The 115,343-nt window shown below is 44.9% G+C and carries 117 protein-coding genes, 8 tRNA genes and 1 other annotated feature (2 of these 126 cut by a window edge); of the genes, 104 read left to right on the top strand and 21 right to left on the bottom strand.

Annotated features, from left to right (window positions below; all coding sequences use genetic code 11):
- Positions 1-25, bottom strand: the 5' portion of a protein-coding gene (modB, locus tag ANCC_RS11790) for a molybdate ABC transporter permease subunit (protein WP_006569002.1). Its footprint begins 659 nt before the window's first position; the window shows 25 of its 684 coding nt (coding positions 1-25); its start codon is at positions 23-25; the stop codon falls past the left edge of the window.
- Complete coding sequence (gene modA / locus ANCC_RS11785; RefSeq protein ID WP_050754311.1) at positions 25-819, bottom strand: molybdate ABC transporter substrate-binding protein; 795 nt, start codon at positions 817-819, stop codon at positions 25-27. Before modA ends, modB begins: the two co-directional genes overlap by 1 nt.
- Before the next feature lie 154 nt (positions 820-973).
- Here modA and ANCC_RS17830 point away from each other — a divergent pair, with 154 nt between their 5' ends.
- From ANCC_RS17830 to ANCC_RS11735, 10 genes are all read left to right on the top strand, one after another.
- On the top strand, positions 974-2,725 hold the full coding sequence (locus ANCC_RS17830; protein ID WP_006569000.1) for a S8 family peptidase: 1,752 nt from the start codon (positions 974-976) through the stop codon (positions 2,723-2,725).
- A 592-nt stretch (positions 2,726-3,317) separates the two neighbouring features.
- Positions 3,318-4,655: an MATE family efflux transporter gene (locus ANCC_RS11775; protein ID WP_039947112.1), complete on the top strand. Its 1,338-nt coding sequence runs from the start codon at positions 3,318-3,320 to the stop codon at positions 4,653-4,655.
- Between the two features lie 58 nt (positions 4,656-4,713).
- A complete protein-coding gene (locus ANCC_RS11770) occupies positions 4,714-5,370 on the top strand; it encodes a tetratricopeptide repeat protein (RefSeq protein ID WP_006568996.1) in 657 nt (218 codons plus the stop codon).
- Positions 5,371-5,588: 218 nt separating this feature from the next.
- Complete coding sequence (locus ANCC_RS11765) at positions 5,589-6,011, top strand: PTS sugar transporter subunit IIA (RefSeq protein ID WP_006568995.1); 423 nt, start codon at positions 5,589-5,591, stop codon at positions 6,009-6,011.
- Complete coding sequence (locus ANCC_RS11760) at positions 6,011-6,484, top strand: mannose/fructose/sorbose PTS transporter subunit IIB (protein ID WP_006568994.1); 474 nt, start codon at positions 6,011-6,013, stop codon at positions 6,482-6,484. Before ANCC_RS11765 ends, ANCC_RS11760 begins: the two co-directional genes overlap by 1 nt.
- A 27-nt stretch (positions 6,485-6,511) precedes the next feature.
- Positions 6,512-7,342, top strand: a complete 831-nt coding sequence (locus tag ANCC_RS11755; RefSeq protein ID WP_006568993.1) for a PTS mannose/fructose/sorbose transporter subunit IIC — start codon at positions 6,512-6,514, stop codon at positions 7,340-7,342.
- A 20-nt stretch (positions 7,343-7,362) separates the two neighbouring features.
- Positions 7,363-8,205 carry a PTS system mannose/fructose/sorbose family transporter subunit IID gene (locus tag ANCC_RS11750; protein ID WP_006568992.1) on the top strand — a complete coding sequence of 281 codons (843 nt, stop codon included), beginning with the start codon at positions 7,363-7,365 and terminating at the stop codon, positions 8,203-8,205.
- 23 nt (positions 8,206-8,228) lie between these two features.
- Positions 8,229-9,491 (top strand): zinc-binding dehydrogenase, encoded by a 1,263-nt coding sequence (locus ANCC_RS11745; RefSeq protein ID WP_006568991.1) that lies wholly within the window; start codon positions 8,229-8,231, stop codon positions 9,489-9,491.
- A gap of 13 nt (positions 9,492-9,504) precedes the next feature.
- Positions 9,505-10,353: a MurR/RpiR family transcriptional regulator gene (locus tag ANCC_RS11740; protein ID WP_006568990.1), complete on the top strand. Its 849-nt coding sequence runs from the start codon at positions 9,505-9,507 to the stop codon at positions 10,351-10,353.
- 143 nt (positions 10,354-10,496) lie between these two features.
- A complete protein-coding gene (locus ANCC_RS11735; RefSeq protein ID WP_039947111.1) occupies positions 10,497-11,312 on the top strand; it encodes an SDR family oxidoreductase in 816 nt (271 codons plus the stop codon).
- Between the two features lie 109 nt (positions 11,313-11,421).
- On the opposite strand, the gene ANCC_RS11730 is transcribed toward ANCC_RS11735, so the two are convergent.
- From ANCC_RS11730 to ANCC_RS11710, 5 genes are all read right to left on the bottom strand, one after another.
- Positions 11,422-11,961 (bottom strand): hypothetical protein, encoded by a 540-nt coding sequence (locus tag ANCC_RS11730; RefSeq protein WP_156340462.1) that lies wholly within the window; start codon positions 11,959-11,961, stop codon positions 11,422-11,424.
- Positions 11,912-12,130: a hypothetical protein gene (locus ANCC_RS11725; protein ID WP_006568987.1), complete on the bottom strand. Its 219-nt coding sequence runs from the start codon at positions 12,128-12,130 to the stop codon at positions 11,912-11,914. The genes ANCC_RS11730 and ANCC_RS11725 overlap by 50 nt, the downstream gene beginning before the upstream one ends.
- Positions 12,127-12,501, bottom strand: coding sequence for a hypothetical protein (locus tag ANCC_RS11720; RefSeq protein WP_006568986.1), 375 nt, complete (start codon positions 12,499-12,501; stop codon positions 12,127-12,129). The genes ANCC_RS11725 and ANCC_RS11720 overlap by 4 nt, the downstream gene beginning before the upstream one ends.
- Positions 12,502-13,366: 865 nt before the next feature.
- Positions 13,367-13,810, bottom strand: coding sequence for a GNAT family N-acetyltransferase (locus tag ANCC_RS11715; RefSeq protein WP_006568985.1), 444 nt, complete (start codon positions 13,808-13,810; stop codon positions 13,367-13,369).
- Positions 13,811-13,841: 31 nt separating this feature from the next.
- Positions 13,842-14,207 (bottom strand): hypothetical protein, encoded by a 366-nt coding sequence (locus tag ANCC_RS11710; protein WP_006568984.1) that lies wholly within the window; start codon positions 14,205-14,207, stop codon positions 13,842-13,844.
- 472 nt (positions 14,208-14,679) lie between these two features.
- Between ANCC_RS11710 and ANCC_RS11705 the strand changes: the two genes are divergently transcribed.
- Genes ANCC_RS11705 through ANCC_RS11695 form a run of 3 tightly spaced genes read left to right on the top strand, consistent with a single transcriptional unit; the run spans position 14,680 to position 19,776 of the window.
- Positions 14,680-16,551, top strand: coding sequence for a PTS fructose transporter subunit IIABC (locus ANCC_RS11705; protein ID WP_006568983.1), 1,872 nt, complete (start codon positions 14,680-14,682; stop codon positions 16,549-16,551).
- A gap of 32 nt (positions 16,552-16,583) precedes the next feature.
- Positions 16,584-18,860 carry a pyruvate formate lyase family protein gene (locus ANCC_RS11700; protein ID WP_039947108.1) on the top strand — a complete coding sequence of 759 codons (2,277 nt, stop codon included), beginning with the start codon at positions 16,584-16,586 and terminating at the stop codon, positions 18,858-18,860.
- Positions 18,853-19,776, top strand: a complete 924-nt coding sequence (locus ANCC_RS11695) for a glycyl-radical enzyme activating protein (protein ID WP_006568981.1) — start codon at positions 18,853-18,855, stop codon at positions 19,774-19,776. The genes ANCC_RS11700 and ANCC_RS11695 overlap by 8 nt, the downstream gene beginning before the upstream one ends.
- 58 nt (positions 19,777-19,834) lie before the next feature.
- Here the strand turns inward: ANCC_RS11695 and ANCC_RS11690 are convergent, their stop codons facing one another.
- Positions 19,835-20,599: a DeoR/GlpR family DNA-binding transcription regulator gene (locus ANCC_RS11690; RefSeq protein ID WP_006568980.1), complete on the bottom strand. Its 765-nt coding sequence runs from the start codon at positions 20,597-20,599 to the stop codon at positions 19,835-19,837.
- Positions 20,600-20,837: 238 nt separating this feature from the next.
- Here ANCC_RS11690 and ANCC_RS11685 point away from each other — a divergent pair, with 238 nt between their 5' ends.
- The 13 genes from ANCC_RS11685 (at position 20,838) to ANCC_RS11625 (ending at position 33,393) form a co-directional block, all read left to right on the top strand.
- Positions 20,838-21,257, top strand: coding sequence for a hypothetical protein (locus tag ANCC_RS11685; protein ID WP_006568978.1), 420 nt, complete (start codon positions 20,838-20,840; stop codon positions 21,255-21,257).
- 73 nt (positions 21,258-21,330) lie between these two features.
- A complete protein-coding gene (hflX, locus tag ANCC_RS11680; protein ID WP_006568977.1) occupies positions 21,331-22,569 on the top strand; it encodes a GTPase HflX in 1,239 nt (412 codons plus the stop codon).
- Positions 22,570-22,577: 8 nt separating this feature from the next.
- Positions 22,578-23,072 (top strand): CAT RNA binding domain-containing protein, encoded by a 495-nt coding sequence (locus ANCC_RS11675; protein WP_006568976.1) that lies wholly within the window; start codon positions 22,578-22,580, stop codon positions 23,070-23,072.
- Between the two features lie 205 nt (positions 23,073-23,277).
- A complete protein-coding gene (locus tag ANCC_RS11670; protein ID WP_006568975.1) occupies positions 23,278-23,541 on the top strand; it encodes an HPr family phosphocarrier protein in 264 nt (87 codons plus the stop codon).
- A gap of 33 nt (positions 23,542-23,574) precedes the next feature.
- On the top strand, positions 23,575-25,284 hold the full coding sequence (ptsP, locus tag ANCC_RS11665) for a phosphoenolpyruvate--protein phosphotransferase (RefSeq protein WP_006568974.1): 1,710 nt from the start codon (positions 23,575-23,577) through the stop codon (positions 25,282-25,284).
- A 202-nt stretch (positions 25,285-25,486) separates the two neighbouring features.
- Positions 25,487-25,708: a zinc ribbon domain-containing protein gene (locus tag ANCC_RS11660; protein WP_006568972.1), complete on the top strand. Its 222-nt coding sequence runs from the start codon at positions 25,487-25,489 to the stop codon at positions 25,706-25,708.
- 8 nt (positions 25,709-25,716) lie between these two features.
- The gene (locus ANCC_RS11655; protein ID WP_325064295.1) at positions 25,717-26,613 is read left to right on the top strand and encodes an SPL family radical SAM protein; all 897 of its coding nucleotides are present in this window, start codon (positions 25,717-25,719) and stop codon (positions 26,611-26,613) included.
- 12 nt (positions 26,614-26,625) lie between these two features.
- Positions 26,626-27,378, top strand: coding sequence for a copper homeostasis protein CutC (locus ANCC_RS11650; protein WP_039947105.1), 753 nt, complete (start codon positions 26,626-26,628; stop codon positions 27,376-27,378).
- A gap of 101 nt (positions 27,379-27,479) precedes the next feature.
- Positions 27,480-28,064, top strand: a complete 585-nt coding sequence (locus ANCC_RS11645) for a TVP38/TMEM64 family protein (RefSeq protein WP_039947104.1) — start codon at positions 27,480-27,482, stop codon at positions 28,062-28,064.
- Positions 28,065-28,213: 149 nt separating this feature from the next.
- On the top strand, positions 28,214-29,401 hold the full coding sequence (gene hydF, locus ANCC_RS11640) for a [FeFe] hydrogenase H-cluster maturation GTPase HydF (protein WP_006568967.1): 1,188 nt from the start codon (positions 28,214-28,216) through the stop codon (positions 29,399-29,401).
- A 77-nt stretch (positions 29,402-29,478) separates the two neighbouring features.
- Positions 29,479-30,939 carry a glutamate--tRNA ligase gene (gene gltX, locus ANCC_RS11635; protein WP_039947103.1) on the top strand — a complete coding sequence of 487 codons (1,461 nt, stop codon included), beginning with the start codon at positions 29,479-29,481 and terminating at the stop codon, positions 30,937-30,939.
- Positions 30,936-32,792 (top strand): ATP-dependent helicase, encoded by a 1,857-nt coding sequence (locus tag ANCC_RS11630; RefSeq protein ID WP_006568965.1) that lies wholly within the window; start codon positions 30,936-30,938, stop codon positions 32,790-32,792. Before gltX ends, ANCC_RS11630 begins: the two co-directional genes overlap by 4 nt.
- 1 nt (position 32,793) lies before the next feature.
- Positions 32,794-33,393, top strand: a complete 600-nt coding sequence (locus ANCC_RS11625) for a DUF1653 domain-containing protein (protein ID WP_006568964.1) — start codon at positions 32,794-32,796, stop codon at positions 33,391-33,393.
- 37 nt (positions 33,394-33,430) lie between these two features.
- Here ANCC_RS11625 and ANCC_RS11620 read toward each other — a convergent pair whose 3' ends face one another.
- The 3 genes from ANCC_RS11620 to ANCC_RS11610 form a co-directional block, all read right to left on the bottom strand.
- Positions 33,431-34,699, bottom strand: coding sequence for an HlyC/CorC family transporter (locus tag ANCC_RS11620; protein ID WP_039947100.1), 1,269 nt, complete (start codon positions 34,697-34,699; stop codon positions 33,431-33,433).
- 290 nt (positions 34,700-34,989) lie between these two features.
- Positions 34,990-35,610: a response regulator transcription factor gene (locus ANCC_RS11615; RefSeq protein ID WP_006568962.1), complete on the bottom strand. Its 621-nt coding sequence runs from the start codon at positions 35,608-35,610 to the stop codon at positions 34,990-34,992.
- On the bottom strand, positions 35,607-36,695 hold the full coding sequence (locus ANCC_RS11610; protein WP_006568961.1) for a sensor histidine kinase: 1,089 nt from the start codon (positions 36,693-36,695) through the stop codon (positions 35,607-35,609). Before ANCC_RS11610 ends, ANCC_RS11615 begins: the two co-directional genes overlap by 4 nt.
- A gap of 486 nt (positions 36,696-37,181) precedes the next feature.
- Between ANCC_RS11610 and ANCC_RS11605 the strand changes: the two genes are divergently transcribed.
- From ANCC_RS11605 to ANCC_RS11595, 3 genes are read left to right on the top strand one after another with little or no spacing between them, the layout of a single operon-like run.
- The gene (locus tag ANCC_RS11605) at positions 37,182-38,123 is read left to right on the top strand and encodes an ABC transporter ATP-binding protein (RefSeq protein WP_006568959.1); all 942 of its coding nucleotides are present in this window, start codon (positions 37,182-37,184) and stop codon (positions 38,121-38,123) included.
- An 11-nt stretch (positions 38,124-38,134) separates the two neighbouring features.
- Complete coding sequence (locus tag ANCC_RS11600; RefSeq protein ID WP_006568958.1) at positions 38,135-39,277, top strand: ABC transporter permease; 1,143 nt, start codon at positions 38,135-38,137, stop codon at positions 39,275-39,277.
- Positions 39,264-40,415, top strand: a complete 1,152-nt coding sequence (locus ANCC_RS11595) for an ABC transporter permease (protein WP_006568957.1) — start codon at positions 39,264-39,266, stop codon at positions 40,413-40,415. The genes ANCC_RS11600 and ANCC_RS11595 overlap by 14 nt, the downstream gene beginning before the upstream one ends.
- Positions 40,416-40,494: 79 nt before the next feature.
- Here ANCC_RS11595 and ANCC_RS11590 read toward each other — a convergent pair whose 3' ends face one another.
- Entirely contained in the window at positions 40,495-41,505 is a 1,011-nt protein-coding gene (locus tag ANCC_RS11590) for an ABC transporter substrate-binding protein (protein WP_006568956.1), read from the bottom strand.
- Positions 41,506-41,649: 144 nt separating this feature from the next.
- Between ANCC_RS11590 and ANCC_RS11585 the strand changes: the two genes are divergently transcribed.
- Positions 41,650-41,937 carry a YerC/YecD family TrpR-related protein gene (locus ANCC_RS11585; RefSeq protein WP_006568955.1) on the top strand — a complete coding sequence of 96 codons (288 nt, stop codon included), beginning with the start codon at positions 41,650-41,652 and terminating at the stop codon, positions 41,935-41,937.
- 8 nt (positions 41,938-41,945) lie between these two features.
- Here the strand turns inward: ANCC_RS11585 and ANCC_RS11580 are convergent, their stop codons facing one another.
- Positions 41,946-42,563 carry a DUF1836 domain-containing protein gene (locus ANCC_RS11580; protein WP_006568954.1) on the bottom strand — a complete coding sequence of 206 codons (618 nt, stop codon included), beginning with the start codon at positions 42,561-42,563 and terminating at the stop codon, positions 41,946-41,948.
- A gap of 229 nt (positions 42,564-42,792) precedes the next feature.
- Here ANCC_RS11580 and pcrA point away from each other — a divergent pair, with 229 nt between their 5' ends.
- The 19 genes from pcrA (at position 42,793) to ANCC_RS11485 (ending at position 58,882) form a co-directional block, all read left to right on the top strand.
- Complete coding sequence (gene pcrA / locus ANCC_RS11575; protein ID WP_006568953.1) at positions 42,793-45,000, top strand: DNA helicase PcrA; 2,208 nt, start codon at positions 42,793-42,795, stop codon at positions 44,998-45,000.
- A 68-nt stretch (positions 45,001-45,068) separates the two neighbouring features.
- On the top strand, positions 45,069-45,332 hold the full coding sequence (locus tag ANCC_RS11570) for a hypothetical protein (RefSeq protein WP_006568952.1): 264 nt from the start codon (positions 45,069-45,071) through the stop codon (positions 45,330-45,332).
- Between the two features lie 310 nt (positions 45,333-45,642).
- Positions 45,643-45,717 (top strand) — tRNA-Pro (locus ANCC_RS11565).
- Positions 45,718-45,721: 4 nt separating this feature from the next.
- Positions 45,722-45,792 (top strand) — tRNA-Gly (locus ANCC_RS11560).
- Positions 45,793-45,830: 38 nt separating this feature from the next.
- Positions 45,831-45,904: transfer RNA gene (locus ANCC_RS11555), tRNA-Arg, on the top strand.
- A gap of 47 nt (positions 45,905-45,951) precedes the next feature.
- Positions 45,952-46,025, top strand: a tRNA-His gene (locus tag ANCC_RS11550).
- A 47-nt stretch (positions 46,026-46,072) separates the two neighbouring features.
- Positions 46,073-46,144: transfer RNA gene (locus ANCC_RS11545), tRNA-Gln, on the top strand.
- 3 nt (positions 46,145-46,147) lie between these two features.
- Positions 46,148-46,220: transfer RNA gene (locus ANCC_RS11540), tRNA-Lys, on the top strand.
- A gap of 40 nt (positions 46,221-46,260) precedes the next feature.
- Positions 46,261-46,340, top strand: a tRNA-Leu gene (locus ANCC_RS11535).
- Positions 46,341-46,849: 509 nt separating this feature from the next.
- Positions 46,850-47,530, top strand: coding sequence for a F0F1 ATP synthase subunit A (locus ANCC_RS11530; RefSeq protein WP_006568950.1), 681 nt, complete (start codon positions 46,850-46,852; stop codon positions 47,528-47,530).
- Positions 47,531-47,572: 42 nt separating this feature from the next.
- Positions 47,573-47,791: an ATP synthase F0 subunit C gene (gene atpE, locus ANCC_RS11525; protein ID WP_006568949.1), complete on the top strand. Its 219-nt coding sequence runs from the start codon at positions 47,573-47,575 to the stop codon at positions 47,789-47,791.
- Positions 47,792-47,813: 22 nt separating this feature from the next.
- Positions 47,814-48,299, top strand: a complete 486-nt coding sequence (gene atpF, locus ANCC_RS11520; protein ID WP_006568948.1) for a F0F1 ATP synthase subunit B — start codon at positions 47,814-47,816, stop codon at positions 48,297-48,299.
- Positions 48,296-48,799, top strand: a complete 504-nt coding sequence (gene atpH / locus ANCC_RS11515; RefSeq protein ID WP_006568947.1) for an ATP synthase F1 subunit delta — start codon at positions 48,296-48,298, stop codon at positions 48,797-48,799. The genes atpF and atpH overlap by 4 nt, the downstream gene beginning before the upstream one ends.
- A gap of 5 nt (positions 48,800-48,804) precedes the next feature.
- Positions 48,805-50,304: a F0F1 ATP synthase subunit alpha gene (gene atpA / locus ANCC_RS11510; RefSeq protein WP_009290445.1), complete on the top strand. Its 1,500-nt coding sequence runs from the start codon at positions 48,805-48,807 to the stop codon at positions 50,302-50,304.
- 10 nt (positions 50,305-50,314) lie between these two features.
- Positions 50,315-51,202 carry an ATP synthase F1 subunit gamma gene (atpG, locus tag ANCC_RS11505; protein ID WP_006568945.1) on the top strand — a complete coding sequence of 296 codons (888 nt, stop codon included), beginning with the start codon at positions 50,315-50,317 and terminating at the stop codon, positions 51,200-51,202.
- A 37-nt stretch (positions 51,203-51,239) separates the two neighbouring features.
- Positions 51,240-52,640: a F0F1 ATP synthase subunit beta gene (gene atpD / locus ANCC_RS11500; protein ID WP_006568944.1), complete on the top strand. Its 1,401-nt coding sequence runs from the start codon at positions 51,240-51,242 to the stop codon at positions 52,638-52,640.
- 9 nt (positions 52,641-52,649) lie between these two features.
- A complete protein-coding gene (gene atpC / locus ANCC_RS11495) occupies positions 52,650-53,063 on the top strand; it encodes an ATP synthase F1 subunit epsilon (protein ID WP_006568943.1) in 414 nt (137 codons plus the stop codon).
- 251 nt (positions 53,064-53,314) lie between these two features.
- A complete protein-coding gene (locus ANCC_RS11490; protein WP_039947097.1) occupies positions 53,315-55,927 on the top strand; it encodes a cation-translocating P-type ATPase in 2,613 nt (870 codons plus the stop codon).
- A gap of 132 nt (positions 55,928-56,059) precedes the next feature.
- Positions 56,060-58,882, top strand: coding sequence for an ATP-binding protein (locus tag ANCC_RS11485; protein ID WP_006568941.1), 2,823 nt, complete (start codon positions 56,060-56,062; stop codon positions 58,880-58,882).
- 47 nt (positions 58,883-58,929) lie between these two features.
- Here the strand turns inward: ANCC_RS11485 and ANCC_RS11480 are convergent, their stop codons facing one another.
- Positions 58,930-59,163: an HPr family phosphocarrier protein gene (locus ANCC_RS11480; protein ID WP_039947135.1), complete on the bottom strand. Its 234-nt coding sequence runs from the start codon at positions 59,161-59,163 to the stop codon at positions 58,930-58,932.
- Between the two features lie 157 nt (positions 59,164-59,320).
- Here ANCC_RS11480 and ANCC_RS11475 point away from each other — a divergent pair, with 157 nt between their 5' ends.
- The 20 genes from ANCC_RS11475 to ANCC_RS11380 all read left to right on the top strand — a co-directional run bounded on the left by ANCC_RS11475 (position 59,321) and on the right by ANCC_RS11380 (position 75,579).
- A complete protein-coding gene (locus tag ANCC_RS11475) occupies positions 59,321-59,500 on the top strand; it encodes a hypothetical protein (protein WP_006568939.1) in 180 nt (59 codons plus the stop codon).
- Between the two features lie 141 nt (positions 59,501-59,641).
- Entirely contained in the window at positions 59,642-60,601 is a 960-nt protein-coding gene (bioB, locus tag ANCC_RS11470) for a biotin synthase BioB (protein ID WP_006568938.1), read from the top strand.
- A gap of 8 nt (positions 60,602-60,609) precedes the next feature.
- Complete coding sequence (locus tag ANCC_RS11465; protein ID WP_006568937.1) at positions 60,610-61,167, top strand: biotin transporter BioY; 558 nt, start codon at positions 60,610-60,612, stop codon at positions 61,165-61,167.
- 119 nt (positions 61,168-61,286) lie between these two features.
- Positions 61,287-62,201, top strand: coding sequence for an ABC transporter ATP-binding protein (locus tag ANCC_RS11460; RefSeq protein WP_006568936.1), 915 nt, complete (start codon positions 61,287-61,289; stop codon positions 62,199-62,201).
- Complete coding sequence (locus tag ANCC_RS11455; protein WP_006568935.1) at positions 62,195-62,959, top strand: ABC transporter permease; 765 nt, start codon at positions 62,195-62,197, stop codon at positions 62,957-62,959. The genes ANCC_RS11460 and ANCC_RS11455 overlap by 7 nt, the downstream gene beginning before the upstream one ends.
- 44 nt (positions 62,960-63,003) lie before the next feature.
- Positions 63,004-63,228 (top strand) — a binding site (T-box leader).
- A gap of 208 nt (positions 63,229-63,436) precedes the next feature.
- Entirely contained in the window at positions 63,437-64,120 is a 684-nt protein-coding gene (gene epsC / locus ANCC_RS11450) for a serine O-acetyltransferase EpsC (RefSeq protein WP_009290455.1), read from the top strand.
- Positions 64,117-65,517: a cysteine--tRNA ligase gene (cysS, locus tag ANCC_RS11445; RefSeq protein WP_006565919.1), complete on the top strand. Its 1,401-nt coding sequence runs from the start codon at positions 64,117-64,119 to the stop codon at positions 65,515-65,517. The genes epsC and cysS overlap by 4 nt, the downstream gene beginning before the upstream one ends.
- Positions 65,502-65,933: a Mini-ribonuclease 3 gene (locus ANCC_RS11440; protein ID WP_006565918.1), complete on the top strand. Its 432-nt coding sequence runs from the start codon at positions 65,502-65,504 to the stop codon at positions 65,931-65,933. The genes cysS and ANCC_RS11440 overlap by 16 nt, the downstream gene beginning before the upstream one ends.
- Complete coding sequence (gene rlmB / locus ANCC_RS11435) at positions 65,930-66,670, top strand: 23S rRNA (guanosine(2251)-2'-O)-methyltransferase RlmB (RefSeq protein ID WP_006565917.1); 741 nt, start codon at positions 65,930-65,932, stop codon at positions 66,668-66,670. The genes ANCC_RS11440 and rlmB overlap by 4 nt, the downstream gene beginning before the upstream one ends.
- Before the next feature lie 7 nt (positions 66,671-66,677).
- Positions 66,678-67,256, top strand: a complete 579-nt coding sequence (locus ANCC_RS11430; protein ID WP_006565916.1) for a sigma-70 family RNA polymerase sigma factor — start codon at positions 66,678-66,680, stop codon at positions 67,254-67,256.
- Positions 67,257-67,277: 21 nt separating this feature from the next.
- Positions 67,278-67,982: a metallophosphoesterase gene (locus tag ANCC_RS11425; RefSeq protein ID WP_006565915.1), complete on the top strand. Its 705-nt coding sequence runs from the start codon at positions 67,278-67,280 to the stop codon at positions 67,980-67,982.
- Positions 67,983-68,031: 49 nt separating this feature from the next.
- Positions 68,032-68,104: transfer RNA gene (locus ANCC_RS11420), tRNA-Thr, on the top strand.
- Between the two features lie 218 nt (positions 68,105-68,322).
- Positions 68,323-68,562 carry a type II toxin-antitoxin system RelE family toxin gene (locus tag ANCC_RS11415; RefSeq protein ID WP_039946209.1) on the top strand — a complete coding sequence of 80 codons (240 nt, stop codon included), beginning with the start codon at positions 68,323-68,325 and terminating at the stop codon, positions 68,560-68,562.
- Between the two features lie 12 nt (positions 68,563-68,574).
- Positions 68,575-68,760 (top strand): hypothetical protein, encoded by a 186-nt coding sequence (locus ANCC_RS11410; protein ID WP_006565913.1) that lies wholly within the window; start codon positions 68,575-68,577, stop codon positions 68,758-68,760.
- A 201-nt stretch (positions 68,761-68,961) separates the two neighbouring features.
- On the top strand, positions 68,962-69,330 hold the full coding sequence (locus tag ANCC_RS11405) for an ACT domain-containing protein (RefSeq protein WP_006565912.1): 369 nt from the start codon (positions 68,962-68,964) through the stop codon (positions 69,328-69,330).
- Positions 69,331-69,444: 114 nt separating this feature from the next.
- The gene (gene trpS / locus ANCC_RS11400; protein ID WP_039946223.1) at positions 69,445-70,452 is read left to right on the top strand and encodes a tryptophan--tRNA ligase; all 1,008 of its coding nucleotides are present in this window, start codon (positions 69,445-69,447) and stop codon (positions 70,450-70,452) included.
- A 242-nt stretch (positions 70,453-70,694) separates the two neighbouring features.
- The gene (locus ANCC_RS11395) at positions 70,695-71,849 is read left to right on the top strand and encodes a BMP family ABC transporter substrate-binding protein (protein ID WP_039946206.1); all 1,155 of its coding nucleotides are present in this window, start codon (positions 70,695-70,697) and stop codon (positions 71,847-71,849) included.
- A gap of 139 nt (positions 71,850-71,988) precedes the next feature.
- A complete protein-coding gene (locus ANCC_RS11390; protein ID WP_022260804.1) occupies positions 71,989-73,545 on the top strand; it encodes an ABC transporter ATP-binding protein in 1,557 nt (518 codons plus the stop codon).
- The gene (locus ANCC_RS11385; RefSeq protein ID WP_006565906.1) at positions 73,532-74,626 is read left to right on the top strand and encodes an ABC transporter permease; all 1,095 of its coding nucleotides are present in this window, start codon (positions 73,532-73,534) and stop codon (positions 74,624-74,626) included. The genes ANCC_RS11390 and ANCC_RS11385 overlap by 14 nt, the downstream gene beginning before the upstream one ends.
- Positions 74,623-75,579, top strand: coding sequence for an ABC transporter permease (locus ANCC_RS11380; RefSeq protein ID WP_006565905.1), 957 nt, complete (start codon positions 74,623-74,625; stop codon positions 75,577-75,579). Before ANCC_RS11385 ends, ANCC_RS11380 begins: the two co-directional genes overlap by 4 nt.
- Positions 75,580-75,652: 73 nt before the next feature.
- Here ANCC_RS11380 and ANCC_RS11375 read toward each other — a convergent pair whose 3' ends face one another.
- Positions 75,653-76,951 (bottom strand): polysaccharide biosynthesis protein, encoded by a 1,299-nt coding sequence (locus ANCC_RS11375; RefSeq protein WP_006565904.1) that lies wholly within the window; start codon positions 76,949-76,951, stop codon positions 75,653-75,655.
- A gap of 140 nt (positions 76,952-77,091) precedes the next feature.
- Between ANCC_RS11375 and ANCC_RS11370 the strand changes: the two genes are divergently transcribed.
- From ANCC_RS11370 to ANCC_RS11350, 5 genes are read left to right on the top strand one after another with little or no spacing between them, the layout of a single operon-like run.
- Positions 77,092-77,550 (top strand): RrF2 family transcriptional regulator, encoded by a 459-nt coding sequence (locus tag ANCC_RS11370; RefSeq protein WP_022260803.1) that lies wholly within the window; start codon positions 77,092-77,094, stop codon positions 77,548-77,550.
- Between the two features lie 8 nt (positions 77,551-77,558).
- Positions 77,559-78,737: a cysteine desulfurase NifS gene (gene nifS / locus ANCC_RS11365; protein WP_006565902.1), complete on the top strand. Its 1,179-nt coding sequence runs from the start codon at positions 77,559-77,561 to the stop codon at positions 78,735-78,737.
- A 50-nt stretch (positions 78,738-78,787) separates the two neighbouring features.
- Positions 78,788-79,225: a Fe-S cluster assembly scaffold protein NifU gene (gene nifU, locus ANCC_RS11360; RefSeq protein WP_006565901.1), complete on the top strand. Its 438-nt coding sequence runs from the start codon at positions 78,788-78,790 to the stop codon at positions 79,223-79,225.
- Positions 79,226-79,234: 9 nt separating this feature from the next.
- On the top strand, positions 79,235-80,305 hold the full coding sequence (gene mnmA / locus ANCC_RS11355) for a tRNA 2-thiouridine(34) synthase MnmA (RefSeq protein WP_006565900.1): 1,071 nt from the start codon (positions 79,235-79,237) through the stop codon (positions 80,303-80,305).
- A gap of 23 nt (positions 80,306-80,328) precedes the next feature.
- Positions 80,329-81,204 (top strand): putative ABC transporter permease, encoded by an 876-nt coding sequence (locus ANCC_RS11350; RefSeq protein WP_006565899.1) that lies wholly within the window; start codon positions 80,329-80,331, stop codon positions 81,202-81,204.
- A gap of 57 nt (positions 81,205-81,261) precedes the next feature.
- Here the strand turns inward: ANCC_RS11350 and ANCC_RS11345 are convergent, their stop codons facing one another.
- Complete coding sequence (locus ANCC_RS11345) at positions 81,262-82,146, bottom strand: Cof-type HAD-IIB family hydrolase (protein WP_006565898.1); 885 nt, start codon at positions 82,144-82,146, stop codon at positions 81,262-81,264.
- Between the two features lie 180 nt (positions 82,147-82,326).
- On the opposite strand from ANCC_RS11345, the gene ANCC_RS11340 reads away from it, so the two are divergent.
- From ANCC_RS11340 to ANCC_RS11310, 7 genes are all read left to right on the top strand, one after another.
- On the top strand, positions 82,327-83,232 hold the full coding sequence (locus ANCC_RS11340; protein ID WP_083774632.1) for a DUF368 domain-containing protein: 906 nt from the start codon (positions 82,327-82,329) through the stop codon (positions 83,230-83,232).
- Positions 83,233-83,359: 127 nt separating this feature from the next.
- Positions 83,360-84,037: a response regulator transcription factor gene (locus ANCC_RS11335; RefSeq protein WP_006565896.1), complete on the top strand. Its 678-nt coding sequence runs from the start codon at positions 83,360-83,362 to the stop codon at positions 84,035-84,037.
- On the top strand, positions 84,038-85,516 hold the full coding sequence (locus ANCC_RS11330; protein ID WP_006565895.1) for a sensor histidine kinase: 1,479 nt from the start codon (positions 84,038-84,040) through the stop codon (positions 85,514-85,516).
- Positions 85,517-85,565: 49 nt separating this feature from the next.
- Positions 85,566-86,348 carry an SIR2 family NAD-dependent protein deacylase gene (locus ANCC_RS11325; protein WP_156340468.1) on the top strand — a complete coding sequence of 261 codons (783 nt, stop codon included), beginning with the start codon at positions 85,566-85,568 and terminating at the stop codon, positions 86,346-86,348.
- A 3-nt stretch (positions 86,349-86,351) separates the two neighbouring features.
- Positions 86,352-86,957 (top strand): imidazole glycerol phosphate synthase subunit HisH, encoded by a 606-nt coding sequence (gene hisH, locus ANCC_RS11320; RefSeq protein ID WP_006565893.1) that lies wholly within the window; start codon positions 86,352-86,354, stop codon positions 86,955-86,957.
- A 12-nt stretch (positions 86,958-86,969) separates the two neighbouring features.
- Entirely contained in the window at positions 86,970-87,731 is a 762-nt protein-coding gene (gene hisF / locus ANCC_RS11315) for an imidazole glycerol phosphate synthase subunit HisF (protein ID WP_006565892.1), read from the top strand.
- A 30-nt stretch (positions 87,732-87,761) separates the two neighbouring features.
- A complete protein-coding gene (locus tag ANCC_RS11310; protein WP_006565891.1) occupies positions 87,762-88,250 on the top strand; it encodes a hypothetical protein in 489 nt (162 codons plus the stop codon).
- Between the two features lie 24 nt (positions 88,251-88,274).
- On the opposite strand, the gene ANCC_RS11305 is transcribed toward ANCC_RS11310, so the two are convergent.
- Genes ANCC_RS11305 through ANCC_RS11295 form a run of 3 tightly spaced genes read right to left on the bottom strand, consistent with a single transcriptional unit; the run spans position 88,275 to position 90,155 of the window.
- Positions 88,275-88,919, bottom strand: a complete 645-nt coding sequence (locus ANCC_RS11305) for an ABC-2 transporter permease (RefSeq protein ID WP_006565890.1) — start codon at positions 88,917-88,919, stop codon at positions 88,275-88,277.
- Positions 88,916-89,776 carry an ABC transporter ATP-binding protein gene (locus tag ANCC_RS11300; protein WP_006565889.1) on the bottom strand — a complete coding sequence of 287 codons (861 nt, stop codon included), beginning with the start codon at positions 89,774-89,776 and terminating at the stop codon, positions 88,916-88,918. Before ANCC_RS11300 ends, ANCC_RS11305 begins: the two co-directional genes overlap by 4 nt.
- Entirely contained in the window at positions 89,766-90,155 is a 390-nt protein-coding gene (locus ANCC_RS11295) for a GntR family transcriptional regulator (protein ID WP_006565888.1), read from the bottom strand. Before ANCC_RS11295 ends, ANCC_RS11300 begins: the two co-directional genes overlap by 11 nt.
- A gap of 145 nt (positions 90,156-90,300) precedes the next feature.
- On the opposite strand from ANCC_RS11295, the gene ANCC_RS11290 reads away from it, so the two are divergent.
- The gene (locus tag ANCC_RS11290; RefSeq protein ID WP_006565887.1) at positions 90,301-90,708 is read left to right on the top strand and encodes a C-GCAxxG-C-C family protein; all 408 of its coding nucleotides are present in this window, start codon (positions 90,301-90,303) and stop codon (positions 90,706-90,708) included.
- A 30-nt stretch (positions 90,709-90,738) separates the two neighbouring features.
- Positions 90,739-91,647 (top strand): LysR family transcriptional regulator, encoded by a 909-nt coding sequence (locus tag ANCC_RS11285; RefSeq protein WP_006565886.1) that lies wholly within the window; start codon positions 90,739-90,741, stop codon positions 91,645-91,647.
- A gap of 232 nt (positions 91,648-91,879) precedes the next feature.
- Here ANCC_RS11285 and ANCC_RS11280 read toward each other — a convergent pair whose 3' ends face one another.
- Positions 91,880-96,094 carry a 2-hydroxyacyl-CoA dehydratase gene (locus ANCC_RS11280; RefSeq protein WP_006565885.1) on the bottom strand — a complete coding sequence of 1,405 codons (4,215 nt, stop codon included), beginning with the start codon at positions 96,092-96,094 and terminating at the stop codon, positions 91,880-91,882.
- Positions 96,095-96,295: 201 nt separating this feature from the next.
- On the opposite strand from ANCC_RS11280, the gene ANCC_RS11275 reads away from it, so the two are divergent.
- The 8 genes from ANCC_RS11275 to ANCC_RS11240 all read left to right on the top strand — a co-directional run bounded on the left by ANCC_RS11275 (position 96,296) and on the right by ANCC_RS11240 (position 101,963).
- The gene (locus ANCC_RS11275; protein ID WP_006565884.1) at positions 96,296-96,640 is read left to right on the top strand and encodes a lytic transglycosylase; all 345 of its coding nucleotides are present in this window, start codon (positions 96,296-96,298) and stop codon (positions 96,638-96,640) included.
- 86 nt (positions 96,641-96,726) lie between these two features.
- Complete coding sequence (locus ANCC_RS11270; protein WP_022260798.1) at positions 96,727-97,659, top strand: magnesium transporter CorA family protein; 933 nt, start codon at positions 96,727-96,729, stop codon at positions 97,657-97,659.
- A 12-nt stretch (positions 97,660-97,671) separates the two neighbouring features.
- Complete coding sequence (locus ANCC_RS11265; protein ID WP_006565882.1) at positions 97,672-98,556, top strand: rhomboid family intramembrane serine protease; 885 nt, start codon at positions 97,672-97,674, stop codon at positions 98,554-98,556.
- Positions 98,557-98,617: 61 nt separating this feature from the next.
- Positions 98,618-100,051 (top strand): pyruvate kinase, encoded by a 1,434-nt coding sequence (gene pyk, locus ANCC_RS11260; RefSeq protein ID WP_182483074.1) that lies wholly within the window; start codon positions 98,618-98,620, stop codon positions 100,049-100,051.
- Between the two features lie 48 nt (positions 100,052-100,099).
- The gene (locus ANCC_RS11255; protein WP_006565880.1) at positions 100,100-100,411 is read left to right on the top strand and encodes a hypothetical protein; all 312 of its coding nucleotides are present in this window, start codon (positions 100,100-100,102) and stop codon (positions 100,409-100,411) included.
- A gap of 4 nt (positions 100,412-100,415) precedes the next feature.
- A complete protein-coding gene (locus ANCC_RS11250; RefSeq protein WP_006565879.1) occupies positions 100,416-101,330 on the top strand; it encodes a DUF2953 domain-containing protein in 915 nt (304 codons plus the stop codon).
- A 4-nt stretch (positions 101,331-101,334) separates the two neighbouring features.
- Positions 101,335-101,712 carry a GerW family sporulation protein gene (locus tag ANCC_RS11245; RefSeq protein WP_006565878.1) on the top strand — a complete coding sequence of 126 codons (378 nt, stop codon included), beginning with the start codon at positions 101,335-101,337 and terminating at the stop codon, positions 101,710-101,712.
- A gap of 113 nt (positions 101,713-101,825) precedes the next feature.
- Positions 101,826-101,963 (top strand): hypothetical protein, encoded by a 138-nt coding sequence (locus tag ANCC_RS11240; protein ID WP_006565877.1) that lies wholly within the window; start codon positions 101,826-101,828, stop codon positions 101,961-101,963.
- A gap of 76 nt (positions 101,964-102,039) precedes the next feature.
- Here the strand turns inward: ANCC_RS11240 and rpmB are convergent, their stop codons facing one another.
- Complete coding sequence (gene rpmB, locus ANCC_RS11235; RefSeq protein WP_006565876.1) at positions 102,040-102,225, bottom strand: 50S ribosomal protein L28; 186 nt, start codon at positions 102,223-102,225, stop codon at positions 102,040-102,042.
- Positions 102,226-102,415: 190 nt separating this feature from the next.
- Between rpmB and ANCC_RS11230 the strand changes: the two genes are divergently transcribed.
- From ANCC_RS11230 to ANCC_RS11170, 13 genes are all read left to right on the top strand, one after another.
- Positions 102,416-102,772 (top strand): Asp23/Gls24 family envelope stress response protein, encoded by a 357-nt coding sequence (locus tag ANCC_RS11230; protein ID WP_022260796.1) that lies wholly within the window; start codon positions 102,416-102,418, stop codon positions 102,770-102,772.
- A 17-nt stretch (positions 102,773-102,789) separates the two neighbouring features.
- A complete protein-coding gene (locus ANCC_RS11225; protein ID WP_006565874.1) occupies positions 102,790-104,430 on the top strand; it encodes a DAK2 domain-containing protein in 1,641 nt (546 codons plus the stop codon).
- 89 nt (positions 104,431-104,519) lie between these two features.
- A complete protein-coding gene (gene recG, locus ANCC_RS11220) occupies positions 104,520-106,550 on the top strand; it encodes an ATP-dependent DNA helicase RecG (RefSeq protein WP_006565873.1) in 2,031 nt (676 codons plus the stop codon).
- A gap of 12 nt (positions 106,551-106,562) precedes the next feature.
- Complete coding sequence (locus ANCC_RS11215; RefSeq protein ID WP_006565872.1) at positions 106,563-106,835, top strand: acylphosphatase; 273 nt, start codon at positions 106,563-106,565, stop codon at positions 106,833-106,835.
- Between the two features lie 113 nt (positions 106,836-106,948).
- Entirely contained in the window at positions 106,949-107,173 is a 225-nt protein-coding gene (locus ANCC_RS11210) for an alpha/beta-type small acid-soluble spore protein (protein WP_006565871.1), read from the top strand.
- Positions 107,174-107,393: 220 nt separating this feature from the next.
- Positions 107,394-107,831, top strand: a complete 438-nt coding sequence (locus ANCC_RS11205; RefSeq protein ID WP_050754274.1) for a PTS sugar transporter subunit IIA — start codon at positions 107,394-107,396, stop codon at positions 107,829-107,831.
- Between the two features lie 19 nt (positions 107,832-107,850).
- Complete coding sequence (locus ANCC_RS11200) at positions 107,851-108,147, top strand: PTS sugar transporter subunit IIB (protein ID WP_006565869.1); 297 nt, start codon at positions 107,851-107,853, stop codon at positions 108,145-108,147.
- An 11-nt stretch (positions 108,148-108,158) separates the two neighbouring features.
- On the top strand, positions 108,159-109,451 hold the full coding sequence (locus tag ANCC_RS11195; protein ID WP_006565868.1) for a PTS ascorbate transporter subunit IIC: 1,293 nt from the start codon (positions 108,159-108,161) through the stop codon (positions 109,449-109,451).
- Positions 109,452-109,464: 13 nt separating this feature from the next.
- Positions 109,465-110,313, top strand: coding sequence for a sugar phosphate isomerase/epimerase family protein (locus ANCC_RS11190; protein WP_039946196.1), 849 nt, complete (start codon positions 109,465-109,467; stop codon positions 110,311-110,313).
- Positions 110,314-110,961: a dihydroxyacetone kinase subunit DhaL gene (gene dhaL / locus ANCC_RS11185; protein WP_006565866.1), complete on the top strand. Its 648-nt coding sequence runs from the start codon at positions 110,314-110,316 to the stop codon at positions 110,959-110,961.
- Positions 110,958-111,953 carry a dihydroxyacetone kinase subunit DhaK gene (locus ANCC_RS11180; protein ID WP_006565865.1) on the top strand — a complete coding sequence of 332 codons (996 nt, stop codon included), beginning with the start codon at positions 110,958-110,960 and terminating at the stop codon, positions 111,951-111,953. Before dhaL ends, ANCC_RS11180 begins: the two co-directional genes overlap by 4 nt.
- Before the next feature lie 9 nt (positions 111,954-111,962).
- Complete coding sequence (locus ANCC_RS11175; protein WP_006565864.1) at positions 111,963-113,294, top strand: L-fucose/L-arabinose isomerase family protein; 1,332 nt, start codon at positions 111,963-111,965, stop codon at positions 113,292-113,294.
- Positions 113,295-113,685: 391 nt separating this feature from the next.
- A protein-coding gene (locus tag ANCC_RS11170) for a beta-galactosidase (RefSeq protein ID WP_006565862.1) crosses the window boundary here: on the top strand, positions 113,686-115,343 show its 5' portion. 514 nt of this gene lie beyond the right edge of the window; only the first 1,658 of its 2,172 coding nucleotides appear in the window; the start codon lies at positions 113,686-113,688; its stop codon lies beyond the right edge, outside the window.

Raw genomic sequence — 115,343 nt, 5'->3', positions numbered from 1 at the left:
TCCACAGTGGGGAGAGATCCAGCATTATTTTATCCTTTGGAAGCCGTAAGACTCAAACAGCTTCAGTATTTCATCGGTTTTTAAGTAATCTGCAAACTTCTGGGCTTCTTTCTGATGCCTGCTGTCTTCTAACACGGCCACCGGATAGATCACAGGATCGGCGGCTTTCTTTGGAGCCTCACAGACTACTTTGACCTTTTTCGATATTTTCGCATCTGTCATATAGACGACTCCGCAGTCCACTTCGCCGCTTTCTACCCAGGTGAGGACCTGGCGGACATCGCTTCCGTAGTTTGCTTTCTTCTTTATTTTATCCAAAATTCCGAGTTTTTGAAAGACTCCTTCTGAATATTGTCCGACAGGGACTGCTTTTGGCTCACCCAGCGCCACTTTTTTTACGCTTGAATCTGCCAGATCTTCAAAAGTTTTAATAGATGTCTGGCTGCCTTTTGGTACGATCAGTACAAGCTTGTTTTCCAGCAGATCCGTCCGGGATTTTTTACTGATCAGATTCTTTTTTGAAAGAGCATCCATCTGTTTTTGGGCAGCCGACATGAAAACGTCTGCGTCCGCCCCCTCTTCAATCTGTGTCTGAAGTGCCCCGGAACTTCCGTAGGAAAAGCGGAGTTCTACATTGGGTTCCTTTTCTTTATATTTCTCGGCGATGTCCTTTGTCACATCCGTAAGACTGGCGGCCGCGGAAATGGTCAGTGTGACAGTTTTTTTTTCGGCTGCATTTTTGCCTTTGGAACTGCATCCGGACAGAACAGCAGCGCCCAGTACTGCGGCAGTAAGCATGACAAATATTTGTTTTTTCATTTTATCGTGTATCCTCCTGTATTTCATTCTTATATTTCTACTTTACCTGAAAAAGGAAAACCGTTTTATTTGAAAAGCAAATAAAAGACTGAAACTTCTTTTGGGAAGAAGAGGCTGCGGTGAATTTTCGGCTATTCATAGGTAAAAACTATAAATGAGTGAGGAGACCGGGTTCATAGATTCAAATAACAGGGAAATTGCGGGGATTGATATGGACGAAAAAATAGAAAATCAGCTGAACCTTTCTCTGAGTCTGACTCCTGAAGAACGGGAGAAGAGCAGAGACTTGGATGTGGGGTATGACAGGCAGCAGAATCTGTGGGAATTGATTATCAGGTATATCGGTGAGATCAGTCAGATTCCGGTTCCGGAAGGGGGAAGGCTGGAAGCCTTGAGCAATGAATATGCCATAGCTTATCTGCCCGAGGAATCCATCGATGCTTTTTCAAACCTTCCTCAGGTTATTTATATGGAAAAGCCTAAAAATCTTCTGCTGAGTGATCAGGCGGGGATTGCCGCCTCCTGTATTCTGTCGGTAAGGGATGGACAAAAGGGGCTCCACGGCGATGGAACCTATGTGGCTGTGATCGATACGGGCATCGATATTTTTCATCCGGATTTCATTGACGACCAGGGGAATACGGTGATTGAAACTTTATGGGATCAGACGATTCCGGGGCATCCGCCGGAAGGTTTTTATGAGGGGAGTGTATATACAAAGGAAGAGATAAACCGTGCGCTGAAGGCACCGGCGGCAGAGGGCAGGGAGATTGTGCCAAGCAGAGATACGAACGGGCACGGGACCCATGTGGCTTCCATCTGTGCGGGAAGGCAGGGAGTTGCAGACAAATCCTCTCTGATTGTGGTGAAGCTTGGAAATGCGACGGAACAGGGGTTTCCCAGAACGACACAGCTGATGACGGCTCTGGAGTACGTGATCCGTTACGCTGAGGCAAAGGGAAAGCCGGTCAGCGTAAATTTAAGTTATGGGAATAATTATGGAGACCACAGAGGAAATTCCCTGCTTGAAACATATATCAGCCAGATGGCAGGTCAGTGGCAGACCGCTGTCTGCATTGGAACAGGAAACGAGGGAGCATCAGGCAGGCACAGGCAGGGATGTTTAAGGCAGCCGGAAGATGTGATCTTTGCAGTGGCGCCGTATGAACAGAGCCTGAATTTGCAGCTGTGGAAAAATTATGTGGATGAATTCAGACTGTGGCTTCAAAGTCCCTCCGGAGAGCGCAGGGAGATCCAGGACCAGGAGGGCAGGACTGACTACCGGTTTGGGACGACAACGGTTTATGTCTATTATGGTTCTCCGACTCCTTATAACAGGCTTCAGGAAATCTATTTTGCCTTTGTGCCGCAGGGCAGTGAGATCGAAAGCGGTCAGTGGACCATTGTGATGGAACCCGGAAGGATTGTCAGAGGGGACTATTACATGTGGCTGCCTGTATCCGCCGGGACCAATGAGGGAACCAGATTTTTAGAACCCAGCCTGGATCTGACACTGACGATTCCTTCTACGGCAAGAAGTGTGATATCGGTGGGAGCCTACGATGTATTTTATAATTCTTATGCATCTTTTTCCGGAAGGGGAGACTTGAATATCTGTATGGAAAAACCGGATATTGTGGCTCCTGGCGTGGGAATTCTGGGGGCAAGTCCTGGCGGGGGAAATACAAGAATGAGCGGAACTTCCATGGCAACGCCGTTTGTGACGGGCAGCGCGGCACTTTTAATGGAGTGGGGGATTGTGAGAGGGAATGATCCATTTTTATACGGAGAGAAGATTAAGGCATATCTGCAGAAGGGAGCGAGGGAACTTCCGGGATTTAGTGAGTATCCGAATTCGCAGGTGGGGTATGGGAAGCTGTGTGTGAGGGAGAGTCTGCCGTTATAAAATGCTTTTATTTTAAAAAAATGAAGGATACCTTAAAAAAAGAAAACAAAAGGAATTTATATAAGCAGGGGGTCTAAACCAAACATAAAATTTATTTCGCCGGATTCTTGTTAAATCTGTCCAAATGTAATATACTTCCTAAGTGGAGCATTATACCCGGAGCAGTAAAATTAAAATAGCAGCACATACAAAAGATAAAGCTGTTCCGGGTATAATTTCCCATGAATGCACAGGCACAGATAAAAAGTCGGAGAAAAATTTTCAGCTGTTTTGTTGCTTCATGCTTGACAGCTTCTTTTACTATATGCTATTCTGTCCCTGCTGTAAAAAAGCTATATATTTTTCTGTTTCTGATCACAAACAGAAAAATATATAGCTTTTTCATTACTTAGGAAAGACCTTGTCACGCCAGTGCGTGAAAGTCTTTCCTAAGTAATAAAAAACGCTCCGCGGGTTGTACACAGATGCGTAAGGAAATCATTTGACTACGTCAAATCGCATCTGGTACGCAAAGTTGTCAAGCCCTCAAAGAGTGAGGGGTTGGGGAGCTGAAAGTGGACTTGCCCACTTTGTTCCATGGAAAGGAGAAATTATGGATACTATTGCAAACCCAATGGGTACGAAAAAGGTATTTCCTCTGCTGATTTCTATGGCCGTGCCTCCTATGATCTCAATGATGATCCAGTCGCTTTACAATATCGTAGACAGTATGTTTGCAGCCAGACTTGGTGTGAACGCTATCACTGCAATTTCACTGGCTTATCCTCTGCAAAACCTCATCTTATCCGTCGGTGTAGGACTGGGAGTGGGCATAAATGCCTGTATTGCCATGAGCCACGGAACAGGGGATACCAAAAAAGCAGATCAGGCAGCTGCCCACGGACTGGTGCTGGCCGGTCTTCATGCACTGGTTTTTATCGCTGCCGGCCTCCTGGGAATCCGTGCGTATCTTGGAATGTTTACAAAGGACCCGGAAGTCCTTTCCCTGAGCAGCCAGTATACATATATTGTCGTGCTGTTGTCTGCCGGTTCACTTGTTCATGTAGCAATAGAAAAGATTTTTCAGGCGATGGGTAATATGAAAGTGCCGATGATCCTGCAAGGGATGGGCGCCCTGATCAATATTATATTAGATCCTCTTTTTATTTTTGGGGTTGGTATCTTTCCTAAAATGGGAGTAGCAGGAGCAGCAATCGCCACAGTGATCGGACAGTGGAGCGCCTGCCTCCTCGCTGTTTTCCTCCTGTTTCGGAAGAAACATACCGTCCACATCCGGTTTCGCGGCTTTGCATTTGACCGGGAACTGCTCAAAAAGATTTATATGGTAGCAGTTCCGTCCGCCATCACCATGTCTCTGCCGTCTATATTGATCTCGATCCTGAATGGGATACTGGCCGGAATTTCAGAAGTGGGGATTGCAGTACTCGGCATTTATTTTAAAGTACAGACATTTATCTATATGCCGTCCAACGGTCTGATCCAGGGAATGAGGCCTATCATCAGTTTTAACTACGGGGCAGGAAGAGACGACAGAGTGAAAGAGACGATTCGGGACAGCCTTCTTGTCACCGGTGGGATTATGGCCGCAGGAACCATATTATTTGTTGTTTTTCCTGTGCAGATCATGGGATTGTTCCACGCTGGAGGAACGCTTCTTAAAATGGGAATCATGGCATTTAGGATCATCAGTATTGGCTTCCTGTTCTCTGCTGTGGGAGTCGTATTTTCCGGTGTCTTTGAGGCGCTGGGAAAAGGGAGCGCGTCTCTTGCCGTGTCTACACTGAGACAGTTTTTTATCATTCCGGTTCTTTCTTTATTCCTGGTTTCACGGATGGGAGTCAATGGAATTTGGGTTTCTTTTCCGGCAGCAGAGGCGGCAGCGGCTCTGGCAGCAGTCCTTTTATACCGGAAATACAGTAATAAAAGGTGAATTTTCGGACGTGTTGTGTTAAAATCTAAATGACTTGAAGTGAAAAGGAGAATATGACATGGATAAGAAATTAAAAGCAGTCCTGATCGCGGTCCTGGTTATTGTTCTCGGCGGTGCGGGATTTCTCGGATATGAGTATGTGACTCAGAAGCTTACGGCGAATGACGGAATCGAGATGCTCTCCAAAGGGGAATACCAGAAAGCGTATGAGGCATTTGAAAAAGCAGGAGGTAAAAAGACCATCCTGTGGACAAACCAGAAAAATGATGTGATGTTTTACCAGGCGGAATCGCTCTATCGGCTGAAGCGTTATAAAGATGCCATCCGTATCTATGACCGGATCATAGAGAAAAAGCCGCAGGGCAGGGCTTATGAATGGAAAGCACTTTGTTACATGGGATTGGGGCAGGAAGAACAGGCACTGGAGGTCTGCAGTGAAGGGATTCGTTCTCTGCCATCAGAAGGAGAGAGTTATTATGCCAAGTATAGTATTCTGGCAAAGCAGGAGAAGTACGATGAAGGGCTTTCTGTTGTCGGTGAAGCGCTGAAGCAGAATCTTACCACAAAGAAAAAAGATCTGATGTTTGCAAGGATCAGTCTTTATGAAGCAAAGTTTGACTTTAAAACAGCATACCGTTATGCAAAAGAATATGTAAAAGCCTATCCGGACGATGAAAAAGGGAAAAAAGAGGCTACATTTCTGGAGACCAGATAGATGATCTTCAAAGCAGTGTAAAAATGGAGTTCCGTAAACGGAGCTCTTTTTTTGTGCAAAAACGACAAATTCCATGGATAAAGTTTGTGTGAAATAAAGTTTTGTTTCTTAAATAAAAGTATTGACAAAATAAAATTTTATCGTTAAAATATAAACATAAAATAAAGTTTCACAAAAAGTGATGAAGCAAAACTAAGTTACTCTAAAGGAGGATATGTATGAAACTGATCATCGCTGCCCACGGGCAGATGGCACAGGAAGTGGTCAATTCAGCCAATATGGTTTTCGGCGGAATTGAAAATGCGGAGGCCGTTACTTTTGTTCCTGGCGAAAATGCCGACGATCTGAAACAAAAGTACCAGAACTGTATGACAGAGGGAGAAGATGTACTGTTTTTGGTGGATTTGTTCGGAGGAAGCCCCTATAATGCGGCATTTCAGATCGCAGCACAGACTGAAAACACAGATGTGATTTCCGGACTGAGCCTTCCGATGCTCCTTGATGTGGTTGGCATCAGAGAGACATATGAAGAGATTCGTCCATGGGAAGTGTATGACAAGCTTGGAAAAGACACCTACATAAAATCATGCAGAAACTTATTAAACCGGCAGAACGAAAAAGAAGAGGAGGATGAATTATAATGAAAATCAATTTATGCAGGATCGATGACAGACTGATTCACGGACAGGTAGCAACTGTCTGGGCAAAAGAGGCGAATGCGGAAAGAATCATCGTGTGCAGTGACGAGGTGGCAAAGGACGATATCAGAAAGACACTGCTTTTACAGGTGGGGCCTCCGGGAATCAAAGTCAGCGTTGTCGATATCGCCAAAGCAATTCGTGTTTACAACAATCCTAAATATGAAAATGATACTGTGTTTTTATTATTTACATGTCCGCAGGATGTATTAAGAATGATCGAAGGCGGTGTGCCGATCACAAGTGTCAACATCGGAGGAATGGCTTTCAAAACAGGAAAAGAACAAATTACAAAAGCTGTGTCTGTGGATGAAAGCGATAAGGATGCTTTCCGCAAAATGCATGAGAGAGGCGTAGAGCTGGAAATCCGTCCGGTAGCCACAGACAATAAAATCGACTTAATGACAAAAATCTGATAGAGGAAAGAAAAGGGAGGAACTATTATGGGATTATCAGGAATTCAAATTGTATTGCTGTTTATCGTATCTTGTATCGTAGGAATGGGAAGTGTGCTGGATTCTTTTCAGACACACAGACCGCTGATCGCATGTACACTGGTGGGAATCATTCTCGGTGATGTAAAGACCGGAGTTATGCTTGGGGGTACTCTTGAGATGATCGCCCTCGGATGGATGAACATCGGAGCGGCACAGTCTCCGGACTCCGCACTTGCCAGTGTTATTTCTACCATTCTCGTTATCGTAGGAAATCAGTCTGTATCCGCAGGAATCGCCATCGCACTTCCGGTTGCAGTTGCAGGACAGGTGCTGACCGTGCTGGCAAGAACTGTCACAATCTTTTTCCAGCATGCGGCAGATAAATATGCGGAGGATGCAAACTTTAAGATGATTGACATCTGCCATATCACCGCTCTGGCAGTTCAGGCACTTCGTGTTGCTATTCCATGTCTTTTAGTGTCTATGGTTGTCAGTCCGACAGGGGTTCAGAGTATGCTGAACATGATCCCTGACGTGATTACAACAGGGCTTTCCGTAGCCGGAGGATTTATCGTAGTTGTTGGTTATGCAATGGTGCTGAACATGATGGGAGCAAAATATCTTATGCCATTTTTCTTCCTCGGATTCGTCATTGCCGCATTCACAGACTTCAACTTAGTTGCGTTTGGTATCATGGGTATCGTATTCGGACTTATTTACATACAGTTAAATCCAAAATTTAATATGCCGAAAGCTGTTCCGGCAGCGGCTGCTCCGGCAGGAGGGGCATCCATGGATGCGGATTTAGATGACGACTTAGACGATGAATTAGATTAGGAAAAGGGAGGAAACAAGATATGAGTGAAGAAATCAAAAACACAGAAAATACTTTAACAAAAAAAGACCGTGTCAGTATGTTTTTAAGGAGCAACTTCCAGCAGGCATCTTTTAACTTTGAGCGTATTCATGCTCTCGGATTTGCATTCGACATGGTGCCGGCCATCAAGAGACTTTATCACACAAAAAAGGAACAGTCAGAAGCGTTAAAGCGCCATATGACCTTCTTTAATGTAACTCCGGCCTGTGTCGGACCGGTACTTGGTGTGACAGCAGCGTTGGAGGAAACAAAGGCAAACGGTGCGGACATCGATGAGGGAACTATTGGAAGCATCAAAATCGGTCTGATGGGACCTCTGTGCGGAGTCGGTGATCCGATCTTCTGGGGAACCCTTCGTCCGATCACGGCAGCAATCGGTGCATCCATGGCATTGACAGGAAACATTTTAGGACCGTTATTATTCTTTGTACTTTTTAACGCAGTCCGTCTGGCCGCATTATACTTTGGCTTGGAGTTTGGTTACAAAAAGGGACTGGATCTTGTAAAGAATCTGGCAGGAAACATGCTTCAGAAAGTTACAGAGTGTGCTTCTATCTTAGGACTGTTCGTCATGGGCGCTTTGGTTTCAAAGTGGACGACCATCAACGTTCCGCTTGTTGTATCTAAGGTTACCGCAAACGGAAAGACAACAGTCACAACCGTGCAGAACATTTTAGACCAGCTTATGCCGGGGCTGCTGGGACTTGTTTTGACCTTAGTTGTCTGCCGCCTGTTAAAGAAGAATATCAGTCCGATCCTGATCATCTTTATCTTATTTGCAGTCGGCATCATCGGTTACGGATTAGGAATTTTAGGAGCATAGAGATTCTCTGGGAGGAGTGAAGAATGAAGACAAAAGCAGTAAGACTGTACGGACAGGAAGATATAAGACTGGAAGAATTTGAACTTCCTCCGATCAAAGAGGATGAGATTCTTGCTGAGGTCGTGACAGACAGCCTTTGCATGTCCAGCTATAAGGCGGCGATACAGGGTGAAAAACATAAAAAGGTGCCGGAAGACATCAATGAAAATCCGATCATCCTGGGGCATGAATTCTGCGGAGTGATCCTTTCGGTAGGTGAAAAATGGAAAGGTCAGTTTCAGGCGGGTGACAAGTTTGTCATCCAGCCGAACATCGGGACGAAAAATGGTTTTGCTCCGGGGTATTCCTATCCTTATGCAGGGGGAGACGCCACAAAGATCGTGCTGATGAATCAGATCATGGAAAACGGTTCTCTTTTGAAATACAACGGGGAGTCCTTCTTTGAAGGCTCCCTGGTGGAACCGCTGTCCTGTGTGGTCGGAGCATTTAACGCACAGTACCATCACAAGAAGATGTACAGCTATGAACATGTCATGGGAGTCAAAGAAAATGGAAATATGGCGATCTTAGGGGCTACCGGTCCCATGGGATTCCTGGCTATTGACTTTGCGCTGCACGGCCCGAAGAGACCAAAACTGCTGGCGGTTACCGGCAGAACAGAATCTAAACTGGATCTTGCGAGGAAGCTGTATACAGAAGAAGAGGCAGAAAAACAGGGAATCAAACTTGTCTACGTCAATACGGGACAGATGGAAGACTTCAGCGGCCCTCTGCGGGAATTAACAGAAGACGGACGGGGATTTGATGATGTCTTTGTGTTTGCGCCGAATGAGCAGATGGTAACCCAGGGAGAGAAGCTTCTGGCCTTCGACGGATGCCTGAACTTCTTCTCAGGACCTGCCGACACCGGGTTTACGGCTCCTGTGAATTTTTACAATGTACATTATAATTCCACACATTTCATCGGTACAAGCGGAGGGAATACGGATGATATGAAGCAGTCGATCGAGCTGATCGAACATAAGATTGTGAATGTGGCAAAGATCGCAACCCATGTGCTTGGACTCGACCAGGTGGCTGAGACAACGAAGCAGCTTCCGAACCTTGGGGGAGGGAAAAAAGTCGTCTATACGCACAGGAAGTTTCCGCTGACCGAAGTTGACAAGCTCAGCGAAATAAGTGACAATAAATTAAAAGAAGGACTCGGTCCGATTCTTGAAAAACATGGTCACTTATGGAGCGCAGAAGCAGAAGCATACTTTTTAGAAAACGCTCCAGAGATTTGAAAGGGAGAGTTTTATGGCAAAGGAAGCAACGGTAAGGAATCAGATATTTTCTGCATATGACAGTTTGTTTGATGCCGAAAAGAAGGTTGCGGATTATCTGATGAATCATCAGGAAAAGGCAATCGAGATGTCAGTTTCTGAGCTGGCTGCGGCATGTGAGGCCAGCCAGGCTACGATCGTCCGGTTCTGTAAGAAAATCGGGTGCAACGGCTATCACCATCTGAAGATCAAGATGGCGAAGGAAATGCGGGAACAGGATGACCATGAGTTTTCTAATGAGATCAGTATCGACAATATCGAACAGTCACTGATGAATATTATGGCCAGCAAGATGGAGGAACTGAAAGAGACTCTGAGCAGCATCGACGGAAAGATGCTCAGGGAGATCATAGACCTGATCCTGAATGCCAAGGTAGTAGAGTTTACTGCCATGGGGAACACGATTCCGATCGCACTGGACGGATCTTATAAGTTCAATCAGCTCGGAATCCCGGCAGTCGGCTCTACCATCTGGGAAACCCAGGAAGCCTATGCGAGGACCATGAGAAAGGGTGATGTCATGATCGCCGTTTCCGCCTCCGGAGCTTCCAGACATCTGCTTAATATGGCCAACATTGCCAAGGAAAACGGAGTGAAAGTAGTTGCTATCACGAACCAGGCCAAGTCACCCCTTGCGGAGGCAAGTGACTATACGCTGGTGACCGCAACAAGGGAGCAGGTTTTCCACGATCAGGTCAGTTTTACAAGGATGGCTGCCATGGCAGTGATCGACAGCCTTTTCCTGCTGCTGTTTTCAACAAAGTGGGATTCTTTCAAAAACTTGACTGAACATGAACAGTCAGTGGCGGAAGATAAGATTTAAGTTTTTTATCACAGTTTTCGTTTCATTTTAATATCCCTCCTCCAATGGGTGATAAAAAACTTTTTTCATATAGATGTATTTTTACCGCATCAGATCAAACAGAGTGTAGTATGAAAAACAAGCATTTAATTGGAGGATTTTTTATGAACGAATCATGGTTGGGCCTTGAAGGCAAGACAGTCATCGTAACCGGCGGGGCATCCGGAATCGGGAAAGCAGTCGCCCAGGAATTTTTAAATGTCGGGTGCAATGTAGTTGTTTCTGACATGGCGCCGGAAGCGCCGGAGTTTGACACTGCTGCCGGTAAGTTTCATTACGTGAAAACGGACGTAACCAGTGCAGAAGATGTGGATGCCATGGTAAAAGAAGTGGTGGACACATTCGGAACCGTAGATGTACTGGTGAACAACGCAGGGATCAATATCCCGAGACTCCTGGTGGACCCGAAAGAGCCGAAAGGACAGTACGAACTGGACGAAGCAGTCTGGGATAAAGTGTGCAGCGTCAACTTAAAGGGAGTGTTCTTCTGTGCACAGACAGTGGGCAGAATCCTTGTGGAAAAAGGAGAAGGAGTCATCATCAACATGTCTTCTGAGAGTGGACTGGAAGGATCTGAGGGACAGAGCGTGTACGCAGCGACAAAGAACGCAGTCAACTCCTTGACGAGAAGCTGGGCAAAAGAATTAGGAAAACAGGGAGTGCGTGTGGTAGGCGTGGCACCTGGAATCATGGAAGCGACAGGATTAAGAACGTTAGCGTATGAATCAGCGCTGGCATATACAAGAGGAATCACAGTGGATGACTTAAGAGCGGGCTATAGTAAGACATCAACAACACCGCTTGGAAGATCCGGAAAACTTTCAGAAGTGGCAGATATGTGTGTATATCTGGCAAGCCAGAGATCTTCCTATGTACATGGTGTGACCATCAATGTAGCCGGCGGAAAGACCAGAGGATAAGAACAAAATTCATGTATAAAAATGAGGGGATCATAAGTATGTCGGTTTTATTTATGATCCCCATATAAACTATATTTGTAGCATCCCTATTATATTAAAGATCATATTGCTATTTATATAAATAAAGAGGGAAAGAGCATGTCCAGCTACTTCCACGTTTTAATGTAGTTTGCCATGTCCCTCCGATAAAAGAGGAACTATGTTTAGGAGCATATTTCTTAAAACCAGTTTTATAATCAAATCCTAAAGCGGGATATTTGTTTTTTTGCTGATTTACCCCTGCTGCTGGATTCAAAGTGCGGAAGAATACAATTTTAGTTTTAACACTTACACCGGGTTGAACTTGTTTTTTTACTTTTCCTACAATTCGGTCTAATCTTGCAGTTGTACTTTTTGTCGTGAAATATATTCGTAGTGTAAAGTAAACGCTGTCGGTTTTGTCCCATTTTCCATCACCGTAGTCACCGGCAAAGACATTATTTTGGAATAAATCAAGTAAAGAAGCTTGCTCTCTTAATTGAGAAATATCGTCGGTAGAAGCTGTGAGTATTTTTGAGTTATGCTCTTTATCCTCAATTTCATAAGTTTTAAGAAAGTATTTAGTATTTCCATTTTCTATTTGCATAACTTGTTTTTTTTTCTGTTCCATGTTCAAGACCGTATTTATATAAGGTCTTATTGTCTTGTTCAGAGAGATTTTCTTTTTCTAAAATACTAGAAACCTCTGTATTATCTGCAGGTTTACTATCTGCATATATAACTGAAGATTGAGTAATTACAAAAAGAAAAGTAGTTATATAAATAAAGAATTTTTTCATAAAGTATCTCCTTTCTTTAAGAAAAAGTTAATAGCGGTAAGCAAGTATCCTCCTAAGTAAATGAAGTATACTAAAAAATAATTATCAAAATTACCGACATAATTATTTTTAATAAGATACAGCCATAAAATAATGGGAATAAGGATGGCTACTAAACTAAAAAGAGCAGTGATTTTATTCAATGAATTAACGATTAAGTTTTTGCTAAAAAAGCATACAAAAATTCCTAGAAAAACATAGAAACAATATTTTAAAATATAAATCTTTAGAATAGAACCTGAATATAGAGGAATTTGTTCCTCAAGATTTGTTATAAAATATGCTAGGATATAAGAAATAATTGGGGTAATATACAAAGAAATTTTTTTCATAGCGGGCCCTCCTTTAACGAGACTAATAATACAGTTTTTTCTTTTGTTATATTATATGCATTTTATTAGAAAATAGCAATCGAAATATAAAATATTGTAAGTATAAACAAATATAAAAAATTCATAGAAATGTAATGATTGAAACAACTATAAATTTGACCAAACAACTATGTGGATTTATAGTCAAATCTCTCTTAATAATTTAGAAATATGTTTTAAAAACTAGTAATGTTATTACAAATAAAAAATTGAATATTTGTGTAAAATTATAATTCACCATTTTAGAAATATAAAATACATTAAAAGATTTATTATTTTACATGTTGTTATTTTTGAGTCTCTAATCAATAACCAGAAAAGCTAGAGATTGTTGGCTTGTATTTTTTATAGATTTAATTGATGTAAATATTGAAGTAAATAAGAAGAGATAACATATGCTGATGGAAATTACGGTAGGAGTGGTTCTTGCTGCAGATTAAGAATAAAGGAAATTGGGAAATGGCATGACCATCAATGTAGTCAGCGGATAGGCTAGAGTCTAAGAAAAATAGAAAGGACCATTTTTGTAGAGGCTGCACTGTCAGTTAAAAGCTGTCTGACAATCTCTTCTTCTCAAATAATAGGAAAGTCCGCCGTTTGGCGGACTGTAAAAAAATATCTCATAAGAGGGAGCACATAAGGGAAAAAGGTCGATTTAAAAACATTCTTCCAAATCCACCGTCATGTAAGTTATCTTCCTCTGTTAAAGCGAGTGTCACCTCAAAGAACTAATATAAGATAGGGTGATAGTTGCTGAAGGATAGAATTAATCTTACACTCCCTTATCGGACATCAGTCTAGAGGTCTACACAATCTTTAAGATAGTTTAATTTAATTTCATATATAAAAGCGGGTAAGGATTGCCCTGTTCGTCGTGATCGGTTCGTTTGTAGACCTGAAAGCCCATGTGCTCATAAAATCCCTTGGCAAGGGGATTTTGTTCATTGACAGCCAGCTCATTGATGGAATAGTTTTCGATCCCATATTGAATTAACTTCTTTCCCAAGCCTTTTCCTCTTTCTTCCGGTGAAAGAAACAGCATTTCTAGTACTTGATTTTCCAGTCCCATAAATGCAACAGGACAGTTATTTTCGTCTTCTGCAATAATCAAATGAGAAATATTCATGAATGCTTCAGGGACATATTTTTTGATATTTAATATTTCGTTATCCGATAAAAAGAGATGTGTCTTTCTTACAGAGTTCTCCCACACTTTTAACAGCTGTTCTATCAGCAATGGAGTTCTTTCTTTTACTTCAGTAATTCTCATGTTTTCCCCCGTATAATATCTGATTTTTATTTTAATGTTTGTTTCTGATTATAACATGGAATGCAGCAGCGTAACCGCCGAGATAAAGAAAATAAACAAGAAAATAATAATCCATAGTTCCTGCCGGATCATGTCGGATAGAATACAGCCAAAGGAGCACCGGAAGGATGATGCCGGCAATACATATGATATGTATGACACGGTTTCCTGTCTCAGCAGCGATATGTCTGGTGAAAAGGCTCAGCAGGACTCCGAGCAGTACAAAAAATATGCATTTTAGAATAAAAGGCTGCATGGTCATATCCGGACGATACAGCGCCTGTTCTTCTGCCACGGTGATACCGTATGCCATTAGGTAGGAAACGGCAGGTGCCGCAAATATCAAAACTTTTTTCATAAGAGAGCTCCTTTCCTATATACTGCATGTACTGCAGAAAATATATACTGTCTACATTATAAAAGAATTGGTATGCTATAACAATAGCAACGGGAAAATGTAAGAACATGTAAATAAATTGTAAATATTGAAGTTATACTGCAACAGTTCTGAAACTCCTATGATTTCCATTAATATAGCCGTTGGAAAGACTAGGGTTTAAAAAAATAGAAAATATCGTTTTTGTGGGGCTGTAGTGCCAGTTAAAAGCTGGACAGCAGTCCCTTTTCTTATACTTTAAAGGATTTATAAGAACAAAAGCGAGTTGGTTGATAGAATAGAGACATCTGTCTACAAAGAAAATTTAATAAAGCAATAAAAACAATAATATAAATAATAAACAATAAAATAAATATTGACATGTGCTTAAAAAGAAGATAAAATAATAAAAAGAATAAAAAACAATACCAACCACTAGAAAAAGGAGGAAACAATGGAACATGCATTATTTTCGGAAAAACTGGTCAAGTTGAGTTTGACTGGATTAACCAAAGATCAGATTATTAATGAAATGGTTGAAGTTTTGTGGAAAGATGGGAGGCTCAGTGACAAGGAGCAATTTACAAAAGATGTATACGCAAGAGAGGCAGAAATCACAACTGATCTGGAAATAGGAGCTGCTATGCCGCACGCCAAATCAAAAGCTGTTTGTCAGCCCTCTGTTGCGATTGGTATTTCGCAGAAAGGAGTTATTTTTGGAGAATCGAAGGAAAAGAGCTATGTATTCTTTATGGTGGCGATGCCTGAAAATGCGGCGAAAGAACATATAGAAGTTCTGGGCAAGGTTACAGGTGTCTTGTTAGAGAAGGAAAATATTACGGCTTTAAAGAATGCCAGGACAGAAGAGGATGTTTTACAGCTTTTTTGCCAGGAAAAGAAGGAAGTCATAAACAATCATTCGGATGTGCTGTTGTTGGGAGCAACTGGGTGTACATCAGGAGTCGCACATACATATCTGGCAGCGAAAGCACTGCAGAAAGCAGCGGGTGAGCACGGAGTACAGATCAAGGTTGAGACAAATGGGTCGATCGGGGTAGAAAACTCCCCAACTGCAGGGGAAATAGCGCAAGCAGAATGTGTTATCATAGCAAGTGACAGAGCAGTGGAAATGTCCCGTTTTGACGGCAAGAGAATTATCTATGCAAAAGTTAAGGACGGTATTAATAAAGCAGATGATTTGATTGAGAAAGCCTTAAATGGAGAAGGAGAGATTTACCATCATAATGGTGATAGAAGCAATTCTCAGACAGGGCAGAAACGGGAAGGGAGTATTTATACTGCTTTGATGAATGGTGTTTCTTATATGCTTCCGTTTGTAATCGTCGGAGGTATCATGACGGCTCTTGCATATGCATTCGGCGGTCAGGTTACAGATACCGGTCTTGTCATTCCGGATGGAAGCTTCTGGCAGAAAATAGCCGACCTGGGCAGTGCCGGGATGACACTGATGACTCCGATTCTTGCAGGGTATATTGCATATGCGATTGGTGATAAAGTCGCATTGGCACCCGGTTTACTGGGAGGCTGGGTTGCAGTCAATGGTTCTTTTTATGGGTCAGAATCCGGAACCGGTTTTCTGGGTGCCATTGTTGCAGGATTTTTAGCCGGATATGTGGTGAAGGCAATGAAAAAGATAAAATTCCCGGAGGCGATCCAAAGTTTGGTTCCGCTGATCATCATTCCCATTGCTTCATCGCTGATTGTAAGTTTTGCATTTATATTTGTCATAGGAGTTCCGATCAGTTCAATGATGACAGCCCTGTCTGATATGTTGTCCGGGCTGAACGGCGGCAGTCTTATTATTTTAGGTATTGTGATGGGCTTCATGCAGGGATTTGATTTCGGCGGCCCGGTCGGAAAGACACTTTTCATGTTTTCAATCGGCATGATGGCGCAGGGACAGTTTGAGTTTATTGGAGCTGAAGCAATGGCAATTCCTGTGGCACCGATCGGAATGGCGATTGCAACCTTTATGGACCGCAGGAGCAGATTTTTTAATGATGAAGAAAAAGCAAGCGGTAAAGCGGCGCTGGTCATGGGATTTTGTGGGGTCTCAGAGGGAGCCATTCCTTTCGCGGCAGCCGATCCGCTGGCAGTAATTCCGGCAAGTATGATCGGTTCTGCGGTAGCAACCACTATGGGATTACTCTTTTCGATTACAGATGCCATTGCCTGGGGCGGACCGATTGTTGTAGTTTTAGGATTAACCAATCATCCGTTGCTCGCAATTATCTGTATGCTGACAGGATCTATTGTAACTGCACTGGTGTATTATGCCATTAAAACGGCCAGGACAAAAAAATAAATGATATAAGATGACAGGTGAAGGGAAAAGAAATGAAAAAAAGTCTGATTGAAGGGGAGCAGAATGCCGAAGTCAGTGTCAAAATTCCATGTGAGAAGTCTTTTGTTGAACAATTGGAGATTATGGAACTTTATACTGAGACACATAGAAGATATGACAGCCTCTGTAAGGAAAAACGGGAAGTGGAATGTCTGAAGGTTTTGTATCCCAGGATGTTCCGTAAAATAGAAGAAAAGGATCTGATTGTTGGACGTCTGGACTTCCTGCCCATAGGTTTCGGCTGTGTGACATCCCTTGGCGGAGTCGGACATTACTGCGTATTCCATAAGCTAAGGGAATTTGAAAGAAACATTGGGAAAGAATATGAAAACCGTGTGGAGAAACTATTTGAATACTGGGAAGATCATGATGTGAAAGCACTTTTTTGCCGGCATGTTCTGACGGAAACAACCATTGGAAGGTTCATAGACTGTGATTATCCGCTGATGGCAACCGCACGGTTATCCGGAATGATGCTGCATTATGACTGGCTGTGTGAAAGAGGTATTGGAGGGATCATAGAGCACATTCGGGATAAAATAAAAGCAGATCCAGGAAATGATTTTCTGCAAAGTTCTTTGGACGCCATGTATTTGCTCCAGACTGTAATTGATGATCAGCAGAGAAAGTTAAAAGATGCCTGTGCTGGTGCGTCAGATTCAAGACAGAGAGAACTGGATCTGATGTTAAAAGATTTAAAGCATATCCGTTCTTCAAAACCAGAGACATTTCACCAGGCAATCCAGCTGATCTGGCTGTATGCGCTGGTGGCGGGATGTATTAATTATGGGCGGTTAGATGATATTCTCGGACCTTATCTTGTCAATGATCTGAGAAAAGGTCTTATTACAGAAGATGAAGCGTATGCATATTTGAAATCTTTATGGACATTGATTGAAAACCGGAGAACAACCGTCAATGGAAGAATTATCGTTGGAGGATATGGACGGAAGAATCCGAAAGAGGCTGATGAATTTGCCAGGCTGGCAATCAAAGTTACAAAGGACTGCAAATATGTGGAACCGCAATTTACTCTGCGTTTTAATAAAGAGACACCGGAAGATATCTGGAATATGGCTATGGACAGCCTGGGTGAGGGAGCAACATATCCTACTTTGTATAATGACGATGTGAATGTTCCCGCAGTTATGTATGGGATGCGCATTGATAAGGAGGCTGCCGAGCAGTATGTTCCGTTGGGATGTACAGAATTTGTTATACAGGGACAAAGCGTTGGTACACCAAACATTTTATTTAATCTGCTGAAACTTTTGACCATTACTTTAAATAAGGGAATCGATCCTTTTGATGGTAAATATAAGGCCGGACCGGTTCGGATCAAAGATTTATCAGAAATGGCAACCTTCGATGATCTGTACAGTAATTATAAAGAGCTGCTGGATTACTATATGGATTTGTCAATTAAGGGTCAATGTTACTCATATGAATGTATGAATCAGGAGGTAAGCTTTCTGTTTACGAGTATTCTGATGGATGATTGTATTGAGAGAGGGAAATCGTTACTGGACGGAGGAGTAAGGTATCTGGGCGGCACCAATGAAACATACGGAAATATCAATACCTCCGATTCTCTGTATGCCATAAAAAAACTGGTATATGAGGATCATACATATACACTGGAAGAAATTCATGAGGCTGTCATGCACAATTTTGAAGGCTATGAGAGATTGAGAAAACATCTGCTGGAATGCGATAAATACGGAAATGATTTGCAGGAAGTGGATGACCTTGCCAATGATTTGTACGAATATGTTGCAAAAGGTGTTAGACAGAGAGGGATTGATGCCGGACTGCAGTATTTTCTGATCGTAATCAGCAATAATCAGGTGAATACAGAGTGGGGCAGATGCACGGCAGCTTCTCCGGATGGGAGATTGTCGGGGATGTTTATGAATCCGGCCAACAATCCGCAGAGCGGAGCGGCAAAGTCGGGACCGACGGCCTGTCTGAATTCACTGCGCAAGTTTGATCCAAGGTACCATGGAGGAAGTGTTCAAAGCATGAAATTTACTCCGAACGTTTTCAATAACGACAGGAAGAAAACAAACATGCTGTTAAAAACATATTTCAAACATGGAGGATGCCATCTGATGATCACTGTGGTTGACAAAGGTGTTTTAGAGGATGCCCAGAAGCATCCGGAGAAGTATCCCAATCTTATTGTGAGAGTCAGTGGATTTTCAGCCGTCTTTGTTGACCTGGAAAAAGATGTCCAGGATGAGGTTATGGCGAGGGTTCTTTATGATTGATCAAAAGGTTCAGATTATGGAAATTGAACGGTTCGCCATTCACGACGGACCGGGAATACGCAGTGTCGTATTCTTTCAGGGATGTCCTCTTCATTGTCCGTGGTGTGCCAATCCGGAGTCACAGCAAATAAAAACACATCTGTTTCACAGTGAAAGCAAATGTACAGGCTGTGGTCACTGTCTGGAACATTGCCCAAAACAGGCTCTGTATGCAGATGATCATCATATCAAGTATCATGAGAATTGTTGTATTCATTGTAATAAATGTGTTTTCGGGTGTCTGCAGTCTGCACTAAGTTGGGTTGGGAAATCATGTACTATCGAGGAAATATTGAAAGAAATAGAAAAGGATGATGCGTATTATCAGGAAAGTCAGGGAGGAGTAACGCTTTCCGGCGGGGAAGTGTTTACACAATTTGCTGCTTTGAAAAGCCTGTTGAAGGAGTTGAAAAAAAGAAACTATCATATCTGTATAGAAACATGCGGAGAATTTGAAACACGGTTACTCGAAGAGGTTCTGGGAAATGTGGATTTGTTCTTGTTTGACATGAAACATTCCAGGGCTGACAAATTGTATCAGGTGACGGGCGGACATCTGGATTTGATCAAACATAATATTCAAACGATTGCACAGTATCATCCGGACCATATCATCATACGCGTACCTGTCATTCCCGGATTCAATGACGAATATGAGGTGATAGAAGAAATTGTTGAATTTGCACACCAAAACAAGATTTCAAAAGTCGAACTTCTTCCATTTCATAATCTGGGGAAAAGCAAATATGACCAAATGGGTATTCCTTATCAATATCAGAGTGTACCGAATATGAAGGCGGCTGATCTGGAAAAGTATACGGATATTTTTTTGAAGTATCATGTTGAAGGCATTCTGGGAAATAAGGTTTTAAAATAAGAAACAGGGGTGTGGCACATGCGTTTTGTGCCATACCCCTGTAGTTGTAATGTATGTGTTATAACCATTCAATCGGGTAATCTTTTGTCAATTTCCCGATAGACTGGTCAGGAAGTTTGTCCATAAGGGCACCTGTGAAATGGCTGACTTGAGCATACCAGAAGGTTCCGTCTTCATGGAGTTTTCTGGTTTCCAGCATCATGTAGCTTCGGCTGCTGCATTCTATTGCAGTGCGCTTTGTTATTCCGTCCTCTGTTATATATGTGGAGACACGGTTCAGTTCCAGATCAACGCCGACAACACCAATGAATGCGATATCAAATTGATATTGTTTTAACTGTGCATCTGTGATTCCGCCGACAAATCCACCGTGTAATTCGTCTGTTGTACCTCCAAGCACAATCAGTTTGACATTACTGTCAGGAACATTTGCAGCCAGAATTACATCAATACAGTTTGTAACCAGAGTAACATGCTTGTTGGAAGATACCAGTATTTTGGCTAATTCGATGTTGGTTGTGGAAATATCCAAAAATATGGTATCTCCATCCTTAATTAATGAAAGTGCCTTTTGGGCAATCGCCCTTTTTGCCTCAATGTTTTTATCTGCACGGTCAGAAACCTGAAAATCATGTGTCATAACTCGGGTTTTTACAGCGCCTCCATAAATCTTCTTGAGCAGACCCTGGTTTTCTAAATAAGTTAAATCTTTCCGAATACAATCTTCCGTCACATTGTACATCTGGCTCAGATCTTTTACACGCACAGAACCAAATTGATTGATCTGAGCGATGATTGAATTATGACGTTCATCTGCAAGCATAGAAAGTGTCTCCCTTCATATTTTTTATTATTATAGCATGTTTTTTATATCTGTACATCATTCTGATAAACTCCCTATTTACAAGGAACGTCTCTTTTTTGAAAAACAGGAGGCAGCAGCATATTCATAAGCTTTAAAAATATTACAACAAGAATAACAGAAATGTTTTGTATTGTTATTTTATTTTGTCTATTTTATAATCATTAAGACAAGCAACAGCAGTACAGGGAGGTAATATATGCTGATGGAAATTGCGGTAGGAGTAATCATTGTCATTGGAATACTGGGGTTCATCGGATATTCTTATATGATAAAACAGCAGTCAGATGAGGTGCGGAAGCTCTATGAGGATTTTAAAAAAACATATGGAAAAGAATATCAGATTGGCTTCGGCCTGTGTAAAGGTACTGTTTTTAACAAAGAATATATTGTGATCCTTGCTGCAGATAAGGAAAAGAAAGTCGTGGATGCGGTGACGGCGGAAGGCTCCGGCATGGAATGGACCCATGGAACGGCGTCCGAGTATATTGGCATGGATATCGCAAAATACAAAAAAGAGCAGGAAGAAAAGAAAAAACGGCAGACGTTATATCAAAAAAGCGAACCGGAGGTATCACCGAAGGAAAAAGCATTCATCACTGCAGTCAGGAATCTTTGAGTTGGCATGCAGCTCAAAGAAAAAAAGCCTGCCTGCTTTGTTTATGAAGGATAGCGTCAGGAAAGGGAGATAGATGGAAGAAATATTGGAACAGAAAAAAGAGAGAGTAATCCTTGTTGGAGTCGCTCTCGGGGATGGTCAGGAAGCGGAGGAATCTCTGGAAGAACTGAAAGAACTTGCAGAGACCGCAGGAGCCGAAGTGGCGGGCTCTATTATACAGGCCAGAGAGCAGATTCACTCGGGGACCTATGTAGGAAAAGGAAAGATCGAGGAGATCCGGGATCTTTTGTTTGAGACAGAGGCAGACGGCATTGTCTGCGACGATGAGCTTTCACCGGCTCAGCTTGCCAATCTGTCTCAGATCCTGGATATTAAGGTCATGGACCGGACTCTGGTGATCCTTGATATCTTTGCAAAACGTGCACAGACAAAAGAGGGAAAGATCCAGGTGGAATTGGCTCAGCTGCGTTATCGAGCCACAAAGCTTACCGGCAAAGGAGTCAGCCTTTCCAGACTGGGAGGCGGAATCGGCACAAGGGGGCCGGGAGAGAAAAAGCTGGAGATGGACCGGCGGCTGATCCGCACCAGAATTTCACATTTAAAAACAGAACTGGCAGGTGTTATAAAACACAGAGAGGTACAGCGGAAACAGAGACAGAAAAATCACACTCCGGTGGTCTGTATCGTCGGCTACACCAATGCCGGGAAATCCACACTTTTAAATTATTTTACGGATGCGGGTGTCCTGGAGGAAGATCAGCTGTTTGCCACTCTGGACCCGACGACAAAGAGTGTGGAACTGAACAGCGGGCAGACGGTGCTCATGACAGACACGGTAGGATTTATCAGAAAACTGCCGCATCATCTGGTGGACGCGTTTAAAAGTACGCTGGAAGAGGCAAAGTACAGTGACATCATCCTTCACGTAGTGGACTGCTCCAATCCATTTATGGAACAGCAGATGGAAGCGGTCTATGAAACTCTCGGACAGCTGGGAATCAAAGACACACCGGTGATCACGGCCTTTAATAAAATTGACAGGACCGGTAAAAATTCTCTTTTAAAAGATGTCCGCGCAGATGAGACTGTAAAAATATCTGCAAAAGAGGGAACGGGAACTTCAGATCTTCTGAGAGTGATCGAGGATGTGCTGAAGAAGCAGAAAATCTATCTGGAAAAAAAATACGGCTACGATGAAGCCGGAAAGATACAGGCCATCAGAACTCATGGACAGCTTTTGAAAGAAGAATACCGTGAGGATGGAATTTATGTGGAGGCTTATATACCAAAAGAAATACTAGGCATGGTGTAGGAGGATGTATGATTATACAGAAAGTGATCAACAATAATGTAGTCAGCACTTTTGACATGAACAACCACGAAGTCATTTTGATGGGAAAAGGCATAGGATTCCGGAAAAAAGCAGGGGATGAACTCGACAAGACAAAGATCGAGAAAATTTTTACCCTGGATCAGCGGGAAAAAAGTCCTTTTATCCAGGAAGTGCTCGCTATTATCCAGGAGTTTTATGAGATCAGTTTCAATACAGAGCTGCCGGCCTATCAAAGATTTATTACGCATCTGGAATATCTGGAAAACAGCATTAAATCCGGAGAGTCACATTCTGTGGAAGATGAAGAGGATGATGTGGAATTCTACGAGAGAAACCAGAAAAAATATCCGGAGGCTTATATATGCAGCCAGAAAATTGTCGAGCACATTGAAGGTCATTACGGCTACACCCTGTCGGTAGATGAAAAAATGTACCTGATCATCTATGTAAAACGGCTGATCCTGGAAGCCGGCATCCAATAGGAATTTGTTGTGGTTCCAGTTGACATTTGGACGGGTTTTTGATAAGATTTAGACATTGAATATTGGATTGTGACTGGTAATGCAGGCAAGACCTTTTTGATAGATGTAAGCTGAGATTCGCGCATTTATTAAGGGGTCTTTTTGTTTTTTTCAGCTCAGTCCGTCATTTATTAACTAAAATTTACAGAATGAAGGAGATTTTATTATGGTATCTAAGAAGTTTGTAATTGAAAACGAGCAGGGATTACACATGAGACCAGCAGGAGTTTTAGCAAAGGCAGTAACAAAGTTTGAATCTGATGTCACCATCGTTTTCGAAGACAAGAAGATCAATGCTAAGAGTCTTCTGAACATTATCGGAGCATGTATCAAATGTGGTTCAGAGATTGAACTTGTATGTGAAGGTCCTGATGAGGAAGCAGCTTTAGCGCATGCGACAGAATTAATTGAATCTGGTTTAGGTGAATAATTAATCTCATTTTACAAAGGGGACAGGTGGCATATGTATAAAGGTATTGGAGCATCTGCGGGAATCGGCATCGGAAAAGTTGTTGTGATCAAGGAACAGAGCCTGGATTACAAAAAGGAGACAATCACAGACGCCGAAGCAGAAAAGAAAAGATTAAGCGAAGCGATCGAAGTGTTCATCGATAAGACAGCCAAGATGGTGGAAGCCATGAAGGTGACTGCCGGAGAACAGGAATCTGAGATTCTGGAGGGACATATCCTCATGATTCAGGACCCTGCGATCAAAGAGCAGATCGATGCCAAGATCGATGACGAAAAGATCAATGCGGAAGCTGCCGTCGAGGAAGCATGTGATTTCTTTGCACAGATTTTTGCCATGGCTGAAGATGAATTGACCCAACAGAGAGCATCTGACTTAGGAGATATCAAAACAAGATTAATCAAGATCTTATTAGGGATCGAGGAAGTAGATATCAGCGCTGTTCCGGAAGGAACTGTTCTGGTTGCAGAAGATCTGACTCCATCTATGACTGCCGGCATCAACCCGGCTAACGTTGAAGGCGTACTGACAGAGATCGGAGGCAAGACTTCCCACTCTGCGATTATCTGCCGTTCCATGGAGATCCCGGCAGTACTTAGTGTTGAGAAGATCGTTTCCATCGTCAAAGATGGGGATGTTGTTGTATTAGACGGAGCGACAGGAGAAGCATATGTAAATCCTGAAGATTCTGTCCTGGAAGATTACAAGGCTAAGAAAGCAGCATATCTGGAAGAGAAAGCCGCTCTGTCCAAGTTCATCGGACAGGCGTCCCAGACTGCAGACGGACATGTGGTTGAACTGGTTGCCAATATCGGCGGTCCGGATGAGGCTGCAAAAGTTGTGGAGTGTGACGGAGAAGGTGTGGGATTATTCCGTACCGAGTTCTTATTTATGGACCGCGACAGCGTACCTACCGAAGAAGAACAGTTCAAAGCATACAAAACAGTTGCAGAGACATTGGAAGGAAAACCTGTTATTATCCGTACTCTGGATATCGGAGGAGACAAGGCACTTCCTTACCTCGGATTAGAGACAGAGGAAAACCCGTTTCTTGGCTTCCGTGCAGTGCGTTTCTGCCTGAAACGTCCTGACATTTACAGACCTCAGCTGAGAGCTTTGCTGAGAGCCAGCGCATTCGGAAAGATCCGCATCATGGTTCCGCTTGTAACATGTGTGGACGAACTCCGCGCTGTGAAGGCCCTTCTTGAAGAGATCAAAGGCGAATTAGACGCAGAAGGCATCGCATATAACAAAGACGTAGAAGTCGGCGTTATGATGGAAACTGCCGCTGCAAGCCTGATTGCCGACATTCTCGCAAAAGAAGCCGACTTCTTCAGCATCGGTACCAACGACCTGACAGGATACACGATGGCGGCTGACAGAGGAAACTCTGACGTAGCTTATCTGTACTCAGCATATAACCCGGCAGTGCTCCGTTCTATCAAGAACATTATCGGCGCTGCAAATGCAGAGGGTATCATGGCTGGTATGTGCGGTGAAGCTGCCAGCGATCCGCTGCTCGTACCGGTACTTCTTGCATTCGGACTGAATGAATTCTCTGTAAGTGCAACTGCGATCCTTGCCACAAGAAAAGTCATGTCCTTATGGACGATGGATGAAGCAAAAGCTTTGGCAGAGGAAGTTATGCAGCTGACAACAGAAGCAGAAGTAAAAGCTTTATTGGAAGAAAGAGCCAGAAGCTAGGCTTTATAATGTATGATAGACTCTCAGGAGGTATGATCTGTATTCAGATATATCTTCTGAGAGTTTTCTTGTTTCAGAGGGAAGGCCGCAGACTTCCCTCTGAAATAAAAGCGCTCCGCGGGTTGTTCTTTACGGGAACCTGTTTTTTTACTATAATAGATAATAAGAACTCATTAGAAAAGCTTTGAAGGGAGCATTAATTATGGATCAGAATATAGAGAGAAGACAGTTCGTCTGTCCCAAGTGCGGATGCAATTCCTATGAACACGATCAGTTTCAGGCCACTGGAGGAAACTTTGCAAAGATTTTTGATGTACAGAATAAAAAGTTTATTACGATCAGCTGCACCCGCTGCGGATTTACCGAGTTATATAAGAGTCAGACTTCAGAGGGCATGAATATTCTGGACTTTCTCATGGGATGACCGGAAAAGTGCAGGAGAATAAATACAGAGAGATTCAATGTTCCGCGGCCTGCAACCGGGTCCGCGGAAGATTTCCCTATCACTGGGATTTAAATATATACAGAGGCTGTGCCCACCGCTGCCAGTATTGTTTCGCTCTTTATTCCCACCAATATATGGAGTCAGATGATTTCTACCGTGAGATTTTTGTTAAGACGAACATTGCTGAGCGGCTGGAACGCCAGTTAAAAAGCAGGAACTGGGACCATCAGGTCATCAATCTGGGAGGCGTGACAGACAATTACCAGCCGGCAGAGGAGCAGTACAGGATCATGCCGGAGCTTTTAAAGCTTTTGATCCGATTTGAGAATCCGGCTATCATTTCTACAAAATCTGATTTAATATTGAGAGACTATGACCTGATCGATCAGTTATCCAGAGTAGCCTATGTAAATATTGCGGCGACGGTCACCACAATGGACGAAGACATAAGGAGTGTGTTGGAACCGGGAGGGGTTTCTTCCTCACGTAGGTTTGATGTACTCAGTGAATTCCGGAAGACGAATGCGTCCACGGGTGTTCATATGATGCCTGTCATTCCATACATTACAAGCGTCAGGGAGAATCTGGAGGCTGTATTTTCTGAGACGAAACAGAGGGATATCCACTATCTGATCACATCAAATTTAAATTTGAAGGGCCCCACACGTGCAGTGTTTTTCAACTTTGTGAGAGAAGAATTTCCACAGTATGAACAACCTCTGACCAGGCTGTTCAGCTACGGCAAAGAATATAAGGAATATAAAAGTGAATTGTTTCAAATGATTTCAGAAGTCCGCACTAAGTATAACGTTAAAGCAGATTTTGGCAGCATCATAAAAGAAAAAAATGCACAGTTTGAGGCAGAGCAGCTGTCATTTTTCTAGGAGGTAATGACTATGGGAGAGATTATGTTGGAATGTTGTGTGGACTCATTCGAGTCTGCCAGGACCGCAAAAGAGGCAGGGGCAAAGAGGCTGGAACTCTGCGGGGACTTGATGATCGGCGGGACCACACCCAGCCCTAAATTATTGGAAATGATCAAGATACGCCTCGACATCCCGGTCCATGTACTCGTCCGGCCAAGATTCGGAGATTTTTTATACAGTGATGAGGAGTTTTCGCTCATGAGAAGTGAAATTCATCATTTCCGGGAACTTGGGGCAGATGGTGTGGTATTCGGATGCCTTACAAAAGACGGGAGGCTGGATATGAGACGCATGGAAAGCCTGATGCAGAAGACGATGGGGATGTCTGTCACGCTCAACAGAGCATTTGATATGTGTGTAAATCCTTATGAGGCAATGATTCAGGCCATTGAACTGGGCATTGACACCGTACTCACTTCCGGGCAGAAAAACTGCTGTACCGATGGAAAGGAACTGCTGAAGAATCTTTTGGAAGTGGCAGGAAAAGATATCACAGTGATGGTCGGATCAGGAGTCAACGCAGCTGTGATTGAAGAATTTTTAAGAGAAGCTCCTTTTGAGGCGTTTCACATGTCAGGAAAGAAAACGGTTCAGAGTGAGATGGAATACCGCAAACCGGATGTCAGTATGGGACTGCCGATGATGAGCGAGTATGAGCGCTTCGTTACGGATGCGGAGGAAGTTAAAAAGGCCGCAGCAGTGATAGAAAAGTATCATTCATAATTGGTCCGGTATAATTGTAAGAATTTTGTTATGTTTTTGTCTGCCGGATTTCAGAACTGTCCGCTATGATAGAGATAGTAAAAGAAAGGCGGTGTCAGTTTATGAGCAGACAAGCAGTAAAAAAAGCGACAAATTTCACAACTCTGGTGTTGATCGGAGCGTTGATTATATTTTCGGTTTACGGTTATCAAAAAGGGATTTTTACAAGCAGGGATCAGTTGGAACTGTTTATCCGGCAGAGCAGCTTTTGGGGACCGCTTCTGTTTATTGTGATTCAGATTGCACAGGTTGTCATAGCGGTGATTCCGGGAGGACTGACCTGTCTGGCAGGAGTCGTCTTTTTCGGACCCTGGTATGGATTTTTATACAGCGCTGTCGGGATTATCATTGGTTCCTGCATTAATTTTTACCTGGCAAGACGATACGGAGAGAAATTCATCAGGCTTTTTGTAAGTGATGAGACATATGAACAGACAAAGAAAAAGTTTTTGACAGGAAAAAAGTTTGATGTTGTGTTTACAGCGGCGATCCTTCTTCCGTGTGCACCGGATGATGTGCTTTGCATGCTGGCGGGACTAACGGATATGTCCTGGAGAAAGTTTTTAACGATTCTTTTTCTGGGGAGGCCGGTTACGATCGTAGTTTACAGTCTGGGAGGTGCCATGCTCCCGATGCTGCTGCGGTAGGCGTAAAATCAATAAAGATATAAGACAGTGGGCGGGACAGCATCAGGCTGTTCTGCCTTTTATCGCTTTTGTTCTATTGATTCGGGCCATCCGGTAGTATATACTGAAAAAGAAATCAGCCGACGAAGAAAAGATAAAGGAGACAGACGATGGGTTTAAACGAGACGCCGAGAGGAGACAGAATTCATATCGCATTGTTTGGAAGGAGAAATGCAGGAAAATCCAGCATAGTCAACGCATTGACCGGTCAGGAGCTGGCGATTGTTTCAGATGTGAAAGGCACGACCACAGATCCGGTCTTCAAGGCCATGGAACTTCTGCCTCTGGGACCGGTTGTTATGATCGATACCCCCGGTCTGGATGACGAGGGAGAACTGGGAGAAAAGAGGGTGAAAAAGGCGAAAGAAGTGCTGAGAAAGACAGACATCGCTCTGGTGATCGCGGATGCGGAAACGGGGATTACAGAGTTTGAGCAGGGAATTCTTGATTTGATCAGGGAGAGAAAGCTGCCCTACCTGATCGTATATAACAAGACGGATCTTGCAGGCAGAGTCAGGGCAGAAGATAACGATCATGCCTGCTTTGTCAGCGCGGTGACTAAAGAAGGCATCTTTGGGCTGAAAGAAGCCATAGGAAAGCTTCTCCCAGAAGAAGAACAGCCAAGACAGATCGTGGGCGATCTGATCTCGCCGGGAGACTTTGTAGTTCTTGTCGTGCCTATCGACTCGGCGGCTCCAAAGGGGCGGCTCATACTGCCCCAGCAGCAGACAATCCGGGATATTCTGGAGCACAATGCCTGCTCTGTTGCAGTCAAAGAATCTGAACTGGAGCAGACACTTAAAGATCTGGGGAAAAAGCCGGCTCTGGTTATCACAGACTCTCAGGCATTTGAACAGGTGGCTGCCATCGTACCGGAGGACATTTCTCTGACTTCTTTCTCGATCCTTTTCGCCAGATACAAGGGGGATCTTTTAGAGGAAGTGAAGGGGGCAAGGGCCGCCGGGCATTTAAAGGACGGCTCCAGGGTCCTGATCGCGGAAGGCTGCACCCATCACCGCCAGTGCGACGATATCGGAACGGTCAAAATACCCCGATGGCTTACGGAATATACAGGAAAACAGCTCGTTTTTGAGACGTCCAGCGGGAGTACATTTCCGGAAGACTTAAGCGGCTACGATCTGATCGTCCACTGTGGGGGATGTATGCTGAATCCGAAAGAGATGAAGCACAGAATTGCCTCCTCTGTAAAAGCGGAAGTACCCATTGTAAACTATGGTGTCCTGATTGCCGCCATGAAGGGAATTCTAAACAGGAGTCTTCAGCCTCTCGGACTCTAAAATCCGGAGGGAGTCTTGACCGGAGGCGGGGTTCTTGAGATAATAGACAAGATAACGAAAGAAAGGATTTGAAACAGATGAGTAAAGTTAGAACCAGATTTGCCCCGAGCCCTACGGGAAGAATGCATGTAGGGAATTTAAGAACAGCATTATATGCTTACCTGATCGCAAAACATGAAGGCGGAGATTTTCTGCTCCGCATAGAAGATACAGACCAGGAGCGCCTCGTAGAGGGAGCCGTCGATATTATTTACAATACCCTTGCAAAAGCAGGACTTGTCCATGATGAAGGGCCGGATAAGGACGGCGGATGCGGTCCTTATGTCCAGAGCGAGAGGCAGTCAGCAGGCATCTATATGGATTATGCAAAGAAGCTGATCGACAAGGGAGAGGCTTATTACTGTTTCTGTGACGAGGAGAGGCTAGAAAGCCTGAAGGTCAAATCCGGAGATGTGGTGGTCAGCCATTATGACAAACACTGCCTGAATCTGAGCAGCGAGGAAGTGGAAGAAAAACTGAAAGCCGGTATCCCGTATGTGATACGTCAGAATAATCCTACCGAGGGCACCACGACGTTTGCAGATGAAATTTACGGTGAGATTACGGTGGAAAATATGGAACTGGACGATATGATCCTGATCAAGTCCGACGGATATCCTACCTATAACTTTGCAAATGTAGTAGATGACCATTTGATGGGAATCACTCATGTGGTGCGGGGAAATGAATATCTGTCATCTACGCCGAAATATAACAGGCTCTATGATGCATTCGGATGGGAGAAACCGGTCTATGTACACTGCCCGCTCATCACGGATGAGGAACACAAGAAGCTGAGCAAACGGAGCGGACATTCTTCTTTCGAGGATCTGCTGGAGGCAGGATATCTGCCGGAGACGATCGTAAACTTCGTGGCTCTGCTCGGATGGAGTCCGGGAGGGGAAAGAGAGATCTTTACGCTGAAAGAACTGGAAGAGGCTTTTGACTATCATCATATGTCCAAGACTCCGGCTGTCTTTGATATGACGAAACTTGCATGGATGAACGGGGAATATATCAAGGCTATGGACGATGAGAGATTCCGGGAGATGGCTATGCCGTATGTGAAGGAAGTGCTCACAAGAGATGTGGATACTGATAAAATCCTCTCTATGGTCAAGACACGGATCGAGCTGTTCACAGAGATTAAGGACCATATTGATTTCTTTGAAAATGTGCCGGAATATGACAGTGCCATGTACCAGCATAAAAAGATGAAGACAACAAGAGAGTCTGCGCTGGAAGTGCTGAAAGAAATCGTGCCGGTATTTGAAGCCCAGGAAGATTTCAGCAACGATGCCCTCTATCAGACACTGATTGGATTTGCAAAGAGCCACGAGGTCAAAAACGGCTATGTCATGTGGCCGGTCCGCACAGCTGTGTCAGGCAAGCAGATGACTCCCGGCGGGGCATCTGAACTTATGGAGATTCTGGGGAAAGAGGAGTCTGTAAAAAGACTTCGTGCGGCTGTTGATAAATTAGAGGCTGAGCTTTCATGACAGAATGGAATGAGGCCCAGACAAAGGCCATCACTCACAAAGACGGCCCAATGATGGTCCTTGCCGGCCCGGGATCCGGGAAAACTACGGTCATCACAGAACGGACAAAATATCTGATCGAACACTGCGGGGTAAAACCCTCCAATATCCTGGTCATCACCTTTACAAAGGCAGCGGCAGCTGAGATGAAGGAACGTTTTTTGAAACTGGCAGGGAGATCCCTGCCAGTTTCTTTCGGTACCTTTCACGCAGTCTTTTTTACAATCTTAAAGCATGCGTACAGCTTTCGGGCGGGGTGTATTCTGCCGGAACATAAAAAGTATGATCTTCTCCGTGAAATTATCATGGACCGGGATCTGGAAACAGGAGACGAACCGGATTTCCTGCGTTCTCTGATCAGTGAGATCAGTCTCGTAAAAGGGCAGCTTCTTTCGATGGACTATTATCACAGCCAAAGCTGTGCGGACAGTGTATTTCAGCTGATTTACAAGCAATACAATGAAAAACTGAGGAAAAACCAGTGGATGGACTTTGATGATATCTTAGTCTATACGTACAGCCTTTTAAAGGAGAGAGAAGACCTGCTTGCTGCCTGGCAGAATAAGTTTCAATATATTCTGATCGACGAATTTCAGGATATCAGCCCGATCCAGTATGAGATCATAAAGATGCTGGCTGCGCCCAGAAACAATCTGTTTATTGTGGGAGATGACGACCAGTCGATTTACCGGTTCAGGGGAGCAAAACCGGAGATCATGCTCGGATTCCCCAAAGATTATAAAGATTCCGAGAAGATCCAGCTGGATGTCAACTATCGTTCCAGCCCTGAGATCGTGGAGGCATCCCAGAAAGTGATCCGTGTTAATAAAAAGAGGTTTGACAAAGAGATAAGATCCTGCCGGGACAGAGAAGTTCCAATAGAGCTCAGGACGTTTAAAAATCAGCAGGAAGAATGCACCTATGTGGCAAAAAGGCTCAGGGACGAATACGAAAAGGGCCATCCCTATGAGGAGTCATCGATCTTGGTCAGGACCAATCTGGGAGCCAGGACGATGCTTGGAAAGCTCATGGAATATAACATCCCGTTTACGGTGAAAGATGGGATTCCAAGTCTGTTTGAGCATTGGATCGCAAGAGACATCATAGATTATATGAGGATGGCGCTCGGTGACCGGAGACGGAGCACCTTTTTGAGAATCATGAATCGGCCCAAGCGCTATATCAGCAGAGAATATATAGACCAGCCGGAGATCTCCTTTGAGGATCTGAAGGAGAAGACAAGAGACAAGGAATGGCTTTATGATTATATCGATGAGCTGGAGGAAGATCTGAGACTTTTAAAGGATATGATGCCGTTTCTTGCGGTCACCTACATAAGAAAGTCTGTCGGGTACAATGCATTTTTGTCAGAATATGCAAGAATACGAAAACTGAAGGAGGAAGAACTTACCGATGTGCTGGAGGAACTTCAGGAGACTGCCAGAGGATATGACACTTATGAAGAGTGGTTTGATTTCATGAGACGCTATACAGAGGAGCTGAAGGCACAGTCCGAGAGCAGGAATCAGGGGAAACAGGGAGTTGTAATAAGCACGCTTCACAGTGCAAAAGGGCTGGAATACGAGAGAGTGTTTCTCATTGATGTCAATGACGGGGTAATTCCATATAAAAAGGCTGTGAAGACAGAAGAATTGGAGGAAGAGCGGCGGATGTTTTACGTGGGAATGACCAGGGCAAAGAAATATCTGCATGTCTTTTCTGTGGAGAAGATGTATAATAAAGACAGTAAAGTGTCGGATTTTATCCTTCCTTTAGAGGGGAAGAGGAGAAAGCAGCAGAAGGGAGCGCAGTAATATGAAACAGAGGGCAGTACCCAGACCGGGGGATTTTTATAAACATTTCAAAGATAAGCTGTATCAGATTATAACGGTGGCCGAACACTCAGAGACCGGGGAGGTGCTTGTCATTTACCAGGCTTTATACGGGGAATATAAAACCTACGCAAGACCGCTGTCCATGTTTCTGAGCGAAGTGGACCATGACAAGTATCCGGGAGTCAGCGCAAAATACCGGTTTGAACGCGTGGATGTAAAGACGTACCAGAACATTACAGAACTTCACCAGATTGGAAATATTTTAGAAAGGCACAGGGAGATACCAAAACCGGAGCCCAAAGAACCGGAACCGCTGCCTGAAAAAGAGATGCCGAAACCCGGGGAACACCGCCAGGAAAAAGAACAGCAGGATCTTCTGATCCGTTTTCTGGACGCTGAGAGCAATGAGGAACGGCTGGAAATTCTTCGGAGAAATGAAGACAGGATCTCTGAGACAGTACTGGATTCCATCGGCCTTTCCATGGACTTTCCGCTAAGTGGTGATGACCGGGGAAAGAAGCTTCGTGATCTGGAGGGATTTATCAAGACGAAGATGAAGTATGAGAAGGCAAGAAGATAAAAAAAGGGAAAGCATGTGTGATATGCTTTCCCTTTCACTATGGCTGCGAAGCTTTTCTGATGATCTGTATCAGTTCTAATCTGTTTTTTTCGACTTTCCGCACTTTGAAATCGAAGGATGCGTCCGATGCGGTCTCTCCCTCGGACGGGAGATGGTCCAACAGTTCTATCACGTATCCGCCCACAGAGTCGTAGTCTTCAGACTCGATCTCCGTATCGATCAAATCGTTTAGATCGTCAAGCTTTAAGGAGGCGTTTACGAGATAGGAGCCGTCCTCAAGTTCCTGGAAGCTTTCTGATTCATTGTCGTCGTACTCGTCCCGAATCTCTCCCACCAGTTCTTCTAAAATATCTTCCAGTGTGATCAGACCGGCTGTAATCCCGTATTCGTCCAAAACGATGGAGAAGCTGACATTTTCCTGCTGCATCTGAGCCAACAGGCTGGATATCTTCTGGGTCTCATAGGTGAAAAATGGTTTTCTTAACACGTCTCTGATATGAAAGATTTCTCCGCGGTGCAGTGTGCGGTAGAAATAAATATCCTTTAAATATACGATTCCGATGACCTTGTCCTTTGTCTCCTCATATACCGGCAGACGGGAATACTGTGTAGCCATGAACAGCTCCATTACCTCGTCGTAAGAAGCGTCGGCAGATACAAACGTAATATCGATTCTCGGAATCATAATGTCTTTCGCAATGGAATCTTTAAAATCAAAGACATTATAAATCATTTCTTTTTCATCTTTTTCGATGACACCATCTTCATGGCTGGCGTCAACGATCGTTCTCAGCTCCCGCTCTGTCATGACCTGTTTTGACTGCTTTGCATCGATCCGCAGCAGCATCAGGAGACCTGTGGAGAGCTTATTGATGACGATCACTACCGGGGTCAGGACTTTGGTCACATAATAGATGACAGGTCCGAAGCGGAGTGCAAGGTTTGTATTTTTGATCGTCGCATAAGTCTTCGGAGTGATCTCACCGAAGATCAGGACGAGAATCGTAAGAACACCGGTTGCGATCCCTGCTCCGGCACTTCCGAAAACATCAATGGCTAATGTTGTGGCCAGAGATGTGGCAGAGATATTGACAAGGTTATTTCCGATCAGGATGCTGCTGAGCATGGCTGCCGGGTTTTCGATCAGCTGAAGTACTCTCTTGGCTTGTCTGTTGCCGTCTTCCACTAAAGCGCGGATGGTATGAACGTTGACTGTCGTAAGCGCAGTCTCCGACGACGAGAAAAATGCCGACAGAGCTAGTAAGATAATTAAGATACATAATCTTAATATGACACTGGGGTCCAAATAAAATCCCTCCTAATTGATGTGGTTTATAGTGTGAGTTTTTCACTGCCTCCAGTCGGCTCCGAAGAGACTTCCTGGCAGTAATGAAGAAAAAAGCCGCAGGATGGCACCTCTTAAATAAGCGGGAGCCTTCTCCGGCAGATATTTATTCATTTTACAGATGATCGGGGTGAGGCAATCCATGAGCCCAACGAAAATCATATGTAAAACGTCTGTGGTTACGATAATTTTACTAGCCAAGCGGGGAAGTGTCAAGTTTTGCCTTGAAGGACGTCTCTCTTAAAAGGCGGCTATTTATGCTGATAGTAAAAAATGGCAAGCTGTGTCCGGTCTCTGAGCTCCAGTTTTTCAAGGATGACACTCAGATAATTTCTTATGGTTCCCTCGCTTAAAAACAGACATTCAGAAATTTCTTTATTGCTCATTCCTTTGGCTATGTATTCGATCAGGCGCAGCTCTTTTTCGCTGATGCCGTAGTCAGAATAGGAAAAATGCTGTTTGCTTGAGAGCAGATCCGGAATTTTTGAGATGATCTCATTTCCGAAAACGTTCTGACCGTTTTCCACAGCGTGGAGGGCAGGCAGGATGCTCTCGAAGTCCTGTTTCAGGATGTAGCCTTTTGCACCGATATTCAGGGCATCGATGATATATTCATCGTCAGAGAATGTCGTCAGAAACAGGATTTTAGAATCCGGATATTTCCTGCGGATTTCTCTCGCGGCCTCGATGCCGTTCATGCCGCTCATCCGGATATCCATTAACAGAACATCCGGATGATGTAATTCATATAAAGAGACAGCCTCAGCACCGCTTGACCCCAGGGCCTGCACATGAACGTCACCAGATGACTCTAAAATTGTTTTCAAAGAAGCCGACACAAGTTTGTCGTCGTCGACAATAATGATCTTCATGATTTACCTCCCGGCTGATAAGATGCCGTATTGCGCGGAACAGTGATAAATATTTTAAAACCGCGTTCAAATGTAATGTTTATAGTGCCGTGAAAAGATTCGATCCGTTCTTTCATATTGAGAAGGCCCATCCCGGAGGAATAAGATTTCGGCGCCGTGGACCCGTCGTCTTCAAATAACAGCTGATAGAAGGATGGATGTTCCCTCAGTACAAGGCGAATCCGTGCTGCGTCGCTGTGCTTTGAAGCATTTGTAAATGCTTCTTTTATGATTGCGGCAAAGCAGAACTGAAGGTTTTGAGGAGGAGGCTCGGATATATCATATTCCAGATCTACGGTGTACTCCGGATACCCGTGTATGATCTCGGCGACAGAGTCACGAAGACTCACAGATGACTCCTGAAGCCCGTGCACGCTGGTGCGTATGCTGTCCATGGCCGTATTCAAAGTCTTATGCAGTTCGGACAGAGGAGCAGACAGGCTGCTGTCATGATTCAGAGCTTTAAGGGCACCCAGCTGCAGGATCGAGCGGGAAAGCATATGCCCTACGTTGTCATGAATCTCTCTGGCAATTCGATTTCTCTCTTTCAGGGTTGCAAGGTGTACTTCCGTCTCTTGTTTTTCCATCAGATACTGGTTCTTTTTATTCAATAAAAGATTCAGTTCCATACTGTCATCTCTCAGTTTTTTAAACTCTTCCCTCATCTTCTCAAGCTTTTGGGTACGGACGGCCAGAAAAAGAGAAAGCAGCAGACTGAGCATCAAATCCATGCGAAGGAAAAAAGGACGGTCCATGAAAAAAGGCACGGACGCCACAATTAAAATAGCACCGGGGAATTTTTGTCTGGTCCGGGTACAGTCGTAACAAAACAGAGGAAGAAAAATACTGAAAACCGGAAGGAAAAGACAGAGAACTCCGTAGAAACCTGAGACTGCAAAAGACAGTTTTTCTTCATTTTTAAGGGAAAGAAAACAGGAGGCCGTAAAAGCAGTCAAAAAAGCAATGACAGGCATGGTTCCAGACTCCCTTGAAAGAAGGGGCAAAATAAAAAGCAGCAAAACAAATTTATCAATAAGTACAGACATAAAACCCACCCTTCCCGAAATTACTTTAAGTATACCTTATCGTGCGAAGCACGTCCACCCGAAGGGTATAAAATACGGTGTGCCCTGTGGGTATACCTTATCGTGCGAAGCACGTCCACACAGAGGGTATAAAATACTGTTGTTGAATAATTCCATTTGTTTGATGTGTTCTTGTCCAGCGGATATTACGTCCATTTTGACCAGTTTGGAGGCCTTGCATTCGAAGAGATGTTAGTTTTTCTTCTTTCAGCAAAGGCTCGGAGGCGGTGTGCAAAGCACAGTGAGGCTGTCTGAGCGTCAGCGAGTTCCGAACGGGCCGCCGGAGAGACTTTGCTGAAAGTTAGAAAATCTTACATCTCTGAGACAGCAAGCCGGAAAACTGGTCAAAATGTCATGACAAATGTCACTTCCGCTCCTGACACAAGACACTGTAACCATACAGCAGGATCATGTATAGTAAAATTATCAAATGAAAGGGGTGGAATTATGGAACAGTCTGTCATCGAAATAAAAAATTTAGTTAAGAGATATAAGGATCTTCTGGCACTGGATCATTTAAATATGGAGGTCAGGCAAGGAGAGGTTTTTGGACTTCTCGGGCCGAACGGTTCAGGGAAGACCACAGCCATCAACTGTATACTGGGACTCTTATCCTATGATAAAGGGGAGATCAGAGTTTTCGGGAAACCTATGGAAGCCGATTCTTATGAGAGCAAAAGAGAAATCGGTGTGGTCATGCAGAATGTTGCAGTCTTTGATGAACTTACGGTTGTTGAAAATATTGATTATTTCTGCGGACTTTATGTCAGAGACAAGAAGGAGAGAAAGAGGCTTGTGGAAGAGGCTGTCCAGTTTGTGGAACTGGAAGAATTTCGGAAGTTTTACCCGCCAAAACTTTCCGGAGGCCTGTTAAGACGCCTCAATATCGCCTGCGGCATTGCCCATAAACCAAAATTGATCTTTTTGGATGAACCGACCGTAGCAGTTGATCCCCAGAGCCGCAATAAGATTCTGGAGGGGATTCTTGAATTGAACCGGCAGGGGACGACTGTCGTTTATACCTCTCATTATATGGAGGAAGTGGAGCAGATCTGCAGCAGGATACTGATCATGGATAAGGGGCGTCCGCTGGCTACAGGCACGAAAGAGGAACTGAAGCAGATGATCAAAATGGGAGAAAAGATCACGGTGGATGTATCTGACCTAAAAGAAGAGGAACTTCAGGCAGTACGTAATATGAAACATGTATTCCAAGCGGATTACACAGACGGAAAACTCTATGTGCAGTGCAGCGGGGGCAGTCACAACCTGGTAAATGTTCTCGGATACCTGTCTGAAAGAGAAGTTTCGTTCGGCAGAGTTTATTCGGAGCTTCCCACATTAAATGACGTATTTCTGGAGATCACAGGAAAACAGCTGAGAGATTAGGAGGGGAAACTATGTTTTGGCATTTATATAAATATCATTTCAAAGCATCCATTAGAAATAAGTCCGCTATTTTTTGGAGTTTTGCATTTCCTCTCATACTTGCTACCCTGTTCTATTTCGGATTTGGAAATCTTTTAAACGATTCGGAAGAACTGAAACCAGTCCCGGCAGCAATCGTGGAGACGAAGGCGGCAAAAGATGCGGAAGGATTTAAGCAGACTGTGGCGGAGCTTTCAAAAAAGGGGGAAGATCAGCTTCTGAAAGTGAAGTACACATCTTTGAAGAAAGCCGAAAAGCTGCTCCAAGACGGAAAGATTGACGGCTTTTATACTCTGGGAGACAACATAAGGCTTACAGTGAAAGAAAATGGCATCAACCAGACGATTTTAAAAGAGGTCAGCGATCAATATATCCAGATGAATCATATGGTACAGCAAACGATAAAAGAACACCCGGAAGGGATGGAAAAACTGGTGAAGGCGATATCACAGAATATGGTAGAGAATCAGCAGATCAGTCTGGGGAATGAAGATGCCAATATGATGGTGCAGTATTTTTATGCGCTGCTTGCGATGGTATGTCTCTACGGAGGTTTTCTGGGACTTCAGAGTGCCCTCCATGCTCAGGCGAACTTGTCGGATATTGCGGCCAGAAAAGCAGTTTCTCCGGCAGATAAGCTGAAAAGTACAGCAGCTGATTTCCTCGTAGGCGTGACGGTACAGTTTTTGGCATTCCTGGTGGCAATCGGTTATATGCGGCTCGTTCTGAAAATTGATCTTGGAAGTCAGGCAGGATTTATTTTGCTGGCAGGATTTATCGGATGTTTTACCGGGGTGTCCATAGGGCTGTTCATCGGTTCGATCGGCCGGATGTCCAGGGATACAAAAAGCGGGCTCAACATAGCCATCAGTATGTTTTTCTGCTTCTTCAGCGGATTAATGATAGGAAACATGAAAGACATCGTGGAAAAACATGTACCGCTTTTCAACAGAATCAATCCGGCAGCACTGATCACGGACTGCTTTTACAGCCTGAATATTTATGATGACCTGTCAGTTTATCTCAGAAGCTGCATTTCACTGATCATAATTTCTGTTTTATTTTGCCTTGGGAGTTTTTTCATGATGAGGAGGAAAAAATATGCAAGTATTTAAATGCTTTTTTAAAATTGTCAGAAGTAAAAAACTCGCAATGTTTATATATGCCGGAATCTTTTTCGTACTGACCATCTTATTTTCAAGCTTCGGTAAAGACAGCAATACCGGATTCCAGACAACAAAAATTAATGTTGGCATTGTAGATCATGATAAAAGCACGGCTTCCAAAGCTCTGAAGACATTTCTCTCAAATGAACAAAATGTAAAAGACATAAAAGATGAGAAGAAAACAATGCAGAATGAATTGTTTTACAGAAATGCAGAATATATTCTGATTCTGCCGAAAGGATTCGGGGAGAGCCTGTTAAGCCAAAATAAAAAGGTACAAATAGAAAATGTAAAGGTTCCCGGCTCAACCAGCGGATATATGATTGACGAACAGGTAAATAAGTTTACAAAGATGGTGAGGAGCTATCTGGCCGCAGGGTTTTCAGAACAGCAGGCGGTGGAGAGGGCAGAAAATACATTAAAGTCATCGGCACAGGTGAACCTGCTGGGAAGCAAAAAGGCCGGCGAACAGAGCAATACCTCGTATTATTTTCAGTACCTTGCCTATATCTTCATTGCCCTGATCACAGTGGCAGTGAGTCCGGTATTCATGGTCTTTTATAAAAAAGATATCAGAAGAAGAAACCAGTGCTCCGCGGCTACAGAACGATCCAGGAATCTTCAGCTGGCGCTTGGGACACTGACGGCATCCGTGGGCTGCTGGCTGGTGTTTATGCTGCTGGCTATGGCGATATACCGGGATGAGATTTTTCAGGGCAATCTTTTGTTGTTTATGCTCAACAGCCTTATGTTCATGGGCGTTTCGGCAGGCATCTCTTTTCTTGCGGGGCTTCTCGTCACTAATGATGACGCACTCCAGGGGGTAGTAAATGTGGTGTCTCTTGGAAGTGCATTCCTTGGCGGAGTGTTTGTACCGCTTGAGTTTATGAGCAAACAGGTACTGACTGTTTCAAGATTCCTTCCGACCTATTGGTATATCAGATCCAATAAGCTGATCGACCAGCTGGATGTTTTTGATATGAGCCATATATGGCCTGCAATGCAGGGTATCCTGATTCAGGCGGGATTTGCCCTGGCACTGTTTGCGGCGGCCATGCTTGTGAGCAAACAGAAGAGGACTGCTTAGAAAACACCAGACAAAAAGGCTGCAGACATATCCTGAACGATTGTCTGCAGCCTTTTTAACAGGAAATCAAAAGACAGGTTTACTTTGCTTTTTCGGCAAATGTATTGTCAACCAGTTTATCGAATGGGACGGAGTCATCTAATTCTCCTGCGTTTTTCAGGATATCCTGAAGAAGGGCAAACCCATCTTCACTGAACACAGGATTTTCTTTATAGGTATCCTGATCCTTGTAGCGCTTGATGATGGTGATCAAATCGTTTTTCGATACGTCGGGGAACTGTCCGCCGATGACAGCTGCAATCTCTTCCGGCGTATGTTTATTTACGTATTCCTGGCCTTTTTTGATGGCATTGGTAAAGCCCTGTATGATTTTTGGATTCTTTTTGATATAACTCTTCTTTGCACAGTAGGTCGTATAAGGAACAAACCCGCTTTCCACGCCTATGGATGCGGCAACATACCCCGCACCCTGTGTTTCGAGGGCAGTTGCATTGGGTTCAAATTCCACGGTAAAGTCTCCTGTGCCGCCGGAAAAAGCCCCGGATGTGTTGGCAAAGTCGATGTTTTGGACCATCTTGATATCTTTTTTCGGATCGATTTTCTGTTTCTTCAGAACATACTCAAAGATCATCTGAGGCATTCCGCCTTTTCGTCCGCCGATCACTTCCTTGCCCTTGATATCGTTCCATGAGAAGTTTTTGATCTTTTTTCTGGAAACGAGGAAGTTGCCTGCACGCTGGGTAAGCTGCGCAAAGTTGACGGCATAGTCCTGGTTTCCTTCGTTGTACTGATAGATGCTGGCTTCCGGTCCCATGAAGCCGATGTCTGCATTTCCCGAGATCAGAGCGGTCATACTTTTATCCGCACCGAATCCTGTATCCACTTTCAGGTCGATACCTTCGTCCTTGAAATATCCTTTTTCAATGGCTACATACTGGGGAGCATAGAAGACAGAGTGGGTAACTTCGTTTAAGGTGACTTTGGTGAGCTTTTTTGTCTCTTTTTCGGATTTAGATGTTCCGCATCCGGACAAAACGCCCAGAGCCAGTACAGAGGACAGAAACGCGGCAGCAAGTTTTTTTACTTTCATAAAAACTCCTAAAAAATACTTTATTTCTTAGAGTATGCACGGCAGAAAAATCGGTGCAAATCTTCTTTACTTTAACGCGCTGATGTTGTATATTAAAACTAATCAAGCATCGAAAAGTCGAAGCAGGAAAAGGAGCAGCATATTATGAGCAAAAAGATTAAGACAGAGGCCGCCAAACGGCTGTTTCAGGCGATTCTTACGTTGGAGACAGAGGAAGAGTGTTTTACTTTCTTTGAAGATTTATGTACGGTGAACGAATTGGAATCCCTGGCACAGCGTTTTGAAGTGGCTTCCATGCTCAGGGAAAAACATACGTATCTGGAAGTGGCAGAAAAGACGGGAGCATCCACGGCTACGATCAGCAGGGTCAACCGTTCTTTAAACTACGGAAGCGACGGATATGATTTGGTATTTAACAGAATGAAGAAATAGGCTTTCGCCTATTTCTTCATTTTTTTCTCTTTCTTTTCTTTTTCCGGACTGTCAGTATAGAAATTGTCGATCATTTTCTCGATCAGCTGTTTTTTCGCATAAATATCATAGCACAAAAGTGTGATGAAGGAAAAATGCTGAAGCAGATCCCGGTCCTTTTCGTCTTCCACGAAAGCAAAAGATTCCCTGGCCTTTTTCAGGTCATCCGCTACGGATTCCGCGATCACCGGCTTCTGTCTGTGTTCCAGCTGATAAATCTCCTCATAGATATCGAAAAACGACAGTTCCCTGTCATCGTCATAAAAGTGGTTTTTCAGCGGGGCCAAAAGAGACTTGATATCTGAAATAGACATGAAGTTTTTCAGGTAATAGATATAGATTAAAAGAATCATATGATTTCTGGAGTATTTCTTTTTGCTGGAAGGCGGCAGCAGATCATTCTTTGAATAATTATTGATCATTGTTTTGGTGAAAATCTTATCTCCCTGAAAACGGGTGGAATTTTTTAATTCTGTGTCCATAAAAGTTGTGATCTGGTCCATATAAAGGTCGATATTTGGAATATCTTCCGGTAGTATATAGTCTAATTCCAGCCACTTTGAAAGCTTTTCTTTTAAATCATCCATACATCGTCCTCCTTGATTGTATGATAACTACATTATACGGTTTTTTAAACTATATGACAAGTCTCTGACATGACATTTTCCGAAGGATTTTTGTTTTGAAAGCGGGGCATAAAAACTCAGGCACATTTATCGCTTCTTTGTTTTGACCGGATGTAGTATAATAGTAGTTAGTCTTACCGGAAAGGAAGGTTAAACAGAAGTAGAACAGAAGCAAGAAAGGATATTACATATGAGCATATATGATACATTGAATGAACAGCAGCGGGAAGCCGTATTTTGTACGGAAGGGCCTCTGCTTCTGCTGGCCGGCGCAGGCTCAGGCAAGACAAGGGTCCTGACCCACAGGATCGCCTATCTGATCGAACAGGGAGTAAATCCCTATCACATCATGGCGATAACATTTACCAATAAAGCAGCCAGAGAGATGAGAGAGCGTGTGGATGCCCTGGTGGGTTCCGGAGCGGAGCATATATGGGTCAGCACGTTTCATTCTACCTGTGTCCGCATATTGAGGAGACATATCGACAAGCTTGGCTATGACAACAGTTTTACCATTTATGACAGCGATGACCAGAAGTCTTTGATCCGGGGCATCTGCAAACAGTTTAAGGTGGACACAAAAAGTCTGCCGGAGCGTGCCGTGATGAATGCAATCTCCTCAGCGAAAGATGAGTTTATGACACCGGGAGAATACGAAACCCGGTATAATTTTGATTTTAAGAAAAAGAAAATTGCAGAAATCTACAAGGAATACCAAAAACAGCTGAAGGCCAACAATGCCCTGGATTTTGATGATCTTTTATTTAAAACAGTAGAGCTGTTTCAGTTTCACCCTGAAGTTTTGGACTATTATCAGGAGCGCTTCCGCTATATTATGGTGGATGAGTACCAGGATACAAATACCATCCAGTTTCAGCTCATCAGCATGCTGGCGAGGAAGTATCAGAATCTCTGCGTTGTAGGAGATGATGACCAGTCTATCTACAAATTCCGGGGTGCAAATATCAAAAATATTTTAAACTTTGAGGGCGTATTTCAGGATGCTGAAGTGATCAAGCTGGAACAGAATTACCGCTCCACAAAGAACATTCTGAATGCCGCCAATGAAGTCATCAGAAACAATAAGGGCCGGAAAGAAAAAGCCCTTTGGACAGAAAATGACGACGGAGATACGATTGTATTTCACCAATATGGGACAGAATATGAAGAGGCGGGACAGATCGTCGAAGAGATCGGCCGCCTGGCAAAAGATGGAGTGGACTATAAAAATATCGCGATTCTTTATCGGACCAATGCACAGTCCCGTATTTTTGAAGAGAAATTTATGATCAAAAATATTCCATACCGGATCGTGGGCGGAACGAACTTCTATCAGAGAAAAGAAGTAAAGGATGTGATCTGTTATCTCAAAGCTGTGGATAACGGCCTTGACGATCTGGCAGTGAAAAGGATCATTAATGTTCCCCGGAGAGGGATCGGCGCGACAACCATCGACAAGGTTCAGACCTATGCGATCGAGCAGAATATAGGGTTCCTGGATGCATGCTTTCAGGCAAGACAGATAGAATCTCTTGCCAATGCAAAGAGAAAGATCGAAAAGTTTTCAGAACTGATCGCAGACTTTAGGGAACAGGCACAGAAGGGAAGTCTTGAAGACCTGTTTCACTATATTTTGGAGGAGACAGGGTACGTAACCGGTCTTGAGGCCGAGGGAACGGAAGAGGCCATGGCCAGAATAGAAAACATTAATGAACTTCTGAACAAAATCGTTGCCTATGAAGAGACTGCGGAGGAACCCACACTTTCGGGGCTGCTTGAGGAAATCGCTCTGGTAGCAGATATCGACAGTCTGGAAGATTCAGACAACAGGGTCATTCTCATGACGCTCCACAGTGCAAAAGGGCTGGAGTTCCCTTATGTATTCATCAGCGGAATGGAGGACGGAATTTTCCCAAGTTATATGACCATAATTTCTGAAGACCAGGAAGAACTGGAGGAGGAGCGGAGGCTTTGTTATGTGGGCATTACCAGAGCCAAAGAGCGCCTTTATCTGAGCGCTGCAAAGCGCAGAATGATGCAGGGAAGAACTCAGTTTAACAAGGTGTCCCGTTTCATTGATGAGATCCCGCAGGAACTTTTAAAGCTGGATTACGGCGTTAATTTGAATGATAAGCGGCCGGATCATGATATTTTTTCATCCAACCGGAGGACTCAGTTCAGAAAACCGTTCCAAAAACATCAATTTGCAGAACCAAAGGCAGAGTCGCTCTCTTATGGAAAAGGTGACCGAGTGAGCCATATCAAATTCGGCCAGGGCACTGTCATGGAAATCGTCTCCGGAGGCCGTGACTATGAGGTCACGGTAGACTTCGATAAACACGGTGTAAAAAAGATGTTTGCTTCCTTTGCAAAATTAAAGAAAACCGAGCAAAATTAGAAAAAAGATTAGTAATGAAACGGGATAAGTGATATAATAAAAAAAACACATAAGAAAGGGTGAATGACATGAAAAGTTTTGACGATTTACTAAGCGCGGCAAAAGTATCAGACATTATGCACAAGAAAGACAAAGATGATAATAAAATTGTCTGGGCTCTGGCAATCATCGGTGCAATCGCAGCAGTGGCAGGGATTGCGTATGCAGTCTACAAGTATTTGACTCCAGATTACATGGAAGACTTTGACGATGATTTCGATGACGATTTTGATGATGATTTCTTTGAAGATGAAGATGATATAAAGTTATCTGCAAAAGAGGAAGAAGAATAAAATTTACAGAAGGCATCTCAGCTGTGAGATGCTTTCTTTTTTGTTTCTTAGAAAAGACTTTGTCAAGCGAATGCTTAAGGAAATCATTTGACTCCGTCAAAATATAAAAATTTTTTTAAGAAAGAATGTAGAAGCCGGCGGCAAAACGTGACACAAAGCGCGCAGTTATGCGGTTTAACCCGGTTTTAAAAAAATACAAAAAAGATGTTGACTTTTGCGCGCCTGTCCAGTATAATAAATCTTGCTTGTGAGAAAGACGGCAGCCAAACAACAGCAGTTTTGGAAAGTCTTTCAAGAAGGAATTACATATCGGGGTGTGGCTCAGCTTGGCTAGAGCGCTTGATTTGGGATCAAGAGGTCGCAGGTTCGAATCCTGTCACCCCGACTTTGCGGGTGTAGTTCAATGGTAGAACTCCAGCCTTCCAAGCTGATCACGTGGGTTCGATTCCCATCACCCGCTTTCGCTTTGCGAAGCATAGTATATATATTTATGCATATGAGTCTGTAGCTCAGCTGGATAGAGCAACGGCCTTCTAAGCCGTAGGTCATGGGTTCGAATCCCCTCAGGCTCGTTTTATTTCGCTCTTTTGAAATAATAATTTTATAGTTCATGTTTATGGTGGGTATAGCGCAGTTGGTTAGCGCGCCAGATTGTGGCTCTGGAGGCCGTGGGTTCGAATCCCATTATCCACCCTTTTTGTTTTATTAATTACAGGACTACTGGATTTCCTGAAAGATAATGGGCTATCGCCAAGCGGTAAGGCACAGCACTTTGACTGCTGCATTCGCTGGTTCGAATCCAGCTAGCCCAGTACGGGTGTGTAGCTCAGGTGGTAGAGCACTTGACTTTTAATCAAGTTGTCCGGGGTTCGAATCCCCGCACGCTCACTAGTCATCTATCGTTTATAGTATAGGTGGCATTTTTTATGCGGATGTGGCGGAACTGGCAGACGCGCTAGACTTAGGATCTAGTTCTTCGGAGTGCAGGTTCGATTCCTGTCATCCGCATTCATTTAATTTTACAGGCTGAAAAAACAGAACGGTACATTTGGATGGAATGTACCGTTCTGTTTTTGTTTCAGAGGTACTTATGAACATACGGCTGCATGCTTTGACCGGTTTTTGAAAAATCAGATTATTAAAATCAATTATTGAATTATCAGTTTTAAAAGCACTGCATATACTAAGAATCAGAAGACAACAAAACGGGCAGGAACCGGGAAAATCGAGGTCAGAAAAATGAACTTCTTTTAATAAGAAGAAATCGAAAAATCTGACCTCTTTTTTGTGGAAAACAAAAGAGTAGTATAAATTGCATAAATAAGTATATGGATTCGAGGAAAATATCAGATAAAACATACAATAATAATTGGTAGAACCAAAGAAAATTATATTTCAAGAGTAAAAAAAGTGATTTTTCGTGAAAAATTTCGTAAAAAATAGGTTAATTTTTAGAATTGACAAAGCAATATAGGAGTATTATACTCACTACAAATTTAGGAAAGGAGGAGCAGTCGATGAGTTTATCGGAGAAATTGATGGAAGAACTTGTGAGCAGGACAGCGTTCACCATTCCTCTCTTCGGCGGGATTCCGGTACCGGAATCGGTTGTCGTCACATGGGGTATTATGGCTTTTGTCATCCTGCTGTGCCTGATCTTTGTGAGAAATTTAAAGCTTGTCCCCACAAGAAAGCAGGCCTGCATTGAGACTGCGGTGGGAGGAGTATACCGGTTTTTCCACGGGATTCTGGGCGACGAAGGAAAAGGCTATATCCCGTATCTTGCGACAGTCGGAATTTATCTCGGCCTTTCCAATTTGAGCGGTCTGGTCGGACTGACACCGCCTACGAAGGACATCAACGTAACGGCAGGGCTGGCGGTCATGAGCATCGTGCTGATAGAATATTCGGGAATCAGGAAAAAGGGTTTTAAGGGGTTCATAAAGAGCTTTGCCGAGCCTGTTCCGTTTATCGCACCGCTTAACGTGCTGGAAGTCTTCATAAGGCCTCTGTCGCTGTGTATGCGGCTCTTCGGAAATATTCTGGGCGGATTCGTCATAATGGAACTCTTAAAGATCGTAGCGCCGATTCTGGTGCCGATCCCGTTCAGTTTTTATTTTGACGTATTTGACGGACTGATTCAAATGTATGTGTTCGTTTTCCTGACGGCCATCTTTATGAAAGAGCTGATGGATTAGAATAACAAAAACAATCAATTATAGTATAAGGAGATGTAGATTATGTCATTAGTAGCATTAGGAGCAGGTATTGCAGTATTATCAGGTATTGGAGCAGGTATAGGTATCGGAATCGCCACATCAGGCGCAACAGATGCGATCGCAAGACAGCCGGAGGCAACAGGAGAGATCAATAAGACGCTGCTGCTCGGATGTGCGCTTGCAGAGTCAACGGCAATTTATGGTCTGGTTGTTGCAATCATTATCATGTTTGTACTTTAAAGAGAGCTTGGAGGCGGTATAGGTGTTAACATTTAACTCAGGACTCCTGTGGACGTTCGTGAATCTCATTGTGTTTTTCCTTATCTTAAAAAAGCTTCTTTTTCAGCCTGTTATGGGCATGATTGAGAAAAGGGAACAGATGATCAGCGGACAGATAGAGGATGCGGAACAAAAAAATACCCAGGCCGGGCTGCTGAAGGAAAAATACGAGGCCGAGCTTAAAAACGCCAATCAGGAGGCGGCTATGATCGTAAAGACAGCCAAGGAGCGGGGAAAAGAAGAATATGAGAAGATTTTAAGAGATGCCGGTGCGGAGGCGTCCAAAATAATTGCGGACGCAAGTAAAACCATCGAGACAGAGCGGGAAAAAGCAGTGCAGGGAATACAGAATGAAATTGCCCAGGTGGCGATCGCGGCGGCTTCCAAAGTGATTCAGGAGAATGTTGACCAGGCATCGAATGAAAAAATACTGGATGATTTTTTGAGAGAAGCGGGTGCAGGCCAATGAATGAGCTGACAGATAATTATGCAAAAGTATTTTTTGACTTAACGATCCCTGAAGAGTACATCCATGAGACGAAAAGGATCTGCAGTGAGTGTCCGGAATTCGTGAAGGCACTGGCAAGTCCGGTAGTCACAAAAAAAGAAAAACATGCGGTCATTGAAAGAGTGATCCCGGGACCGGTGCAGAGCTTTTTTAAGGTCGTCACAGACAACGGTGAGGCAGACAGCATCTTTGAGATATTTGCATCATATGATGAATTGGTTCAAAGAAAAAATAAAGTAGTCAAGGCAGTCTTTGCTTATGTCACCAAACCGGATGACAGGAAAATTGAAGACATAAAAAATATGATCTGCCGAAAATATCATAAAACAGGCGTAAATCTGCAGCTGAAAGAAGACCCGTCATTAATCGGCGGATTCATTCTGACTGTAGGTGATGATGTATATGACAGAAGCGTGAAGGCTTCCATTACAAAATTACAAAATAGCCTTGTGCGGAGGTGAAACAGTTGGGCAATATAAATCCGGAAGGAATTATTTCCGTTTTAAAAAGTGAGATAGAAGATTATGAGAATAAAATTGAGGTGCAGGAGGAAGGAACCGTTATCCAGGTAGGCGATGGTATTGCGACCGTGCATGGTTTAAACCATGCGATGTACGGGGAACTGGTAGAGTTTGAGAACGGTACCAGAGGCATTGTGCAGAATCTGGAGATGAAGACGATTGGCTGTGTGCTGCTGGGAAGTGATCACGGGCTGATTGAGGGGTCCAAAGTCGTCAGAAGCGGCAAGCGTGCCGGAGTACCGGTCGGGGATGCTTTGGTCGGACGTGTGGTTAATGCGCTGGGTGCTCCGATCGACGGAAACGGACCGATCAAGACCGATGGGTACCTCCCGATTGAGAGAGAAGCGGCGGGAGTCATCGACAGAAAATCCGTAGACGTACCGCTGGAGACAGGGATCCTTGCCATTGACGCAATGTTTCCGATCGGACGGGGACAGAGAGAACTGATCATCGGTGACCGTCAGACCGGCAAAACGTCCATTGCTGTGGACACAATTTTGAACCAGAAGGGCAAAGACGTCATCTGTGTGTATGTAGCTATCGGGCAGAAAGCATCCACTCTGGCTAAAATTGTTTCCACACTGAAGAAGCATGATGCCATGGACTATTCAATCGTCGTATCCGCATCGGCAAGCGATGTGGCTCCGGTCCAGTATATCGCGCCGTATTCCGGCACGGCCATGGCAGAGTATTTTATGGACAAAGGAAAAGACGTTTTGATCGTCTATGACGATCTGTCCAAACATGCGGTAGCTTACCGGGCCATGTCTCTGCTCTTACAGAGGCCGCCGGGACGGGAAGCATATCCCGGAGATGTATTCTACCTTCATTCAAGGCTGCTTGAGCGTTCATGCAGGCTGAATGAAGAACACGGAGGAGGATCCATTACGGCGCTGCCGATCATTGAGACTCTGGCAGGCGATGTATCTGCCTATATTCCTACCAATGTCATTTCCATCACAGACGGACAGATATTCCTGGAGAGTGATTTGTTCTTCTCCGGAATCCGGCCGGCGGTCAATGTGGGTCTGTCCGTTTCCCGTGTAGGAGGGGCGGCACAGACGAAAGCGATGAAGAAAGTTTCGGGAAGTCTGAGAATCGACCTGGCCCAGTTTCGGGAAATGGAGGTCTTTACCCAGTTCAGTTCAGATCTGGACCCGCAGACAAAGGAACTCCTTGATCATGGAAACAGGCTGGTAGAATTATTGAAACAGCCGCTCTATCATCCGATGAGCCTGCACAAACAGGTTATTCTTTTATGTGCAGCCAACCATCGTCTGCTCATGGATGTTCCGGTGAATGAGATCAAATCTTTTACAGAAGATCTTGTATCATTTTTTGAGGCTAAATATAGTCAGCTGGTCAGAGAGATTGATGAGAAAAAGGTACTGACCGATGAGGTAACGGAACAGATCGTTCAAGCAGTAAAAGAATTTAAAAAGTAGGTGAGCATACATGGCAAATATGACAGAAATCCGCTCCAGAATGAAAAGCATTCAGGAGACCATGAAGATCACCAACGCAATGTATCTGATCTCTTCCACAAAGCTTAGGAAGGCAAGGGAAAAGCTGGATGCCACGGCCCCATATTTTGAACTGCTCCAGTCGACAATCAAAGATATTCTGTTTCATTCACCGGACATTAATCATACCTTTTTTGACCAGAGGAAAAAGATAAAACCGGAAGATAAAAAGCGGGGTTATGTGGTCATGACGGCAGACAAGGGGATGGCTGGAGCCTACAACCATAATGTGCTGAAGCTTGCACAGGAGCGTCTGGCACAGGGAAATGACAATACCCTGTTTGTCATCGGCCAGATGGGAAGGAAGTATTTTACGAAAAAGAATGTCAGGATTGACATGGAGTTTCTTTATACCGCTCAGGACCCCAGCATGTGGCGTGCCAGAAATATTGCGGAAACATTGGTCGATCTTTACCGGAAGGAAAAACTGGATGAGATCTATATTATCTATACAAAGATGGTGACGCCTTTGAAGGCAGAGCCTGAAATTATCCAGATCCTGCCGCTGAAACGGCAGAGTTTTGAGGAAATGAATGTGGAACTCGAAAAGTATCACAAGATTGCGGATTATTCTCCGTCTCCCAAAGTAGTGATGGACCATTTGGTGCCCAACTATGTGAAAGGACTGATTTACGGAGCCCTGGTAGAGTCATTTTCCAGCGAGCAGAATGCGCGTATGATGGCGATGCAGGGGGCTACGGAAAGTGCAAAAGACATGATCAGGGAACTGTCGCTTTTGTATAACCGTGCCAGACAGGCGGCAATCACCCAGGAGATTACAGAGATTGTAAGCGGCGCGAAAGCGTTTCAGAAGAAATAATAATTGATTGAGATATAGAAAGAATTGTGGTGAAGATATGGAAAAGGGAAAAATCGTACAGGTTTTAGGTCCGGTCGTGGACGTGGAATTTGACGGCGGGTATCTTCCGCTGATCAAAGATGCGCTGACGGTAGAACTGGACGGCAAAAAACTTGTCATGGAAGCTGCCCAGCATATGGGGAACAACATTGTCCGCTGTATCCTGCTCGCATCCAGCGAAGGACTGTCTAAAGATATGGAAGTGACAGCCACGGGAGCAGGGATCACGGTTCCGGTGGGCAGGCAGACACTGGGCAGAATGTTTAATGTGCTGGGACAGAATATTGACGGGAAAGAGCAGGTCGAAGGAGAAGAGCAGTGGGTCATTCACAGGGATCCTCCTACATTTGAGGAGCAGAGCCCGGTCGTAGAGATCCTGGAGACAGGAATCAAAGTCATCGACCTTCTGGCACCTTATGCAAAAGGCGGTAAAGTCGGATTGTTCGGCGGTGCCGGAGTGGGTAAAACGGTGCTGATTCAGGAGCTGATCCATAACATCGCCACGGAACACGGCGGATATTCTATTTTTACCGGGGTGGGAGAACGCTCCAGGGAGGGAAATGACCTGTGGACAGAGATGAATGAATCCGGGGTTATCGACAAGACAGCCCTCGTGTTCGGGCAGATGAACGAACCGCCGGGAGCCCGTATGAGAGTGGCGCAGACCGGTCTTACGATGGCAGAATATTTCAGAGACAGGGAGCATCAGAATGTGCTGCTGTTCATCGATAATATTTTCCGCTACGTACAGGCAGGTTCCGAGGTATCCGCACTGCTTGGCCGCATGCCTTCTGCCGTCGGCTATCAGCCGACGCTGGCCAATGAAGTCGGAGAGCTGCAGGAGAGGATCACGTCCACGAAAAACGGATCGATCACCTCTGTGCAGGCCGTCTATGTGCCTGCGGATGATTTGACGGACCCGGCTCCGGCAACTACCTTTGCCCATCTGGACGCCACCACGGTGCTTTCCAGAAAGATCGTGGAACAGGGAATCTATCCTGCGGTAGATCCGCTGGAATCCACATCCAGAATTCTGGAAGCGGAAGTGGTGGGAGAAGAACATTACGAAGTTGCAATGCAGGTTCAGGAGCTCCTCCAGAAGTACAAAGAGCTTCAGGATATCATTTCTATCCTCGGTATGGAAGAACTGGATGAAGACGATAAACTCGCAGTTTACCGTGCCCGTAAGATCCAGAAATTCCTCTCACAGCCGTTTCATGTGGCAGAGAATTTTACCGGCATGAAGGGCAAATATGTGCCGGTGAGCGAGACCATCCGCGGATTTAAAGCCATTATAAGCGGAGAGATGGACGAATATCCGGAAAATGCATTCTTTATGGTGGGAACCATTGATGAAGTCATTGAGAAGGCAAAGAGTGAAACGGCCAGGGAAGCGTAAGAAAGAGGGATGAGCATGGGAAAGACCTTTTATTTGGAAATTACGGCCAGTGACCGGAAGTTTTATAACGGTGAATGTGAAATGATGATCTTTCCGGCGATCGACGGGCAGCAGGGCATCCTGCCCAACCATGAGTCCATGGTGACCGCTGTGAAGGCAGGAGAACTCAGGTTCAAAGTAAATGGTGAGTGGAAAGAAGCTGCCGTGGGCGATGGATTTGTTGAGATTATGCCGGAATTCGTCGTTCTTTTGGCAGACACGGTGGAATGGCCGGATGAAATTGATATCCGGAGGGCAAAAGAAGCAAAAGAACGGGCCCAGGAGAGGCTCAGACAGAAGGAAAGCCAGAGAGAGTACTATCACAGCAAGGCGGCGCTTTCCAGAGCAATGGCAAGGCTTAAAGTGACAGGAAAACATTTATAAGGCAGAATTCGATGCCGGAGGTCGACAACAATTAGTTGACAAGCCCAAAAGAATCCGCTATTATAAACTTTAATAAAAGGGAGTAGCTGGCGAGCAAATCGTTTGCGGTGTCGTCAATCTCGATGAAGAAATTCATCCGTATCGTAATGAAACAGCGAGACTTTTATTGCACGAAAGATGCAGTAAAAGTCCCGCTGTTTTTTTCGTCGGAAAAAGAAAGAAAATACATATAGAAATGGAGAATGATGAAAATGAAAGAATTTTACCAACAGACAGCAGAAGAAGTCAGGAAGCAGCTCAATGGCTCAATGGAACCGCTGACTGCAGCCCAGGTCACGGAACATCAAAAGCAGTATGGGTATAATGAATTGGTGGAAGGAAAAAAGAAAAGTGTGCTTCAGATTTTTCTGGAACAGTTTAAAGATTTTCTGGTCATTATACTGATTGCAGCGGCCACGGTGTCAGGATTTCTTGGGGATGTGGAGAGCACCGCGGTTATTTTGGTTGTCATCACGATCAATGCCATTCTCGGTACGGTCCAGACTGTGAAAGCGGAACAGTCTCTGAACAGCTTAAAGCAGCTTTCGGCTCCTACAGCCAAGGTGATCCGGGACGGAATCACGGTACAGATTCCTTCCAGGGAAGTGACTGTGGGGGATGAGATACTTCTGGAAGCAGGGGATTCCATACCTGCGGACGGAAGAATCTTAGAATCAGCCAGCTTAAAAGTGGACGAGAGTGCACTGACCGGGGAAAGCCTGGGTGTTGAGAAGACCACAGGCATCATCATCAGCCAGGTTCCGCTTGGTGACCGGACCAATATGGTGTACTCGGGAAGCTTTGTCACCTACGGAAGAGGAAAATTCCTTGTGACCGGGGTGGGAATGGACACAGAAGTCGGAAAGATTGCGGGAATGCTGAAAAATACAGAGGAAAAGAGGACTCCTCTCCAGGTCAACCTGGATCAGTTCGGACAAAAACTTTCCATCCTGATTCTGGTATTCTGCGGCATTTTATTTGGGATCAGCGTTATCCGGGGCGAGGATATGGGAGACGCATTTATGTTTGCCGTAGCATTGGCGGTTGCGGCGATCCCGGAAGCATTAAGTTCTATCGTGACGATCGTTCTCTCCTTCGGAACACAGAAGATGGCCAAGGAGCATGCGATCATCAGAAAGCTCCAGGCGGTGGAAGGACTGGGAAGTGTGTCCATTATCTGTTCTGACAAGACCGGTACGCTTACGCAGAATAAGATGACAGTAGAAGACTATTATGTGGGAGGTGTCAGGATTCCTGCCGCCCATATCGATCTGAAGAAACCGGCCCAAAAACAGCTGCTTGACTACAGCATGCTCTGCAACGATTCTACGAACGTCAACGGCGAAGAGATTGGAGACCCCACGGAGACGGCGCTGATCAATCTGGGGGACAAGCTGGGAAGAAAAGCTGAGAGCGTCCGTTGCTTTTACCCGAGGGTGGCAGAGATACCTTTTGACAGTGACCGTAAACTGATGTCTACGGTACATGATATGGAAAACGGCTATGTCATGGTGACAAAGGGAGCTGTGGACGTGCTGTTAAACCGTCTGGTATCGATTCAGAAAGGAGACAAAACCACGCCGATCACCAACTGGGATAAAAAACAGATTGAAGCCTGCAACCAGGAGTTTTCACGGAACGGTCTGAGAGTTTTGGCTATTGCATATAAGACCATAGAAAAAGGGAAACGGCTCACGCCGGAGGATGAAAACGGCTATACGTTCCTTGGACTGATCTCTATGATGGACCCTCCAAGAAATGAATCCAGATCTGCGGTAGCGCAGTGTATCCAGGCGGGGATACGCCCGATCATGATTACAGGAGACCACAAAGTAACTGCCGCTGCCATAGCCAAGCGAATCGGCATATTAAAACATGAAAGCGAAGCCTGTGAAGGTTCTGAGATCGACCATATGTCTGATCAGGAGCTTGAGAAATTTGTGGAAGGGATTTCTGTCTATGCGAGAGTTTCGCCGGAGCATAAGATCCGGATCGTAAAGACATGGCAGAGAAAGGGCAATATCGTTTCAATGACAGGTGACGGAGTCAACGATGCGCCGGCGCTCAAGCAGGCAGACATCGGGGTTGCAATGGGGATCACGGGAAGTGAAGTTTCCAAAGACGCTTCCTCAATGGTGCTTACAGACGATAACTTTGCAACCATCGTAAAGGCAGTGGAAAACGGAAGGAATTTGTACCGGAACATAAAAAATGCGATCCAATTCCTGTTGTCGGGAAATTTTGCGGGAATCCTTGCGGTGCTCTATGCGTCTGTCGCTGCACTTCCGGTTCCGTTTGCTCCGGTGCATTTACTGTTTATCAATCTGCTGACAGACAGCCTTCCGGCCATTGCACTCGGACTGGAACCCCACACCGACAAGGTGATGGAAGAGAAACCGAGGCCTGTGAACGAATCCATACTCACAAAAGATTTTCTGGTGAATATCGGAATCGAAGGATTTGTGATCGGAGTCATGACGATGATCGCATTTATGGTGGGATACCGGGACCACAATGCTCTTCTGGCGAGCACAATGGCATTTGGAACGCTTTGTATGTCGAGGCTGGTGCACGGCTTTAACTGCAAGTCAAATTATCCGGTGCTGTTTACAAGGAAATTTTTCGACAATGTGTATCTGATTGGTGCATTTATACTCGGAGTGATTCTGATGACATGCGTAATGACGATACCTTCGCTTCATACATTGTTTAAGGTCCAGACACTGAATATGCGGCAGCTGTTTACCGTATATGGGCTGGCACTGGCCAATCTTCCGCTGATCCAGCTGCTGAAAGCCATAAGAGTAAGAGTGAGGATATTATAAGATGATGATAAAAGGAGCCGAATCCTGATTTTATTTTGGGAATCGGTTCCCTTTTTCTTGTCAGAAAGACAGAAAAGCTTTAAAATAGAGAAAACGGAAGAGAGACAGGGATGATCAGAAAAAGGGGGATATATGAAAAAAATTACAGGGAGAAGATTTTGCAGAAGAGCAGCGGTCTGTTTGTCTGTACTGCTGATCAGCATCATCTTTCTGGGGAATCACTGGAGTTTTGCGGCCTCCGAAAAGAAAACAGAACAAACGGATCAACGGGTGGTGAAGGTAGGATATTTAGAAACTCCGGGGATATGCGAAAAAGATAAATACGGAAATTATACCGGGCTGACACCGGATTATCTGAATGAGATTGCAAAATATACGAACTGGGAATACGAATATGTCCCGACTACAGCGGACACCTTTATACAGGATCTTGCGGATGGAAAGTATGATGTATTGGGAGGTGCCTACTATGCCAAGGAATTGGAGCCTTATTTTGCATATCCAAAGTACAGTATGGGGAGCAGCCGTGCAGGACTTCTGTGTCTGAAAGAAGATAACAGGATCAAAAGTTATGAGCTGAATACGCTGAACGGCAAAACCATCGGAGTCTATGAGAAAGCGGATGAAAAGATCCGAAGGCTGAAAGACTTCTTAAAGATCAACAACATTAAGTGCAGGCTGAAATACTATGGTCCCAAAGACCTCTCAGAAAGTGGAGACCTTTATAAGTATTTATTAAATAAAGAAGTCGATTTGCTGCTGGGAAATGAACTGGAGGAGAATCCTGATTTCCGGCTGGCTGCTTCCTTCGATGCTCAGCCTTATTATCTTGTAACAAGCCCGAAAAATAAAGAGATTCTGAACGGAATTAATTCTGCGCTGGAAAAGATTCAGGACGCCGATCCTGGTTTTGAAAAGGAAAAGTATGAAGAAAATTTTAAAGACAGACAGAAGATATCGTCCGTCTATCTGACGAAAGAAGAGGAGAAATATATCGCCGCCAAGAAATCGGTTTCGGTTGCTGTTGTAGCAGACTGGCACCCTTTCTACTGTAAGCAGAATACTACAGATCACCATGATGGTATTATTCCGGAAATGCTCGAAGAGATCTCTGATTTTTCCGGCCTGAAGTTTACTTATGTCACTGCGGATTCGTATGAGGAGGCCATCCGGCTGGTACAAGAAGGCAAGGCAGATATTATGGGATTTTTTCTGGATACTGAAGCGGATGCGAGAAAGAATGATCTTGTACTGACCAGCGCCTATGTCAGCCTTAACAATATTGTCATCAGAAATAAATCAGAGAATTTTCCTTCCGACGGGATGGAAGCCGGGGTTCTGAAAGGAAGAACACTCCCGGATGAAATAAAGGCGAAAAGAGTGAAATATTATAAGGATGCAGAAGAGATTATTTCGGCACTGAATAAAGGAAAAGTGGACTTCGTGTACGGTCTGGCGGCTTCTATGGAACAGGAGATGCAGAACCACCGGTATAATAATGTCGTCCCGGTGACAGGAGTCAACATTAACATGGGGGTGTCCTTTGCACTGGCGGGCCCGGCGGATACCAATCTCCTGTCGATACTCAACAAATCCATAAATAATGTTACATCGGATGAGAGGAATACGATTCTTAACAGGAATCTGGTTTCCTTCGGCACCTCATTTTCGTTTAAAGATTATATTTATGCAAACCCCATCGCTGTACTCTGTCTGCTGGCAGTCATTATGCTTATGGCGGCAGCAGCCTTTATTCTGACTTACAGATCCAAAATGAGAAGCAGGATCATGCAGAGTGAACTTGAGAAAGCAGAGGCAAAGAGCAGGGCAAAGAGTGAATTTCTCTCTCAGATGAGTCATGAGATACGGACACCTATGAACGCGATCACAGGTCTCACCGATTTGCTGCGGATGGAGGAGAAGCTTCCGGACGGAGCCAGGGAAAAACTGCAAAAAATTCATGCATCCTCTCAGTATATGCTGTCACTGATTAACGATATTCTGGATATGTCAAAGATTGAAAATGGAAAGCTGAACATTGAGCCCGAAGACTTCTCTCTGACAGAACTGCTGGATGGGTTAATTGAAATGATGGAAGTGCAGGCAGAAGAAAAGCAGATTCATTTTGAATTTGTCAGGGAGATTGAGCATGACTTTGTAACAGGAGATCCGATCCGTCTGCGCCAGGTACTGACCAATCTTCTCTCTAATGCCTTTAAATTTACGAAGCACGGAGGCAGAGTCACTCTGACTGTCCGGGAGGAGCACAGGGACGTCAGTACTGGGGAATATTTCTTCTCTGTCAAAGATAATGGGATCGGTATCGCCCAGGACAGGCAGAAACAGATTTTCGAGGCCTTTGAACAGCTGGGAGCCAGCAGCGCAAGAAGCGAGGGAACAGGTCTCGGACTCCCGATCAGTTCAAGCATCATCAAGGCTATGGGAGGAAATCTCATGGTGGAGAGCCAGACTGGCAAAGGTTCTGAGTTTTATTTCAGACTCTGTCTGCCCACCGGGAAAGACAGCACGAACTACAGGAGTGAAAATGCTTTGGAACTTCGGCAGTTCCATGATATCCGGATTCTGGTTGCGGAAGATAACGATCTGAATGCAGAAATTGTAAAAGAACTGCTTGAGATGGAAGGCGCGTCCGCAGAACGGGCAGTCAACGGACAGGAAGCCGTGGAACGATTTTTGTCGGGTGAACAGGGCCGTTATCAGCTTATTTTAATGGACATCAAGATGCCGCTGAAAAACGGTTATGAAGCGGCGGAAGAGATCAGGAAAAGCAGCCATCCGGATGCAGAAACAGTACCGATCATTGCGATGACAGCAAACTCTTTCAAAGAAGATATGGATGCAGCGTTTGCCTCAGGAATGAACGGTTTTGTTCCAAAGCCGATAGACATTGGATATCTCAATCAGGTGATGGAAGAGAACCTGAAAAAGGAATAAAAAAGTGCCGTATCCCAGAGAATAAAACGGGGATACGGCATTTCCTTTTAATCTAAAATAAATGGATTTAATGCATTTTCAATGTCTTCCAGTTCGTCTTCACCGTAAACAGTGAGAAGCAGCGGTTTGGACAATTCCAGGCTGAAAATGCCCATAATGGATTTTGCATCGACAACATAGCGGCCGGATGCTAAATCTATCTCGGATTTAAACCGGTTGATCAAGTTGACAAAGTCTTTTACTTTGTCTATGGAATCTAACAATATTTTATAGGTTTTCATATCAAACACCCCTTTCTTCTTTGCTGATGCAATGTCATGGTACAATTTTTTCAGCGGAAAGTCAAATTTCTCATAAGAATATATTGACAAGAAACGGATAAAATGAATAAAATAAAGATCAGCGAAAAGGGAGAGCAGAAAGCAGGGAGGAAGATACATGGGACTTTTAACAAGAGTAACAGATAATAATCCATTTAGTAAAGATATCGACGAATTGCTGGAAAAGCGTGCTGATGTACAGGAAAAAGATACGGAAGACGGACTTACCTATGAAGAATCTATGAAAAAGATTGAGGAACGGATTAAGGAATTAGGCATCCTTGAAGAGGAAGAATAAAATGCAATCTTAGACGTGCGTCAATATGCGGCGCACGTTTTCATACATCTGAATTGTTAACCTATATCTTTATTATGGTTGACAATTTGAAGTTCATAGCGTATACTTCAATAACGAAGAGGGAAAGAGAAAGGAGTTTATATGCTGGAGGAATTTACAAGACAGATCCTTTCAGGAGAACAGGAACAGATCAAAACAGAAGATGTATTGTTTTTGCTGGATGCAGATCTTGAGATGCTGTGCCGGTCGGCGGACAGGATCAGAAAGCATTTTTGCAAAGACCATGGAGATCTTTGCACGATCATCAATGGGAAAAGCGGAAAGTGCAGCGAGGACTGCAGGTTTTGTGCACAGTCATCCCATCACCGGACCCATGCGGAAGAATATGCGTTTCTTCCGGCCGAAGAGATCTTAAAGGACTGCCGGATGCAGGAGAGGAAAGGAATACATAGATACTCTGTCGTGACAGCCGGAAAATCCCTTGAGGGAGAAGATTTTTCAAGAGCTTTAAAGGCCTATCGTGTTATGTCTGAGCAGTGCAGTGTTTCCCTTTGTGCATCCCACGGATTTTTGTCTTATGATGCTTTTTTAGATCTGAAAAGGAATGGAGTCACACGATATCACTGTAATTTAGAGACATCAAGACGTTTTTTTTCTGAGATCTGCACGACGCATACATATGATGATAAGATCGCAAATATCGAGAGGGCAAAGAAAGCAGGCCTTGAGATCTGTTCCGGAGGGATCATCGGAATGGGTGAGACAGAGGAGGACAGGCTTTCTTTGGCCCTTGAGCTGGCAGGACTCGGAGTTGACTCGATCCCGGTCAATGTTCTTACGCCGATCAAAGGTACTCCTCTGGAAGGAAGAAGAAGGCTTAAAGAAGAGGAAATACTGAGGACGGTCGCAGTGTTCCGGCTCTTAAATCCAAAAGCAGAAATTCGTCTGGCCGCAGGGCGGAATTTGATGAAAGACTGCGGAAGAGAGGCGTTTTGTTCCGGGGCAAACGGAGCAATCACTGGTGATATGCTCACTACATCCGGCAACAGGGTGGAAGACGACAGAAAAATGTTTTTAAAGCTTGGATTTTCATTGACATAAGGAGGAGAATGACTATGAAGAAACTAGAAATAAGGCAGATGACACTCATAGGATTGATGTCGGCACTCATGTGCGTTGCGGGACCGCTTTCTGTTCCGCTGCCGTTTACACCGGTTCCAATATCTCTGACAAATCTGATCATTTATCTGACAGCATTTGTACTCGGGTGCAAATCAGGTACTGTGAGTTATGTGATCTATCTGCTGCTTGGCACAGCGGGACTTCCTGTTTTTTCGGGATTTACGGGAGGCCTGTCCAAACTTGCCGGTCCTACGGGCGGATATTTGATTGGATTCATATTGACGGCTGCAGTCTGCGGGTTTGCAGCGGATCACTCCGGAGGAAAAAGGACCATACAATTTGCAGGAATGGTGATTGGAACGCTGGCAGCATATCTGTTCGGAACCGTTTGGCTCTGTGCACAGATGAACCTTACGCCGGTTCAGGGGCTCATGGCCGGAGTTATCCCATATCTCCCCGGGGACCTGGTGAAAATAATACTGGCTGCAGCAATAGGAAACAGCATCCGGCAGACAGTGAAGCAGACTGCGTCAGCGTCTTTATAGAAGAGAAAGGGCATGGAAATAAATTTTTTCATGTCTTTTTTGTTGACAATCTTTTTGTATTATAGTACTATTGTATTAAATTATCAGTACAATAATACGATAGTACAAGGAGGATTTATATGGATACGATTGTGAATGCAGAGGAGATTACAAAATCCTTTGGAAAACAAATAGCAGTGAGAAATGTCAGTATGGAAGTAAAGAAGGGAGACATTTACGGATTCATCGGGGAGAACGGTGCAGGGAAGACTACCATGATCCGGATGATGGCAGGACTGGCCAAACCCTCCTCCGGCAGACTTTCCCTGTTCGGTTCCGGTGATCTGGTGAAGGCCAGAGAGAAGATCGGGACAGTGATTGAATATCCGGCGCTGATGCCCGGTATGACGGCCAGAGAGAATCTCATGGTGGAGATGAAGCTCAGGGGATTGAAGGATCCGAAAAAGATTGAAGAAGTTCTTATAAAGGTAGGGCTTGCAGACACCAAAAAGAAGAAGGTGAAAAATTTTTCCCTCGGTATGAAGCAGAGGCTGGCGATCGCCATTGCACTTTTGGGCGATCCGGAATTTTTAATTTTGGATGAACCTACCAACGGGCTTGATCCGGTTGGAATCCGTGAGATCAGAGAGCTGATCCAGGAGCTGAATCAGGAACATCACATCACGGTTTTGATATCAAGCCACATTTTGGGAGAGTTATCGAAACTGGCTACCAGATACGGTATCATCCACAAGGGCGAACTGATCCAGGAATTTACGGAAGAAGAATTAAACAGGCAGAGCCAGTCCAGTCTCACGGTAAAGATGCCGAAGGAACAGCGGGAGAAGGCGTGCAGAGTTATGAGAGAGCAGTTTTCAGCCAGAGAATTCCAGATGGTTGGAGAAGAAGAACTGAAGGTCTACGGATTTTTAGAAAAGCCAGGGAAAGTCAATCAGGCGCTTATGCAGGAAGGAATCCAGGTAGAAGAAATCTTCGTAGAAAACATGGATTTGGAAAAATACTTTTTAAGAGCAGTGGGAGGTGCGGCATGTTAAATTTAATTCGGGCAGATGTTTATAAATTGTTAAAATCAACGTCATTTCGTGTGTGCGGAGTGCTGTTTCTTTTGCTGGCGGGATCTGAAAATTTTCTTTATCATCTTGTGGAAAAAATGGGCGGCGGTACTGGGACGCAGACGACGGTCCTCTCAAGGATACAGGGGACAGATACCTCTTATCTGATTCTGCTGGCGATCGTTATTTCCCTGTTCATCGGAAGTGAATATACCTATGGAACCATTAAAAACCTGGCATCAAAGCATTACGAGAGGAATGAAATCTTTGCTTCCAAGTGGATCGTGAGTGTTCTGCTGGCAACGGTTTATTTCGCGGTGAGCATCGTAATTGTGGGAATCACCGCTGCGTTTTACTGGAAAACCGGAGATTTGAGCGGGAATGTTATAAGCAATACCGCAGGCTTTTTGTTCACAAAATATATTCTGGTCCTCAGTATCACTTCTCTGTATGTCATGGCCGCTTTTATAATAAGGAAGACACAGTTTGTCCTTCCGGTTGCCATCATTGGGCTGGACGTTATCGGAACCATTGCATTATATGGCGATATGGGACTCACAAAACTATTGGGGCATACGGTGCAGCTGTCAAAATACTGGCCGGGCAACATGCTGTCTCTGATCATTCAGAGCGGCGCGCAACATGCTGAACTTCTTCCGGGGATTTTAACCGGACTTGTATTTCTTACTGCGGCTGCGGCCGGCGGAGTTATACATTTTAAACGTGTGGATATCAAATAACCCGGTTGACATTTTTATGGAAAGCGCATAAACTATATGGTAAGTGAAATGCGCAGAACAGAAAGAGTACCTACACTGGAACTAACAGAGAGAAACTGTCACCGGCTGAAAGCAGTTTTTAGGAAATGTGTTGGGAATGCCTCTGGGAGCAGACAGGGCGAATCGACAGTAGTCCTGTACGTGGCCGGCGTTAACGGAAGGTTAAGGGAAAGCATCCTCAAGGATACTTTAAGTAAGAGTGGAACCGCGGATATAACTTCGTCTCTTTTTTGAGACGGAGTTTTTTTGTTTCATAGGAAAGTTCTGCGACCTTCCCAGTGAAACAAAAAACGCTCCGCGGGCTGTACACAGATGTGTAAGGAAATTATTTGACTGCGTCAAATCGCATCTGGTACGCAAAGTTGTCAAGCCCCTCAAAGATTGAGGGGCCTAAGAGTTGAAGTGTGGGCTTGCCCACTTTGTTCTATGGAGGTAAGTATGGGCTTTAGAGAGTTTGCAAAAAGCCAGTTTGACATCATAAAGGACCGGGACCCGGCCCTTAAAAATCAAAAGGAAGTATATTTATATCCTTATGTAAAGGCTTTATACTGGTATCGGATCACCCATCGTATGTATAAGGAAGGAAATTTTTATAAGGCCAGAAAGATATCACAAAAGATTGCCCGAAAGACTGGGATTGAGATTCACCCGGGAGCACAGATAGGAAAAGGGCTGTTTATTGACCACGGACATGGGGTTGTCATCGGTGAGACTACGATCATCGGTGACAATGTGACGATTTACCAGGGAGTCACGCTGGGAGGCACCGGAAATGAAACCGGGAAGCGCCACCCTACCATCGAGGACAATGTTTTGATCAGCGCCGGTGCGAAAGTACTAGGATCGATCACGATTGGGAAGAATTCCAAAATAGGAGCGGGTTCCGTTGTAGTTTCCGATGTGCCTCCCAACTCCACCGTGGTCGGAGTGCCGGGCAGAGTGATCAAGAGAGACGGGACCAGGATTCAGAGCCTGGAGCTCAACCAGATCGATCTTCCGGACCCGGTTGACATGGATATTGAGAAGCTGGCAAAAGAAAACGCTGAGTTAAGAAGTGCACTGAATATATTTATGGAGCACTGCAAACGTGTAGAAGATGCTGCGAAAGGAGATAGAGAATGAAGATCTATAATACACTGACAAGAAAAAAAGAGGAGTTTGTACCGGTACACCCTGGGAAAGTGGGGATATATGTGTGCGGCCCCACAGTTTATAACTATATTCATATCGGAAACGCACGGCCGATGATCATCTTTGATACGGTCCGCAGATATTTTGAATATAAAGGATATGATGTGAATTACGTCTCAAATTTTACAGATGTGGATGATAAGATCATCAAGAAAGCCAATGAGGAAGGCGTATCTGCCACAGAGATCGCAGAGCGTTACATTGAAGAGTGTAAAAAAGATATGGAAGGCTTAAACGTGAAGCCGGCGACCCATCAGCCGAAAGCCACGGAAGAGATCGACGGAATGATCCGTATGATCGGGACCTTGATTGAAAAAGGGCATGCCTACGAAGTAAATGGTACGGTTTACTTTAAAACCCGTTCTTTTGACGGATACGGAAAACTTTCCAAAAAGAACATTGACGACTTGGAGGCAGGCCACAGGGATATTAAAGTCCGCGGGGAAGAAGGCAAACAAGATCCGCTTGATTTTGTGCTTTGGAAGCCGAAAAAAGAAGGTGAGATTGCATGGCCGTCTCCTTGGGGAGAAGGCCGCCCGGGATGGCATATCGAATGTTCCGAAATGTCGAAAAAGTATATCGGGGATACGATTGACATTCATGCGGGAGGAGAGGACTTGATTTTTCCTCATCACGAAAATGAAATTGCCCAGAGTGAAGCATGCAACGACGAATGTTTTGCAAACTACTGGATGCACAACGGGTTCTTAAATATCGACAATCAAAAGATGTCCAAATCGGCCGGCAACTTTTTTACTGTCAGAGAGATCAGTGAAAAATATCCGCTGCAGGTTATCCGGTTTTTCATGCTGAGCGCACATTACCGCAATCCGCTGAACTTCAGCGATACGCTTGTGGAATCTGCCAAGAACGGACTGGACCGCATCCTCACAGCGATTGATCTTGTAAGGGATCAGGCCGATAAACCGGAGACAGCTGCAGGAAAAGAAGAAGAGGCTAATCTTGAAGAAGCAAGGAAATTGGTCGGCAAGTTTGAGGAAGCTATGGAAGATGATTTCAACACGGCGGATGCGGTCTCTGCCATCTTTGAACTTGTGAAGCTGGCCAATACAACCGTAAAAGAGTCATCCTCTGATTATGCGGCAAAGCTCCTGGAAATCATGGAAACGCTGTGCGGAGTACTCGGAATCGAGACAAAGCAGGAAGAAGATATTCTGGATGAAGAGATTGAAAGGATGATTGAGGAACGGCAGCAGGCGAGAAAAGAAAAAGATTTTGCCAGAGCAGATGAGATCAGAGACGAACTGCTGGAAAAAGGGATTATTTTAAAGGATACAAGAGAAGGAGTAAAATGGAAACGAGCTTAATTGAGTTTATGACGAAGGGACTTGACCTGCCTCAAATGGACCCTAAGGCTTACTCACCCCTTGGGCTCGCCTACATCGGAGATGCGGTCTATGAGATCGCCGTTCGGACACTGGTTATCTCTGAAGGGAACATGAGTGTGAATAAGTATCACAAAAAATCCAGCAGTCTGGTGAAAGCTTCCGCTCAGGCAGGGGTTTATGATAATATTAAAGAAAAGCTCACAGACGAAGAGGCAGCCGTCTATAAGCGGGGCCGAAATGCCAAATCTGCTACGGCCGCAAAAAATGCTTCGATCGTGGAATACCGGATGGCCACAGGGGTCGAAGCCCTGATCGGATATCTGTACTTATCCGGGAGGACGGCACGGGCTTTGGAGCTGATTAAAATTGGATTAGATGTAGGAGAAAATGAATGAGTTACGAAGAATATCTGCTGGCGGGAAGAAATGCGGTGCTGGAGGCACTGAGGGCGGGAAAGCCCATTGATAAGATCTATATTCTGGACGGATGCCAGGACGGTCCCGTCCGGACGATCGTCCGGGAGGCAAAGAAGACAGACGCAGTTCTGAATTTTGTAGAAAAAGAACGTCTGGATCAGCTTACAAAGGAACATCATCAGGGCGTAGTCGCAATGGCTGCGGCCTATGAATATGGACAGATGGAAGATCTGTTTGCCAGGGCAGAGGAAAAGAAGGAAGATCCGTTTTTTATTCTACTGGACGGTATTGAAGATCCTCACAATCTGGGAGCTATCATAAGAACAGCAAATCTTGCCGGAGCCCATGGCGTTATCATTCCAAAAAGAAGGGCAGTGGGACTGACCCCGACGGTGGCAAAAACATCCGCAGGAGCGCTGAATTATACCCCGGTGGTCAAAGTGACCAACTTGTCAAAGACGATGGAAGAACTGAAGGAGCGGGGATTATGGTTTGTCTGTGCTGATATGGACGGGGACATGATGTACCGCCAGAATTTAACCGGTCCTATTGGGCTGGTCATCGGAAACGAGGGCAGCGGTGTCAGCCGCCTTGTGAAGGAGAGGTGTGATTATACCGCTTCTATTCCGATGAACGGCGATATTGATTCTCTGAATGCATCGGTTGCAGCCGGCGTGCTGGCTTATGAGATCGTGAGGCAGAGGCTTTTAAAATAGGGGAACTATGAAAGACTTTGAACATTATTCTGACAGGGACCTGTTAAATGAGATAAAAAGCGGTGACGATCGGGCGATGGATTTTCTTCTGAACCGGTATGGGGGACTGGTGCGCAGGGAATCCAGGAAGTTCTTTCTGGCCGGAGCCGATGAGGAGGACTTGATCCAGGAAGGGATGATCGGTCTTTTTAAAGCTGTAAAAAATTATGATGACGAAAAGAACGCTTCCTTCTCTACATTTGCATCTCTTTGTGTAAAACGGCAGATTTATACGACGGTGACGGCTTCCAAGAGAAAGAAACACGGTCCATTGAACAATTATATATCACTGTTTAATGAACAGGGAGAGGAAGACCAGTTTATGGAAGAAGACACAAATCCGGAACAGGTTCTGATACAAAAGGAAAACATCTCTGACTATTATAAGAAAATTGAGACAAAGCTCAGCAGTTTTGAGAAAGATGTGATGGAACTTTATCTGAGCGGAGAGAATTATGTGGAGATCGCCGTAAAACTGGACAAACCGAAAAAGTCCATTGACAATGCGATTCAGAGGATCCGCAGAAAATTAGGGGAAGAAAGTTAATCACCCGGAGGGGGAGTATACATGCAGAATGTTTATGTGTTGTCCGATATTCACGGCCAGGGCCGGGCTTTTTTTGAGATGCTGGAGAAGATCCGTTTCTCTCCGGAAGATAAATTATATATTATCGGAGATGTGGTGGACCGCGGGCCGGATGGCATCCAGCTGCTGGAATATATAAGGGAACAGCCGAATATGGAACTTCTCATGGGAAATCATGAAGATATGTTTCTAAGAACGATGGATGACGAAGAGTCATGGTATGAGACGTGGATTTTTAACGGCGGAGGTGTTACGTTAGCTTCTCTTATGTCGTTTCCGAAAAAGGAGCAGGAGCAATGTATTGAGTTTGTGCGAAAGCTTCCTCTTTACCGGATGATCACAGTGGAGAACAAGCGTTATCTTTTGGTTCATGCAGGCATTGATGCAGCACTGGGAGATTCAGAGGATAAGATTTCACAGATGGACCGGGATAACCTTTTATGGATTCGCAGGGAGTTTTTCAATGCTGCCCTTGCCTGTCCATATACCGTTGTTTTTGGACACACACCCACAGGTGCACTGCTTTATTATGCCGGGACTTTGACGGAAGAAGCAAGGGAACAGGCTGCCGCATTTCATATTACAAAATGGGATCACAGGATCGCCATTGACTGCGGAGCCGCCTACGGTGAAAATCTTGGCTGTCTGAGATTGAATGATCAGGAAGAATTTTATATAAAAATATGAAAAAATATTGACAAGATTCGATCGGTATGATAAATTTAATAACGGTCTTGCTGATGTGGCACAGGTGGTAGCGCACCTCATTGGTAGTGAGGAGGTCACGGGTTCAACTCCCGTCATCAGCTTATCGTAAGAAACGGCTCAAACCTTGATTTTATGCGGGTTTGAGCCGTTTTTTTTGCTTGAATGCTTTGTATGAAGAATAGGAAAATAATTTTGCTATAATAATTGTAATGAGATTTTTCATTACATATATTTACAAAAAATGATTTACTTTAAATTCCAAATATGTTAAAGTAGAATCATGAAATATATTTGTAGTACCAAGAAAGGGGTTGGTACAATGAAAATAGAATATAAAAAGAAAGCTGTTAAATACATAAATAGTTGTGATAAATCAACTAAAAGACGCTTGAAAGACAGCATTGAGAAATTACCGCTAGGTGATGTAAAAAAATTAACTGGATATGAGTGTGAGTATAGATTGAGGATTGGTAATTTGCGTGTGTTATTTACGTTTGAAAATGATATAATAACAATAAACGAGATAAGACCAAGGGGAAAAGCATATAAGAGGCTTTAGGAGGTGTAAACAATGAGCAGAGAAACAATAAAGAATTTGATTGACATGATAGATGAAAAGGATATAGATACAATTTACAAGGTAATTTTAAAATTTATTCCGGAAGTGAGTCCTGTTCCGGATGAGATTGAAGCAATTGCAGAGGCAAAAGCAGACAGGAGTGCTACAATTTTGCATGAAGACATTCATTGGGATTAGCATGTTAAACGTTTGCAGATGTAGGCCCTCTTTTACACGAGAAAATGGTAAATAAGAATGAGGTTATTATAAAAAGTACAATTTTATGCGGAGTTAAGGGGCACTGAAACACTAGAGATTATGAGGCGGGTTACTCGGCTACCCGTCTCATTTTTCAAATATTTCAGGAACATATAAATAGAAATATGGAGGTAACACAAAATGGAATTAAAGATTTTAAAACAGGATTTTTCCATCGGTAAGCTTTACGATGTTTCCCAGGCAGATTTACAAAATGAGTTTTGCTTTTTTGCTAAAACCGACCAGGAGAATTCACTGGTCTGCCCCACGGAGTTTATGCCTGATGACATGATCGAGAGAGAAGACGGCTGGAGGGCGTTCCGGATACAGGGAATCCTTGATTTTTCTCTGATTGGGATTTTGGCTGAAATATCTTCCCTGCTGGCCAATCACAAAATCGGGATTTTTGTTATTTCTACTTATAATACGGATTATATACTGATCAAAGCCGAAAACTTTGAAAGAGCCGTCCGTGTTCTGGCGGATCATGGATATGAAATCATACATTGATTTTCCGGACTTGACTGAAAAGTTCTGTGAAAAGATTGCGCTGAATGTTTGGAAACTTTCCTGCAATATGATATGATGAATCCAGAGAAAATTTATGGAAGAAAGGAACGACAGATGTTAGACGGAAAGAAATCATTATTCAGTGGCATGCAGGCCACCGGTACTATTACATTGGGCAATTACCTGGGAGCATTAAAAAACTGGGTGGACATTGATAAAGATCAGTATATGTGTTTTTACAGTGTTGTGGACATGCATTCCATCACAGTAAGACAGGAGCCTTCGGAGCTGAGAAAAAGGGCCAGGAGCCTTTTGGCACTCTATATAGCGGCAGGACTTGATCCGGTAGAAAACTGTATTTATTACCAGTCACACGTTTCGGCACACGCAGAACTCATGTGGATCTTAAACTGCTTTACCTATATGGGGGAAATGAACCGGATGACCCAGTTTAAAGATAAGTCACAGAAGCATCCGGAAAATATCAACACAGGACTTTTCACTTATCCGGTCCTGATGGCAGCAGACATTTTGCTGTTTCAGTCTGATGTGGTGCCCGTGGGAAAAGACCAGATGCAGCATTTGGAGATCACCAGAGATATTGCTGAAAGATTTAACAAGATATACGGTGATGTATTCACGATTCCGGAAGCATATATCGGCAAAGTCGGACAGAAGATCATGAGCCTTCAGGAGCCGGAGAAAAAGATGTCCAAATCTGACGAGAATGCCAATGCACACATTCTGCTTCTGGATGATCCGGACACGATCATGAGGAAGTTTAAGAAGGCGGTGACGGACTCCGAGGCATGTATTGCTTATTCAGAAGAAAAGCCAGGCATTAAAAACCTGCTGGATATTTACTGCGCGATCAACGGAAAGAAACCCGAGGAAGCAGTGGCTGAATTTGAAGGCATGGGATACGGAAAGCTGAAAGAGCGGGTTGGAGAAGTGGTTGTGGAAGAACTGCGGCCGATTCAGGAACGCTATAACGACATTATGAAGAATAAAGATTATTTAAATAAGATCATAAAAGATAATGGGGAAAAGGCTTCTTACTATGCGGCGAAGACCTTGAGAAAGGTACAGCACAAAGTGGGATTCCCTGACCGTATCCGCTGATATGTGCGGAATATGAGTACAAAACAGCAAGATCCGGTGCGGGCAGCTTTCAGAGGCAGCTTTCACCGGATTTTTTGATGCAAAAGAAAAGTTTATATTGCCTGCCATTTGAGACCTGAATAGGCAAAAGTATCTTGCAGTGGACAGGCGCTTTTGTTATAATTTTAATATCATTTAATGCGCACAGGCGCAGTTTTGGCATCCGTGCACAAGGCGGAAGCCAGGCAGAAGGAGGAAGGTTCATGAAGAAAAAAGTTTTAAAAGTCACTGGTATTATTTTGTCGTTAGTGCTTGTCCTTGGATTGATGACAGGCTGCGGTTCCAAGAAGACGACAACCGACAAGAAGGAAGAGAAAAAACAGTTCAAGATCGCCAAAAAAGATCTCAAGATCGGAGTGATCCATATTTCCGACCCTTCCGAGGGATCAGGGTACACTTACACACATGATCAGGGTATCATAGCAATGCAGAAGAAGCTGGGCCTGAAAGACAATCAGATCGTGCGCAAGACCAATATCACAGACACAGACCCGACTAAGACAGAGACTGCGATCAAAGAGTGTATCGAAGACGGATGCAACGTGATCTTTGGTACAAGCTGGGGCTACATGGACACGATGGAAGCTATGGCAAAAGAGTATCCTGATGTAGTATTCTCCCACGGAACCGGATATAAGAAGAATGATTCCAACTTTAACAACTATTTCGGAAGAATCTATCAGGCAAGATATTTAAGCGGTATCGCGGCAGGCCTTAAGACGAAGAGCAACAAGATCGGATATGTTGCGGCTATGGGCAAGGACAATGCCGAGGTGACCGGAGGCGTGGATGCGTTTGCCATGGGTATTTACTCTGTCAATAAAAAGGCAAAAGTATATGTAAAAGTGACAAACAGCTGGTTTAACCCGAATGAAGAGACAAATGCGGCAAAAGCCCTGATCTCCCAGGGATGTGACGTGATCGGACAGCACTGTGATACGCCGAACCCACAGCTGGAAGCGGAAAAAGCAGGCGTATGGGGTGTCGGATATAACTCTGATATGACAAAAGATGCTCCGAAAGCTACGCTGACATCTACGATCTGGCACTGGGGTGCTTACTATACAGAGGCAGTTCAGGAGCTCATCGACGGAACATGGAAGCCGGAAGTTTACTACGGCGGCATGAAAGAGGGACTGGTTGACATCGCTCCGCTTAACAAGAAACTGATCGCTCCGGGTACGGAAAAGAAGATCGAGGAGGCAAAAGAAAAGATGCTTTCCGGCGACTTCAATGTATTTGACGGTGTCATCGAGACCAACGACGGCAAGAAGGTCGGCAAAAAGGGCGAAACTTTAAGCGACGAAGACATCAAAGGAAAAATCAACTGGTACTTCAAAAACATCGTTGTAAAATAAGCAGCGCAGCAGAAATTTCCATGAGAGTCATGGATGAATGAGAAGGGCATTGTATATTCTGAATCAGAAGGCAGTGCCCTTCTTTCTTGGAACTCAATGAAAGAAGAGAGGCAGAAAACACATGATACGAGGTGATGAAATGGCACAGGAGAAGAAGGATACATATGCCATAGAGTGCAGAGGCATCCGAAAGACTTTTGGGAGTGTTGTGGCAAACAATAACGTAGATCTGGATGTAAAATATGGTGAAATCCTTGCCCTGCTCGGAGAAAACGGTTCAGGAAAGACGACTCTGATGAACATGCTCTCCGGGATCTACCACCCGGATTCCGGAACCATCAGGATCGGAGGACAGGAAGTCTCCATCAATTCTCCGACGGATGCGATCGGACTGGGAATCGGCATGATCCACCAGCATTTTAAGCTGGTAGATGTGCACAGTGCGATGGACAACATTGTACTTGGGACAAAGGAGAAGAGAATCCGGCCGAAAGAGCTGAAAGCAAAGATCGAGGAGATCAGTTCAAAATTCGGTTTGGAGGTCGACCCGGAAAAGAAGATCTACAACATGTCGGTCAGCGAAAAACAGACTGTGGAAATCCTGAAAGTCTTATACAGGGGAGCAAGTATTCTGATTCTGGATGAGCCGACGGCGGTGCTCACACCCCAGGAGACAGAAAAGCTGTTTGCAATTCTTCGGAGAATGAAAGAGCAGGGCTGTGCCATCGTCATCATTACCCATAAACTGAATGAGGTGCTGGCCATCAGCGACCGTGTTGCGATTCTCCGAAAGGGGGAGAGCATCGGAACTGTGGACACAAAGAACAGCGATGAGAAAAAGCTGACAGAACTGATGGTGGGACGTCCTGTGACACTGGAGATCGACCGTCCCGAAAGGAAGGCCGATGCAGTTCCCGAAATCGTCATCCGGAATCTGAATGTCGACCGTCCGGACGGCACACCGGGACTTACCGATGTGAATTTTGAACTGATGGAAGGTGAGATCTTAGGAGTGGCGGGGATCGCCGGAAGCGGCCAGAAAGAGCTGTGTGAGGCGATCACGGGGCTTACGGAGATCAAAGAAGGAAGCATCGTTCACAGAGACGAAGAACTGGTGGGCATGACGTTTAAGGACATCCGAAGCCGCGGCATCCGCATTTCCTTTGTGCCGGAAGATCGGCTTGGCATGGGACTGGTGGCGTCTATGGGGATGGTGGACAATGTCCTCCTGAAACACTACCAGGATCAGAAAGGTATTTTTATAGACCGGAAAACGCCGAGGAAGATGGCAGAAGAAATGGTGAAGGAACTTGGCATCCTGACTCCGAGTGTGGATACGCCGGTGCGGATGCTGTCCGGAGGGAACGTACAGAAAGTACTTTTGGGCAGAGAGATCATCGCAGAGCCGAATGTACTCCTTACTGCCTACCCGGTCCGCGGACTGGATATCAATTCTTCTTATACTGTATATGACCTGCTCAATGAGCAGAAGAAAAAGGGTGTGGCAGTGCTGCTGGTGGGAGAAGACCTGGATGTGCTCTTATCTATCAGCGACCGCATTTTGGTACTCTGTCATGGAGAGGTCTCCGGTATCGTGGATGCGAGAAAGACGACAAAAGAAGAAGTCGGCCTGCTAATGACAGGGGTAAACGGAACGAAAGAGAAGAAGGAGGAGAACACAGATGGAAGCAAGTAAGAAGACAGGAAGGGAGCCGCTGCTGCGTACAGTGAAACGGGCGGAGCTGTCACAGAAAAAGACCATGATCCTGCGCGCTGCTTCCGTGCTGCTTGCCCTGCTGGCAGGAGGGATCTTCCTTCTGATCATCGGTTTTAACCCATTTACTGTGTATCAGACCATTATAAGCGGAGCCTTCCGGAGTGAGATGGCAGTCCAGGCTACGATCCGCATCATGATACCGCTGCTGATCTCTTCTCTGGGCGTTACTATGGCGTTTAAGATGAGGTTCTGGAATATTGGGGCAGAGGGGCAGATCATTATGGGAGCAATTTTTGCCACCTATTTTGCGCTGTATCAAAATGCGATGCCTCATGTTCTTCTGCTGATCGTTATGTTTTTATTCAGTGTGATCGGGGGAGGGCTGTTCGGCTTGATACCGGCGTTTTTCAAGGCGAAGTTCAATACCAATGAAACATTGTTTACGCTGATGCTGAATTACATCGCCCTGAATGTGATCGTGTATCTGAGAGACGGTCCGTGGAAAGATCCGGCTTCCTCCGGATTTCCGAAGATCGCAAGGTTTGATATTAACGCACAGCTGGATTCGGTTCTGGGTGTCCAGGCCGGCTGGATCATTGCTTTGGTGCTCACTGCGATCGTTTATATTTATCTGAAATATACGAAGCAGGGATATGAGATCTCCGTAGTGGGAGACAGCCATGCCACAGCCAAATATGCAGGAATTCCGGTAAAGCGTGTGATGCTGCGGACGATGTTTTTCAGCGGTGCTATCTGCGGTATTGCGGGTATGGTGCAGGCAACGGGCTCCGACATGACATTGGCAACCTCTGTGGCAGGAGGAGTCGGATTTACGGCGATCATCGTAGCGTGGCTGGCACGCCTGAATCCGGCTGGAATCGTGATCGTGTCTTTCCTGTTTAGTATTCTGGAGAAGGGAAGCAGTGTGATGCAGTCTACCTATGGGCTTTCCAGCTATTCGGCGGATGTTCTTCAGGGAATCATCCTGTTTTTTGTTCTCGGATGTGAGTTTTTTGTTCGTTATAAATTTGTAGGAAGAAAAGGAGGTGCCGGAAAATGAATACGGTATTGAATCTGTTTGTGGCAGCAGTGCTGGCCGGCACGCCTCTGCTGTTTGGCACGGTCGGTGAGATCATGAACGAAAAGGTCGGACATCTGAACCTGGGTGTAGAAGGCATGATGTCAATAGGCGCATGTGCAGGATTTATGGTCGGCTATCAGACAGACAATGTGGTGTTTGCCCTTCTGGCCGCATTTGCTGCAGGAGTAGCCGCGGCGCTGATCTATGCGGTCCTCACGATTACGTTTATGGCGGATCAGAATGTAACCGGACTGACACTGACCATATTTGGAGTGGGTCTTGCAAACTTCATCGGCGAATATATGCTGAATCACTCTGCCACCCAGTCATTAAAACTGCCGGAACACATTTCTGCACAGATTGCAAATCTGCATATCCCTGTGCTGAGTGATATTCCGGTCTTGGGAAAACTGCTGTTTTCCTACAATATCTTTGTCTATATCGGTATTGTGACAGCCGTGATCTGCTGGTACTATCTGCAGAAGACAAAAACCGGGCTCAATGTCCGGGCAGTGGGAGAAAATCCCGGGGCTGCCGATGCGGCCGGGATCAGAGTTATCCGCGCCAAGTATATCAACGTACTGATCGGCGGAGGAATCTGCGGTATCGGAGGAGCCTATTCGGCCATGATCATCTGCGGAGGTGTTTGGATCAGCAACTGTGTCAACGGATTGGGCTGGATCTCTGTTGCACTTGTCATCTTTGCATCGTGGAGTCCGGTGAAAGCGATCTATGGATCTCTGGCTTTCGGCTGCTTCAGTGTTTTGAAGTACTATGTGCCGAAGAGCATCATCAGCATACCGAATGCATTTTATGATATGCTTCCATTCGTGATTACGGCGCTTGTACTTGTAATTTCCTCCGTCAGACAGTCAAAAGAAAATAATCAGCCGGCATCCTGCGGGACAAACTATTTCCGGGAAGAACGGTAAGAAAAAAGGAATCTCCATAAAAAGAGGTTCCTTTTTTGCGCTTTAAAAAGCCCGGAGTTGTATGGATTTCATTTTATTTTATTTTCCGGTAATGCATGATGACCACCAGAAGAGTGCTTGCCATCAGTCCCCAGAGATATCCGTTGATCCCTACCAGCGGGACCACAAATACGATAAAGGCGATTCTGAGCAGGAGGGAGACGGAATTGTTAAACAGCGTGGTTTTGGTCTTCCCAAGACCGTTTAAAATACTGGACAGAGTTCCGGAAAGATAGAGCACCGGACACAAAAAGGAGAGCATCCTTAAGAACATGCCTGCCTCTTTGCTGTGGAATACGATCAGTCCGATCGACGGCCCCAGAGTAAAAAATAAAAAGAAGCTTACGATCCCCAGCAGAAAGCAAAAGGAAAGGGAGTATTTGGTGGCCCTATGTAATGTGCGGTAATCCTGTTCCGCTGTCGCGGCTGACACTTTCGGAAGAAGCATCACCGAGATAGAGTTGGTGATGCTGGACGGAAAGTTGATAAAAGGAATCGCCATTCCGGTCAGGATTCCATATACCTCTACCGAATAGTGCTGGTTGCAGTAAAACCTGGTCAGCATCAGCGGGATCAGAATGTTTTCCAGACTCTGCAGCAGTGTGATGGAGAGAGAGTTGCAGGTCAGAGGAAAACTTAATGAGAGCAGGCTGCCAAAAAGCTTTCTGGAAGAAGCCGCAGGCAGCCCGCTGCTTTGCCGTTTTGTCTTTAAAAGGTGATAAATGACAGTGTAAAGGCAGGAAGCCATTTCACCGGCTACCATGCCGAGTACTGCAATTAACGCGGGTGTCTCAAGCTTTAAAAAGAAGGTGACAGAGACTGCATAAATGCCCAGTATCCGGGAAATCTGCTCAATGCAAAGAGAGACGGACGGGAGGCCGGGTTTGCCCAGACCGATGTGGTAACTATGGATACATGCTTTTACACCCACAAACGGCATAGCAAAGACAGCGGCTTTGAGGCAGGGGATGCAGTCTTTTTCGTGGAGAAATTTCATGCAGAGCTCGTCGGCAAAGAAATAAAAGAAACAGGCACAGATCACAGAGAGCAGGATCGTGACGGCTAAAGTGATCTTCAGTATTTTTCTGCAGTTTTCCGGACGGCCTTTAGCCATCTGGGCGGCGACGATCTGAGACAGGGCAGTCTCGTATCCGTGAAAACAGAGGGCAAAACCCACCAGGTAAATAGGAAAAATTAATTGATAGACTCCCATCTGGTGGGCACCAATTAATCCAGCCAGAAATATTCTATTATAGAATCCAATAAATCTGGAAAAAATATTAGCGGCTGTTAAAATTAATGTACCTTGTACAAAAGGGCTGGATTTTTTCATAAGAACTCCCCGATTGATATTGTTCTATTGTATGTCAAGAAATACGTGGTTATGATTGGGATTGTGTTGACATCGGAAGTCCCAGGTGATAACATAGCAGTGTGATATCCGACTATTTTGGTCGGGATTGGAGTGGTGAGATGAAATTATCAACAAAAGGAAGATACGGCCTTCGTGCGATCGTAGATATTGCAGTGTTCGGGGAGAAGGAACCTGCGGCTGTCAGCGCGATATCAGAGCGGCAGGATATATCCATCCGGTATCTGGAGCAGCTTCTTTCCAAGTTAAAGAAGGCGGGGCTTGTAAAAAGCATCCGGGGAGCCCAGGGAGGATATGTTCTGGCGGGAAATGCAGAAGATATTTCAGTCGGAGACGTGCTGAGGGCACTGGAAGGCGATCTGACGCCGGTAGACTGTACAGAACTTACCGATACAGAGGAAACATGCAGCGGCTCTAAGTACTGCGTGACAAAAACTGTGTGGAAAAGGATCAATGACAGCATTGCCAAAACAGTGGATTCTATTTATTTAGATGAGCTGGCGGACGAGGCAAGAGCTGTCCAGCAGGGGAAACCGGCGGAACGAAATTGTGAAAGATAGGAGAAGTTATGGAAAAGATCATATATTTAGACCATGCGGCAACAACACCGGCGAGACCGGAAGTAGTAGAAGCGATGATGCCATATTTTACGGAGAAATTCTGGAATCCGTCCAGCGTCTATTCACCGGCTGCTGAGGCGAAAAAGGCAGTCAATGAAGTAAGGGACAGGATTGCCGGATCTCTGGGCACACAGAGCCAGGATATTTATTTTACGGCCGGCGGCTCTGAGGCGGACAACTGGGCCATCAAGGAGACTGCCGAAGCCTATGCCTCAAAGGGAAAACATATCATTACAAGCAAGATCGAGCACCATGCGGTTCTTCACACCTGCCAGTATCTGGAGAGAAACGGTTATGAGGTGACCTATCTGGATGTGGATGAGAACGGATATATTAAGCTGGATCAGTTAAAAGCGGCGATCCGCCCGGATACGATTCTGATCACTGTCATGTTTGCCAACAATGAGATAGGAACGATCCAGCCGGTGAAAGAGATCGGAGCGATTGCAAAAGAACACGGCGTTCTGTTCCATACAGATGCGGTACAGGCATACGGACAGGTACCGATCAATGTAGATGAGATGAATATTGATATGCTGAGTGCCAGCGGCCATAAGCTGAACGGACCGAAGGGAATCGGATTTATGTATATCCGCAAAGGACTGAAACTTCGCTCATTTATCCACGGAGGAGCACAGGAGCGTAAGCGCCGGGCCGGAACAGAGAATGTGACAGGCATTGTGGGACTCGGAAAGGCCGTTGAGATCGCTTTTGAGACAATGGAGGAGAGAACTGCCAAGGAACAGGAGCTGAGGGATTATGCGGTCCGCAGGATTCTGGCAGAGATCCCGTACTGCCGCTTAAACGGAGGAAGAGACAAAAGGCTTCCCAACAATATCAACATCAGTTTTCAGTTTATTGAGGGCGAATCCCTTCTGATCATGCTCGATATGGCAGGAATCTGTGCTTCCAGCGGATCAGCCTGCACGTCCGGTTCACTGGACCCGTCACATGTACTGTTAGCCATCGGACTTCCTCACGAGATTGCACATGGATCTCTCAGGATGACTCTGGGGGAAGAAACAACCAAAGAGGATATGGATTTTGTTGTGGAGAAATTAAAAGAGATCGTAGATAAGCTGCGAAAAATGTCTCCGCTGTATGAAGATTTTGTAAAGAAACATTAAACGGGTTTTTTGCCTGATTTATATTTAGAAGAAAAACAGGAGGTACTGTTATGTATAGTGAAAAAGTTATGGATCATTTTGAGCATCCGAGAAACGTAGGAGAGATTGAGGGCGCCAGCGGCGTGGGTACTGTCGGAAACGCCAAGTGCGGAGATATCATGCGCATTTATTTTGATATCGACGATAACCAGATTATTCAGGATGTAAAATTTAAGACGTTCGGCTGCGGAGCCGCAGTTGCCACCAGCAGCATGGCAACGGAACTGGTCAAAGGAAAATCCGTGCAGGAAGCACTGGAAGTTACAAACAAGGCGGTAATGGAAGCTCTCGACGGTCTTCCGCCGGTCAAAGTGCACTGTTCTCTTCTGGCAGAGGAAGCAATCCATGCGGCCCTCTGGGATTATGCACAGAAAAACGGCATCAAGATCGAAGGCCTTGAGAAACCGAAATCCGATATTGGAGAAGAGGAAGTGGAAGAAGAGTACTAGGAGGCATCCGTGAAAGAGAAAGTAGTTGTAGGCATGTCAGGAGGGGTGGATTCCTCCGTGGCAGCCTATTTATTGAAGGAACAGGGATATGAAGTGATCGGTGTTACCATGCAGATCTGGCAGGATGAAGAACAGGAACTTCTGGAAGAAAACGGAGGATGCTGCGGCCTGTCAGCTGTGGATGATGCCAGGAGAGTGGCCCAGGCGCTCGACATTCCCTATTATGTCATGAATTTTAAACAGGATTTCAAGGAACATGTCATTGATTATTTTATAGACGAATATCTGGACGGAAGAACTCCGAATCCCTGTATTGCATGCAACCGCTATGTTAAATGGGAATCTCTGCTGAAAAGATCTCTGGATATCGGCGCCGATTATATTGCAACCGGACATTATGCCAGGATTGAAAAGCTTTCCAACGGACGATATGCGCTGAAGCGTTCGGCGACTCCCGAGAAGGATCAGACCTATGCTCTTTATAACCTGACACAGAACCAGCTGTCTAAGACACTGATGCCCGTGGGGGAATACACGAAAGATGAAATACGGGAAATAGCAGAGAAGATACATCTGCCGGTGGCCCACAAGCCGGACAGCCAGGACATCTGTTTTGTAGACGGCAGCTACGGAGATTTTATCGAAGAAACTACGGGACAGAAGATCCGGCCGGGTAATTTTGTGGATATGGATGGGAATATCCTCGGCACTCACAAGGGCATTGTATGTTATACTGTGGGACAGAGAAGAGGACTGGGCCTTTCCCTGAAGCAGCCGGGATATGTTGTACGGATAGATAAAGAGAGAAATGAAGTGGTGATCGGGAGCAATGAGGATCTTATGACGGATACCCTCTATGGAGACCATGTAAATTTGATGTCTGTATCCTCCATCGAAGACGGTATGAGATTTCAGGCGAAAGTCCGCTATAACCACAGAGGGGCCCCGTGCACAGTGAGCATGGACGGAAAAGACAGGATAAAAGTCCTGTTTGACGAACCTCAGAGAGCGGTGACCCCGGGACAGGCGGTAGTGTTTTATGACGGCGATTATGTGGCAGGGGGAGCTACGATCCTATAATTCCGATGGGAGCTTGATTGATTATGAGTGTATATTATCTTTTGTCATATTTTTTTATTTATGGATTTCTCGGCTGGTGCAGTGAAGTAGCATTTGCCGCATTTAAGCAGAGAAAATTTGTAAACCGGGGGTTTTTAAACGGGCCTATCTGTCCGGTTTACGGATTCGGCGTTGGATTTGTGGTATCTTTGCTGATGCCGTATAAGTCCAATGTTTTTTTCATGTATATTGCCTCTGTCATAGCCGTATCTTCCATCGAGTGGATCACGGGCTTTGCGCTGGAAAAGATTTTTCACAGCAGATGGTGGGATTATTCGGACCAGCCGTTTAATTTAAACGGATATATCTGTCTTCCGTTTTCACTGATCTGGAGTGCCGCCTGTATGCTCATCGTCTATGTGCTTCATCCTATGATTACGAAATTTGTGGGACTCATACCGGGTCTCTTCGGCAGCTTCCTGCTCCTTATGCTTTTGGCCGGCATGGCAGCCGATCTCTGGGTAACAGCGGCGGGTATTTTCAAGATGAATCAAAGGCTGCGCAAAATGAGCGAGATCGCAGAAGAACTGCATAATATGTCAGAGCAGCTGGGTGAAAATATTTATCTCGGTGTCATGTCTGCCGTAGAAAAGCAGGAAGAGACGAAAAAGAAGCTGGATGAGGCCGGCCAGGAACTGGCGGAAAAGAGAAATGCCGTATCGGAAGGCCTGAAAGAACGGAAAGATACGATCAGCGGCGAACTGGAGCAGAGGATCGAAGATCTGAAAAGCCGGTATCAGGAGATTGCGGAGAAGAAAAGCCAAACCAGCAGGAGACTTTTGAATGCGTTTCCTTCCTTTAATTCTGAGAGATACAAAGAGGCGCTGGATGAGCTGAAAAAGCGAATGAAGATAAAATAAAAGAAGATCTGTAAACCTCTCAGTGGGATTACAGATCTTCTTTTATAAAATGATACCTTAGGTCAGTTTAAAATTATCGCGGTCTGCGAGAATGCAGCGGATGATGTAGGCAATGCCATCCTTTGTGTTGGCACGGGTCTGATAGACACAAATATTTTTGATGGCTTCTGTGGCATTTGCCATAGCAACGGAATGAATTCCCGGAATGGAGAGCATGGAATAGTCATTTTCGCTGTCTCCGATGGCAACGATCTCATCCGGAACCAGCCCTTTCCGCTTTGCATAGTCCATCAGGCCGATCCCTTTCTGGGCTTCTGATGAGGTAATCTCAATATCCGTAGGTGCCGTGGATACTACGGCAAGTCCCGGGATTTGTTCTAATTCTGCCCGCAGTCTTAACAGCGCTTCGGGATCTGTTGACTGAGAAATGAACTTTAAAACCCGGTGTTCGCTGTCAAACAGTCCGGCTTCACCTTCTACATAGGTAACCTGGCTGATTAAATCTTCAAATTCTTCATCTGTATATACAAAGTCGGGATGATTGATCTGCATGGATGGAATCATGACTTCTTTCGTATATTTTTTTAGTTCCTCTCTGGAAAGCAGAGAAATACGGCCCATCTGGGAAAATGGCGTCGGAACCAGGCTGGATTTGTGAAATACCCCGAGGATCTGTTTTACTGTATCTGCCGGAATGGAATGCTCAAACAGCAGGTTTCCTTCTTTATCATAACCGCAGGAGCCGTTGCTGCAGATCATATCGCATTCAAGGCCTGCTTTTCCTAAAATATCTGTCACATTCTGGTATTCCCGTCCTGTGTTGATGATAAACTCGACGCCGCTGTCCTGGAGTGTACGGATCGCATCGATATTGACCTGAGTGATCTGGCGGTAGCTGTCCAGCAGTGTTCCGTCCATGTCGGATGAAATTAATTTTATCATATAGAACCTCCTTCATATTCGTAATATTATACTATCATAAAAGTAAAAAGAAGGACATAGTTTCACAAATCTTTAAGATTTTCTTGCTTTTTATTTTACATAACGTGTGCTATAATACTAAAAGTTGTGCTGGAATGGATTCTGGCATTTGTATGTGTTTTAGAAAACAAAGGAGTCAATATGCTAAATTTTATTCGGGGATTTTGTATGGCATTAGCCGACAGTGTGCCGGGGGTATCCGGCGGGACCGTGGCTTTTCTGCTCGGTTTTTATGACCGTTTTATCTCATCCCTAGACGATTTAATTACAGGAAATAAACAAAAAAAGATAGAGGCAGTGAAGTTCCTGCTGCGTATCGGGGTTGGCTGGGTCGTTGGCTTTGGGGCAGCGGTTTCTGTGCTGGCCAGTATTTTCAGTGACAGAATTTATGAAATCAGTTCCCTGTTTTTAGGACTTATCATTTTTGCCATACCGATCATTTGGTCTGAGGAAAAGGACTGTCTGAAAGGTAAATACGGCAACGCTCTGTTTGCCCTGATCGGAGTTGTCATGGTGGCAGCAATCACCTATTTTAACCCGGCATCGGGAAAAGGCATGAATGTAAGTGTGGAACATTTGAATCTGGGACTGGGGATCTATATTTTCCTCGTGGCCATGGTTGCTATTTCGGCTATGGTGCTGCCTGGAATTTCAGGTTCTACCATGCTTTTAATCTTCGGGCTGTATGTGCCGGTCATTTCAGCGGTGAAAGAAGCTATGCATTTTAACACGGCTTATTTTCCGGTAATCCTGATCTTTGGCTGCGGCATCCTGTGCGGGATTGCGTCAGTCGTTAAGCTGATCCGCACCTGTCTTGAAAAGTTCCGGTCACAGATGGTCTATTTCATCATCGGAATGATGATCGGATCCCTGTATGCTATCGTCATGGGACCGACCACGCTGGAAGTTCCGAAACCAGCACTGACAGCGGGAAGTTTCAGTATCCTGTTTTTTATCATCGGCGGGGTTATTATCTTTGGACTGCAGAAACTGAAGGCTATGTCTGACAGACAGGAGGCAGCGGCCGGAGTATCTGAGGCAGAATAGAAAAATCATGTAAGCGAAAGAGATATCAGTATTTTCAGTGCTGATGTCTTTTTTTTTCACAATTTTATCATAATCCTGTGGTAAACTATACATAGTGAATTGGAATATAACCGCAGGAGGAACCTTGATGAATGATCTTAAAATATTAGTAGTAGACGATGAGAGCAGGATGCGCAAATTGGTAAAGGATTTCTTAAACAGGGCAGGATATCAGGTGCTGGAGGCAGGAGATGGGGAAGAGGCAGTGGATGTGTTCTTTTCCACCAAAGGAATCGATCTGCTCGTTTTAGACGTGATGATGCCCCGGATGGACGGATGGGAAGTCGTAAGGGAAATACGGAAAGTTTCCGAAGTGCCGATTATCATGCTGACGGCCAAAGATCAGGAAAACGATGAGCTTCAGGGCTTTGACCTGGGAGTGGATGAGTATATTTCGAAGCCTTTCAGTCCGAAGATTTTAGTGGCAAGGATCGAAGCCATTTTAAGGAGGACCAGACAGCAGGACGGAGAAGTGCTGAAAGCCGGCGGGATTGTTCTGGATGAAGCAGCCCATATGGTCACCATAGATGATAAAAGTATTGATCTGAGTTTTAAAGAATTTGAACTTCTGTCCTACTTCATGAAGAATGAGGGAAGGGCACTTACAAGGGAAAACATATTGAATCAGGTGTGGAATTATGATTATTTCGGAGACGCCAGGACCATTGATACCCATGTAAAAAAACTCAGAAATAAAATGGGAAGCAAAGGAGCCTATATCCGCACGATATGGGGAATGGGCTACAAGTTCGAGGTGCAGGAGTAAGTGAAAGAAAAAATACTGAAGAATCAATCCATCAAAGTGAAAATGACGATGGTGCTGATCGTGATCATGGCATCCACCATACTTCTGTCTATCTGTATTAACATCCTGATGATCGAACCGTACTATGTGTTTAAGGAAAAAAAGAATATCACACAGGTTTATGACTCGATCAATCATCTGCTCAATACAAAAGGTGCCGATAATAATTCTTATAAGATATCAAAGATTGTCAGAGAATATAATTACCGGATGCTGATCGTCAACAATGAAAACGGACAGGTCGTATATTCTTCTGAGGGCAAACAGGGACTGATGTACAATGATATGATCAGCACGCTGGAGGATATGAGAAAGATCAAGAGGCAGATCAGTGAAAAAGGATATGCCGTAGTGAGCGGGTCCGACAAGGAATCTACCGGGACCAGCATTAATCTTCTCGGATATTTTGACAACGGCTACGCCGTGGTGATCAACACTCCGATGGAAAGTATACAGACCAGTGCGGTACTGTCCGGGAGATTTACCGCCTACGTGGGTGCTCTTTTGATTGTAGCCGGGGGAATCGCCATGTATATTTACAGCAAGCAGTTTACAAAGCCCATTGAAGAAATGGCTGCCGCCGCGAACCGGATGAGCAATCTGGATTTTGATGTGAAGGTCATAGACTGCGGTGAAGATGAGCTGGGGCATCTCGGTGAGAGTTTAAATGAACTCTCATCAAAGCTTGAGTATACGATCTCAGAGCTGAAAACTGCAAATAATGAGCTGCGCCAGGACATTGAGCAGAAGGTCCAGATTGACGAGATGAGGACTGAATTTTTATCCCATGTCTCTCATGAATTAAAAACACCGATCGCCCTGATCCAGGGATACGCAGAAGGGCTGAAAGACAACGTCTCAGCAGATGAAGAGAGCCGTGAGTTTTACTGTGACGTGATCGCGGATGAAGCTAAGAAGATGAACCGGATGGTCCAAAAACTGCTGACATTAAACCAGATCGAGTTCGGCAACCACCAGGTCAGCATGGAACGGTTTAATATCCAGGAACTGATTCAGAATATGCTTTCTGCCAATACAATCTTCTTCCAGAAAGAAAATATTACAGTTGAGTTTCATGAACCTCCCACCTATGTATGGGCCGATGAGTTTATGATAGAGGAAGTGTTCGGAAACTATCTGAGCAATGCCAGAAACCATGTCTTAAAAAACGGAAGGATTGCTATTTCCTTTCAGCGGATAGAGAATGATCTCAGGGTGACTGTTTTTAACTCCGGAAGCCACATACCGGAGGAAGATCTGGATAAGCTCTGGGTGAAATTTTACAAAGTAGATAAGGCAAGAACGAGAGAATATGGAGGCAGCGGCATCGGACTGTCTATCGTAGCCGCAACCATGAAGGCCCACGGCAAGCAATATGGAGTGAACAATGTGGAGGGCGGAGTAGAATTTTACTTCGATGTGGATTGTGCAAATGCCTGAAGATGTGATAAAATAGTGAATAATTCACATGAAGGCAAAGGAGCGGCATATGTTAAAGGATTATGTTAGCAGGATACAGGACGCAGATTTGGTTTTGGTCGGCATTGGACCGGAACTTAGCGCATATGAGTTAATAGATTTTAAAACAGAGATACAAAATGAGCATTACCAGAAGCTCTTAAGGATGGATGAAGAGGACAAAGATGTCATCTGGATGCGGCAGGCGTATGAACGTCATTATTTGCTGAATCACTCCCAGGTTCCTTATTTTAAGAAGTTGGAGGAGGTATTAGATCAAAAGGATTATTTTGTGATTACGAGCAACAATGACGGTCTCATTTTCCATTCTGGTCTGGACAAAAATCGTCTGACTGCACCGTGCGGAAGCGGAGACTTTTTTCAGTGTAAAGGGCCGTGCAGTGAGCAGCTGTATCCGGCGGAACTTGGTCTTGAAGATTTGATCCGGCACTATGAGACGACAGGGAAGATTGAGCATCTGGAGTGTCCAAAGTGCGGCGCTCCATTAGTCTATAATATACGTACAGAGGATACGAAGAGTACGTATATAGAAGGAGCTTATCTGAACAGCTGGGCTGCGTATACAAAATGGCTTCAGACTACGCTGAACAAGAAACTTTTTATTCTGGAGCTAGGAGAAGGTTTTGGAGTGCCGGGCCTGTTTCGGTGGCCGTTTGAGAAAATGGCTTTTTATAATGAGAAAGCCTATATGGTAAGGGTTAACCGCACTTTATATCAGATAGGTGAGGAACTGAAGGGAAAAGCAGATGCAGTAAAGATGGACAGCAAAGATTTTCTTGAAATTGAGAGGTAGGATATGGTAGCGATTATTGACTATGATGCAGGAAATATCAGAAGCGTTGAAAAAGCAGTCCAGTTTCTGGGCGAAAAAGCGGTGATCACGAGAGACAAGGAACAGATCCTGGGAAGCAGTCATGTCATCCTTCCGGGAGTAGGGGCTTTCGGAGATGCTATGGGAAAGCTTCGGCAGTACGGCCTTGAGGAGACGATCCACCAGGTGGCAGAGCGTGGAATCCCATTCTTAGGGATCTGCCTCGGGCAGCAGATCATGTTTGAAAAGAGTGAAGAAGCGCCGGGAGTCGAGGGATTGGGGCTTTTAAAAGGGGAGATCTTAAAGATCCCGAAAAAAGACGGGTTAAAGATTCCTCATATGGGATGGAATAACTTAAAGATCAAAGAAGGAGCCAGACTGTTTAAAGGTGTGCCGGAAGATTCTTATGTATACTTTGTTCATTCTTATTATCTGAAAGCTTCGGAACCGGACATTGTTGCGGCAACCACAGAGTATTCGGAGGTGATCCATGCCTCTGTGGAACAAGGCAATGTGTTTGCGTGTCAGTTTCATCCGGAGAAAAGCAGCACGGTAGGACTTCAGATTTTAAAGAATTTTATTTCACTGTAGGAGGAAAAGGACATGCATACAAAACGAATCATTCCATGTTTGGACGTACATAACGGCCGTGTAGTAAAAGGGGTCAACTTCGTAAATCTGATCGATGCGGGAGATCCGGTTGCCATCGGTGCGGCCTATGACAAGGCTGGAGCTGATGAGCTGGTGTTTCTGGATATTACGGCATCTTCTGATGCAAGAAATATTATGATCGATATGGTGAGGAAAGTAGCAGAGACGGTCTTTATTCCGTTTACAGTGGGCGGAGGAATCCGAACGGTAGAGGATTTCAGGGCGATCCTCAGAGAAGGGGCAGATAAAATTTCCATCAATTCCTCTGCTATTAACACCCCGGACCTGATCAGCGACGCGGCAGATAAATTCGGCAGCCAGTGCGTGGTCGTAGCAATCGATGCAAAACGCCGGGAAGACGGCACCGGATGGAACGTTTATAAAAACGGAGGAAGGATCGATGTAGGATTGGATGCGGTTTCCTGGGCAGCGGAAGCAGAGCGCCGCGGCGCCGGAGAAATTCTTCTGACAAGTATGGACTGCGATGGTACAAAGGCAGGGTATGACAATGAGCTGACAAGGGCCATTGCGGAAGCCGTGGACATTCCTGTGATTGCATCCGGCGGTGCGGGAACAAAGGAACATTTTTATGACACTCTCACAGAAGGAAAAGCAGATGCGGCTTTGGCGGCATCCCTGTTTCACTTTAAAGAGCTGGAGATTATGGATCTGAAGCATTATCTGGCGGACAGAGGACTCAGCGTGCGCCGTTGAATGCACTGAAACAATGAGAAAGGTGTGGGTATGAAGAGAATTTTTTATTTGACGGCAATTCTCATTCTGAGTGCAGGCGTACTGCAGGGGTGTTCTGCTAAAAAGCAGAAAAGCCAGATCAAAGTGACAAGCAGGCAGGACGATATCAGCCAGGTCAGCAAAGCGCAGAAGATTGAAATCGTATCCTGCAGGGATCGGAAAACGATTGCTGTGCTGAAGAATAAAGATGATATCCGAAAGCTCATCGGTGAGCTGAAGATTGATGAGTGGAAAAGTGTGAGAGAAATACCGGCAGAGGAGAAAGCCGCATACCGGTGTCTTTTGTATCAGGCAGAGACGAAGAAACTCAATGAGGATTCAAAGGGCAGCATGGTGAAGATGGGGTCTTTAACCTTTTACAAAGACAGTGCCTATTCATCGGTGAAAATTTTGGGCCTTCAGCTGAAGTTTAAAATAACGGCAGATGCAGAGAGTATCCTTGAGAACTTTTCACATGCAGATAAGCCCCTCAAAGAGTGAGGGGCCTGAGAACTTTGTTCCTGTTTAATATTCTTTTCTCGTGAAGATCTTACAGGAGATACAGTAAGAGACAGATATAATGATCAGGATCAGAGGAATGAGCAGATATTTGCCGCTTCCTGTGAAAAAGTCGGCGATGGACTGAAGACGCAGAGTCGTGTTCATCAGTGTTTTGCCCAATAATACTATAAAAATAGAAATTCCTGCAAATATACCGAATATGACAAACCGTCCCTTTTCCGTTCCGAATCGGTAAGCGATGGGATACATCAGAGACATCAAAACGGATGCTGTGAAGAAACCTGCGAAGGCTGTGAGAAAAACCTCTTTGCCGGGTACGGACAGATCCTTTACGGCAATGACTGCGAATGACAATGCGGTTCCTAAAATTGTACCAAAGGCCAAAAGGCAAGTGGAAACGATATATTTGCTCCGGACACTGTCTTTTGAATCTATGGGAAGCGTTAATGAGTAGGCATCCCAGTGATAATAGTCATCGTAGCTTATGAGCGTAAAGCACAGGATGGAAAACATACATGGCAGAGACACAGCAAGGAAAGAGTAATTTTCGTTGATCAGCGAAAGGCCTGAAAACATTGCTGTGATCAGCAGCAGATTTTTTAAGTAAGACTGCATCAGCAGCACATCTTTTTTTATTAATCCTATCATAATTCTTCCCCCTTTATATATAAAAGCATTAAATCTTCGATTGTAATTTTCTCAATGACCGCATCACGGTAAGTCCTGCGGATAACATGCCGGTCGCTCACCAGCACCTCATAGTTATAGCGGTTTTTGCGGTAGCGGATGACATCGGATGGTTCCAGCCGCTCAAACTGTTGCTGGTCACATTTTAAAATTCCGTAACTGTCAAGGACTTTATCACGGGTTTCAAAGAAAATCATATGTCCATTGTCAATAAAGGCCAGGTAGTCCGCAATATGCTCCAGATCACTTGTGATGTGGGTGGAAAGCAGAATACTGCACTCTTCATCTAAAATAAAATCCTGAAAAATATCTAGGATTTCATTTCTCACAACAGGGTCCAGGCCGCTGGTCGGCTCATCGAGGATCAGGAGTTTCGGGTGGTGGGAGAGAGCAGTCAGTATCTCCAGCTTTTTCTGCATACCTTTGGACAGTTCCTTGATCTTTTTGGAGGGATCAATGCCGAACCGCTCCAGATAATCGTAAAACAGAGCTGTGTCCCACTTGTCATAGATTCCTTTCATGACAGTGTCAATGGCCTGAACCTTTAAAAGTTCCATAAAGAAGCTGCCGTCCAGGACAACGCCGATGTCCTTTTTGATCTCTTTCATAGAAGTTTGGGTGTCTTTGCCGAAGATCAGGACTTCACCTTCTTCCGGATGGATCAAGCCCAGCATTCCTTTGATCAGAGTTGTTTTTCCGGCTCCGTTTTCACCGATCAGACCTACAATGGAGCCCTTCGGTACGCAAAGATCCACACGGTCCAGCCGGAAAGCGGGATATGTCTTTGTCATTTGCCTGACTTCTATATTATTTTCCATGATCGATACCCTCCTCATAAAGGCAGGAAAGAATATCTTCCAATTCTTCCTGTTCAATTCCATAAGATACTGCCATATGTACGGCGTTCACAAGATGCTCCTCAATCTTTCTTAAAACTTCCTCTTTCAGAAGTTCTGTGCTTTTTGCTTTTACAAAACATCCCTTTCCGGGGATGGTTTCTATGAAACCTTCTTTTTCCAGTTCTTCATAAGCACGTTTTGTTGTGATGACACTGATCCTCAAATCCTTGGCAAGAGAACGGATGGATGGGAGAAGTTCACCCCCGGACAGTTCTCCGGAGAGGATCTTTTCTTTAAAGCTTTCCGCTATCTGTTCATAAATTGGAAGATCACTCTGGTTACTGATAATAATATTCACATAATTCCCTCCTAACTGTATATATACAGTATATACGCTATATATACAGTTGTCAATGGTAAGAGAAGGAAAATTTAGATAAGTTGTATTTGGGGATTGGATATGTTTTAATTAGTTAGAAGAAACAGACAGAGGAGGTATCAGAATGAGTAAGATAAAAGAAGCGGCCGAAAGGCATGAGAGAGGTTATAACTGTGCACAGGCAGTTGCATGCTGTTATTCTGAGGAGATGGGCATTGATGAACAGACCGTGTTTGAACTGACAGAAGGCTTTGGGCTCGGTATGGGAGGAATGGAAGGGACCTGCGGTGCGGTTTCAGGTGCAGTTGCTGTGCTGGGGAGGATGAACAGCACCGGGAATCTTGCGAAACCGGATTCAAAAGGATCTACATATCAGCTGACAAGAGAGCTGATCAGACGTTTCCGGATGAAGAATCAAAGTACGGTATGCAGGGAGTTAAAAGGAATGACCACCGGCACGATGCTCAGAAGCTGCCGGGGATGTGTGGAGGACTCAGTCCGGATTCTCGACGACATTCTGGAAAAGCTTTGAGATACAGAAGGATGAAAAACGGCAGGGGAGGTGACTTTTTTGTTATTAAAACAATTAAAGTATTTTACAGAGGTGATCACATGCCAAAGTTTTACTAATGCAGCCGAAAAATGCGGGATATCCCAGTCTGCGATGTCGCAGCAAATACGCGCTTTAGAAGAAAATCTTGACACAGAGCTGATTAGGAGAAAGAACCGGAAATTTTATATGACACCTGCAGGGGAATATTTTTATCGGCACGGCCTTGTGCTGCTGGATGAGGCGGAGCGTCTGAAAAAAGAAACCGCTCGGATCGGAAGACAAATAAATCAGCGTCTCCGTGTCGGATATTCAAAATATCTGCATGGAACGGAACTCTGCAGGGCAGCAGCATTATTATCTGAGAAGTATCCCATGATGGAGCTGGAGACCGCTGCCGGGTATGCAGAAGAGCTGATAGACATGCTGTGTTTCGGAGGAACGGATATCATTCTTTGCAGCCCAAAGCCAGGTGACTTACAAGACTTTGAATACATTTCTCTGACCAAAGGCAGATATTTCATTGAGATATCGGAGAGAAGTCCTCTGAGTGCCCTGGATTATGTGAATATTGAAGAGTTACGCAGAATCCCCTGTATTATTGCTGTCCCTGCTGACCAGAGAGAGCGGCAGAGAGATAACTGTGTCAATATGCTGGGGTTACAGGACAATATTTTATTTGCTGATACTCCGGAAGAAGCCAGACTTTTAGCAGCCTGGGACAGAGGATTTCTGCTTACGGAAGAAACGGGGGAAAGGCCGGGACAGGGCGATATCCCACTTCGCCGCATTCCGCTTTGCGCAGATGGAAAGCAATTAAAAAGGGAATATATTGTCTGCTGGAGGAAAGACCGGGAAGACGGATTTGTCAGGGAATTTGCAGAAATACTTCAGAAAGAATATAAAAAACAGAATCTATAAAATAGAAACAGCAGCCTGCAAATCACAGACTGCTGTTTTTTCTCTTTTGTATAAAATGATAATATCACAATATGTCGAAATATTCAAGGGAAATACCTTGAAGAACGTAAAATATTATTTGGAAACACCACTATTGTTCAGCAGGCAGCTTTCTCCGGCAGATACTATATTCATTTTCTGCATGATTGGAGTGAGGCATTCTAAGAGCCGAACGGAAATCATGCAGAAAATGTCACATATTTTTAACCGCCGCCGACAGCATCAGCTTGATCCTGTTGATCTGGTTGACTTCGCTGGCACCCGGATCGTAGTCAATGGCAACAATGTTGGATTCAGGGAAAGCCTGGCGAAGTTCCTTGATCACGCCCTTTCCTACCACATGATTCGGCAGACATGCAAACGGCTGGGTGCAGACGATGTTCGGCGCACCGCTGTGAATCAGTTCTACCATCTCGCCGGTCAGGAACCATCCCTCACCGGTCTGATTTCCGATGGAGACGAACGGTTTGGCGTAGGCAGCCAGGTCCTTAATGTATGCCGGTTCATCAAAACGTTTGCTCTTTGCAAGTTCTTTTCTTAATGTTTTCCGGTACTGTTCCACGATCCAGATTCCGGAATTACATATGATCGCCGTCTTCTTTGATTTTCCGAGGTAACGGTATTTGAAATTGCTGTTGTAAAAACCGTACATGAAGAAGTCCAAAAGGTCAGGGACAACAGCCTCTGCGCCTTCCCGCTCCAGGAGTTCTACCAGATGATTGTTGGCATCCGGCAGGAATTTTACGAGGATTTCACCTACAATACCGACTCTCGGCTTCTTTTCATCCGTCAGAGGAATTTTATCAAAGTCGCGGATGATGCCTTTAATGTTCTTCTTGAAAGTAGAAAGATTTCCTTTCATGACATCCCTCTTGCATTTGGCTTCCCAGCGCTTGTGCAGACGGTTCACAGAGCCCTTTTCCTTTTCATACGGGCGGGTGCGGTAGACGACTCTCATGAACAGATCACCGTAGACGATAGCCTGGACCGCACGGTTTAAAAGGCCCGGAGTGAGCTTGAATCCGCTGTTTTTCTCAATACCCTGGGTACTGATTCCGATGACGGGAATGTGTCCGTAACCCGCTTTCTCAAGAGCCCTGCGGATAAAGCTGATGTAGCTCGTTGCACGGCAGCCTCCTCCGGTCTGACTGATCGCAAGGGCGATCTTGTCTGTATCATATTTGCCTGACAACAGTGCATTCATCAGCTGTCCGATGACAATCAGAGAAGGATAGCACGCATCATTGTTGACATATTTAAGTCCTGTGTTGACATCCTTCATTCCCCGCTGTTTCAGTACTTTGACTTTGTAGCCGCAGGATTTTAAGGCAGGTTCCAACATAGAAAAGTGAATCGGAGACATCTGCGGGATCAGGATCGTGTATTCCTTTGCCATCTCTTTCGTAAATTCAACTCTCTTCATGGCAGCAGATACCGGTTTCGGCTCAATGTTATGTTTTTTTCTGACACGGACGGCACTGATCAGAGAACGAATCCTGATTCGGGCTGCCCCAAGGTTATTGACCTCATCAATCTTTAATACCGTGTAGATCCTTCCGGAACGGGTAAGAATATCGTTGACGGTATCTGTTGTGACCGCGTCCAGGCCGCATCCGAAGGAGTTCAGCTGAATCACTTCCAGCTGCTTGTTGGATTTGGCGTAGTTGGCAGCCGCGTAGAGCCTGGAATGGTACATCCACTGGTCCGATACGTTCAGCGGCCGGTCCACCTTGGAAAGGTGGGAGATAGAATCTTCTGTCAGCACGGCAATGCCGTAGGAATTGATCAGTTCCGGAATTCCATGATTGATCTCCGGGTCGATGTGGTACGGACGTCCGCAGAGGACAATTCCGGTGCGCCCTGTCTCTGCCAGATAAGCGAGAACTTCCTCACCCTGATTCTGAATGTCCTTTCTCACGCTGTCGAGTTCGTCAAAGGCAGCACGTACAGCGTCGCTGATCTCCGGTGCGTCAATGCCGTATTTTTCACCCAGCTCCTCAAAAAGTCTTGGCTTTAAGGCTTCTTCATTGTCCAGGGCCAGGAATGGATTCATAAAGCTTATATTTTCTGTCCGAAGTTCTTCCATGTTATTTTTAATGTTTTCGGCATAAGAAGTGACGATCGGACAGTTATAGTGGTTATTGGCCTCTTCGGTCTCATTCCGTTCGTAAGGAATGCACGGGTAGAAAATATCCTTGATGCCCTGCTTAATGAGCCACATCACGTGTCCGTGGGCGAGCTTTGCAGGATAGCACTCGGATTCACTCGGGATGGATTCGATGCCCAGCTCATAAATCTTCCTGGAAGACTCAGGGGACAGGACCACGGAAAATCCAAGCTTTGTGAAGAACGTGTGCCAGAACGGATAGTTCTCATAAATATTTAAAACCCTGGGGATACCGATAACCCCGCGTTTTGCCTCTTCGGCAGGGATGGATTCGTAGCCGAAGGTACGTTTTAATTTATACTCATACAAGTTCGGAATATTGTCTTTATTCGCCTTGCCGCCGATGCCCCTCTCACAGCGGTTACCAGTGATATAGCGGCCGCCGTTGGAGAACTTGTTGATCGTTAAAAGACAGTTGTTGGTACAGCCTTTGCACCGGGTCATAGAAGTATCCACAGAGAGAGCGAAGATTTCTTCCATAGGAAGCATCTGTGTCTTCGTGTGTTCTGTCTTAAAGCGCTCTTTTGCGATCAGGGCGGCTCCGAAGGCACCCATGATGCCGGCGATATCCGGACGGATGGCGCTGCAGCCGGAGATCCTCTCAAAACTTCTCAGTACGGCGTCGTTGTAGAAGGTTCCGCCCTGGACAACAATGTGTTTTCCGAGCGATTTTGGATCTGTCAGTTTAATAACTTTTAAAAGAGCATTTTTGATGACAGAATACGCAAGACCGGCAGAAATATCACCGACACTGGCGCCTTCTTTCTGGGCCTGCTTTACTTTGGAATTCATAAATACAGTGCATCTGGAACCTAAGTCGATCGGTGTCTTGGCTGTCAGAGCGACTTTTGCAAAGTCCTGGACAGAATAGTTTAACGATTTTGCGAAAGTTTCAATAAAAGATCCGCAGCCGGAAGAACAGGCCTCATTTAAAAGTACGTTGTCCACGACTCCGTTTTTAATCTTAATACATTTCATATCCTGTCCGCCGATATCCAGAATACAGTCCACGTTCGGATCGAAGAATGCTGCCGCGTAATAATGGGCAATGGTCTCCACCTCTCCGTAATCCAGATTGAGTGCAGCCTTGATCAGGTGTTCCCCGTAGCCTGTGGAGCATGAAGATACGATGTGTGCCGTGTCCGGCATCTGTGCATGAATTTCCCTCAGCGCATCGATAGTCGCATTCAGAGGATTTCCGTTATTATTTGTATAATAGCTGTACAGCAGGTCGCCTCTGTCGCTGACCAGAGCTACTTTGGTAGTAGTAGAACCGGCATCGATCCCAAGATAGCAGCTGCCTTCATATGTAGAAAGATCTCCGCGCTTTACGATGTGGCGGTTATGCTCCTTAAGGAACATCTGGTATTCCTGTTCATCCTTGAATAAAGGTTCCAGGCGGTCTACCTCATGGCCCAGCTCAATTTTTCTTTTAAAATGATCCAGCAGTTCCGTGAAATTGGTTGTCACTTCCTCACGGGCATTCAGAGCGGCACCTACAGCGGCAAACAGATGGGAATGATTCGGGGCAATGATCGCCTCTCCTTCAAGGCCGAGTGTGCGGATAAATGCCTCTTTTAATTCGGAGAGGAAGTGGAGCGGACCTCCCAGAAATGCAACATTGCCGCGGATCGGTTTTCCGCAGGCCAGGCCGCTGATGGTCTGGTTTACCACTGCCTGAAAGATAGAAGCCGCAAGATTTTCTTTTGTTGCTCCCTCATTGATCAGAGGCTGAATATCTGATTTCGCGAATACACCGCACCGGGCTGCGATAGGGTAGATCGTATCGTAGTTTTTTGCATATTCATTGAGTCCCGCTGCATCGGTCTGAAGCAGAGAGGCCATCTGGTCGATAAAAGAGCCCGTGCCTCCTGCACAGACGCCGTTCATCCTCTGATCAATGCCGTTGGTAAAATAAATGATCTTAGCATCTTCGCCGCCCAGCTCAATGGCGACATCAGTCCTTGGGGCATAGTCCTGGAGAGCCGTGGAGACACAGACAACTTCCTGGCAGAACGGGATTTCCAGATAAGAAGAAATAGAAAGCCCGCCGGAGCCTGTGACTGTTGGGGCAAAAGTGACGTCTCCGATCTGATCTTTTGCCTTTCTTAAAAGTGATGCCAGTGTTTCCTGTATATTTGCATAATGTCTCTCATAGTCTGAGAACAATATATTGTGCTGCTCATCGATCACCGCTACTTTGACGGTGGTAGAGCCGATATCAATTCCTAATCGTTTCATCTAACTGTAACCTACTTTCCTTTTCGATAGTAGTCTTATTATAAAATAAAGATTTTGAAATAACAAGATTCAAGTGCGGTCTTCTTACCTATTAAATAGGCGGAGAAAATGGAGATGAGAAAAAAATTCACTAAAATAAATCGGAAACATATAAAAAACAAGGCATAGTCTATAATAAAAAGGCAAAGGAAAGTATAAGATATGGCAGAACGGGGAAACTGTAATGGAACAGTTTATGTAATTAAGGAAAAAGATACCTTGTATCAAATCGCAAAACAATATAATGTGAGTGTAAGGGAGATCATGAGGAAAAATCCCTATGTGAACATTTATAATCTGCAGATTGGTGATGAATTATGTATTCCGTCAGCGGGACCGGTGATTTCGGGTGCTTTTGAGCCATATGTAGTGAAAAAAGGAGACACTCTGATGAATATTATGAAAAATAAGAATGTTTCCTTTGAAAAATTAGCAAAATCAAACAAAAGCGTCAGAGAACTGACCCTTCCTGTCGGGACAGTGCTCTTAATTGACAAAGAGAAATAATATCTCTATAATGAAACGTGAACTCGTGGAAAACAGGCGGATGATCTCATCTGCCTGTGACCGCAGCGGAGTGGAAGGAGACTCAAATGATACAGATTTTTCGGACAATGGACGGCCGGATCAATGAAATATCTGAGCCCATAGAGGGCTGCTGGATTTCCGTGGTAGACCCTACGGCCACGGAACTGGTGGAACTCTCCCAGAAGTACCAGATCGATCTGGATCATTTAAAAGCACCGCTGGATGAAGAAGAGCGCTCACGTATTGAGGTTGAGGACAACTATACGCTGATCATCGTGGATGTGCCGATCACAGAGGAGAGAAAAGAGAAGAACTACTTCGTGACGATTCCATGCGGGATCATATTGACGGAACTGTGCCTGATTACCATCTGTCTGATGGACACGCCGGTGCTCTCTAATTTTAAAGAGGGAAGGGTACGGAATTTCTGGACATATAAGAAGACCAGATTTATTTTACAGATCCTGTTTCGGAATGCCTCCCTTTACCTCCAGTACCTGCGGATCATCGATAAAAAGAGTGATGAAGTCGAAAAACAGCTCCATATATCTACGAAGAACCAGGAGCTCATCGAGCTTTTGGAACTGGAAAAGTCACTGGTTTATTTCTCTACATCACTGAGGGGAAATGAGCTGGTGTTAGAGCGTCTGTTAAAGATCGAAAAAATCAAACAGTATCCGGAAGATGAGGAACTGCTGGATGATGTCATCATCGAAAACAAACAGGCGATCGAGATGTCCGATATTTACAGCAACATTTTAAGCGGAACGATGGATGCCTATGCATCTGTAATTTCCAACAACCTGAATATTGTCATGAAGGTTCTGGCCGTGATCACGATCGTCATGTCCATACCGACCATGATCGCAAGTTTTTGGGGAATGAACGTGCCTGTGCCGTTTGCGGACAGCCCGTTTGGATTTTTCGGACTGGTAGGAGTGTCTTTGGTGCTGACGGTGATCGGAAGTATTGTATTAGGAAAGAAAAAAACATTTTAGGAAAGGTTTCTTATGAATTGGTTAAATAAGCTGGAGAGGAAGTTTGGGAGGTTTTCTATTCCGGGACTTCCAAAGTATATTATTCTTTTATATGTCGTAGGGATCATGGTTCAGTTTGCCGCGCCGGAGCTGTACAGTCAGTTTACGCTGAATCCATACCTTATACTGCACGGACAAGTCTGGAGGATTTTTACGTTCCTTCTGATCGCACCGTCTACCAACTTGTTCTTTATGATTTTTGTACTGCTGTTTTATTATTCTATCGCATCATCGCTGGAACAGGTCTGGGGAAGTTTCCGATTTACCATGTACTATATGATTGGTGTGCTCGGGACCATTTCAGGAGCATTTCTTACATACCTGATTCTTGTCTTATCAGGGGGAGAGTTTAATGCCATGTTTGTGCAGATGGATACCTTCTATCTGAACTTATCTCTGTTTTTGGCCTATGCAATGATGTTCCCGGACATGCAGGTATTGTTTTATATGATCATTCCGATGAAGGTAAAGTGGCTGGCATATCTTGACGCCGCATACCTGTTTTATACATTTTTTATTGCAACAGACTTTACAGTTACGGGAATTTCGATTAAAGTATCAATAGTAGTCGCTTTGCTGAATTTTGTTCTGTTCTTTTTCTCAACAAAGAAAATGAAGGCAAAGGGAGCGATGTTCGGCCAAAAGGTAAGACAGAGAAAGAGGAAAGCACAGTTTGGGGAACCTGCCGGACACGTGGAGCCGAAAAAGAACGGCGCCAGGCATGAATGTGCCGTCTGCCACCGCACAGAACTGGATGATCCCACGTTGGAATTCCGCTATTGTTCAAAGTGTGAGGGTAATTATGAATATTGTCAGGATCATTTGTTTACACATGTCCATGTGAAGAAAGATAAATAAGGAAATAATTAATTTTTTATAGATTAATTTATTATACATTGTTATGAAAAGGAGATTAACTATGCTGACGAAAAAAACAAAAATTGTTTGCACAATGGGGCCTGCGACGGATGACGACGCGGTGCTCAAACAGCTGATGCTGGAAGGAATGGATATTGCGAGATTAAACTTTTCTCATGGTGACCATGAAGAACAGCTTGGAAGGATCAAGAGGATTAAAAGATTCCGTGAAGAACTGAATATTCCGATTGCGATCTTATTGGATACAAAAGGACCGGAAATCCGTACCGGACTTTTGGATACAGACGGAGATGTGGAATTAAAAGAAGGACAGGAATTTGTTCTGACCACAAGAGATATCAAAGGAAATGATTCTATCGTAGGAATTACATACGAAGAGCTTCCTCAGGATGTTGCAGAAGGCAACACGATTCTGATCGACGACGGGCTGATCGAGCTGAGAGTCAAAGAGATCAAAGACGGAACCGATATCGTATGTGACGTAGTTAACGGTGGATTTCTGGGAAGCCGCAAAGGGGTCAACGTACCAAATGTGCGTGTAAATCTTCCTTCTATCACAGAAAAAGATAAGAGCGACATTGAATTCGGACTGGAAAACGGCATTGATTTCATCGCTGCCTCATTTATCCGAAATGCTGACGCAGTAAATGAGATCAAAGAGATTGTGAAAGCTCACAATATGGAAGTAGGCGTCATTTCTAAGATCGAAAATGTAGAAGGTGTAGAAAATATCGAGTCCATTATCCAGGCTTCTGACGGAATCATGGTAGCCCGAGGTGATTTAGGTGTGGAAATTCCAGCAGAGGAAGTTCCTTTCATGCAGAAAGCCATCATCAAAAAGTGCAACAACGCATTTAAACCGGTAATCACTGCTACTCAGATGCTGGATTCCATGATCCGCAACCCTCGTCCTACGAGAGCAGAAGTAACAGACGTTGCCAATGCGATCTACGATGGTACCGACGCGATCATGCTTTCCGGGGAGACTGCAAAAGGGAAATATCCTGTGGAAGCAGTCAGGATGATGAATCAGATTGCTATCTCAACAGAGCTGCACCTGGATACGAAGATCAAGGATTTCCGTTCTATCTATGTGAGCCGGGGAATCTCAGCGGCAGTTGCTTACTCCGCAGTACAGACTGCCCATAACATCAATGCAAAATGTATTCTGGCTTCCAGTATGTCAGGATTTACGGCAAGAATCGTATCCAAGTTTAAGCCGGATGCACAGATCATCGGATTATCTCCGGATGAGGCTGTCGTGCGCAAAATGCAGCTTTACTGGGGCGTGCGTCCGTTCAAATCTCACAAGGCGTCATCTACGAGGGAACTTTTGGATGAGGCTACGGAGATCGTATTGAGTGCAGATCTTGCTCAGGAGAATGATATTCTCGTTCTGACCGGAGGCGGTCCGGCAGACCACCGCGGAAAAGGTGTGACAAACATGCTGAAAGTTGTAAAAATCGGCGAATAAAAAGGATCAGGGGGTGTGAAAACATCCCCTTTTTGGTAAGGTGAATATATGAAGGCTGCTGAAAAGTTTTACATATCGGAAATTTTAACGATAACGAAAGAAAAGTTAATAAAGCGGATTGTAAAAGGAAAGAGCATTCCTTCGCTGTATTGTATTACGCTTCCTCTTGGAAACGTGGGAGTGCTGGAGATTTACGAATACCGGGAACTGCTGAAAGATTATTACAGAAAAAAGGATGTCACAGTCGTGGGATGTGCCGTGTCAAAACAGGATGCTTTCGTGGTGCTCAGAAGGATTGTGGAAGACATCAGACAACAGGATTCCATGTTTCGGATACCGGAATTTTTTGAAGAGGGGTGAGACGATGGCAGCTTTATGGATTATTTTAAAAATCATAGGAATCATTCTTCTCTGTATCTTCGTGTTCCTGCTTCTGATCTTGTTCGCACCGGCAGGCTACCGCGCCCGGGGAGTTTACAATGGCTGGGAGAAATGGGCCAAAGCCAGGGTATCATGGCTTTTCTTTTTTCTGCGAATGAAGGTGTCATGGAAAGAGGGAGAGGAACCGGCGGTATCTTTAAGGATCCTGGGATTTCCTGTCTATCACTCGGATGAGGAAAGATGGTCGCTGCTAAACAGGAAAGCGGCTGATGATGTGGTAGAAATCAGAGAATCTGGGAAGGATATAAGAGACCGGGCAGAAGTGCCCCGGGAAGCAGCCGGACACCCGGCTGATTCAGAGACAGGCTTTTCAGGGGATATTCTGGATTATACCGGAGACGGTCAAGAGTTTGACTCTGTCATAGAAGAACCGTCCGGGAAGCTGCCGCTCAGAAAAAGGGTGAAAAATTTCTTTCAAAGATGTTATAATACAGGTAAGCGTCTGTATCGGAGAATAAAAGCTGCCTTGAAACAGGCAGAATCTTTCAAAGAACTGCTGGAAGATGAGGAATTGATCCGTGTAGTCAAACGCTTATTTGGATACGGAAAAAAAGGGATCAGGCATTTTCTGCCGAAGAAATTTTCGGGAGACGTGGCTTTCGGCTTTGATGATCCCGCCATGACAGGACAGACACTCGCTGCTGTCAGTGCTTTTATGCCGCTGTTTAACGACAGACTGTCTGTGGAGCCGGATTTTACGGAAGCCAGATTTGAGGCCGCACTGACAGTTTCAGGCCGGATATACGCGTTTCATTTTCTGAAGATCTTATGGGATGTTTACCGCGATAAGGAGCTTTGGAGACAGAAGGAACGCATTATGAGAACAATAGGAGGTTAGTTTTATGAACAAAGAAAAGTTTAATGAGACCGTGGACTCGTTATTTCAGGGAATCGAAGGATTTATGACTTCAAAAACCGTAGTTGGAGATCCCATCTATGTGAAGGATACGATCATTCTGCCTCTGGTAGACGTCTCTTTCGGCATGGGAGCCGGGGATTTCCGTGGAGACAGGAAAGCCAGGGGATACGGAGGTATCGGGGGCAAGATGACGCCAAGTGCGGTTCTTGTGATCCGTGACGGACAGACGAAGCTTGTGAATGTTAAGAATCAGGAAACGATTACAAAACTATTGGACATGGTTCCTGATGTGATTGACAAATTTACAAAAAAAGAAGAGACACTGGAAGATATAGTAGAAGACTTAGAGAACGAACGATAACCTCCCTAAAATACCTTGTATGAACAGAAATCTGTAATACAGGGTATTTTTTATTCAATACTTTGTGTTGTTCTGCATATACTAGCTAATAAGCTTAAATCAGGTGTGTATGTATGAAACGTGTTTGCGGAGTCGCTTTTTTCTTTTTTGGCCTCGGGCTGTTTATCGGAATGTTCATCCAAAGAGATTTTACACAGTTTGCAATGACCGGGGTGAGTATCACTCTGTCTTATTTTCTGTTTTTTCAGTAAACAGAAGGAATCTTATCTGAAACGAAAAAAAGAGCCGGATATTCCAGCTCCCTAGGTTTATAATAATCGGGAAAGATTACGCTCTTTCGACTTTACCTGATCTCAGACAAGAAGTACAAACGTACATTTTTTTAGCTGCACCGTTTACCTTCACTCTTACAGATTTGATATTTGATTTCCACATCTTATTTGATCTTCTATGTGAATGACTGACTGCATTACCAAAATGAGCGCCTTTTCCGCAGATAGCACATTTTGCCATGTTAGCACCTCCTTAACTCGATCTTATCCCTCTCCGGGACTGACAACTATTTCATTCTACCAGATTGATTTCTAAAAATCAAGAAGAAATTCTCTTTTCTTTTTCAGAGGTAAATAGTATAATCTAAGTAGCGTTCCGGGTAAAATGAGCTGTGTGGGCGCACAAGAATACGAAGTATGGAGGTAAAGCGATGAAAGGACATATGAATACGAAGAACGGCGAGATTTCTATCGAAAATCAAGTGATTGCCAAGTATGCCGGGATTTGTGCCCTTGGTTGTTTTGGTATTGTCGGCATGGCAATGGTCAATATGAAAGACGGAATCGTAAAGCTGCTGACCAGAGATAATATAAGAAAAGGTGTTTTTGTCTCTGTGAAGAACAACAAAATTTCCATAGATTTTCACATTATTGTTTCTTATGGTGTATCCATTTCTGCGGTAGCGGACAACCTGATGTCTTCTGTGAAATACAGGGTAGAAGAGTTCACCAGTCTGGAAGTGGAACGGATCAATGTATACGTTGAAGGTGTGAAAGATATAGGATAATTACGGAGGCAGGATAAATGAAGCAGATTGACGCAGCTTTGCTCAAAAAGATGTTTATTGGCGGAGCGAAGAGACTGGAAGCTCATAAAGAGCATATTAACGAATTGAATGTATTCCCGGTGCCCGACGGCGATACGGGAACCAATATGACGATGACGATCATGTCGGCGGCAAAAGAAGTCGGTGCGATAGATGATCCTACGATCGAGGAGCTGGCAAAGGCTATCTCGGGCGGATCATTAAGAGGAGCCCGAGGAAACTCAGGGGTGATTCTGTCCCAGCTGTTTCGGGGCTTTACAAAACAGATCAAATATTTGGACAGACTGACAACCAGAGATGTGGCCGCGGGCTTTAAGAAGGCTGTGGACACTGCCTACAAGGCGGTTATGAAGCCGAAAGAGGGAACGATCCTCACCGTTGCCAAGGCGGCGGCAGACAGCGCCCTGAGATCGGCAAAGAAGACAGACGATTTTGAAGAGTTTGCCCAAAATGTCATGCAGGAAGCCAACACAGCACTCCAGATGACGCCGGAGATGCTGCCTGTTTTAAAGGAAGCCGGGGTTGTGGATTCCGGCGGACAGGGACTCCTGGAAGTTCTTCAGGGAGCCTATGATGTTCTTCTCGGTAAGGAAGTGGATCTGAAAGTTGAGCCGGTTTCCAGACCGGTGCAAAAACCGATGGGAGCCGCATCCGGAGAAACGGCGGATATTACATTCGGATACTGTACAGAGTTTATTGTCATGCTGGACAGAGAATTTGGTTCGGCGCAGGAACAGGAGTTTAAGGATTATCTGACCGGTATGGGAGATTCCATTGTAGTCGTGGCGGATGAAGACATCGTGAAGGTGCATGTCCACACGAATCATCCGGGTAAGGCTATTGAAAAGGGACTTTCTTACGGTGCACTGACCAGCATGAAGATCGACAACATGCGGGAAGAGCATGAGGAGCGCCTGAACCTGAGCCGTCAGGCAGAGGAAAAAGAACCGGCTCCGAGAAAGGATATGGGATTTGTTGCGGTTTCAATCGGAAGCGGTCTCAACGACATATTCAGAGAACTGGGGGCAGATTATCTGATCGAAGGCGGACAGACCATGAATCCGAGCACGGAAGATATGCTCAATGCGATTGCTCAGGTCAATGCGGATCATGTGTTCATCCTGCCGAATAATAAAAATATTATACTGGCTGCCCAGCAGGCGAAAGCCCTCGTGGAAGAGAAAGAGATCATTATCATTCCGACCAAGACGGTACCGCAGGGGATTTCTGCTTTGATTGCATTTGAGGCGGAAAGCAGCGTGGAAGAGAATGAGGCTGCCATGACCGAGATGATGAACGGTGTAAAAACCGGAGAAGTCACTTACGCAGTCCGTGATACGACCATTGACGGCAAGACGATCAAAGTCGATGATATTATGGGGATTGACGACAACGGCATTCAGGAAGTTGGGAATGATGTAGAAGCGGTGACGCTGGGACTCCTTCGCAGTATGGTGGACGAGGACAGCGAACTGATCTGTATATACTACGGGGATGAGACGCCGGAGGAGAAGGCTGTGAAGCTTTCGAAAAAGGCAGAGGAACTGTATCCGGACTGCGAGGTCCAGATGGAATATGGAGGACAGCCAATTTATTATTTCCTGCTGTCTGTAGAATAAGAAAAGAATGGACAATCAAAAGGGAGCAGATACTGTTCCCTTTTCCTTTTCCACGGGGAGGTCCGTATTTATAGAGGAGTAGTTGATTTATGAACGGGGATACAAATATCCAATGCCTGAAGGGGATCGGTGAGAAAACATATAACGGATTTAAAAAGCTGGGAGTCGAGACTGTGGACAGCCTGATCACTATGTATCCCAGATACTATCTGACCTATGAAGACCCTGTCCTGCTCTCTGAACTGACGGCAGGAGAGAGGGCCGCAGTACAGGTGAGGATTACATCAGATGTGAATATCCGATATGTAAGAGGATTAAAGATTGTCTCCTGTCTCGGAAGGGACAGTTCCGGCACTATGACATTTACTTGGTTTAATATGCCATACTTAAAGAAACAGATTCACCGGGGAGAGGACTATATTTTCGTTGGGACAGCGGTTTTTAAAAACGGCCGTCTGATGATGGAGCACCCGGAGATTTTTAAAGAGGAGGATTACAGCGCAAAGCAGCAGACTTTACAGCCGGTCTATCCGCTGACATCGGGGATTACGAATAAAACAGTGAGCAAGGCCGTCATGCAGACGGAGGAGTATATAAAGGGTATCCGGGAATATCTCCCGGAGCAGATTCTTAAAAAATACCGTCCGATGGATTACAGTGAAGCCATCTGGAATGTCCATTTTCCAAGGGACAAACAGACGCTGGTGGAGGCGAAAAAGAGACTGATCTTTGATGAATTTTTCATTTTTATGGCGGGGATGAACCTGATGAAACAGGAGCACCGGGAGGAAAAAAACCGTTATCCGATCCCGGTATGCGGCGAGGCGGACAGGCTGATCCAGTCGCTTCCTTATGAACTGACCGGAGCACAGAAAAGGGCTCTTCTGGAGATGCAGAAGGATTTAATGGGGGAGAAGGTCATGAATCGTCTCGTACAGGGAGACGTGGGATCAGGGAAGACGATCCTTGCGGTGATCCTTCTTCTGATGTGCGCGAAGGCCGGGTATCAGGGCGTTCTGATGGCTCCGACAGAAGTGCTTGCAAGCCAGCACTACGAGACCTTTCAGGAACTTCTTGGACCGTTCGGCGTGTCTGCGGCGCTGCTCACAGGATCTGTAAAGGCGAAAGAAAAGCGAGAAATCTATCAGGGAATTAAAAACCATGAGTATGATATTGTTATCGGGACCCACGCCCTGATTCAGGATGCTGTGGAGTATGACCGGCTGGCTCTGGTTATCACGGACGAGCAGCACAGATTCGGGGTCCGGCAGAGAGAGATCCTTTCAAAGAAGGGGAAGGAACCCCATGTCCTCGTTATGAGTGCCACTCCGATACCGAGGACCCTGGCGATCATTATGTACGGAGATCTGGATGTGTCCGTCATCGATGAGCTGCCGAAGAACCGTCTTCCAATTAAAAATTGTGTTGTCAATCAGAGTTACCGTCCGAATGCGTATCGATTCATGGAGAAGCAGGTGGCAGAGGGGCGGCAAATCTATATTATCTGCCCAATGGTGGAGGAAAGCGAGGCCATGGAGGGTGAAAATGTGATTCAGTATGCCAATATGCTGAGAGAACAGTTTCCTCCCAGTATACAGATCGGGGTGCTTCATGGTAAAATGAAACCAAAGGAAAAGCAGAAGATTATGGATGAATTTTCGGAGCGCAGCATCCAGATCCTGGTGTCTACCACAGTTATTGAGGTCGGTGTCAACGTGCCCAATGCCACGGTCATGATGGTGGAGAACGCCGAGCGGTTCGGCCTCGCCCAGCTGCATCAGCTGAGAGGCAGGGTGGGGAGGGGAGAACACCAGTCCTACTGTATTTTTATGAGCGGAGTAAAAAAGAAAGAAACGATGGAGCGGCTGGAAGTGTTAAATAAGTCCAACGACGGATTTTACATTGCCAATCAGGATCTGAAGCTCAGAGGACCGGGAGACTTTTTCGGAGTCCGTCAGAGCGGGATGATGGATTTTGTCCTGGCCGATATTTATACCAATGCAGATCTTTTAAAACAGGCAAGCGATGCAGTACATCAGCTGTGTGAGGAAGAATTTGATTTCTCCACATTAAAAAACAGCCGTCTGGAAAAACAGATTTCGCTTGCCAACAGGATATAAAGGAGGTTCGCTATGATTCGTGTACGTTTGCGGTTTACGGGAAGAGTCCAGGGAGTCGGATTCCGGTATTTTGCACAGATGAATGCCGCACAGTTTCATGTGACAGGATGGGTGAAGAATATGTATGACGGTTCTGTCACTGCAGAAGCCCAGGGAACAAAAAAACAGATTGAAGATTTTATAGAATCCATGAAGCACGGCCATCGGTTTATGCGGATTGACCATGTAACAGCTGAAGAATGTCCGCTCTGTGAGGGAGAAAAGGACTTTAAAGTAAAGTATTAAAATTCCAAAGAAAAAAATGTTATTCCATGTAAAAACTCTCAGTGTATCTTTTGTGTTATTAAACATACTATCTTCGTAACAAAAAACAACAAAAGAAACGGAGGTCTTTCAAAATGGAAGAACGTACTTCAGCAAACAGCAAAGGAAACAACAGAGTGGAAGTTCCAGAGGCTAGGGAAGCACTGGACAGATTCAAATTCGAGGTTGCTAATGAAATCGGTGTAGACTTAAAAGAAGGATACAACGGACATTTAACAACTGCTCAGGCAGGTTCTGTTGGAGGAGAAATGGTTCGTAAAATGATCCGCAGACAGGAAGAGGAAATGTCTGGCCGTTAGTTAACGGATACAAACGAATCAGTTTTTACTCGTAATTTCGATGAGAGAACGAAAGAAAAAAGAGGAGCAATCAGAGCGTCAGTTCTGACTGCTCCTTTTGCATTTCAGGACACAAATCTTTGCAATGTTTTTCGTAAGGAATTGGTATTTTGTTTTTTTCAGTCTCATGTTCTAATAGTAGTACAAGGTGATGACAAGAAAACTTAAATTGAGGTGCATTATGGAATTCATAAAAAAACATAACATTAAAACCGGAGTTGCCGCAAAAGACTGGAGGGAAGCAATAGGAAAGGCAGGACAGGTCTTACTTGATGAAGGGAGCATCGAGGAGGAGTATGTGACACAGATGATCGAAGCGGTTCAACAGCTGGGACCATACATCGTAATTGCTCCGGGGATCGCTTTTGCCCATGCAAGACCCTCTGATCTGGTGAAAAAAGAATGTCTGAGCATGATCACGCTGAAACATCCGGTCAGTTTCGGGGCAGGGGAAAATGATCCTGTGTATGTGGTATTTGCATTTGGTGCCACTGACAGCACTGGGCATTTAGAAGGCTTGTCAGAGATTATACGTTTTTTGGAACAGGAAAAGAATCTGGAAAAACTCCGGGCAGAGACAGACAGTGAAACAATTTATCAGCTGATGAACTGCAAATGATCAAAAGGAGGGAACGAAAATGAAAAAAATAAAGATTTTAGCAGTCTGCGGATTTGGTGTGGGCAGCAGCATGGTTTTGAGGATGAAGATTGACGATCTGATGAAAAAACATCAGATTGCCGCCCAGGTGTGCACCGCAGATGTTTCTACGGCGGCGTCTGAACCATGTGATATTATTTTCACATCGAAGGAAATTGGGAAACAGCTTGCGGGCAAGGTTCAGGTACCGATGATTGAAATACAGAATTTTCTTGACATGAAGGAACTTGAAGAAAAAGGATTACATTCGGTTAAAATGCTGATTGAAAAGAGATAGGAGGAGAGAATATGGCAGTGATAAATTTTATAGTAAATGATATTTTCCGGCAGCCGCCGTTGTTTTTAGGGCTGATTGCCCTGGCAGGGCTTCTGCTGCAAAGAGCATCTTTCAGTGACATTATGAAAGGAACAGTGAAAACCATACTGGGTGTAATTGTATTGATGAAAGCGGTCGATATTATTTCGGCATCCATGGCACCGCTGGCCGCAGCATTTACCAAAATGTTTGCAATACAGGGAGACCTGGGGAAAAGTGCTCCGGGGATGAATGAATTTATTGTCCAATATGGATCTCTCATTGGTCTGGTGATGGTTCTGGCGTTTATTTTAAACTGTCTGACGGCAAGATTTACAAGGTTTAAGAGCATTTTTCTGACAGGACATATTTTTTTCTGGATCGCTTTTATCAGTGTGGCGGTAGGTGTGGAAGCACAGCTGAAAGGAACGGTGCTGATCGTCATGGCAACGCTGGCCACTACCGTTTATATTGTGGCGACTCCCTGGCTGATCCGTCCTTTTGTAAAACAGGTGACAGGAGATGATACTTTTACGATCGGCCATTCCTGTGTAGGGTTAAGCATCCTTGCCGCATACATTGGGAAACTGTTTGGGAATAAAGAAAAGTCCACGGAAGATATCAAGGTGCCGGAGTCCCTGGATTTTTTGAGGGAAACAACCATCACAACAGGGATCGTCATGTTTTTAATCTATACGGTGGTGGGCATCATCATCGGTCCTGCGGGAAGGGAAGCGGCTTTTGGGGCAGGAAACGGCGCTGCGGCCAGCGGTATTGTATTCGGTTTGATGCAGGGACTTACATTTGGTGCAGGACTTACGGTGCTTCTCACCGGGGTGCGGCTTATGCTTGGAGAACTGATCCCCGCATTTCGGGGCATTGCACAAAAATTGGTTCCCGATGCAATTCCGGCTTTGGACTGCCCGATGATATTTCCGTTTGCGCCGAATGCAACACTCATTGGGTTTGTGGTATCCATGATCGCTTCTATTGCAGCCATTGTGCTGATGGGGGCCAGCGGAATATTTTCCGTAGCTGTTATACCGCTGACAGTAGCCTGTTTCTTTGATGTGGGTCCTGCCATCGTCTTTGCAAATGCTACAGGAGGAAGAAGAGGAGCCGTTCTGGCATCGATCGTCTGCGGATTTTTACTTATTATCCTGGAAGCGGGATCTATCATGATTCTGGCACATACGGTTCCGGATTTTGTACAGGCATTCGGAGGAAATGATTTTTCAATACTAGCTTTGCTTTTGAGAGGTATCACAAAGATTTTTGGACTTTAAAAGGGGTATTATTATGAAATTGGGAGTGCATTTATCAACTTTTATGAAACAGTGGCAGGAACCGCCGGGTCCATGGATCAGAAGAGCGGCACAGCTTGGATATGACGGTGTAGAAATCCCCCTGCCTGATCCTTTTGAGGTAAAAAAGGAAGAGGTTCAAAAAGCTCTGAATGCTTCGGGGATCTTGTGTACATGCGGTACCGGGCTGAATGTATCTGCGGATATATCCTCAACAGATCCCGATGTGAGAAAAAATGGCATCACGCATATAAAAAGATGTCTGGAATTGTGCTCGGAATTTGGCAGTGACACACTGTCAGGAGTGCTGAATGCGGCATGGGGAATGACGGCAGACAGGGAATGTATGAAAGACCGGATAAAGTATTCAAAAGAATTGTTATATAAACTGGGAGATTATGCAGAAAAAATGGGGGTGGTTATGGCCCTGGAGATTCTGAACCGTTACGAAGGATCTATGTTTAACACTGTTTTGGAAGGGAAAGAATTTGTGAATGATATAGGGCATCAGAATGTAAAACTGCACTTCGATACCTATCATGCACATATAGAAGAAGCAGACATGGAACAGGCTTTAAGAGACGGAGCAGGGCATATCCGCCATGTACATATGGGAGACAATCAGAGATCCTATCCCGGCAGCGGGCAGATTGATTTTTTACAGGTGTGCCGGGTACTGGATGAGACAGGATATGACAGATGGCTTACTCTGGAATGTTTTGTGGCACCGGGAGGAGAAGTGGCATCGGGAACTTACACATGGAGGAATACAGATACAGACGGAATCCAGACTGCCAAAAAAGGTCTGTCATTTATGAGGGAGATATTAAAGGAGATAAGATAAATGAAGGATATAGTGACAACAACGGAGGTACGGGAACTGTTGATCTCGCTGGCTGATTTTTATGAAGAGAAAAAGGAAGAGTTATCTTCCTATGATGCTGTAATCGGAGACGGGGATCATGGGATGACTCTTGCGAGAGGATTCGCAGCCGGAAAAGAGGCGATAGAAAACATTGCTGCCGAAGATGCCGGTATATATTTTAAAATGTTTGGACGAAATCTCATGGGAGCTATGGGAGGAGCTATCGGACCTTTATTCGGGAGTATTTTTACGGAGCTTGGGAAAACATGCATGGGGAAAAAAGAAATTGGGCTGAAAGAGTTTACAGATGGATTTGAACAGGCGCTCTTAAAAATCATGGATCTTGGAGGGGCTGTGCCGGGAGACAAAACAATGGTGGATGCTCTGGAGCCGGCTGCTGCGGAATTGAAGAAATCGAAAGAAGAAGGGGTCAGTCTTTTAGAGGGAATGAAGAACGCAGTGACGGCGGCCAAGAGGGGCATGAAGGAGACTGTTTCCATGGAAGCAAAGAGAGGGAGATCCCAGTATCTGAGGGAAAAGTCTGTGGGTCATCAGGATGCCGGAGCTACGTCAACGTATTTTTTGTTTAATAAGATTTCTGATTTTATATCTGGAGGAAATTTATGAAAAAATTTATCAACGATGTGTCTTCTATTGTGGATGATACGATAGAAGGATTTATAAGTATATACGGGGATATTGTAAAGAAGGTACCGGACAGCCGGGTGATTGCACGAAAAAATATAAAACAGCAGAGAAAAACGGGAATCGTGATCGGCAATGGAGCCGGACATGAGCCAGCCTGCATCGGATTTGTCGGTGAAGGAATGCTGGATGGAAATGCATATGGGGATATTTTTTCTGCCCCCGGACCAATGCATCTTCTGTCAGCTATAAAAGAGGCGGACACAGGCAGCGGAGTGCTTGTGCTTATCTCTAATCATGCCGGAGACGTGATGAATTCAGAGATGGCCGTGGATATGGCAAAGGAAGACGGAATTGCAGTGGACAGTGTTCTTTTATATGACGATATTTTATCGGCTCCGGCTTCACAGTTCAGACAGAGACGGGGTACTGCAGGAACTGTTTTTACATACAAGATTGCAGGCGCCTGTGCTGAAGAAGGGAAAGGACTTTTGGAAGTAAAAGAAATAGCTGAGAGAACAAGGGACCGGACAAGGACGATAACAGCAGCTCTCTCTCCGGGTATCTCACCTCTGAGTAAAGAGCCTATGTTCCAGATCGGGGAAGATGAAATACAGATGGGGATCGGAGTGCACGGAGAAGCTGCGGCCTGTGTGATGAAATATGAATCTGCCCAAAAGACGGCTGTATTTATGACGGAAAAGATACTGGAGGACATGGAGTGGAGCGAAGGAGAACGGATGGCAGTGTTTGTCAACGGATGCGGGAGGACTACCTATATGGAATTAATGATTTTTTATAACGAAGTCAGAAAATTTTTAAAATCAAAAGGGATTAAACTTCTGCGGCCATTGACAGGAAACTTTGTGACCACACAGGAAATGGCTGGGATTGCCCTTTCTGTCTGCCGAATGGATCCAGAGATGGAAACATATTGGAACCGGAAAACGGACACAGCAGCGTTTCCGTGGTAAGGAGGAAAAATGAAGGTAGGGTTAATCAGCATTGGGTACGGAAACTTTGAATGTGGGATTGCCGGAGAACGCATGGAGGAGACAGATGCATTTATAACACAACACGGCTATGAGGTTACGTCTTTTCATAAAGTGCTGACAGATAAGAGTGAGATTAAAAATGCTGTGAGTAAACTGGAAAATGAGCATGCAGACTGTTTGATCCTGCAGTGCGGAACGTTCTGCGGAGGGGAAGAAATCCTTGCTTTAGCAGCCAAAATACAAAGACTTCCGGTTGTTCTCTGGGGATTTCCTGAACCGGAGGCTGGAAAATATGAAAAAATTGCAGTTAATTCTATGACGGCTTTCTTAATGGCATCAGGAATTTTTCAAAAAATGGGAGTGAGATTTGAATTTATGTTCGGTTGCCTTCCAAACGTGTCTTCTCTGCTGTTAAACCATCTGAAAGCCCTGAACGTCTGCTTAATACTAAAACAGAGCAAATTTATGACCATTGGAGGAAGAGCACCAGGCTTTTATTTTTCATCCGCAGACGAACTGAAATTTCAGAAAACATTTGGGACTCAGATATGCCGAAGTTCTGTGGAAGATCTTGTGAAGCGCTGCAAATCATGGGACAGTCAAAAGACCTTGGAAGCAGCTGAAAAGATAGTAAACAGATACGGCAGCTGCCGGCTTGACAGGCAGCAGATTGACAAAGCTGCCAGGATGTATCTTTCTCTTAAGGAAATCAAAAAAGAAACGGGAACCGGCGCATTTGCCGTAAGATGCTGGCCGGAAATGCAGGACTTCTATGATTTTGCTCCATGTGCAGTTCTTGGAATGCTTGGAGATGAGGGGATTATATGCTCGTGTGAGGGAGATATTCCAGGGCTTATGACTATGTACATAGGGCATCTTTTGTCGGGCAGCAGCGTGTTTTTTGCGGATCTGGTCAATTACAATGAAAATGGAAATTTAAAATTCTGGCATTGCGGTTGTGCACCGGTTTCGCTGGCAGAAGATCCTGAAAAGACACAGATTTCTATTCAGCCGACATTGGCGAGAGAAGTTGGTGCCGCTTCATCGTTTGGACTGAAACACGGGGATGTTACGGTGTGTCAGTTAAAAGAGACGGACAGAGGATATCTGTTTTGGAGAGCTGCCGGAACATCAGAGGAAAAGGACCGGATGGTCAGCGGAAACCAGATGGATGTAAGAATGAAAGGTTCATGGGAAAACATCCTTAACTCGCTTGTCTGCCATGGGATCGGACAGCATTTTACTCTGGTCTATGGAGACATAAAAGAAGAATTAAATATACTGCTTCGGTGGCTGTTTGTGGATTGTGTAAATGTATGACATTTTGACCAGTTTTCCGGCTTGCTGTCTCAGAGATGTAAGATTTTCTAACTTTCAGCAAAGTCTCTCCGGCGGCCCGTTCGGAACTCGCTGACGCTCAGACAGCCTCACTGTGCGATGCACACCGCCTCCGAGACTTTGCTGAAAGAAGAAAAACTAACATCTCTTCGAATGCAAGGCCTCCAAAATGGTCAAAATGGACGTAATATCTGCTGGAGCAGGCTGCTTAGAAATCAAAGGTGCCACCTGTGATAGTTTTTCTCTATTGTCGGAATGAGGCCTGTTAAGAGCCGACTGGAGATAATGGAGAAAAACTCATACCCCATAGGACACACCGCATTTCATACCCTTCGGGTGAACGTGTTTCGCGCGATAAAGTATAGGAGGAAATATGGCTGAATTTTTATACGGAGGCGGATACTACCCTCTGCTTGAGAAAAAAGAAAATTGGGAAAGGGATCTGGATTCCATGAGGAAGGCGGGAATTAACATTGTAAGGACAGCCGAACTTTTTAATACATGGGACCGGATTGAACCAAGAGAAAGGGAATTTAATTTTGACTTTTTGGACGAATTCTTTGATCTGTGCGGCAGAATGGAGATGAAAATCCTGCTTGGAACGGGAACTTGTTCGCCGCCTTTGTGGTTTCGGAGAAAATACCCTGAATCAGTAATCATAAACAGCAAAAAGATACCATATGCAGCGCATGCATCCTACTCATGGACGTGTATTGATCATCCGGGATACCGCAGTGAGGCTGAGAGATACATCAGGACGCTGACAGAAAGGTATCAGGGGCACAGGGCTCTTTATGCCTACCAGCTTCACAATGAGGTCGGATTTCCATTTATGTCAGACGGTCAGGACAGAGTGGATATTTACTGTTATTGTAAACATTCCATTCAGCATTTCCGGGAGTGGCTGAAAAAGAAGTACAAGGATATTTCTGCACTGAATCGGGCGTGGACGTGGAGTGCAACCAATACCGTCTGCGGGTCTTTTGAAGAATGTGAGCCTCCGGAGGCAAAGCCGGAAGTGTGGAGTTCTGTGACACGTTGGATGGATTGGAGATTGTTCTGGATGGATAATTTTACAGAGTTTATCCGCTGGCAGGACCGGATTATCAAAGAGACTGACCGCAGGCATCCGACCACAACCAATATTTTTTATCATAAAAGTCAGGATCCGTTTGGAGTGATGATGGGACTGGATCAGTTTGAAATGGCAAAGGCTGCTGATCTTGTCGGCTATGATCTGTATCCGGGGAGCGGAGATAAATTGAGGGAGCGGCCTGAATTTTCTTCCATGTTTCTGGATCACGGAAGAAGTATTACAAGGCCTTTAAAAAAACCTCTGTGGATCCATGAACTGGAGAGCGGACCGATCAACGGATGGATGTTAGGCCCACATACCAATACACAGAGGGAAGAAATCCTGAGAAACGGGTTTGAGTGCATTGGGCATGACGCAAAGTTTCTGCTGTATCAGGGATGGAAAGAATGGGAGTTCCAGCCGCTTCACTGGGGCGGCATTGTGGAATTGGACGGAGAGGAAGGCTGCCGGTATGAGGCAGCAAAAGAAATTGGAGGTTTTCTGAAAGAGAACGAAAAGTTTCTGATGGAGGCGCAGGTGCCGAAAGGACAGGCGGCGCTTCTTGTGTCAAAAGAAAATGCTGTTATTTTAAATGGTGTAAATCAGGAGTCGTTTTTGGCAAAAGCCTTGGCAGGAGCTTATAAAGCATTTTATGAGCTTGGATATCAGGTGGATTTTGTCACGCCCGAACATCTGGAGAGCGGATATGCCAAGGACTATCCGGTGATTGCAATGCCGTTCCTCACTTATATAACAGGTCAGACGGCTGGATACTTAAAGACCTATGTGGAAGAAGGCGGCATATTGATCGGAACAGCCAGGTGCGGCATGACGGGGACCCATGGGTGGTACAATCAATGTGTTCCGCCTTTTGAACTTCGGGAAGTGTTTGGAGTACGGGTTTTGGAAACAGAGGCGGGATCAGACCCTGAGCTTACGATGGACGGACAAAATTA

The organism is Anaerostipes caccae L1-92, from assembly GCF_014467075.1.
GTDB classification, from domain to species: domain Bacteria; phylum Bacillota; class Clostridia; order Lachnospirales; family Lachnospiraceae; genus Anaerostipes; species Anaerostipes caccae.
The sequence above is the reverse complement of the archived record's forward strand: the minus strand, read 5'-3'. Positions and strand labels throughout refer to the sequence as shown.

Excerpts from the sequence above, each read along its gene's own strand:
- ANCC_RS11695 (WP_006568981.1), top strand. The coding sequence starts at position 18,853 with ATGATTGATCAAAAGGTTCAGATTATGGAAATTGAACGGTTCGCCATT.
- epsC (WP_009290455.1), top strand. The coding sequence starts at position 63,437 with ATGGGCTTTAGAGAGTTTGCAAAAAGCCAGTTTGACATCATAAAGGAC.
- recG (WP_006565873.1), top strand. The coding sequence starts at position 104,520 with ATGAACGGGGATACAAATATCCAATGCCTGAAGGGGATCGGTGAGAAA.
- ANCC_RS11725 (WP_006568987.1), bottom strand. The coding sequence starts at position 12,130 with ATGAAAAAATTCTTTATTTATATAACTACTTTTCTTTTTGTAATTACT.
- rpmB (WP_006565876.1), bottom strand. The coding sequence starts at position 102,225 with ATGGCAAAATGTGCTATCTGCGGAAAAGGCGCTCATTTTGGTAATGCA.
- ANCC_RS11650 (WP_039947105.1), top strand. The coding sequence starts at position 26,626 with ATGGGAGAGATTATGTTGGAATGTTGTGTGGACTCATTCGAGTCTGCC.
- ANCC_RS11615 (WP_006568962.1), bottom strand. The coding sequence starts at position 35,610 with ATGAAGATCATTATTGTCGACGACGACAAACTTGTGTCGGCTTCTTTG.
- rlmB (WP_006565917.1), top strand. The coding sequence starts at position 65,930 with ATGAGTTACGAAGAATATCTGCTGGCGGGAAGAAATGCGGTGCTGGAG.
- ANCC_RS11720 (WP_006568986.1), bottom strand. The coding sequence starts at position 12,501 with ATGAAAAAAATTTCTTTGTATATTACCCCAATTATTTCTTATATCCTA.
- pyk (WP_182483074.1), top strand. The coding sequence starts at position 98,618 with ATGCTGACGAAAAAAACAAAAATTGTTTGCACAATGGGGCCTGCGACG.
- ANCC_RS11595 (WP_006568957.1), top strand. The coding sequence starts at position 39,264 with ATGCAAGTATTTAAATGCTTTTTTAAAATTGTCAGAAGTAAAAAACTC.
- ANCC_RS11210 (WP_006565871.1), top strand. The coding sequence starts at position 106,949 with ATGGAAGAACGTACTTCAGCAAACAGCAAAGGAAACAACAGAGTGGAA.
- ANCC_RS11335 (WP_006565896.1), top strand. The coding sequence starts at position 83,360 with ATGAATGATCTTAAAATATTAGTAGTAGACGATGAGAGCAGGATGCGC.
- atpC (WP_006568943.1), top strand. The coding sequence starts at position 52,650 with ATGAGCATGGGAAAGACCTTTTATTTGGAAATTACGGCCAGTGACCGG.
- ANCC_RS11205 (WP_050754274.1), top strand. The coding sequence starts at position 107,394 with ATGGAATTCATAAAAAAACATAACATTAAAACCGGAGTTGCCGCAAAA.
- ANCC_RS11265 (WP_006565882.1), top strand. The coding sequence starts at position 97,672 with ATGAATTGGTTAAATAAGCTGGAGAGGAAGTTTGGGAGGTTTTCTATT.
- ANCC_RS11745 (WP_006568991.1), top strand. The coding sequence starts at position 8,229 with ATGAAGACAAAAGCAGTAAGACTGTACGGACAGGAAGATATAAGACTG.
- ANCC_RS11345 (WP_006565898.1), bottom strand. The coding sequence starts at position 82,146 with ATGATAAAATTAATTTCATCCGACATGGACGGAACACTGCTGGACAGC.
- ANCC_RS11755 (WP_006568993.1), top strand. The coding sequence starts at position 6,512 with ATGGGATTATCAGGAATTCAAATTGTATTGCTGTTTATCGTATCTTGT.
- ANCC_RS11340 (WP_083774632.1), top strand. The coding sequence starts at position 82,327 with ATGCTAAATTTTATTCGGGGATTTTGTATGGCATTAGCCGACAGTGTG.
- cysS (WP_006565919.1), top strand. The coding sequence starts at position 64,117 with ATGAAGATCTATAATACACTGACAAGAAAAAAAGAGGAGTTTGTACCG.
- ANCC_RS11230 (WP_022260796.1), top strand. The coding sequence starts at position 102,416 with ATGAAAGGACATATGAATACGAAGAACGGCGAGATTTCTATCGAAAAT.
- ANCC_RS11250 (WP_006565879.1), top strand. The coding sequence starts at position 100,416 with ATGGCAGCTTTATGGATTATTTTAAAAATCATAGGAATCATTCTTCTC.
- ANCC_RS11175 (WP_006565864.1), top strand. The coding sequence starts at position 111,963 with ATGAAGGTAGGGTTAATCAGCATTGGGTACGGAAACTTTGAATGTGGG.
- ANCC_RS11700 (WP_039947108.1), top strand. The coding sequence starts at position 16,584 with ATGAAAAAAAGTCTGATTGAAGGGGAGCAGAATGCCGAAGTCAGTGTC.
- ANCC_RS11440 (WP_006565918.1), top strand. The coding sequence starts at position 65,502 with ATGGAAACGAGCTTAATTGAGTTTATGACGAAGGGACTTGACCTGCCT.
- atpD (WP_006568944.1), top strand. The coding sequence starts at position 51,240 with ATGGAAAAGGGAAAAATCGTACAGGTTTTAGGTCCGGTCGTGGACGTG.
- ANCC_RS11610 (WP_006568961.1), bottom strand. The coding sequence starts at position 36,695 with ATGTCTGTACTTATTGATAAATTTGTTTTGCTGCTTTTTATTTTGCCC.
- ANCC_RS11645 (WP_039947104.1), top strand. The coding sequence starts at position 27,480 with ATGAGCAGACAAGCAGTAAAAAAAGCGACAAATTTCACAACTCTGGTG.
- ANCC_RS11395 (WP_039946206.1), top strand. The coding sequence starts at position 70,695 with ATGAAGAAAAAAGTTTTAAAAGTCACTGGTATTATTTTGTCGTTAGTG.
- ANCC_RS11590 (WP_006568956.1), bottom strand. The coding sequence starts at position 41,505 with ATGAAAGTAAAAAAACTTGCTGCCGCGTTTCTGTCCTCTGTACTGGCT.
- ANCC_RS11380 (WP_006565905.1), top strand. The coding sequence starts at position 74,623 with ATGAATACGGTATTGAATCTGTTTGTGGCAGCAGTGCTGGCCGGCACG.
- ANCC_RS11670 (WP_006568975.1), top strand. The coding sequence starts at position 23,278 with ATGGTATCTAAGAAGTTTGTAATTGAAAACGAGCAGGGATTACACATG.
- ANCC_RS11410 (WP_006565913.1), top strand. The coding sequence starts at position 68,575 with ATGAGCAGAGAAACAATAAAGAATTTGATTGACATGATAGATGAAAAG.
- ANCC_RS11580 (WP_006568954.1), bottom strand. The coding sequence starts at position 42,563 with ATGGATGATTTAAAAGAAAAGCTTTCAAAGTGGCTGGAATTAGACTAT.
- ANCC_RS11300 (WP_006565889.1), bottom strand. The coding sequence starts at position 89,776 with ATGGAAAATAATATAGAAGTCAGGCAAATGACAAAGACATATCCCGCT.
- ANCC_RS11480 (WP_039947135.1), bottom strand. The coding sequence starts at position 59,163 with ATGAAAACCTATAAAATATTGTTAGATTCCATAGACAAAGTAAAAGAC.
- hisH (WP_006565893.1), top strand. The coding sequence starts at position 86,352 with ATGGTAGCGATTATTGACTATGATGCAGGAAATATCAGAAGCGTTGAA.
- ANCC_RS11350 (WP_006565899.1), top strand. The coding sequence starts at position 80,329 with ATGAGTGTATATTATCTTTTGTCATATTTTTTTATTTATGGATTTCTC.
- ANCC_RS11305 (WP_006565890.1), bottom strand. The coding sequence starts at position 88,919 with ATGATAGGATTAATAAAAAAAGATGTGCTGCTGATGCAGTCTTACTTA.
- ANCC_RS11465 (WP_006568937.1), top strand. The coding sequence starts at position 60,610 with ATGACTATGAAGAAACTAGAAATAAGGCAGATGACACTCATAGGATTG.
- ANCC_RS11675 (WP_006568976.1), top strand. The coding sequence starts at position 22,578 with ATGATTATACAGAAAGTGATCAACAATAATGTAGTCAGCACTTTTGAC.
- ANCC_RS11200 (WP_006565869.1), top strand. The coding sequence starts at position 107,851 with ATGAAAAAAATAAAGATTTTAGCAGTCTGCGGATTTGGTGTGGGCAGC.
- ANCC_RS11770 (WP_006568996.1), top strand. The coding sequence starts at position 4,714 with ATGGATAAGAAATTAAAAGCAGTCCTGATCGCGGTCCTGGTTATTGTT.
- gltX (WP_039947103.1), top strand. The coding sequence starts at position 29,479 with ATGAGTAAAGTTAGAACCAGATTTGCCCCGAGCCCTACGGGAAGAATG.
- ANCC_RS11280 (WP_006565885.1), bottom strand. The coding sequence starts at position 96,094 with ATGAAACGATTAGGAATTGATATCGGCTCTACCACCGTCAAAGTAGCG.
- ANCC_RS11215 (WP_006565872.1), top strand. The coding sequence starts at position 106,563 with ATGATTCGTGTACGTTTGCGGTTTACGGGAAGAGTCCAGGGAGTCGGA.
- ANCC_RS11605 (WP_006568959.1), top strand. The coding sequence starts at position 37,182 with ATGGAACAGTCTGTCATCGAAATAAAAAATTTAGTTAAGAGATATAAG.
- ANCC_RS11765 (WP_006568995.1), top strand. The coding sequence starts at position 5,589 with ATGAAACTGATCATCGCTGCCCACGGGCAGATGGCACAGGAAGTGGTC.
- ANCC_RS11460 (WP_006568936.1), top strand. The coding sequence starts at position 61,287 with ATGGATACGATTGTGAATGCAGAGGAGATTACAAAATCCTTTGGAAAA.
- ANCC_RS11585 (WP_006568955.1), top strand. The coding sequence starts at position 41,650 with ATGAGCAAAAAGATTAAGACAGAGGCCGCCAAACGGCTGTTTCAGGCG.
- ANCC_RS11310 (WP_006565891.1), top strand. The coding sequence starts at position 87,762 with ATGAAGAGAATTTTTTATTTGACGGCAATTCTCATTCTGAGTGCAGGC.
- ANCC_RS11600 (WP_006568958.1), top strand. The coding sequence starts at position 38,135 with ATGTTTTGGCATTTATATAAATATCATTTCAAAGCATCCATTAGAAAT.
- pcrA (WP_006568953.1), top strand. The coding sequence starts at position 42,793 with ATGAGCATATATGATACATTGAATGAACAGCAGCGGGAAGCCGTATTT.
- ANCC_RS11375 (WP_006565904.1), bottom strand. The coding sequence starts at position 76,951 with ATGAAAAAATCCAGCCCTTTTGTACAAGGTACATTAATTTTAACAGCC.
- ANCC_RS11705 (WP_006568983.1), top strand. The coding sequence starts at position 14,680 with ATGGAACATGCATTATTTTCGGAAAAACTGGTCAAGTTGAGTTTGACT.
- ANCC_RS11430 (WP_006565916.1), top strand. The coding sequence starts at position 66,678 with ATGAAAGACTTTGAACATTATTCTGACAGGGACCTGTTAAATGAGATA.
- hydF (WP_006568967.1), top strand. The coding sequence starts at position 28,214 with ATGGGTTTAAACGAGACGCCGAGAGGAGACAGAATTCATATCGCATTG.
- ANCC_RS11690 (WP_006568980.1), bottom strand. The coding sequence starts at position 20,599 with ATGCTTGCAGATGAACGTCATAATTCAATCATCGCTCAGATCAATCAA.
- atpG (WP_006568945.1), top strand. The coding sequence starts at position 50,315 with ATGGCAAATATGACAGAAATCCGCTCCAGAATGAAAAGCATTCAGGAG.
- ANCC_RS11715 (WP_006568985.1), bottom strand. The coding sequence starts at position 13,810 with ATGAGAATTACTGAAGTAAAAGAAAGAACTCCATTGCTGATAGAACAG.
- ANCC_RS11660 (WP_006568972.1), top strand. The coding sequence starts at position 25,487 with ATGGATCAGAATATAGAGAGAAGACAGTTCGTCTGTCCCAAGTGCGGA.
- ANCC_RS11455 (WP_006568935.1), top strand. The coding sequence starts at position 62,195 with ATGTTAAATTTAATTCGGGCAGATGTTTATAAATTGTTAAAATCAACG.
- ANCC_RS11415 (WP_039946209.1), top strand. The coding sequence starts at position 68,323 with ATGAAAATAGAATATAAAAAGAAAGCTGTTAAATACATAAATAGTTGT.
- ANCC_RS11475 (WP_006568939.1), top strand. The coding sequence starts at position 59,321 with ATGGGACTTTTAACAAGAGTAACAGATAATAATCCATTTAGTAAAGAT.
- ANCC_RS11370 (WP_022260803.1), top strand. The coding sequence starts at position 77,092 with ATGAAATTATCAACAAAAGGAAGATACGGCCTTCGTGCGATCGTAGAT.
- ANCC_RS11245 (WP_006565878.1), top strand. The coding sequence starts at position 101,335 with ATGAACAAAGAAAAGTTTAATGAGACCGTGGACTCGTTATTTCAGGGA.
- ANCC_RS11485 (WP_006568941.1), top strand. The coding sequence starts at position 56,060 with ATGAAAAAAATTACAGGGAGAAGATTTTGCAGAAGAGCAGCGGTCTGT.
- ANCC_RS11425 (WP_006565915.1), top strand. The coding sequence starts at position 67,278 with ATGCAGAATGTTTATGTGTTGTCCGATATTCACGGCCAGGGCCGGGCT.
- hisF (WP_006565892.1), top strand. The coding sequence starts at position 86,970 with ATGCATACAAAACGAATCATTCCATGTTTGGACGTACATAACGGCCGT.
- hflX (WP_006568977.1), top strand. The coding sequence starts at position 21,331 with ATGGAAGAAATATTGGAACAGAAAAAAGAGAGAGTAATCCTTGTTGGA.
- nifU (WP_006565901.1), top strand. The coding sequence starts at position 78,788 with ATGTATAGTGAAAAAGTTATGGATCATTTTGAGCATCCGAGAAACGTA.
- ANCC_RS11275 (WP_006565884.1), top strand. The coding sequence starts at position 96,296 with ATGGCAGAACGGGGAAACTGTAATGGAACAGTTTATGTAATTAAGGAA.
- ANCC_RS11190 (WP_039946196.1), top strand. The coding sequence starts at position 109,465 with ATGAAATTGGGAGTGCATTTATCAACTTTTATGAAACAGTGGCAGGAA.
- ANCC_RS11390 (WP_022260804.1), top strand. The coding sequence starts at position 71,989 with ATGGCACAGGAGAAGAAGGATACATATGCCATAGAGTGCAGAGGCATC.
- ANCC_RS11270 (WP_022260798.1), top strand. The coding sequence starts at position 96,727 with ATGATACAGATTTTTCGGACAATGGACGGCCGGATCAATGAAATATCT.
- ANCC_RS11490 (WP_039947097.1), top strand. The coding sequence starts at position 53,315 with ATGAAAGAATTTTACCAACAGACAGCAGAAGAAGTCAGGAAGCAGCTC.
- ANCC_RS11530 (WP_006568950.1), top strand. The coding sequence starts at position 46,850 with ATGAGTTTATCGGAGAAATTGATGGAAGAACTTGTGAGCAGGACAGCG.
- ANCC_RS11225 (WP_006565874.1), top strand. The coding sequence starts at position 102,790 with ATGAAGCAGATTGACGCAGCTTTGCTCAAAAAGATGTTTATTGGCGGA.
- modA (WP_050754311.1), bottom strand. The coding sequence starts at position 819 with ATGAAAAAACAAATATTTGTCATGCTTACTGCCGCAGTACTGGGCGCT.
- trpS (WP_039946223.1), top strand. The coding sequence starts at position 69,445 with ATGTTAGACGGAAAGAAATCATTATTCAGTGGCATGCAGGCCACCGGT.
- ANCC_RS11775 (WP_039947112.1), top strand. The coding sequence starts at position 3,318 with ATGGATACTATTGCAAACCCAATGGGTACGAAAAAGGTATTTCCTCTG.
- dhaL (WP_006565866.1), top strand. The coding sequence starts at position 110,314 with ATGAAGGATATAGTGACAACAACGGAGGTACGGGAACTGTTGATCTCG.
- ANCC_RS11710 (WP_006568984.1), bottom strand. The coding sequence starts at position 14,207 with ATGAAAAAAGTTTTGATATTTGCGGCACCTGCCGTTTCCTACCTAATG.
- ANCC_RS11625 (WP_006568964.1), top strand. The coding sequence starts at position 32,794 with ATGAAACAGAGGGCAGTACCCAGACCGGGGGATTTTTATAAACATTTC.
- bioB (WP_006568938.1), top strand. The coding sequence starts at position 59,642 with ATGCTGGAGGAATTTACAAGACAGATCCTTTCAGGAGAACAGGAACAG.
- ANCC_RS11740 (WP_006568990.1), top strand. The coding sequence starts at position 9,505 with ATGGCAAAGGAAGCAACGGTAAGGAATCAGATATTTTCTGCATATGAC.
- ANCC_RS11685 (WP_006568978.1), top strand. The coding sequence starts at position 20,838 with ATGCTGATGGAAATTGCGGTAGGAGTAATCATTGTCATTGGAATACTG.
- ANCC_RS11750 (WP_006568992.1), top strand. The coding sequence starts at position 7,363 with ATGAGTGAAGAAATCAAAAACACAGAAAATACTTTAACAAAAAAAGAC.
- ptsP (WP_006568974.1), top strand. The coding sequence starts at position 23,575 with ATGTATAAAGGTATTGGAGCATCTGCGGGAATCGGCATCGGAAAAGTT.
- ANCC_RS11730 (WP_156340462.1), bottom strand. The coding sequence starts at position 11,961 with ATGGAACAGAAAAAAAAACAAGTTATGCAAATAGAAAATGGAAATACT.
- ANCC_RS11385 (WP_006565906.1), top strand. The coding sequence starts at position 73,532 with ATGGAAGCAAGTAAGAAGACAGGAAGGGAGCCGCTGCTGCGTACAGTG.
- ANCC_RS11630 (WP_006568965.1), top strand. The coding sequence starts at position 30,936 with ATGACAGAATGGAATGAGGCCCAGACAAAGGCCATCACTCACAAAGAC.
- ANCC_RS11570 (WP_006568952.1), top strand. The coding sequence starts at position 45,069 with ATGAAAAGTTTTGACGATTTACTAAGCGCGGCAAAAGTATCAGACATT.
- ANCC_RS17830 (WP_006569000.1), top strand. The coding sequence starts at position 974 with ATGAGTGAGGAGACCGGGTTCATAGATTCAAATAACAGGGAAATTGCG.
- ANCC_RS11180 (WP_006565865.1), top strand. The coding sequence starts at position 110,958 with ATGAAAAAATTTATCAACGATGTGTCTTCTATTGTGGATGATACGATA.
- ANCC_RS11735 (WP_039947111.1), top strand. The coding sequence starts at position 10,497 with ATGAACGAATCATGGTTGGGCCTTGAAGGCAAGACAGTCATCGTAACC.
- ANCC_RS11290 (WP_006565887.1), top strand. The coding sequence starts at position 90,301 with ATGAGTAAGATAAAAGAAGCGGCCGAAAGGCATGAGAGAGGTTATAAC.
- nifS (WP_006565902.1), top strand. The coding sequence starts at position 77,559 with ATGGAAAAGATCATATATTTAGACCATGCGGCAACAACACCGGCGAGA.
- ANCC_RS11760 (WP_006568994.1), top strand. The coding sequence starts at position 6,011 with ATGAAAATCAATTTATGCAGGATCGATGACAGACTGATTCACGGACAG.
- atpE (WP_006568949.1), top strand. The coding sequence starts at position 47,573 with ATGTCATTAGTAGCATTAGGAGCAGGTATTGCAGTATTATCAGGTATT.
- ANCC_RS11405 (WP_006565912.1), top strand. The coding sequence starts at position 68,962 with ATGGAATTAAAGATTTTAAAACAGGATTTTTCCATCGGTAAGCTTTAC.
- atpH (WP_006568947.1), top strand. The coding sequence starts at position 48,296 with ATGAATGAGCTGACAGATAATTATGCAAAAGTATTTTTTGACTTAACG.
- ANCC_RS11255 (WP_006565880.1), top strand. The coding sequence starts at position 100,100 with ATGAAGGCTGCTGAAAAGTTTTACATATCGGAAATTTTAACGATAACG.
- ANCC_RS11325 (WP_156340468.1), top strand. The coding sequence starts at position 85,566 with ATGTTAAAGGATTATGTTAGCAGGATACAGGACGCAGATTTGGTTTTG.
- ANCC_RS11195 (WP_006565868.1), top strand. The coding sequence starts at position 108,159 with ATGGCAGTGATAAATTTTATAGTAAATGATATTTTCCGGCAGCCGCCG.
- ANCC_RS11240 (WP_006565877.1), top strand. The coding sequence starts at position 101,826 with ATGAAACGTGTTTGCGGAGTCGCTTTTTTCTTTTTTGGCCTCGGGCTG.